At 62.8% G+C, this 113,900-nt stretch carries 107 protein-coding genes, 1 tRNA gene and 2 pseudogenes (1 of these 110 cut by a window edge); 40 read left to right on the forward strand and 70 right to left on the reverse strand.

What is annotated here, in order from left to right; genetic code table 11:
• On the reverse strand, positions 1–254 hold the 5' end (the start) of the coding sequence (locus ED21_RS02505; RefSeq protein ID WP_006832249.1) for an electron transfer flavoprotein-ubiquinone oxidoreductase. Its footprint begins 1,393 nt before the window's first position; 254 of the gene's 1,647 nt are visible here — the first part of the coding sequence; the start codon lies at positions 252–254; its stop codon lies beyond the left edge, outside the window.
• A gap of 82 nt (positions 255–336) precedes the next feature.
• Between ED21_RS02505 and ED21_RS02510 the strand changes: the two genes are divergently transcribed.
• The 5 genes from ED21_RS02510 (at position 337) to ED21_RS02530 (ending at position 5,591) form a co-directional block, all read left to right on the forward strand.
• Positions 337–1,122, forward strand: a complete 786-nt coding sequence (locus tag ED21_RS02510; protein ID WP_006832250.1) for a hypothetical protein — start codon at positions 337–339, stop codon at positions 1,120–1,122.
• Complete coding sequence (locus ED21_RS02515) at positions 1,110–2,834, forward strand: lytic transglycosylase domain-containing protein (protein WP_006832251.1); 1,725 nt, start codon at positions 1,110–1,112, stop codon at positions 2,832–2,834. Before ED21_RS02510 ends, ED21_RS02515 begins: the two co-directional genes overlap by 13 nt.
• A 12-nt stretch (positions 2,835–2,846) precedes the next feature.
• A complete protein-coding gene (gene moaB / locus ED21_RS02520; protein WP_006832252.1) occupies positions 2,847–3,374 on the forward strand; it encodes a molybdenum cofactor biosynthesis protein B in 528 nt (175 codons plus the stop codon).
• A gap of 144 nt (positions 3,375–3,518) precedes the next feature.
• Positions 3,519–4,466 carry a sodium:calcium antiporter gene (locus tag ED21_RS02525; RefSeq protein WP_006832253.1) on the forward strand — a complete coding sequence of 316 codons (948 nt, stop codon included), beginning with the start codon at positions 3,519–3,521 and terminating at the stop codon, positions 4,464–4,466.
• Positions 4,467–4,505: 39 nt separating this feature from the next.
• Positions 4,506–5,591 (forward strand): PA0069 family radical SAM protein, encoded by a 1,086-nt coding sequence (locus tag ED21_RS02530; RefSeq protein WP_006832254.1) that lies wholly within the window; start codon positions 4,506–4,508, stop codon positions 5,589–5,591.
• On the opposite strand, the gene ED21_RS02535 is transcribed toward ED21_RS02530, so the two are convergent.
• The 11 genes from ED21_RS02535 to ED21_RS02585 all read right to left on the reverse strand — a co-directional run bounded on the left by ED21_RS02535 (position 5,588) and on the right by ED21_RS02585 (position 16,101).
• Positions 5,588–6,019, reverse strand: coding sequence for a DUF1330 domain-containing protein (locus ED21_RS02535; protein WP_006832255.1), 432 nt, complete (start codon positions 6,017–6,019; stop codon positions 5,588–5,590). The two genes, ED21_RS02530 and ED21_RS02535, sit on opposite strands and share 4 nt — an antisense overlap.
• Positions 6,020–6,029: 10 nt before the next feature.
• Complete coding sequence (locus ED21_RS02540) at positions 6,030–6,575, reverse strand: pseudouridine synthase (protein WP_006832256.1); 546 nt, start codon at positions 6,573–6,575, stop codon at positions 6,030–6,032.
• A complete protein-coding gene (locus ED21_RS02545) occupies positions 6,572–7,177 on the reverse strand; it encodes a hypothetical protein (protein WP_006832257.1) in 606 nt (201 codons plus the stop codon). Before ED21_RS02545 ends, ED21_RS02540 begins: the two co-directional genes overlap by 4 nt.
• Positions 7,178–7,206: 29 nt before the next feature.
• Positions 7,207–8,805 (reverse strand): long-chain fatty acid--CoA ligase, encoded by a 1,599-nt coding sequence (locus tag ED21_RS02550; protein ID WP_006832258.1) that lies wholly within the window; start codon positions 8,803–8,805, stop codon positions 7,207–7,209.
• 47 nt (positions 8,806–8,852) lie between these two features.
• Positions 8,853–12,326 (reverse strand): DNA polymerase III subunit alpha, encoded by a 3,474-nt coding sequence (gene dnaE, locus ED21_RS02555; RefSeq protein WP_006832259.1) that lies wholly within the window; start codon positions 12,324–12,326, stop codon positions 8,853–8,855.
• Between the two features lie 74 nt (positions 12,327–12,400).
• Entirely contained in the window at positions 12,401–12,730 is a 330-nt protein-coding gene (locus ED21_RS02560; protein WP_006832260.1) for a hypothetical protein, read from the reverse strand.
• Between the two features lie 31 nt (positions 12,731–12,761).
• On the reverse strand, positions 12,762–13,241 hold the full coding sequence (locus ED21_RS02565; RefSeq protein ID WP_006832261.1) for a glutathione peroxidase: 480 nt from the start codon (positions 13,239–13,241) through the stop codon (positions 12,762–12,764).
• Between the two features lie 7 nt (positions 13,242–13,248).
• On the reverse strand, positions 13,249–13,773 hold the full coding sequence (locus ED21_RS02570) for a hypothetical protein (RefSeq protein ID WP_006832262.1): 525 nt from the start codon (positions 13,771–13,773) through the stop codon (positions 13,249–13,251).
• A 78-nt stretch (positions 13,774–13,851) separates the two neighbouring features.
• The gene (locus ED21_RS02575) at positions 13,852–14,130 is read right to left on the reverse strand and encodes a hypothetical protein (RefSeq protein WP_034921247.1); all 279 of its coding nucleotides are present in this window, start codon (positions 14,128–14,130) and stop codon (positions 13,852–13,854) included.
• A 50-nt stretch (positions 14,131–14,180) separates the two neighbouring features.
• Positions 14,181–14,867 carry an ABC transporter ATP-binding protein gene (locus ED21_RS02580; RefSeq protein WP_034921010.1) on the reverse strand — a complete coding sequence of 229 codons (687 nt, stop codon included), beginning with the start codon at positions 14,865–14,867 and terminating at the stop codon, positions 14,181–14,183.
• The gene (locus ED21_RS02585) at positions 14,860–16,101 is read right to left on the reverse strand and encodes a lipoprotein-releasing ABC transporter permease subunit (protein ID WP_006832265.1); all 1,242 of its coding nucleotides are present in this window, start codon (positions 16,099–16,101) and stop codon (positions 14,860–14,862) included. The genes ED21_RS02580 and ED21_RS02585 overlap by 8 nt, the downstream gene beginning before the upstream one ends.
• A gap of 170 nt (positions 16,102–16,271) precedes the next feature.
• Between ED21_RS02585 and purF the strand changes: the two genes are divergently transcribed.
• The 3 genes from purF to ED21_RS02600 all read left to right on the forward strand — a co-directional run bounded on the left by purF (position 16,272) and on the right by ED21_RS02600 (position 18,939).
• A complete protein-coding gene (gene purF / locus ED21_RS02590; protein ID WP_006832266.1) occupies positions 16,272–17,762 on the forward strand; it encodes an amidophosphoribosyltransferase in 1,491 nt (496 codons plus the stop codon).
• A gap of 1 nt (position 17,763) precedes the next feature.
• Positions 17,764–18,471: an SDR family NAD(P)-dependent oxidoreductase gene (locus tag ED21_RS02595; RefSeq protein ID WP_006832267.1), complete on the forward strand. Its 708-nt coding sequence runs from the start codon at positions 17,764–17,766 to the stop codon at positions 18,469–18,471.
• A gap of 120 nt (positions 18,472–18,591) precedes the next feature.
• Positions 18,592–18,939 carry a PilZ domain-containing protein gene (locus ED21_RS02600; RefSeq protein ID WP_006832268.1) on the forward strand — a complete coding sequence of 116 codons (348 nt, stop codon included), beginning with the start codon at positions 18,592–18,594 and terminating at the stop codon, positions 18,937–18,939.
• Between the two features lie 131 nt (positions 18,940–19,070).
• Here ED21_RS02600 and ED21_RS02605 read toward each other — a convergent pair whose 3' ends face one another.
• From ED21_RS02605 to ED21_RS02615, 3 genes are read right to left on the reverse strand one after another with little or no spacing between them, the layout of a single operon-like run.
• Positions 19,071–20,264, reverse strand: a complete 1,194-nt coding sequence (locus ED21_RS02605) for a serine hydrolase (RefSeq protein WP_006832269.1) — start codon at positions 20,262–20,264, stop codon at positions 19,071–19,073.
• Positions 20,264–21,511, reverse strand: coding sequence for a cyclopropane-fatty-acyl-phospholipid synthase family protein (locus ED21_RS02610; RefSeq protein ID WP_006832270.1), 1,248 nt, complete (start codon positions 21,509–21,511; stop codon positions 20,264–20,266). Before ED21_RS02610 ends, ED21_RS02605 begins: the two co-directional genes overlap by 1 nt.
• A gap of 41 nt (positions 21,512–21,552) precedes the next feature.
• Positions 21,553–22,947, reverse strand: a complete 1,395-nt coding sequence (locus tag ED21_RS02615) for a deoxyribodipyrimidine photo-lyase (protein WP_006832271.1) — start codon at positions 22,945–22,947, stop codon at positions 21,553–21,555.
• Positions 22,948–22,988: 41 nt separating this feature from the next.
• Here ED21_RS02615 and ED21_RS02620 point away from each other — a divergent pair, with 41 nt between their 5' ends.
• Entirely contained in the window at positions 22,989–23,756 is a 768-nt protein-coding gene (locus ED21_RS02620; protein WP_006832272.1) for a phosphatase PAP2 family protein, read from the forward strand.
• Positions 23,757–23,792: 36 nt separating this feature from the next.
• On the opposite strand, the gene ED21_RS02625 is transcribed toward ED21_RS02620, so the two are convergent.
• The 3 genes from ED21_RS02625 to ED21_RS02635 form a co-directional block, all read right to left on the reverse strand.
• A complete protein-coding gene (locus ED21_RS02625; RefSeq protein WP_006832273.1) occupies positions 23,793–24,833 on the reverse strand; it encodes a metal-dependent hydrolase in 1,041 nt (346 codons plus the stop codon).
• Between the two features lie 153 nt (positions 24,834–24,986).
• On the reverse strand, positions 24,987–26,021 hold the full coding sequence (locus tag ED21_RS02630) for a 2-oxoacid:ferredoxin oxidoreductase subunit beta (RefSeq protein WP_006832274.1): 1,035 nt from the start codon (positions 26,019–26,021) through the stop codon (positions 24,987–24,989).
• Entirely contained in the window at positions 26,018–28,039 is a 2,022-nt protein-coding gene (locus ED21_RS02635; protein WP_006832275.1) for a 2-oxoacid:acceptor oxidoreductase subunit alpha, read from the reverse strand. Before ED21_RS02635 ends, ED21_RS02630 begins: the two co-directional genes overlap by 4 nt.
• Positions 28,040–28,210: 171 nt before the next feature.
• On the opposite strand from ED21_RS02635, the gene ED21_RS02640 reads away from it, so the two are divergent.
• Both ED21_RS02640 and ED21_RS02645 read left to right on the forward strand, forming a co-directional pair.
• Complete coding sequence (locus ED21_RS02640; RefSeq protein ID WP_006832276.1) at positions 28,211–29,161, forward strand: alpha/beta hydrolase; 951 nt, start codon at positions 28,211–28,213, stop codon at positions 29,159–29,161.
• A 32-nt stretch (positions 29,162–29,193) separates the two neighbouring features.
• Complete coding sequence (locus ED21_RS02645; protein ID WP_050784706.1) at positions 29,194–29,631, forward strand: RNA pyrophosphohydrolase; 438 nt, start codon at positions 29,194–29,196, stop codon at positions 29,629–29,631.
• A 3-nt stretch (positions 29,632–29,634) separates the two neighbouring features.
• Here ED21_RS02645 and ED21_RS02650 read toward each other — a convergent pair whose 3' ends face one another.
• From ED21_RS02650 to ED21_RS02670, 5 genes are all read right to left on the reverse strand, one after another.
• Positions 29,635–30,135 (reverse strand): hypothetical protein, encoded by a 501-nt coding sequence (locus ED21_RS02650; RefSeq protein ID WP_006832278.1) that lies wholly within the window; start codon positions 30,133–30,135, stop codon positions 29,635–29,637.
• Between the two features lie 58 nt (positions 30,136–30,193).
• Entirely contained in the window at positions 30,194–31,375 is a 1,182-nt protein-coding gene (locus tag ED21_RS02655; RefSeq protein WP_006832279.1) for an RsmB/NOP family class I SAM-dependent RNA methyltransferase, read from the reverse strand.
• A gap of 15 nt (positions 31,376–31,390) precedes the next feature.
• Complete coding sequence (gene guaB, locus ED21_RS02660; RefSeq protein WP_006832280.1) at positions 31,391–32,854, reverse strand: IMP dehydrogenase; 1,464 nt, start codon at positions 32,852–32,854, stop codon at positions 31,391–31,393.
• Positions 32,855–32,998: 144 nt separating this feature from the next.
• Positions 32,999–33,274 (reverse strand): hypothetical protein, encoded by a 276-nt coding sequence (locus ED21_RS02665; protein WP_006832281.1) that lies wholly within the window; start codon positions 33,272–33,274, stop codon positions 32,999–33,001.
• Between the two features lie 84 nt (positions 33,275–33,358).
• A complete protein-coding gene (locus ED21_RS02670; RefSeq protein WP_006832282.1) occupies positions 33,359–34,114 on the reverse strand; it encodes a 3-hydroxybutyrate dehydrogenase in 756 nt (251 codons plus the stop codon).
• Positions 34,115–34,203: 89 nt separating this feature from the next.
• On the opposite strand from ED21_RS02670, the gene ED21_RS02675 reads away from it, so the two are divergent.
• Entirely contained in the window at positions 34,204–35,055 is an 852-nt protein-coding gene (locus ED21_RS02675; protein WP_006832283.1) for a neutral zinc metallopeptidase, read from the forward strand.
• A 99-nt stretch (positions 35,056–35,154) separates the two neighbouring features.
• Here the strand turns inward: ED21_RS02675 and ED21_RS02680 are convergent, their stop codons facing one another.
• A complete protein-coding gene (locus ED21_RS02680) occupies positions 35,155–36,792 on the reverse strand; it encodes a M56 family metallopeptidase (RefSeq protein ID WP_006832285.1) in 1,638 nt (545 codons plus the stop codon).
• Complete coding sequence (locus tag ED21_RS02685; protein ID WP_006832286.1) at positions 36,789–37,178, reverse strand: BlaI/MecI/CopY family transcriptional regulator; 390 nt, start codon at positions 37,176–37,178, stop codon at positions 36,789–36,791. The genes ED21_RS02680 and ED21_RS02685 overlap by 4 nt, the downstream gene beginning before the upstream one ends.
• Before the next feature lie 156 nt (positions 37,179–37,334).
• On the opposite strand from ED21_RS02685, the gene ED21_RS02690 reads away from it, so the two are divergent.
• On the forward strand, positions 37,335–37,895 hold the full coding sequence (locus ED21_RS02690) for an ATP-dependent Clp protease proteolytic subunit (RefSeq protein ID WP_006832287.1): 561 nt from the start codon (positions 37,335–37,337) through the stop codon (positions 37,893–37,895).
• A gap of 25 nt (positions 37,896–37,920) precedes the next feature.
• On the forward strand, positions 37,921–38,559 hold the full coding sequence (locus ED21_RS02695; protein ID WP_006832288.1) for a peptidylprolyl isomerase: 639 nt from the start codon (positions 37,921–37,923) through the stop codon (positions 38,557–38,559).
• Here the strand turns inward: ED21_RS02695 and ED21_RS02700 are convergent.
• Genes ED21_RS02700 through sdhC form a run of 4 tightly spaced genes read right to left on the reverse strand, consistent with a single transcriptional unit; the run spans position 38,556 to position 42,150 of the window.
• A complete protein-coding gene (locus ED21_RS02700) occupies positions 38,556–39,422 on the reverse strand; it encodes a glycoside hydrolase (RefSeq protein ID WP_233995690.1) in 867 nt (288 codons plus the stop codon). The genes ED21_RS02695 and ED21_RS02700 overlap by 4 nt on opposite strands.
• On the reverse strand, positions 39,422–41,374 hold the full coding sequence (gene sdhA / locus ED21_RS02705; protein WP_083800354.1) for a succinate dehydrogenase flavoprotein subunit: 1,953 nt from the start codon (positions 41,372–41,374) through the stop codon (positions 39,422–39,424). The genes ED21_RS02700 and sdhA overlap by 1 nt, the downstream gene beginning before the upstream one ends.
• Positions 41,374–41,760 (reverse strand): succinate dehydrogenase, hydrophobic membrane anchor protein, encoded by a 387-nt coding sequence (gene sdhD, locus ED21_RS02710; RefSeq protein ID WP_006832291.1) that lies wholly within the window; start codon positions 41,758–41,760, stop codon positions 41,374–41,376. The genes sdhA and sdhD overlap by 1 nt, the downstream gene beginning before the upstream one ends.
• Positions 41,761–41,769: 9 nt before the next feature.
• Positions 41,770–42,150: a succinate dehydrogenase, cytochrome b556 subunit gene (gene sdhC / locus ED21_RS02715; RefSeq protein ID WP_006832292.1), complete on the reverse strand. Its 381-nt coding sequence runs from the start codon at positions 42,148–42,150 to the stop codon at positions 41,770–41,772.
• A gap of 112 nt (positions 42,151–42,262) precedes the next feature.
• Between sdhC and ED21_RS02720 the strand changes: the two genes are divergently transcribed.
• Genes ED21_RS02720 through ED21_RS02735 form a run of 4 tightly spaced genes read left to right on the forward strand, consistent with a single transcriptional unit; the run spans position 42,263 to position 45,477 of the window.
• Positions 42,263–42,973 carry an SDR family NAD(P)-dependent oxidoreductase gene (locus tag ED21_RS02720; protein ID WP_006832293.1) on the forward strand — a complete coding sequence of 237 codons (711 nt, stop codon included), beginning with the start codon at positions 42,263–42,265 and terminating at the stop codon, positions 42,971–42,973.
• Complete coding sequence (gene bla, locus ED21_RS02725) at positions 42,963–43,901, forward strand: subclass B3 metallo-beta-lactamase (RefSeq protein WP_006832294.1); 939 nt, start codon at positions 42,963–42,965, stop codon at positions 43,899–43,901. Before ED21_RS02720 ends, bla begins: the two co-directional genes overlap by 11 nt.
• Positions 43,898–44,800, forward strand: coding sequence for a 50S ribosomal protein L11 methyltransferase (locus ED21_RS02730; protein ID WP_006832295.1), 903 nt, complete (start codon positions 43,898–43,900; stop codon positions 44,798–44,800). Before bla ends, ED21_RS02730 begins: the two co-directional genes overlap by 4 nt.
• Positions 44,797–45,477 (forward strand): DUF2459 domain-containing protein, encoded by a 681-nt coding sequence (locus ED21_RS02735; protein WP_034921018.1) that lies wholly within the window; start codon positions 44,797–44,799, stop codon positions 45,475–45,477. The genes ED21_RS02730 and ED21_RS02735 overlap by 4 nt, the downstream gene beginning before the upstream one ends.
• On the opposite strand, the gene ED21_RS02740 is transcribed toward ED21_RS02735, so the two are convergent.
• From ED21_RS02740 to ligA, 3 genes are read right to left on the reverse strand one after another with little or no spacing between them, the layout of a single operon-like run.
• The gene (locus ED21_RS02740) at positions 45,474–46,586 is read right to left on the reverse strand and encodes a serine hydrolase (protein WP_006832297.1); all 1,113 of its coding nucleotides are present in this window, start codon (positions 46,584–46,586) and stop codon (positions 45,474–45,476) included. The two genes, ED21_RS02735 and ED21_RS02740, sit on opposite strands and share 4 nt — an antisense overlap.
• 44 nt (positions 46,587–46,630) lie before the next feature.
• Entirely contained in the window at positions 46,631–46,831 is a 201-nt protein-coding gene (locus ED21_RS02745) for a hypothetical protein (protein ID WP_006832298.1), read from the reverse strand.
• A gap of 3 nt (positions 46,832–46,834) precedes the next feature.
• A complete protein-coding gene (gene ligA, locus ED21_RS02750) occupies positions 46,835–48,907 on the reverse strand; it encodes an NAD-dependent DNA ligase LigA (protein ID WP_006832299.1) in 2,073 nt (690 codons plus the stop codon).
• Between the two features lie 91 nt (positions 48,908–48,998).
• Here ligA and ED21_RS02755 point away from each other — a divergent pair, with 91 nt between their 5' ends.
• The gene (locus ED21_RS02755) at positions 48,999–49,493 is read left to right on the forward strand and encodes a DUF2165 family protein (RefSeq protein WP_034921020.1); all 495 of its coding nucleotides are present in this window, start codon (positions 48,999–49,001) and stop codon (positions 49,491–49,493) included.
• Here ED21_RS02755 and recN read toward each other — a convergent pair.
• The 7 genes from recN to proB all read right to left on the reverse strand — a co-directional run bounded on the left by recN (position 49,490) and on the right by proB (position 56,706).
• Complete coding sequence (recN, locus tag ED21_RS02760) at positions 49,490–51,154, reverse strand: DNA repair protein RecN (protein WP_006832301.1); 1,665 nt, start codon at positions 51,152–51,154, stop codon at positions 49,490–49,492. The genes ED21_RS02755 and recN overlap by 4 nt on opposite strands.
• 78 nt (positions 51,155–51,232) lie before the next feature.
• Positions 51,233–51,868, reverse strand: coding sequence for a carbonic anhydrase (locus ED21_RS02765; protein ID WP_198005795.1), 636 nt, complete (start codon positions 51,866–51,868; stop codon positions 51,233–51,235).
• 95 nt (positions 51,869–51,963) lie between these two features.
• On the reverse strand, positions 51,964–53,001 hold the full coding sequence (locus ED21_RS02770; protein ID WP_006832303.1) for a TerC family protein: 1,038 nt from the start codon (positions 52,999–53,001) through the stop codon (positions 51,964–51,966).
• Positions 53,001–54,191: a Na+/H+ antiporter NhaA gene (gene nhaA / locus ED21_RS02775; RefSeq protein ID WP_006832304.1), complete on the reverse strand. Its 1,191-nt coding sequence runs from the start codon at positions 54,189–54,191 to the stop codon at positions 53,001–53,003. Before nhaA ends, ED21_RS02770 begins: the two co-directional genes overlap by 1 nt.
• A gap of 88 nt (positions 54,192–54,279) precedes the next feature.
• Complete coding sequence (locus ED21_RS15305; RefSeq protein WP_006832305.1) at positions 54,280–54,453, reverse strand: hypothetical protein; 174 nt, start codon at positions 54,451–54,453, stop codon at positions 54,280–54,282.
• 234 nt (positions 54,454–54,687) lie between these two features.
• Positions 54,688–55,488: an outer membrane protein assembly factor BamD gene (locus tag ED21_RS02780; protein ID WP_006832306.1), complete on the reverse strand. Its 801-nt coding sequence runs from the start codon at positions 55,486–55,488 to the stop codon at positions 54,688–54,690.
• Between the two features lie 69 nt (positions 55,489–55,557).
• The gene (gene proB, locus ED21_RS02785; RefSeq protein WP_006832307.1) at positions 55,558–56,706 is read right to left on the reverse strand and encodes a glutamate 5-kinase; all 1,149 of its coding nucleotides are present in this window, start codon (positions 56,704–56,706) and stop codon (positions 55,558–55,560) included.
• A gap of 228 nt (positions 56,707–56,934) precedes the next feature.
• Between proB and proC the strand changes: the two genes are divergently transcribed.
• The 4 genes from proC to ED21_RS14985 all read left to right on the forward strand — a co-directional run bounded on the left by proC (position 56,935) and on the right by ED21_RS14985 (position 62,962).
• Positions 56,935–57,702, forward strand: coding sequence for a pyrroline-5-carboxylate reductase (proC, locus tag ED21_RS02790; protein ID WP_255347511.1), 768 nt, complete (start codon positions 56,935–56,937; stop codon positions 57,700–57,702).
• A gap of 43 nt (positions 57,703–57,745) precedes the next feature.
• Complete coding sequence (locus ED21_RS02795) at positions 57,746–59,011, forward strand: glutamate-5-semialdehyde dehydrogenase (RefSeq protein WP_006832309.1); 1,266 nt, start codon at positions 57,746–57,748, stop codon at positions 59,009–59,011.
• A 182-nt stretch (positions 59,012–59,193) separates the two neighbouring features.
• Entirely contained in the window at positions 59,194–60,054 is an 861-nt protein-coding gene (locus tag ED21_RS02800; protein WP_006832310.1) for a hypothetical protein, read from the forward strand.
• A 52-nt stretch (positions 60,055–60,106) separates the two neighbouring features.
• Positions 60,107–62,962 (forward strand): N-6 DNA methylase, encoded by a 2,856-nt coding sequence (locus ED21_RS14985; RefSeq protein WP_083800355.1) that lies wholly within the window; start codon positions 60,107–60,109, stop codon positions 62,960–62,962.
• A 238-nt stretch (positions 62,963–63,200) separates the two neighbouring features.
• Here the strand turns inward: ED21_RS14985 and lepA are convergent, their stop codons facing one another.
• The 3 genes from lepA to ED21_RS02820 form a co-directional block, all read right to left on the reverse strand.
• Positions 63,201–65,018: a translation elongation factor 4 gene (gene lepA / locus ED21_RS02810; protein WP_006832312.1), complete on the reverse strand. Its 1,818-nt coding sequence runs from the start codon at positions 65,016–65,018 to the stop codon at positions 63,201–63,203.
• A 55-nt stretch (positions 65,019–65,073) separates the two neighbouring features.
• Positions 65,074–67,290: an EAL domain-containing protein gene (locus ED21_RS02815; RefSeq protein WP_006832313.1), complete on the reverse strand. Its 2,217-nt coding sequence runs from the start codon at positions 67,288–67,290 to the stop codon at positions 65,074–65,076.
• Between the two features lie 114 nt (positions 67,291–67,404).
• Positions 67,405–69,537, reverse strand: a complete 2,133-nt coding sequence (locus ED21_RS02820; protein WP_006832314.1) for an EAL domain-containing protein — start codon at positions 69,535–69,537, stop codon at positions 67,405–67,407.
• Between the two features lie 248 nt (positions 69,538–69,785).
• On the opposite strand from ED21_RS02820, the gene ED21_RS02825 reads away from it, so the two are divergent.
• The 5 genes from ED21_RS02825 (at position 69,786) to ED21_RS02845 (ending at position 76,576) form a co-directional block, all read left to right on the forward strand.
• A complete protein-coding gene (locus ED21_RS02825) occupies positions 69,786–71,093 on the forward strand; it encodes an FAD-dependent oxidoreductase (RefSeq protein ID WP_006832315.1) in 1,308 nt (435 codons plus the stop codon).
• A gap of 68 nt (positions 71,094–71,161) precedes the next feature.
• Entirely contained in the window at positions 71,162–72,850 is a 1,689-nt protein-coding gene (locus ED21_RS02830) for an alpha/beta hydrolase (protein ID WP_006832316.1), read from the forward strand.
• Between the two features lie 18 nt (positions 72,851–72,868).
• Positions 72,869–73,741, forward strand: coding sequence for an alpha/beta fold hydrolase (locus ED21_RS02835; protein WP_006832317.1), 873 nt, complete (start codon positions 72,869–72,871; stop codon positions 73,739–73,741).
• A 76-nt stretch (positions 73,742–73,817) separates the two neighbouring features.
• Positions 73,818–75,569 carry an amidohydrolase family protein gene (locus ED21_RS02840; RefSeq protein WP_006832318.1) on the forward strand — a complete coding sequence of 584 codons (1,752 nt, stop codon included), beginning with the start codon at positions 73,818–73,820 and terminating at the stop codon, positions 75,567–75,569.
• Positions 75,566–76,576 (forward strand): NAD(P)-dependent alcohol dehydrogenase, encoded by a 1,011-nt coding sequence (locus ED21_RS02845; protein WP_006832319.1) that lies wholly within the window; start codon positions 75,566–75,568, stop codon positions 76,574–76,576. Before ED21_RS02840 ends, ED21_RS02845 begins: the two co-directional genes overlap by 4 nt.
• On the opposite strand, the gene ED21_RS02850 is transcribed toward ED21_RS02845, so the two are convergent.
• From ED21_RS02850 to ED21_RS02870, 5 genes are all read right to left on the reverse strand, one after another.
• A complete protein-coding gene (locus ED21_RS02850) occupies positions 76,573–77,652 on the reverse strand; it encodes a DUF2855 family protein (protein ID WP_006832320.1) in 1,080 nt (359 codons plus the stop codon). The two genes, ED21_RS02845 and ED21_RS02850, sit on opposite strands and share 4 nt — an antisense overlap.
• Before the next feature lie 60 nt (positions 77,653–77,712).
• Entirely contained in the window at positions 77,713–78,837 is a 1,125-nt protein-coding gene (gene dnaN / locus ED21_RS02855; RefSeq protein WP_006832321.1) for a DNA polymerase III subunit beta, read from the reverse strand.
• Positions 78,838–78,981: 144 nt separating this feature from the next.
• A complete protein-coding gene (gene fabG / locus ED21_RS02860) occupies positions 78,982–79,734 on the reverse strand; it encodes a 3-oxoacyl-[acyl-carrier-protein] reductase (protein WP_006832322.1) in 753 nt (250 codons plus the stop codon).
• Positions 79,734–80,672 (reverse strand): ACP S-malonyltransferase, encoded by a 939-nt coding sequence (gene fabD / locus ED21_RS02865; protein WP_006832323.1) that lies wholly within the window; start codon positions 80,670–80,672, stop codon positions 79,734–79,736. The genes fabG and fabD overlap by 1 nt, the downstream gene beginning before the upstream one ends.
• Before the next feature lie 24 nt (positions 80,673–80,696).
• Positions 80,697–81,548, reverse strand: coding sequence for an LD-carboxypeptidase (locus ED21_RS02870; protein WP_006832324.1), 852 nt, complete (start codon positions 81,546–81,548; stop codon positions 80,697–80,699).
• Between the two features lie 42 nt (positions 81,549–81,590).
• Here ED21_RS02870 and ED21_RS02875 point away from each other — a divergent pair, with 42 nt between their 5' ends.
• Positions 81,591–83,018 (forward strand): Mur ligase family protein, encoded by a 1,428-nt coding sequence (locus tag ED21_RS02875; RefSeq protein ID WP_006832326.1) that lies wholly within the window; start codon positions 81,591–81,593, stop codon positions 83,016–83,018.
• On the opposite strand, the pseudogene ED21_RS15735 reads toward ED21_RS02875, so the two are convergent.
• Together ED21_RS15735 and ED21_RS02885 are read right to left on the reverse strand one after the other, a co-directional pair.
• A pseudogene (locus ED21_RS15735) lies at positions 83,015–84,697 on the reverse strand (diguanylate cyclase). The gene ED21_RS02875 and the pseudogene ED21_RS15735 sit on opposite strands and share 4 nt — an antisense overlap.
• Before the next feature lie 143 nt (positions 84,698–84,840).
• On the reverse strand, positions 84,841–85,797 hold the full coding sequence (locus ED21_RS02885) for a DUF808 domain-containing protein (RefSeq protein WP_006832328.1): 957 nt from the start codon (positions 85,795–85,797) through the stop codon (positions 84,841–84,843).
• 218 nt (positions 85,798–86,015) lie between these two features.
• Here ED21_RS02885 and rpsF point away from each other — a divergent pair, with 218 nt between their 5' ends.
• The 4 genes and pseudogenes from rpsF to ED21_RS02905 all read left to right on the forward strand — a co-directional run.
• The gene (rpsF, locus tag ED21_RS02890; protein WP_006832329.1) at positions 86,016–86,381 is read left to right on the forward strand and encodes a 30S ribosomal protein S6; all 366 of its coding nucleotides are present in this window, start codon (positions 86,016–86,018) and stop codon (positions 86,379–86,381) included.
• On the forward strand, positions 86,381–86,605 hold the full coding sequence (gene rpsR, locus ED21_RS02895) for a 30S ribosomal protein S18 (RefSeq protein ID WP_006832330.1): 225 nt from the start codon (positions 86,381–86,383) through the stop codon (positions 86,603–86,605). The genes rpsF and rpsR overlap by 1 nt, the downstream gene beginning before the upstream one ends.
• A gap of 12 nt (positions 86,606–86,617) precedes the next feature.
• A complete protein-coding gene (gene rplI / locus ED21_RS02900; protein WP_006832331.1) occupies positions 86,618–87,256 on the forward strand; it encodes a 50S ribosomal protein L9 in 639 nt (212 codons plus the stop codon).
• A 109-nt stretch (positions 87,257–87,365) separates the two neighbouring features.
• Positions 87,366–88,820, forward strand: a pseudogene (locus tag ED21_RS02905) (AMP nucleosidase); the annotation flags it as partial.
• A gap of 8 nt (positions 88,821–88,828) precedes the next feature.
• On the opposite strand, the gene ED21_RS02910 reads toward ED21_RS02905, so the two are convergent.
• From ED21_RS02910 to ED21_RS02980, 15 genes are all read right to left on the reverse strand, one after another.
• Positions 88,829–89,560, reverse strand: coding sequence for an SIMPL domain-containing protein (locus ED21_RS02910; protein ID WP_006832333.1), 732 nt, complete (start codon positions 89,558–89,560; stop codon positions 88,829–88,831).
• Entirely contained in the window at positions 89,557–90,462 is a 906-nt protein-coding gene (rimK, locus tag ED21_RS02915; RefSeq protein WP_006832334.1) for a 30S ribosomal protein S6--L-glutamate ligase, read from the reverse strand. Before rimK ends, ED21_RS02910 begins: the two co-directional genes overlap by 4 nt.
• Positions 90,459–90,920, reverse strand: coding sequence for a RimK/LysX family protein (locus ED21_RS02920; protein ID WP_006832335.1), 462 nt, complete (start codon positions 90,918–90,920; stop codon positions 90,459–90,461). The genes rimK and ED21_RS02920 overlap by 4 nt, the downstream gene beginning before the upstream one ends.
• Positions 90,917–91,927 carry a YncE family protein gene (locus tag ED21_RS02925; protein WP_233995691.1) on the reverse strand — a complete coding sequence of 337 codons (1,011 nt, stop codon included), beginning with the start codon at positions 91,925–91,927 and terminating at the stop codon, positions 90,917–90,919. The genes ED21_RS02920 and ED21_RS02925 overlap by 4 nt, the downstream gene beginning before the upstream one ends.
• A complete protein-coding gene (locus tag ED21_RS02930) occupies positions 91,921–93,774 on the reverse strand; it encodes a M2 family metallopeptidase (protein ID WP_006832337.1) in 1,854 nt (617 codons plus the stop codon). The genes ED21_RS02925 and ED21_RS02930 overlap by 7 nt, the downstream gene beginning before the upstream one ends.
• Positions 93,775–93,839: 65 nt before the next feature.
• On the reverse strand, positions 93,840–94,379 hold the full coding sequence (locus ED21_RS02935; RefSeq protein WP_156787232.1) for a hypothetical protein: 540 nt from the start codon (positions 94,377–94,379) through the stop codon (positions 93,840–93,842).
• A complete protein-coding gene (locus ED21_RS02940) occupies positions 94,358–95,113 on the reverse strand; it encodes an alpha/beta fold hydrolase (RefSeq protein WP_006832339.1) in 756 nt (251 codons plus the stop codon). The genes ED21_RS02935 and ED21_RS02940 overlap by 22 nt, the downstream gene beginning before the upstream one ends.
• The gene (locus tag ED21_RS02945; protein ID WP_006832340.1) at positions 95,110–95,757 is read right to left on the reverse strand and encodes a 2-hydroxychromene-2-carboxylate isomerase; all 648 of its coding nucleotides are present in this window, start codon (positions 95,755–95,757) and stop codon (positions 95,110–95,112) included. Before ED21_RS02945 ends, ED21_RS02940 begins: the two co-directional genes overlap by 4 nt.
• A 25-nt stretch (positions 95,758–95,782) precedes the next feature.
• A complete protein-coding gene (locus ED21_RS02950; protein WP_006832341.1) occupies positions 95,783–96,376 on the reverse strand; it encodes a hypothetical protein in 594 nt (197 codons plus the stop codon).
• A complete protein-coding gene (locus tag ED21_RS02955) occupies positions 96,373–97,398 on the reverse strand; it encodes an aspartate-semialdehyde dehydrogenase (RefSeq protein WP_006832342.1) in 1,026 nt (341 codons plus the stop codon). The genes ED21_RS02950 and ED21_RS02955 overlap by 4 nt, the downstream gene beginning before the upstream one ends.
• 84 nt (positions 97,399–97,482) lie before the next feature.
• Entirely contained in the window at positions 97,483–99,732 is a 2,250-nt protein-coding gene (locus tag ED21_RS02960; RefSeq protein WP_034921272.1) for a S9 family peptidase, read from the reverse strand.
• Between the two features lie 413 nt (positions 99,733–100,145).
• Positions 100,146–100,514: a 50S ribosomal protein L19 gene (gene rplS, locus ED21_RS02965; protein ID WP_006832344.1), complete on the reverse strand. Its 369-nt coding sequence runs from the start codon at positions 100,512–100,514 to the stop codon at positions 100,146–100,148.
• A 13-nt stretch (positions 100,515–100,527) separates the two neighbouring features.
• Complete coding sequence (gene trmD / locus ED21_RS02970; RefSeq protein ID WP_006832345.1) at positions 100,528–101,355, reverse strand: tRNA (guanosine(37)-N1)-methyltransferase TrmD; 828 nt, start codon at positions 101,353–101,355, stop codon at positions 100,528–100,530.
• Positions 101,352–101,675, reverse strand: a complete 324-nt coding sequence (locus tag ED21_RS15580) for a hypothetical protein (protein ID WP_006832346.1) — start codon at positions 101,673–101,675, stop codon at positions 101,352–101,354. The genes trmD and ED21_RS15580 overlap by 4 nt, the downstream gene beginning before the upstream one ends.
• Entirely contained in the window at positions 101,672–102,622 is a 951-nt protein-coding gene (locus tag ED21_RS02980; RefSeq protein ID WP_006832347.1) for a carbon-nitrogen hydrolase family protein, read from the reverse strand. Before ED21_RS02980 ends, ED21_RS15580 begins: the two co-directional genes overlap by 4 nt.
• Positions 102,623–102,678: 56 nt before the next feature.
• Here ED21_RS02980 and ED21_RS02985 point away from each other — a divergent pair, with 56 nt between their 5' ends.
• Positions 102,679–103,599: an NAD(P)/FAD-dependent oxidoreductase gene (locus tag ED21_RS02985; RefSeq protein ID WP_006832348.1), complete on the forward strand. Its 921-nt coding sequence runs from the start codon at positions 102,679–102,681 to the stop codon at positions 103,597–103,599.
• On the opposite strand, the gene ED21_RS15310 is transcribed toward ED21_RS02985, so the two are convergent.
• From ED21_RS15310 to ED21_RS03015, 6 genes are all read right to left on the reverse strand, one after another.
• Positions 103,596–104,330, reverse strand: a complete 735-nt coding sequence (locus tag ED21_RS15310; RefSeq protein WP_156787236.1) for a DUF5818 domain-containing protein — start codon at positions 104,328–104,330, stop codon at positions 103,596–103,598. The two genes, ED21_RS02985 and ED21_RS15310, sit on opposite strands and share 4 nt — an antisense overlap.
• A 33-nt stretch (positions 104,331–104,363) precedes the next feature.
• The gene (rimM, locus tag ED21_RS02995) at positions 104,364–104,849 is read right to left on the reverse strand and encodes a ribosome maturation factor RimM (protein ID WP_006832351.1); all 486 of its coding nucleotides are present in this window, start codon (positions 104,847–104,849) and stop codon (positions 104,364–104,366) included.
• 8 nt (positions 104,850–104,857) lie between these two features.
• Positions 104,858–105,328 (reverse strand): 30S ribosomal protein S16, encoded by a 471-nt coding sequence (gene rpsP / locus ED21_RS03000; RefSeq protein ID WP_006832352.1) that lies wholly within the window; start codon positions 105,326–105,328, stop codon positions 104,858–104,860.
• A gap of 39 nt (positions 105,329–105,367) precedes the next feature.
• Positions 105,368–106,867, reverse strand: coding sequence for a signal recognition particle protein (gene ffh / locus ED21_RS03005; RefSeq protein WP_006832353.1), 1,500 nt, complete (start codon positions 106,865–106,867; stop codon positions 105,368–105,370).
• Positions 106,868–107,044: 177 nt separating this feature from the next.
• Positions 107,045–107,120 (reverse strand) — tRNA-Ala (locus tag ED21_RS03010).
• A 101-nt stretch (positions 107,121–107,221) separates the two neighbouring features.
• A complete protein-coding gene (locus ED21_RS03015) occupies positions 107,222–107,563 on the reverse strand; it encodes an FYDLN acid domain-containing protein (protein ID WP_006832354.1) in 342 nt (113 codons plus the stop codon).
• A 165-nt stretch (positions 107,564–107,728) separates the two neighbouring features.
• Here ED21_RS03015 and aroA point away from each other — a divergent pair, with 165 nt between their 5' ends.
• The 6 genes from aroA (at position 107,729) to ED21_RS03045 (ending at position 113,846) form a co-directional block, all read left to right on the forward strand.
• The gene (gene aroA, locus ED21_RS03020) at positions 107,729–109,039 is read left to right on the forward strand and encodes a 3-phosphoshikimate 1-carboxyvinyltransferase (protein WP_034921279.1); all 1,311 of its coding nucleotides are present in this window, start codon (positions 107,729–107,731) and stop codon (positions 109,037–109,039) included.
• The gene (locus tag ED21_RS03025) at positions 109,040–109,315 is read left to right on the forward strand and encodes a hypothetical protein (RefSeq protein WP_006832356.1); all 276 of its coding nucleotides are present in this window, start codon (positions 109,040–109,042) and stop codon (positions 109,313–109,315) included.
• Positions 109,312–109,935 carry a d(CMP) kinase gene (locus ED21_RS03030; protein WP_006832357.1) on the forward strand — a complete coding sequence of 208 codons (624 nt, stop codon included), beginning with the start codon at positions 109,312–109,314 and terminating at the stop codon, positions 109,933–109,935. The genes ED21_RS03025 and ED21_RS03030 overlap by 4 nt, the downstream gene beginning before the upstream one ends.
• 374 nt (positions 109,936–110,309) lie before the next feature.
• The gene (gene rpsA / locus ED21_RS03035) at positions 110,310–112,013 is read left to right on the forward strand and encodes a 30S ribosomal protein S1 (protein ID WP_034921027.1); all 1,704 of its coding nucleotides are present in this window, start codon (positions 110,310–110,312) and stop codon (positions 112,011–112,013) included.
• Between the two features lie 98 nt (positions 112,014–112,111).
• Positions 112,112–112,867 carry a hydroxyacylglutathione hydrolase gene (gene gloB / locus ED21_RS03040; RefSeq protein ID WP_006832359.1) on the forward strand — a complete coding sequence of 252 codons (756 nt, stop codon included), beginning with the start codon at positions 112,112–112,114 and terminating at the stop codon, positions 112,865–112,867.
• A gap of 4 nt (positions 112,868–112,871) precedes the next feature.
• Entirely contained in the window at positions 112,872–113,846 is a 975-nt protein-coding gene (locus ED21_RS03045) for an NADPH:quinone oxidoreductase family protein (RefSeq protein ID WP_006832360.1), read from the forward strand.
• Positions 113,847–113,900 lie beyond the last annotated feature (54 nt).

A 113,900-nucleotide genomic window follows, 5' to 3' on the forward strand; every position in this document is an offset into this window, starting at 1 on the left:
CAGTGGTGGTTCTCGGTCACTGGCGTTTCGACGAGCGGGCAATCCATGTTCCGCCAGTCGGGGAACAGCTCGTTCATCGCCTTGGGATCGACCACGGCTCCCGAGAGGATGTGCGCGCCGATTTCGCTGCCCTTTTCCAGCACGACGACCTCGAGGTCTTCGTTGATCTGTTTCAGTCGGATGGCCGCCGAAAGGCCGGCCGGGCCGCCGCCGATGATGACGACGTCGCAGGGCATCGATTCGCGTTCGCTCATATCTCTCTCTTTTCGTCGCTTAGGCGTTGGGATTGCCTTGATTGCTGGGCGGTTTGAGGTCAAGACCCAGGGCGGACGGAAAATGATCGCAGACACACCGAAAACCCGCGAATTATCGCCTGCTGACGCGCTGGAAGCCGCGCTCGACTGGTGGCGCGAGGCCGGCGTCGAGGACGATTATCGCGACGAGGCGACGAGCTGGCTCGCAGAGCCCGAGCAGGAGCAGGCCGTAGCGTCGCCCAAGCCGAAGAAACCGCCCGAAGAACCCAAGCAGACTCCGCTCCAGCGCGCCTTCGAGGCGAAGGCTCCGGCAAACAGGATCGGGGGCGCGACAGAGGCCTATCCCGACAGTCTCGAAAAATTTCGCGAGTGGTGGCTGGTCGAGCCTTCGCTGGCCAGCGTGGGCACGGAAAGCCGCCTGCCGCCGCGCGGAGTGGGTGGGGCGAAGCTCATGGTCCTCATCCCCGAACCGATGGAAGGCGATGGCGAGGCGCTCCTCTCCGGCGCGCCGGGCAAGTTTGTCGACGCGGTCCTGTCGGCCATGGGGATCGCCCCGCACGAAGCCTATCTGGCGAGCGCCCTCCCTGCCGGTGTCACCCTGCCAGACTGGACCGAACTGTCGGCACGCGGGCTCGGGGACGTCACGCGGCATCATGTCGTTTTGGCGCAGCCTCACCGCGTGCTTGCGTTCGGGCGTTCGCTCGCCCCGCTCTTCGACATCGCGCCGGAAATGGCGCGCGAACCGGGCGTGGTTAAGGTCGGCGACAAGACGCTGCCCCTGCTGCTCGCCCCCGAGCTTGCCGAACTCGCCCGGTCGGCCCCGCGCCGTCGCAATTTCTGGAACCGCTGGCTGGAATGGACCGCATGACCCTACGCCAACTCTTGCTCGCCACTGCAATCGGCCTTGCCGCTGCCCCGGCAAGCCTTGCCGCGCAATCGGACAGCCTCGCCTACTTCACCCGCTCGCACGATGCCGCCCTGCCGCAACTGCTCTCGAGCGAGGACCGCTTCTTCTACTCCTCGCTGTTCGAAGCTATCGAAGCGCAGAATTGGGACCGTGTCGAAGTGATGCTTACCCAGCGCACCGAAGGTCCGTTGCACGGCACAGCGCTCGCCACCTATTTCCTCGATCCCGCCAGCCCCCGGATCGATCTTTCGCGGATCGAGGACTGGCTCCGGCGCTACCCCGATAATCCGCAGGTTGAAGCAATTGTGCGCCTCGGACAGACGCGTGGTTTGTCCTGGAGCCCGAGCCTCCCGCGCGAACGCGCCCTGTCGCGCCAGCCAGGCATCACGCGCCGCACCCTGCCTTCTACGGTCAACGACGGGACGATGCCGGACAGCGTCCGCAGTGCAATCCTCGAGCGCATCCGCAACGACGATCCCGACGGCGCACGTCTGCTGCTCGACGGAGTCGACGCCTCGCTATCGGCACAGGCGCGCGCCGAATGGCGCCAGCGCGTGGCGTGGAGCTATTACATCGAGAACCGCGATGCCGAAGCTTATGGCATGGCACAGCTCGTCTCGCAGGGTTCAGATGCATGGGTCGCGGAAGGGGACTGGGTGGCAGGACTTGCCGCATGGCGCCTTGGCGACTGCACACGGGCCGGACAATATTTCAACGCCGCCTCCGCGCAAGCCGGCAACCCGGAATTAAAGGCGGCAGCGCATTACTGGGCCGCTCGCAGCCTGGTGCGCTGCCGCGAACCGCAGCTTGCCGATGCCCACCTGCGCAGCGCGGCCCGATACGATGAGACCCTTTACGGCATGCTGGCGAGCGAACAGCTGGGGAAGGACTTGCCAGGCGATCACACCGCACCAGACCTGACGCAGGAGGACTGGCGCCACCTTTCCGGCGAACCCGCCGTGCGGGAAGCGATTATGCTGGCCGAAGTTGGCCGCCGCGACGTGGCCGACGAAGTCTTGCGCTGGCAGGTGCGCTACGGCGATCCGCAAGACTTCGGCGCCCTCACTCGTCTAGCCCGCGCGCTGGGGCTTGCAGGCGCGCAGACCTACATGGCCTACAATTCTCCGCGCGGCACCGCCTCGCCGCCGAACCTACGCTGGCCTGTTGCCTACCACACACCCCTTGGCGGATGGCGTATCGACCCTGCACTGGCGTTTGCTCACGCGCTGCAAGAGTCCAATTTCCGCGAACGCGTGGTCAGCCCCGCCAACGCCATCGGCCTGATGCAAATTCGTCCGATTGCCGCGCGCGAATACGCCTCTTCGATCAATATGAGCGCAGGCGCGGACCTGAAAGACCCGAAGACCAACCTCGCCTTCGGCCAGCGGACGCTCGAAGCTCTCGCGCAGGCGGGTTATACGCGCGGCGCACTGCCCAAGGTCATGGCGGCCTACAACGCCGGTCCGACGCCGGTGGCGCGCTGGAACAGCGAGATCAACGATCAGGGTGATCCGCTCCTCTGGATGGAATCGATCCCCTACTGGGAAACGCGCGCTTACGTTGCCATCGTGATGCGCAATTACTGGATGTATCTGCGCCAGGCCGACGCCGCGGCTCCGAGCCGAACCGAACTGGCCGAGAACGACTGGCCGCAGTTCCCCCACACACGATAAGGTCACGCCGCAATGGGTATCAACGAGAACCGCACCTTCAAACCAGTCAACATCGCGCTGCTGACTATCTCCGACACCCGCAAGGCCGCCGACGACACGTCGGGCGACATTCTGGCGGACCGGATCAAGGTTGCCGGCCACCACCTCGCCGCACGCGAGATCAGCCGGGACGATCAGAACGAGATCGCAGCGCATCTCCATCGCTGGATCGATGACGAAATGGTCGACGCCATTCTCACCACTGGCGGAACGGGCCTGACCGGCCGCGACCAGACCCCAGAGGTCCTCGACAGGGTCAAGGACAAGGACATCCCCGGATTCGGCGAACTCTTCCGCTGGCTAAGTTACGAAACGATCGGTGTCACCACGATCCAGAGCCGCGCCTGCGCCGTCATTGCGCGGGGAACATACATCTTCGCCTTGCCCGGGTCGAACGGCGCGGTGAAGGACGGTTGGGACAAGATACTGGCAGCCCAGCTCGACAGTCGTCACCGTCCCTGCAATTTCGTCGATCTCATGCCGCGCCTTCGGGAACGGTAGGAACCGGAGCCCTCCTCGCCCGTCGTATCCGGCAAGAGCATACAGGGGAGCAAGTACCTGCCGGATCTCACGTTTTTCTCGACGACGACAGTTTGTCTCGTTTTCACCGCTTGCGCGCTGATAATCGCCCTCTTGGGCACGAGAATGGCCAGCTATGCCGATACCATCGCAGACCGTACGCGCTTCGGTGAAGCGCTGATAGGCTCGGTCCTGCTCGGTGCCGGAACGAGCATCGCCGGCATCGTGACCTCGACCAGCACCGCAGCCTCAGGCGCTGCCGACCTGGCCGTTTCGAACGCTCTCGGCGGCATTGCGGCGCAAACCATGTTCCTTGCCCTGGCCGATATTGCCTATCGCAAGGTCAATCTCGAACACGCCGCAGCAAGCCCTGTGAACCTGGGGCAATCGACGGTCCTCATCATCCTGCTTGCCTTGCCGATCATGGCGTGGGCGGCGCCTCCCTACGCGATTTTTGGGATCAATCCCCTGACACCGGTTTTAGTGGGTGCTTATCTCGTCGGTCTCCATAACGCCCACAGGATACACCGGAAGCCTATGTGGCTCCCTCGTCAAACGGACGACACGCGTGATGAAGGCGACGAGGAGTGCGACGACCAGCGCCCTCTGTGGGTGATCGGAAGCCTGTTCGGTGCGTTCGTCGTCATCGTGGGCTTCACCGGTTGGTTGGTAGGGGAAACAGGCATCGAACTGTCCCGCCGTTTCGGCATTTCCCAAGGTGTCGTCGGAGCCCTCGGAACAGCCATCGTTACCTCTCTCCCGGAACTTGTCACCACAATTGCGGCCGTCCGTCGCGGAGCCCTGCAACTTGCCATCGGAGGGATTATCGGGGGCAACATGTTCGATGCGCTTTTCATCGCTTCGAGCGATGTCGCTTATCGAGAAGGCTCGATCTACAACGCGATCTCCGAAAGAACGGTGTTCTGGATGGCGCTGGCTCTGGTGATGACGGCCGTTCTGCTCTTGGGCCTGCTGCGCCGTGAGCGTCAGGGTCCGGCCGGGATCGGTTGGGAAAGCGTCCTTCTCATCCTCCTTTGGGGCGGCGGAGCGGGCTTGCAGATCATGCTGGGATAGGCCCTCGACGGCGTTCTTTGTTCCATATATGTTCCCGTCATGAAGAAAAGCAGTGAGTCGCCCGTCAGCGGACGGGGTGCGCAGTCGCGCCTTGTCCCGACCCGTTTTGGACTCGCCACGCGCGAGGCCGATGGCGAGTGGCGCGACCATATGGAGGCGCTGGACGGTCCGCCGGTGAAACTGCGCACCCATGTGACCGAGGAGAACCCGAAGACGATCCTCAGCTTCAACCAGTCGCCCGACATCTTCTTCGACCGCTCGATCAACGCCTATCGCGGGTGCGAGCACGGCTGCGTCTATTGCTTTGCGCGCCCTACCCACGCCTATCACGACCTGTCGCCCGGCCTCGACTTCGAGACCCAGCTATTCGCCAAGCCGAATGCCGCCGAACTGCTGCGCGCGACGTTTGCGAAGCCGAAGTATCGCCCCAAGCCGATAGCGATGGGGACAAATACCGATCCCTACCAGCCGATCGAGCGCGACTATCGGATCACGCGGCAGGTCCTCGAAGTATGCCTGGATGCGCGCCATCCAGTAACCATCACGACCAAATCGGACCGGGTGCTGGACGATCTCGACCTGCTCGCCGAAATGGCCGAACGTAGGCTGGTCGCGGTGGCGATTTCGGTGACCAGCCTCGATCCGAAGCTGTCAGGCAAGCTCGAACCGCGAGCAGCCTCGCCTGCCAAGCGACTCGCGGCATTGGAGAAACTGGTCAAGGCGGGTGTTCCGAGCCATTGCTCGGTCGCCCCGGTCATCCCGGCGATCACCGACGAGTTCATGGAGGAAATCGTCCAGCGCGCAGCGGCCATCGGAGTCGACAGCGTGGGCTGGATCCCGCTGCGCCTGCCGCACGAAGTCGCCCCGCTGTTCCGCGAATGGCTCTCGGTCCACTACCCGGAGCGCGGCGACAAGGTGATGAGCATCGTCCAGTCGATCCGGAACGGGAAGGATAACGACCCCAACTTCTTCTCGCGCCTCAATCCGACGGGCGTGTGGGCCGACCTCTTCCGCGCACGGTTTCGCGTCGCCTGCAAGCGAGCGGAATTGGGCAAGGCGAAATTCGAGCTGGATTGCACACAGTTCAGGCCACCAGCCGTGGGCGGGCAATTACGGTTGCTCTAGAAGCCCTCCCCCGCATCGCCGGGAGAAAAACGCACCAGTCGGCTGTCCGCCAGCGCTGCCGTGCGATTGGCCACCGCCCTTTGATAGTCGGGGTCCTTGATCATCTCGAAGAAAGCGCCGGCGTTCGGATACTGCGCGACGAAGCCGTCGTGCCATTGCATTGCCTCGGGGCCCGTCACCACCGTCTGGAACGCGCCACGCCAGACGATGCTGCCGCCTACGCGGCGGAAGATCGGGCCGCTGGTTTTGCCGTATTCCTCATAGGCGCGGCGGCCGCTCCATCCCTTTGCCGAGTTCTCGTGACCAGCGGAATAAGCAGCCTGCTCGCGGTACTGCAGGAGGTTGAGCATATGGATCGGCTCGTCGCGCGGAAGGTCCTTGAACGCCTGAAAATTCGCGGGGCTCGGGTCTATGTAGGTCTCGGTCACGGCATTCTCCTCATACCTCGATTTTACGATAGGTGCCCGGCGCGATGCCGTCGACACTCCACTCGCCAATACGCCAGCGGATGAGGCGAAGTGTCGGCAGGCCCACGGCGGCAGTCATGCGGCGGACCTGGCGGTTTCGCCCCTCGGTAATCTCCAGCGCGATCCAGCTGTCGGGCACGCTCTTGCGATAGCGGACGGGTGGGTCCCGCTCCCAGACGGGCGGCGGATCAATACGCTTGGCGCGCGCGGGTCTTGTCATGCCGTCCTTGAGTTCAACGCCGCGCGACAGCTTCTCCAGAGCATCGTCGCCCGGCTCTCCTTCGACCTGCACGAGATAGGCCTTCGCTATCTTGTAGCGCGGTTCGGCGATGCGCGACTGAAGCTTCCCGTCATCGGTCAGGAGGAGCAGTCCCTCGCTGTCCTTGTCCAAGCGCCCCGCAGGATAAACATCCGGCACGTCCACCAGATGCGCGAGCGTGTCCTCCACGCCCTCCTTGCCCCCGGTGAATTGCGACAGCACACCGAAGGGCTTGTTGAGCAGTATCAGGCGGCTCACAGCCCCTCGATCGAACGGTATCGGTAGTCGAAGGTGCGCATACCATCTTCTACCACCACCCGGTAGGCGAGCGGCATACCGTCAACCGTGCGCCAATCGCTGAACCGGGCGACAACCGGGGACTGGCCCTTTCGGTAGGCGAGGATAGCGAAGGGGATGCCCGTTCGAGGGTCTGCCTGCAGGGCTCGGTAATGCACACCAAAAAACCGCGATCCCTCTTTCCCGATTTTTTCACGGCAGGGCTCGTCCTCCGTTCCGCAGGAGCGGATCATCGACACACCCTCGTTCAACTCGGCAAACTCGGATACCTGCGCGTGAAACAGCTGCGATTCGATATGGAAGACATAGCTTTCCGGGAGCTCGGTGCGCTCGCCACCCTCAAGCGAATATGCCGCTTCGCCATCGGTGGAGTAATGCACGATCCGATCGGGATATTCGGCCTTGTAGAAGGCGCCGTGCGGGCCGTAGCCAGTGGTGACGCTGTACTGCGTGCCATCCGATACGGTGACGTCGGCGATCGTAAGCAAAACCGGCCTGTCGGGAAGCGCCGCGATCCCCTTGTCGGACACGGCGCAGCCCCCAAGCGCGATGCTTGCCGACATGATCGCTGCTGCAAAACTTCGTCTTTTCATCACGCCTCAAGCTTGTAGTCGGCGAACCGGTCGCGCAGGTCTTTCTTACTGATCTTGCCGGTCGCCGTGTGCGGGATATCGTCCACGAACTCGACCGCATCGGGCAGCCACCATTTGGCGACCTTGTCGGACAGGAAGCCCACGATGCTCTCGGCATCACAATCCTGCCCTTCCTTTTTCACCACGAACAGCACCGGGCGCTCGTCCCACTTGGGATGGAACATGCCGATGCAGGCCGCTTCGGCCACGGCCGGGTGGCCCACGGCGGCATTTTCCAATTCGACTGAAGAAATCCACTCGCCACCCGACTTGATCACATCCTTGGTGCGGTCGGTGAGTTGCAGCGTGCCGTCGGGATGGAGCATGCCGACATCGCCGGTGTTGAACCAGCCATCCTCGGTCACCGCGTCTTCCTCGGCCTTGAAATAGCGTTTGACGACCCAGGGACCGCGGATCTGCAGCGCGCCGCTGGCCTTGCCATCGCGCGGCAGGACCTTGGTCGGATCGTCGAGATCGACGGTGCGCAGTTCGACGCCGAAGATCGGACGCCCCTGCATCATCGTCTTGGCGACCTTCTCCTCGAAGGAAAGCTGGTCCCAGTCGTGGGTGGGACCGCCGACCGTGCCGATGGGACTTGTCTCGGTCATGCCCCATGCGTGCTGGACGCGCGTGCCGTTTTTGATCAGGCGCTCGATCATGAACTTGGGCGCAGCCGAGCCACCGATGGTGGCTGCCCTGAGCTTGGGCAGTTCGAGGTTGTTGGCGTCGCAATATTGGAAATGCGCCAGCCAGACGGTCGGCACGCCGGCGCTGTCGGTCACGCCTTCGCGCTTCATCAGCATGTCGAGCACGGCCGGATCGTTGACCTGGCTGAAGACGAACTTCATCCCCGCCATCGCGCCGGCATAGGGCAGGCCCCAGCTGGCGGCATGGAACATGGGTACGACCGGCAGATAGACCGAGGACGTCATGCAGTTGAGCGCGCTCGGCTGCAGGCCCGCCATGGCGTGCAGGATCGTGCTGCGGTGTTCGTATTGCACGCCCTTGGGATTGCCCGTGGTGCCGCTGGTGTAGCAGATCATGCATGGGTCGCGCTCGTCGCCCTCAACCCATTCGAACTCGCCATCCTCGGCGCCGATCCAATCCTCGAACGCGGTCGTGCGCTCGCCGCTGTCAAAGCAGATGTAATGCTCCACGTTCGGCCAGCGGTCTTTCATCTTGTCGATGATCGGCTGGAACATGGCGTCGTAGATCACAACGCGGTCATCGGCGTGGTTGATGATGTATTCGAGCTGGTCCTCAAACAGGCGCGGGTTCACCGTGTGGAGGACGCCGCCCATGCCCGCGACGCCGAACCAGCTGACGAGATGCCGCGCGTGGTTCATCGCGATACTGGCGACCTTGTCTCCCGGCTTCAGCCCAAGCCTCTGCAGCGCCTGTGCCATCTTGAGCGCGTCGCGGCGAATGCCGGCCCAGTCGGTGCGGGTTTCCGTCCCGTCCGCCCAATAGGTGAGGATTTCGCGAGTCCCCGCCTCACGTGCCGCGTGATCGATCACATGCGTCACGCGCATGGTCCATTCCTGCATCGCTCCGAGCATTTCAGCCTCTCTCCTTGCCTCGTGCGCCCCTCTCCGGCGCGTGTCGGTCAGGCGACGAGGCGAAGGTGCGAGCCGCCGCGCCGCTTGTCGAGCTGCACCTTGGCAAGGCCGGGCACGCTTGCCAAGCGTTCTGCAAGCTCCCCGTCCAGTGCGAAGTCGCGCCCCAGACGCATCGCCGGTTCAAGCTCGCCGCCGATCCGTAGCGTCACTAGCACTTCGTCCTGCCCCTTGCCCGCTTCGGACAATTCCGCGCTAAGCGTTTCGATTGCACCGATATCGAGTATATCGAGCGTCAGGATCATCGGCGTGGCGCCCTTGACCTCCGCCAGCGGTGTGCCGCCGCGCACGGTGACGCGGGGCGGCTCGTCGGGGCTTGGCGAGTCGAGTTCAACCTGGAGGAGGACGCAGGTCTGCTCCTCGGCCCATTTGAGGAAGCGCTCGACCATCCCTTCTTCGAAGCAGGCCGCGCTAAACTGGCCGGTCGCGTCGGAGAAATCGGCGCGGATGAAAGGTTTGCCGCGGCGCGTGGTGCCCTTGTTCACTTTCTCCACCATGGCCGCCATTACCGCGTTGGAGCGGCCGCCGGCGGGCGCCCCGCCCGACATCAGCGAAGCATAGGTCCGCGCGCCATTGGCCGAGGCAATGTCCTTCCACGCGGCGACCGGGTGGTTGGAGAAATAGAAGCCGAAATTCTCGCGCTCCCGCGCCATGCGTTCGGCGCGCGGCCAGTCCTCGACCTCGCGCAGGCGCAGCGTTTCGCCGGGTGCATCGTCCCCGCCGAACATGCTCGCCTGACCGCTGGTCCGCTCGCGATCCGCCGCATCGGCGACCGCAAGCAGCATGTCGGCGTTTTCGAAGACCTTGCTGCGGTTGGGCTCGAGACTGTCGAGCGCGCCCGCGCAGGCCAGCGCTTCCAGCTGGCGCGAATTCATCGACCCCTTGGGAATGCGCTCGAACAAGTCCTGCAGGCTGTCGAACTGCCCGGAAACCTCGCGCTCGGCGACGATATTCTCCATCGCCTTCTCGCCGACATTGCGAATGCCTGCGAGTGCATATCGCACGGCATAGCCGGTGTCGGTCTGCTCGACGGTAAACTCGGCTTCGGACTTGTTGAGGCACGGTGGCTCGACCGCGATGCCTTGCCGCCGCGCGTCGTCGACAAAGATCGTCAGCTTCTCCGACTGGTGCATGTCGAAGCACATCGAGGCAGCGAAAAATTCCTCGGGGTAATGCGCCTTCATCCACGCTGTCTGATAGGCAAGCAGTGCGTAAGCGGCGGCGTGCGATTTATTGAAACCGTAACCTGCGAACTTGTCGATCAGGTCGAAGAGTTCATTAGCCTTGGCTTTCTCGATTCCCGAGACATCCTTGCACCCTGCCACGAAGCGTTCGCGCTGGATGTCCATTTCCGCCTGGACCTTCTTGCCCATCGCACGGCGCAGCAGGTCGGCATCGCCGAGCGAGTATCCGGCGAGGATCTGCGCGGCCTGCATGACCTGTTCCTGGTAGACGAAGATGCCGTAGGTCTCAGCAAGGATGCCCTCGAGCTTTTCGTGCGGATACTCGATCGGAACCTCGCCCGCCTTACGCTTGCCGAACAGCGGAATGTTGTCCATCGGACCCGGACGGTACAGCGAGACGAGTGCGATGATGTCGCCGAAGTTGGTCGGCTTCACCGCGGTCAGCGTGCGCCGCATGCCTTCCGATTCCAGCTGGAAGACGCCGACGGTGTTACCGGCCTTCATCAGCTCGTAGACCGCCGGATCGTCCAACTCGAGCTGCGACAAGTCGATAGTGATGTCGCGCTTCTTGAGCAGGTCGGTCGCCTTCTTCAGCACCGACAGCGTCTTCAGGCCGAGGAAGTCGAATTTGACGAGGCCGCTGCTCTCGACATTCTTCATGTCGTACTGCGTCACCGGCATATCCGAGCGCGGATCGCGATAGAGCGGGACCAGCTGCGCCAGCGGGCGGTCGCCGATCACCACACCGGCCGCGTGGGTCGAGCTGTTGCGCGGAAAACCTTCCAACTTCATCGCGAGGTCGATCAGGCGTTTGACCTCGTTGTCGTTATCGTATTCCGCCTTGAAATCGGCTGCCCCGTTGAGTGCGCGCGGCAATGTCCAGGGATCGGTCGGATGGTTCGGCACCATCTTGCAAATCCGGTCGACATGGCCGTAGCTCATCTGGAGGATGCGCCCCGTATCGCGCAGCACGGCGCGCGCCTTGAGCTTACCGAAGGTGATGATCTGTGCCACGTGATCGTGGCCATACTTGGCCTGCACGTAACGGATCACCTCGCCGCGGCGGGTTTCGCAGAAGTCGATATCGAAGTCCGGCATGGACACGCGTTCCGGGTTTAGGAAGCGTTCGAACAGCAGGCCCAGTTGAATCGGATCGAGGTCGGTAATCGTCAGCGCCCAGGCCACAAGGCTGCCTGCACCCGAACCACGGCCGGGACCGACGGGAATATCGTGGTCCTTGGCCCATTTGATGAAGTCGGCAACGATAAGGAAGTAGCCGGGAAAGCCCATCTGGTTGATGATGCCGACCTCGTAATCGAGGCGGTCGAAATAGACCTTGCGCGCTTCCTCGGTCATCTCGCCATAGGGCTCGAGCCGCTTTTCCAAGCCTTTGCGAGCGTCCGCTTCCAGCATCCGCGCCTCGCCTTCGAGATCACCTGCGAGGCTTGGCAGGATGGGATCGCGATAGGGCGGCGCATAGGCGCAGCGCTGCGCAACCACGAGCGTGTTCGTAGTGGCTTCGGGCAGGTCGTCGAACGCCTCTTCCATCATGTGGGCGGTTTTCACATACGCCTCGGGATTCGACTTGGCGCGCTCTTCATTGTCGATATGCGTCGAATTCGCGATGCACAGCATGGCGTCATGCGCCTTGTACATGTGGGGCTCGGCGAAGTTGGCTGGATTAGTCGCAACGAGCGGGAGGTCTCGCTCGTAGGCGAGATCGATCAGCGCTGCTTCGGCAGCTTCTTCCACCGGATTGCCGCGCCTTGCGAGTTCCACATAAAGCCGCCCGGGAAAAAGCGCTTCGAGCTTGTCGAGCATGGCCGTGGCATGGCTGGTCTGCCCCTCGGCAAGGAGGCGCGTCACACCACCCTCGCTTGCGCCGGTAAGCGCGATCAGCCCATCGGTGCGACCTTCGAGGTCTTCCATCCGGATATGCGGCTCGAATTCGAGCGGGCGCTCAAGATGGGCCTTCGAAACGAGGTGGCAGAGGTTGTCATATCCCGCCTCGTCCTGCGCATAGAGCGGCAGGTAGTCGACCGTACGCCCTTCCTCGTCACGCGCGACACCAAGCAGCGTACCGGTAATCGGCTGGATGCCTTCGGCCTTGCAGGCATTGGCGAACATGACCGCGCCATAGAGCCCGTTGCGATCGGCCATCGCGATTGCGGGAAAGCCGCGTTCCTTCGCCAACTTGGCCATCGCCTTGGGATCGATTGCCCCTTCGAGCATCGAATAGGCCGAGAGCACGCGTAGCGGAACGAAGGGCTTGTATGGCATGCCTTCAAGGTAGGATTTCCCGCGCCAAACTCAAAGCGCCTGGAGAGGGTTATTCTCCACCGCTTGTGGAGAAATCAGTCCTCTGGCGGAGCGGCGATCTTCCTGCGAGTGTCCCGGATCGTGGACCACGCCCCGTAGACGACCAGCGCGGCGAGGAAGATCCACACCCATACAGGGATATTCCGTCCCGCAATCGCGAGATAGATATAGGCCGAGACGAAGAAGAACCCGGCGGCAAGCGTCGGCACCACGGTCGAGCGCCCTGCCCTTGCTCGCTTCACCAACCAGGCGATCGAGGCGAGGAAGAAGGGGATCGCGCCCACGTAAATCCCGCCGAAAATATAGGGGTTCACGCCGTATTCGGCGCCGAGCGAGAGAAACCACTGGTTGATATCGGAAAGCATGATCCGCCTTTCGAATGCCGCCGCAATCCGGTTACAGCAGCTTCTCGATGTCTTTGGCGATGCTTGCCGGAGCGTCGGCCGGGCCATAGCGCTTCACGACATTGCCCTCGCGGTCGATCAGGAACTTGGTGAAGTTCCACTTGATCGCTTTCGATCCCATCAGGCCGGGCGCTTCCTTCTTCATCCAGTCGAACAAAGGGCTGGCCTCGTCGCCGTTGACGTCGACCTTTTTCATCAGCGGAAAGGTGAGGCCGAAATTGACCTTGCAGAATTGCTCGATCTCCTCCGCATCGCCCGGCTCCTGCGCGCCAAACTGGTTGCAGGGGAAGGCAAGCACTTCGAAGCCCTTGTCGCCATAATCCTGATAGAGCTTTTCCAGCCCGTCGTACTGCGGCGTGAAACCGCATTTGCTGGCGGTGTTGACCACCAGCAGCACCTTGCCGAGCTTCTCCTGGAGATCGAGATCTTCGCCCTTGTTGGTAGCGATGGTGAAATCGGCAATCGTGGTCATCGGCGGATCAGTCCTTGCGGCGATAGATCAGGTCGAAATAGTCGGTCCAGCTCAGGCCGTGGTCGCTGCTGGCCTCTCCGTGTTGGCGCACGCTGCCGTCATCCTGCAAGCTATATGTCATTCGCACGAGCAAAGACGTTCCATCGGCAGCCTTGCCCCAGGGGCCGGTGAGAATCATCCTGCCCTCGACCGGTCCTCCGTCGAAGAACACGCGACCTGGAGTACCGCCGACCCAGAGCTGGTGCCAGCCTTCGGTATCGGGATCGTAGGCGGACAGGCTCGTGCCGCCACGGCCCTGAAGCGGCATCCAGGTTTCCCGGATCGCGCAGCCTGCGCTCACCTTCTCGATATGGCTGTCGGCCACTTTTGCGGGCTCGCCATCGGCACGGTTGGGGTAGACATCCCACTCGCCCACCCAGAAATCGAAAGCCTCGAAAGGCTCTCCTTCGCATTTCGGGGGAGCCGGCGGCGGCGCTGTTGCCACTTCCGGAGTGGTAGCCTGCGCCGTGAGCAACATCAGGAATTCGAGCATGTTTTGTCCTCCCTCGGTTGGGTCCTAGCGAGGCTAAGCAATAACGCCAGAATCCATCAATCGAATGGGCAAATCCGCCTACGAACGGGGAAAATCTTCACGCTGCGCGAGACTAGCGATCTCCTCCGCATGATATTCCCGGTCGCCCGCCTTCTCAATGTAATACTGGCTTCGCTCGCTTTCCGGCATCAGCATGATGTGTGAGATGAGCTCGGCGAAAGTGCCCGACCTCAGGCCCTTCGCACCATCGAGAACGCCGTCCCCGTCACCTACCCGGTGTAGGGAGGCCCGGTCGTCCCATTGGATGCCCATTCGGTGACAGCCCTCGCCCTTGTAGGTGCTGGGATGGTCGGTCATGCAAAATTCCTCCTTTTGCCTAGCCAACGGCTGAGACACGTTCCGGGTCCTTATTCGAGCACCCCTTCGTGCAAACGGACCACGCGGTCCATGCGTGCCGCGAGGCGTTCATTATGCGTGGCAATTATCGCAGCGCTGCCCTCACCCCGAACCAGTGCAAGGAATTGTTCGAGCACGCGGTCCGAGGTTGCCTCGTCCAGATTGCCGGTCGGCTCATCCGCCAGCACGAGGTCGGGCCGGTTCGCCAGTCCGCGCGCCACGGCGACACGCTGCTGCTCGCCGCCAGAAAGCTGGCTCGGGCGGTGATCGAGGCGATGCTCGAGACCGAGAGCGGTAAGGAGTTCTTCCGCGCGCGCTTCGGCGTCCTTGCGCGGCGCTCCTGCCACGAGTTGCGGCAGCACCACGTTCTCCCGCGCGTCGAAATCGGGCAGGAGATGGTGGAACTGGTATACGAAGCCAAGGTGATCGCGACGCAGCGCGGTGCGCGCGTTGGCGTTGCTTTTTTCTGCGGAATGCCCGGCGATGAGTATCTCGCCGCCAAACCCGCCTTCGAGCAGACCCACCGCCTGCAGAAGCGTCGATTTGCCAGAACCGGAAGGCCCGAGCAGGGCGACGATTTCGCCCGGCATGACATCGAGGTTCACCCCCCGCAGCACGTCGATACGCACGCCGCCCTGCTCGAAGCTTCGGGTAAGGCTTCGCAATTCGACCACGGGGCGCACATGGGCGTTACTCATAGCGCAGGACCTGTACCGGATCGGTGCTCGCTGCCTTGAGCGCCGGATAGAGCGTCGCAAGGAAACTCATCACCAGCGCGAGGCCGACGATCATGGCGATCTCCACCGGATCGGGTTTGGAAGGAATGGTGCTGAGGAAGCGCACTTGCGGATCCCACAGATCGGCGCCGGTCAGCCAGCTTATGCCCGCGACGATCTGTTCGCGGAAGCCGAGAACCAGCGCGCCAAGGATAAGACCGGCAATCGTACCAAGCGCCCCGACGGTGAAGCCGGTGGTGACGAAAATCTTCGTCAGGCTGCGGCGGGTCGCCCCCATGGTGCGCATGATTGCGATATCGCGCGTTTTGGCACGGACCAGCATGACGAGGCTCGAAAGAATGTTGAAAGCGGCCACCAAGACCATGAAACTCAACGCAAAGGCCATGGCTGCGCGCTCGACCTGAAGCGCCTCGAACAGGGTCGCGTTGATCGTTTTCCAGTCGCGTACCACCGCGCGTCCGGCAAGGCTCTCCTGCACAGGTGCGAGGATCTCGCCAACCTCGTCCGGATCGGTCACCTGCACTTCGATCATGCCAATCCTGTCGCCGCTTAGCAGAAGCGTCTGCGCGTCCTGCATCGGCATGACGACAAAGGCCCCGTCGTAATCGTACACGCCGACCTCGAAGATCGCGGCGACCTCGTAGCCCACCTGGCGCGGGACCGTGCCGAAGGGCGTGGAGCGGCCCTGCGGGTTGATAATCGTGATCGTGTCGCCGACCCGCGCGCCGATGTTTTCCGCAAGGCGCACACCGATGGCGACCTTGCTCGCGCCGGGCTGAAGCGCGTCCATATTTCCGCTGACCACCTTTTCGCCCAGCTCACGAATATCGGCTTGGGTATTGCCGCGCAGCAGGATCGCCTCGACACGGCCGTTGAAGGTGGTCAGCAGCGGCTGTTCGATCAGGGGAGATGCCTCGACCACGCCGGGAGTCTGCCTTACCTCTTCCAGCACGTTCTCCCAATCGTCGAGACGGCCGCCATAGGCCTGCACGATGGCATGACCGTTTAGGCCGACGATCTTGTCCAGCAGTTCGGCGCGGAAGCCGTTCATCACGCTCATCACGATTACCAGCATGGCGACCGAGAGCATGACGACCGTGATCGAGATGCCGGCGACGAGCGCAATGAACGCCTCGCTCCTGCCGGGAAGCAGGTAGCGCTTGGCGATGGTTCGTTCGAAAGGAGAAAGCAGCAAGGCGACCCTTGGCGATAATTTGGCGTTGGAGTGGGCGTTTAGGCACAGTTTCGTGGCGGCGCAATGAACGGGCGCAAAATCTCCCCCGCTGCCTGTCTCACAAACCTTGTAATCGCGCCGTAACATCGCCATTGGGGCCGCATTCGGTTGGCAGCGCGGACGAGCCCCACATGAATACGCCTCTCGGGAACTGCACTCACCCCTTCCTCGACGAGGATGGCGACAAGCTGCGCGAAGAGTGCGGCGTCTTTGGCGCGATCAACGCCGCCGATGCCACGGCGGTTACAGCGCTCGGCCTCCACGCCTTGCAGCATCGCGGCCAGGAGGCGGCCGGGATCGTCGCCTGGGATGGCGCGGAGTTCCGCGTTCGCCGCGGCCTTGGCCATGTGGCGGAAAATTTCTCCTCCTCCGAAGCAATCGCCGAATTGCCCGGCCATATGGCGGCGGGACACGTGCGCTATTCGACCACCGGCGGTGCGGGCCTGCGCAACGTGCAGCCGCTCTATGCCGACCTTGCAAGCGGCGGTTTCGCCGTGGCGCATAACGGCAATATCTCCAACGCCGGCACACTGCGTGAGGAGTTGGTCCAGCGCGGCGCGATCTTCCAGTCGACCTCCGATACCGAGGTGATTATCCACCTTGTTGCGACGAGCCGTTATCCCACCATTGTCGACCGGCTGATCGACGCGCTGCGCCTGCTCGAAGGCGCCTATGCGCTGATCGTCATGACGCCCGAAGGCATGATCGCTTGCCGCGATCCGCTCGGCATCCGGCCGCTGGTCATGGGCCGCATCGGCGATGCCACGGTCTTCGCCAGCGAGAGCGTGGCCTTCGACGTGGTCGGCGCGGAAATGGTCCGCGAGGTGGAACCGGGCGAGTTGATCAAGGTCGATTACGACGGCAATATCGATTCGCTACATCCCTTCGGATCGCACAAGCCGCGCCCCTGCATCTTTGAGCACGTCTATTTCAGCCGCCCCGACAGCTTCTTTGCCGGTCGCAGCGTGTACGAGGCCCGTAAGGCAATCGGCGCGGAACTCGCCAAGGAAAGCCCGGTGGAGGCAGACCTCGTGGTGCCCGTGCCCGACAGCGGCGTTCCCGCGGCCATCGGCTACGCACAGGAAGCGGGTATACCTTTCGAGCTCGGCATTATTCGCTCGCACTATGTCGGGCGCACCTTCATCCAGCCTTCGGACGGGGCGCGGCACTCAGGCGTAAAGCGCAAGCACAACGCAAACCGCAATCTCGTCGCGGGCAAGCGCATCGTTCTGATCGACGATTCCATCGTGCGCGGAACGACCTCGCTGCAGATCGTCGAGATGATGCGCGACGCCGGCGCAAAGGAAGTCCACTTCCGCGTCGCCAGCCCGCCGACGGCGCACAGTTGCTTCTACGGCGTCGACACGCCCGAACGCAGCAAGCTGCTCGCCGCACGCATGGATGTCGAGCCCATGCGCGAGTTCATCAAGGCCGACTCGCTCGCCTTCGTGTCGATCGACGGCCTCTACTGCGCTGTGGGCGAAAAGCCGCGCGTGAAGGAATGCCCGCAATTCTGCGACGCCTGTTTCACCGGGGACTACCCGACCTCGCTCACCGATCTAAATCGCCGTGAGGACAAGCAGCACGAACTCGCGCTCCACGCTGGAAAAAACGCCGCCTGACATGACCAAGCCGCTGCACGACAAGCTCGCCCTCGTAACCGGTGCTAGCAAGGGCATCGGCGCTGCCACCGCCCTCGCCTTGGCCGAAGCCGGTACGCATGTGGTGCTGACAAGCCGCGACGTCCGCGCGCTCGAAGCGGTCGAGGACCGGATCCACGATGCGGGCGGCGCCTCCACCATTGCTCCGGTCGACCTTGGCGAGAGCGACGGGATCGCCCGCCTCGCCTCGGCCATCGCGAGCCGCTGGGACAAGCTCGACATCCTCGTGATTTCGGCCGCCTACCTCCCTGCCCTTACACCCGTGACTCAGATCGACGGGAAGCAGTTCAGCCAGGCGGTCACGACCAACCTGCTCGCCACGCAGGCGCTGCTGGCGAATTTCGATCCTCTGCTGAAGCGCGCCGAGGCCGGGCGCGTGATTGGCCTTACCAGCAGCGTAGGTAAGGACCCGAGGGCGTATTGGTCGGCCTATGGTGCGACCAAGGCGGCGTTCGACAATCTGCTCGATAGCTATGCGCAGGAAGTCGAGAAGATCGGCAATGTCCGCGTTGCGGTGCTTGATCCGGGCGCGACTCGCACCGCGATGCGGGCAAAAGCCTATCCCGGGGAAGACCCGAAGACGGTAAAAGGGCCCGAAGTGGTCGGGAATCGGATCGTCGAGCTGCTCCTTAACGATTACCCCACTCGCCACCGAGAGCGGGTCGAATAAGCCGTTAACCCTGCCCCGTGACCTTTCCTTAAGCCCGACGCGAGAGATTCCGATAAATGTCGCGCGCGTCTCCGGTGCGTGGCGAAACGGTACTGGACTCAGGGCAAAAGGTCGGCGGACATGAACTACCAGACGCAAGATCGCTACACGATGGTCGCGCAAGAAGATCGCTGCGCGCCTCGCACCAAACTCACCATTCCCGGACAGCTGCGCGCCAGCGGTGGCCGCGCCTTCCAGACGGTCGTTCACGACCTCTCAATCTCGGGCTTCTCGGCTGCGGCGATCAACCGCATGCACGAAGGCCAGATGTGCTGGCTGACGCTGCCGGGCCTCGAATCGCTCCAGGCACAGGTCGTCTGGTGGGAAAACTGCATGGTCGGCTGCGCTTTCAACGAGCTCCTTTCGCCGATTGTGCACGACAACATCCTCGCGCGTTACAGCGGTCAGGGCGCCTACCGCCCTTACTGATCGAGACGCGCAAGGCGACGACACCGACAGCTTTGGTGGCGGCCTGATGGGCCTGGCCTGAACCTTGTCCGGATGGCTCGTCGTCGGTGGCGGTGAGCCTCGCGGCTTCCGCCACCACTCGTATCGAGAGGCTACTTCGCGTTGAGCGCAAGCTGACGCACCAGCTCCTGAAACTTGGTGCGATTGGCCGCGCTCGTCGCGGTCGGCCAGTTGCTGACCACCGCGACCACGATGTCCTTTTCGGGCACAATGGTAATGGCCTGACCGAAAATTCCCTGCGCTCCGTAGGTGTTACCGGGATAGGACCACCACTGGTACCCATAGCCATATCCGGGAGCGCGCGGCCCGAAATCGACCTGAGGCGCGCCCGCATCCGCGAACCAGCCTTCGGGAACGACACCCTCGCCGCCCTGCAGCACAAACTGCCCGAAGCGCGCATAGTCCGGCAGGCTGAGAGACAGGCAGCACCCGCCGATATTCCCGCCCGTCAGGTCCTGCATCCAGAACAGGCCGTTCTCGAAGCCTGAGGGCTCGACGATCTTCTCGGCCGCATAGACTGCAAGCGATTTGCCGGTGGCTTCCTCGACGATCAGGCCGAGCAGATTGGTCTCGAGCGTCTTGTAGACCCACTTCTCTCCCGCCGAAGCCTCGCGCGTTAGCGTGCGGGCATAGGTCACCGCCTGCGATTCCCCCGCCACGGGCGTGACGGCGAGCATCTTGGCGACATCGCTGTCGGGATCGGTGTAATCCTCGTTCCACGCCACGCCGGAGGTCATGGTCGCGATCTGGCCGACTGTGACACCGTCGTAGGCCGTCCCTGTCAGCGCGGGGATGATGGCGGTCACGGGCGTATCGAGGCTCTGGATATGGCCGTCCGCAATGGCCGCGCCCAGCAAGGTCGAGGTAAAGCTCTTGGCGACGGAAAAGCTGGTCCAGCGCTGGTCCGGCGCGAAGCCAAGGCCGTATTCCTCGAAGACCACCTTGCCGTCTTTCAGGACCATGATGCCAGCCGCCGCCGTGTCGGCCATGAACTGCCGCGCCTTGGCCGCGCTCGCCTCATCGAGGGGCGTTCCAGCTGGAAGATTGCGTCTCTGGTTTGCGGGCGCGACTTCGAGACCCGGAAAGAGACTCTCCATGTCGCGAAAAGCGGCCGAGCGGCGTTCGTCGCTCCAGAACAGGATCGAGTCCGACGGATCGAGGCTCGCCATGGTCTCCGGTGTCGATTGCGTGACGGCCGGAGCGGTGAGCGCTTCAGAAGTCTCTTCGTAATTGCTCGCGCAGGCGCTCAAGACCAGTGCCAGTGTCGAAACGAGAACGGTCCGCATTATTTTTCTCCCTCTTTCACCAGCGTCACCTGGTGGACATCGATGCCTCCGCCGCGGAAGCCTCCTTCGCAATACATCAGGTAGTAGCGCCACAGATCGCAGAATTGCGGGTCGAAGCCTGCCGGCAGGCGGCCCTCGTCCACGGCGCGGTCAAAGTTCAAGCGCCATTCGCGCAGTGTCTCGGCGTAACAGGGGCCGAAATCCGTCTGGTGGATCCAGGCAAGACCCCGCTCCAGGGCGAGCTTACGGAACTCGCTGGTACGGATCAGCAGGCCGCCAGGAAAGACATAGGCTTGGATGAAGTCGGCGCTCTTCGCGTATTCCTCGAACAATTCGTCGCGGATGGAAATGTACTGGATCGCTGCGCGCCCGCCGGGTTTCAGGTTTCGCGCAACGCTATCCATGAAGGTTGGCCAGTATTCCCGGCCCAGCGCCTCGACCATTTCGACACTGACGATGGCATCGTACTGACCCGAAGTGTCGCGATAGTCCTGTTTGCGGAAATCGATGGCGCTCGCGTGGTGCGACCGTGCCCAGGCCAGCTGCTCGTCCGACAGGCTGATGGCGGTCACATGGCTCCCGCGCGCCTGCAGGTAATTGGCCAGTGCGCCCCAGCCGCACCCGATCTCCAGCACCTTTTCCGCATCACCCATGCGCTCGTACAGTGCCGCCCATTTGCGCTTTTGCGCCGCCTCGAGCGGGTCACCGGCCACGGCGAGCGCGGAGGAATAGCTCATCGTTGGATCGAGCCAGGCGGCGTAGAAATCGTTGCCGAGGTCGTAATGCGCGGCGATGTTGCGCTGCGCGCCGCTGTGGGTGTTGCGGTTGAAGAGATGCGCAAGCTTCAGCGCACGGCGGAACGGGCCCTTGGCGCGCGCGGTGTTTCCCATGCGCTCGGCGTGCTGCATGAACATGGCGAAGAGCGGGACGGGGTCGGGGCTCCACCACTCTCCCGCTTCCCAGCCCTGATAGAGGCCGACCGAACCGTTGGTCGCAATGCGGACGAGCGCGCGGTAGCTTCGCAGTTCGAATACACATTCGAAGCCGGGCGCGCGGCCACCCAAAATGCGCGGTGTGCCGTTGGGCAGAGTCCCGTGGATGGTGCCCGTGACCAGTGCCTCGTCGATCCGCGAGAGCATCTTTTCGACGCCCGGTGCAAGCAAGCGCGCCAGCAGGCCAGGCCTGCGCGCAAAGGGCTTGGCGCCCTCGACAAGGCTGCGTCCGCGCGGGCTGGTCTGCATATCCATCCGCGCGCCTATGCCGCGCCGCAAAGCAGGCGGCAAGTCCGCTACGTCTTGCTTGCCCGATAGGCTTCCAGCGCCCGCTCGCGCGCCTCCTTATGGCCGATCACCTTGACCGGATAGTCGCCGCGCCGGTCGTCGGACGGGTCGTGGATGCAGTCGTCGTCCAGTTCGGCCAGTTCCGGCACATATTCGCGGATATAGGCCGCCGCGTCGAACTTCTCGCTCTGGCTGAGCGGCGCCATGATCCGGCTGAACATGTTGCTGTCGACGCCTGTGCCCGAGATCCATTGCCAGTTGACGCCGTTATTCCCGTAGTCTGCATCGACGAGACAGTCCCAATACCATTGCTCGCCATGCCGCCAGTCGATCAGCAGGTGCTTCACGAGGAAGCTGGCACAGATCATTCGCACGCGATTGTGGATCCAGCCTGTCTGCCACAGTTGGCGCATTCCGGCATCGACGATGGGGTAGCCGGTCATCCCGCGCTGCCAGCATTCGAGGTCCTCCTCGATCAGATGCCCGGCATTGGGGTTCCGCCACAGGGTGCGCTCGTCATAGTCCCGATAGCTCTCTCGCGGATAATTGGGAAACTGGTCGATCACGTTCTGCGCATAATCGCGCCAGATGATTTCCTTGGCGAAGGTCTTCCACCCGTCGCTCCGCTTGTCCTTGAGCGCGTGCCACACCTGCGCGGGACTGATCTCGCCCCAGTGAAGGTGTGGCGAAAGGCGCGAGGTGATGTCGTTCGAGGGCAGGTTGCGGCCCTCGTCGTAATCTGCGACCTCGTCCGCCCACCATTCGAGCCTCTCATGCGCAGCATCCTCCCCGAAGTCCCAGAAGTCGCGGATGCCTCCTGCCCAGTCGGGCTTGCTCGGGAGCAGCTCCCAATCTTCCAGCGCATCGCTTTCAGGCCAGTTGTCGGGAGAGGAGATCGTCTCCGGCTCGCCCAGCACATCACGCGGAGGCATGACCTCCAGCATCGATTTCGAGAAGGGTGTGTAGATCTTGTACGGATCGCCCGATCCGGTCGTCACCGAGCCGGGTGGCAGCAAGTAATTGCCGTCGTAAAGACACAGCTTTCGGTCCTCCTCGAGAGCGTCGCGCAACTCGTCCTCCGCCTCCTTCCACCAGGGTTCGTAATGGCGGATGGCGTGGATACAGCCGGCGCCCACCTCGTCGGCAATTCCGGCGAGCACCTGCGGCGCATCGCCTTTGCGCAGGACGATCTGTGACCGGCGGTTGCCGAAGCTCTTGCAGAGGCTCTCCAGCGAATAGTGCAGCCACACCTTCGACGCGCCGCCATAGGCGTGGTCGCCTGCCCGCTCATCGTCGAGAACGTAGACCGGGATGACGGGTCCGGCCTGGGCTGCGGCATGGAGGGCGGGCTGGTCGGCCACGCGCAGGTCGCGCCGCAGCCAGACGATCTGGGGGGAACTCATGCCAGCGGAACGGAAATGCGCGGCCAAATGTTCCTCCGCTCATGGAAAGCACGAAAACCGTTGCCGCACAGCATGACGAAGCCCCCATACCCGCCGAGACCGTCGTGGTCCCCGAACGCGGCTTCACGATCAACCGCAAGAAGGCACTCGTGGCCGCGGCCATCCTGTGGACCGGCTTTGCGATCACGGTTTGGCTGGTGCTGACCGGACGCACCGGCGGTTTCGACGAATGGGGCCTGATGTCCTACCGTACTGGCGAAGAACTTGGACCCAGCGGACCCGCGCTCGTTTTCGAGAGCGTCCGTGATGTCACCGCGCTGGGCGGCGTGTTCCTGCGCAATTTGTTCGCCGTCGCAGCGGTGGTAGCGCTGCTGTTCCTCAAGATGCGGCGCGAGGCCTTCCTTTACGCGGCGACGGTCATCACCGGCTGGCTCGCCAACACCGGCGTCAAGCTGCTGGTCGGACGCGAGCGCCCGCAAATCGTGCCGCATTTGACCGAGGCCGGCGGCGAAAGCTTTCCCAGCGGCCACAGCTTCTCGGCTGCGGTGGTCTATATCGCCATGGCCATCGCTTTTGCCGCGCTGAGCAAGAATCACACGGTGCGCTACACCGTGATCGGCTTCGCCATGGTACTTTCCGCCATGGTCGCCTGGAGCCGCGTCATGCTCGGCGTGCACTTCCCGAGCGATGTGACCGCGGGCTGGCTGGGCGGCGCCGGTTGGGCGTTCCTGGCGGCAGCATTGCTCTATGCGCCCGCAAAGGCGGCGGCGGACAGCGAGGCAGGGAAGAAGCTCGATCCTGCCCATTAATCCGTCATTGCGAGCGCAGCGAAGCAAAACAGAGTGTTACCGACCGCCATCACTGGATTGCCGCATCGCCTGCGACTCATCGCGATGACGATTCTCTGGAGGCACGCACTGCACATCCGGTAGCTCGACGGTAAACCGGTCTCGAGCACGTGGATCGTAAAAACGAGCGTCCCTGAGAAGGACTCCCCCATCAGGACTACATTCGACAAAGGGTGTTCGCGTCCAGATCAGGAAAGCGGCAACCTGCTTATCAGCTGCTGCAGCTTGACGTGCGGACGAACCCGAAGACGAGCCGTTCTCGACAAAAACAACAACATTGGTCGAACTCACATCATGAAGAAGCCCTTCATCAAAGGTCCAGAACCCCCATAGAGGTCGCGCAAATTCAACCTCTGCATGTGGCGCATGCCAGATGATTTCGCGTTGCCAGAACTTGATTGGTAACGGGGACGCAATCGCGCTCACTTCCGACTGAGGAATCCGGGCAAACGCGTGGCATTCTGCCACTTTCGTAATCGCCCCATTCACTCCAATATACGCCAGCGCCACCGCTATCGCCACGCGCGCAGGCCGCTTCCAATCCTCGCCCCGCTTTTCGCGCCGGAGCGAGAACCATGTCGCGAAGCCCATCAGCGCCCATAGCCAGATGTCGATGATGAACAGCGTGTCGCCGTAGAACCACTCGCTCGAGAACGGCTCGAGCAGCCGGATGCCGTAGACGTTGAGCCAGTCGAGCGCCGGGTGGGTCAGGCAGCCGATGAAGCTCAAGAGGAACAGCCACTTGAAGCTGACCGGCAACCGGTCCTCCGGCCGCTTACCGCGCTTAGCTTGCCAGCGGTCGAAGCCGTAGAGCAGCCCAGCGAGGATCATTGGCAGCAGCACCATCGCCGGCGGCCCGTGCGTGATTCCGCGGCGAAACCCCAGATGCTCAGCGCCCTCCAGCCAGAAGAAGCACGCCGCGTCGACATCGGGCAGGTTCGCCCCGATGATGAGCGCAGGCATTGCAAGGCCCGTCTTCTTCTTCAAACCCGCCTGCCCCAGCAATGCGCCGACGAGGCTGTGTGTCAGATTGTCCAAGAACGCGCTCCTACAGGGTGGAACACATGGAACACGGTCCCGGCGGAAAAGATCTGCCCCCTCGCGAACGCGCGCAAAACGGGGCTTCTCGGGGAAATCGGCTATCCATTTGCCCCGCCTAGCAACCCCTTGCCCGTGTAGGAAAGGACAAGCCTAGACCGGGTCCTGCGCCGTGCCGCTGACAGTCCAGGTCTGGCCCTTGCCGAGCAACTTGGCGAGGTTCGCTTCCTTGCCTTCGCTCACCTTCGCGCGCTCGGCGATCACCGCGTCCTCGAAAGTCGGGCGCGGATCATCGTAGAGGACGCCGAGCGCCATCGGGAACGCGCCGAAGGGCATTTCAACCAGCATGTGCGCGATCGAACGGTTGGTGACATCGTGGACGACTACGCCGGCGGCTTCCCAATCGCCATCGACCACGTCGACGACTTCGAGGCTTAGCGTCTGACGGTTGAGTGCGATGCCCTTGGTGTCCTTGGCAAACAGCATGGGCTTGCCGTCTTCGAGCCAGAGCTGCTGGCCCTCCGCCCCCTTTGGAGCGGCGAAATCATCGAAGACATCCTTGTTGTAGACGATGCAGTTCTGGAAGATCTCGATAAAGGCTGCGCCCTTGTGGGCGTGCGCGGCCTTGAGTACGTCGGGCAGGTTCTTCGAGACGTCGAACCCGCGGCCCACGAAGCGCGCCCCCGCACCCAGCGCGAAGGCGGCCGGGCGTGCGGGATGGTCGTAGCTGCCGATCGGCGTTGAAGGCGACTTGGTGCCTTCGCGGCTGGTCGGCGAAGCCTGGCCCTTGGTGAGGCCGTAAATCTCGTTGTTGAACAGCATGATCTGCATGTTCACGTTCCGGCGAAGGACGTGCATCAGGTGATTGCCGCCGATGGAGAGGCCGTCGCCGTCGCCCGTCACCAGCCAGATGTCGAGCTCAGGATTGGCAAGCTTCGCGCCGGTGGCGAAAGCGGGCGCGCGGCCGTGGATGGTATGGAAGCCGTAGGTCTCCATGTAATAGGGAAACCGGCTCGAACAGCCGATGCCGGAGATGAACACGGTCTTGGCTGGATCACAGCCCAGTTGCGGGAGCGTGCGCTGTACGGCCTTGAGGATCGCATAATCCCCGCACCCCGGGCACCAGCGAACCTCCTGGTCGGTTTCCCAGTCCTTGAGCGTGGTTTCGATCTTGGTGGGTGCGTTCATTGGTTGACTCCCTCGGAATCGGTGTCCCGGCCAGACGGCACTGCGCTGTCGCCATGAAAGGGTGCGTCGGGGTAGGTGCCATCGTCATGCCCGGCTTCAAGATTGGGAAGCTGCTCTTCGTTGACTGCTACCTCCCCGCCCTCGTTATCTTCAATGCCGTCGAAGTATTTGCCGATCTCTTCTTCCAGTTCGGCAATCTGGAACGGCTGGCCGCTGGTTTTGGTGAGCGGCTGCGCGTCGACAAGGAACTGGTCGCGCAGAACGGTCTTGAACTGGCCGGTGTTCATTTCGGGCACGAGGATGTGTTCGTAACCGCGCAATAATTCGCCCATGTTCTTCGGCATCGGCCAGATGTGCCGCACGTGGATGTGGCTGACGTCCAGCCCCTTGCGGCGGCAATTGTCGACCGCGCGGTGGATCGGGCCGAAAGTCGAGCCCCAACCGACGACCGCCAGCCTGCCCGAAGGCTCGCCGAGGCAGACCTCCTGATCCGGCACGACAACGCCTTCCACCTTGTCCTTGCGCGCATCGGTCATGCGCTGATGGTTGTCGGGCGAGTAATCGATATTGCCGGTCAGTTCGTGCTTCTCGATACCGCCGATGCGGTGCATCAGGCCGGGCGTGCCGGGCTTCACCCAGGGACGCGCGCCCTTTTCGTCGCGCTTGTAGGGCAGGAAGTTCTCGCCATCGTTCGGCTGGTCGAGGAATGTGGCCGGGAACGGCTCGAACGTGTCCGGATCGGGGACTTTCCACGGCTCTGCGGCATTTGCGATATACCCATCGGTCAACAGCATTACCGGGGTCATGTATTCAACCGCGATGCGGCAGGCCTCGATCGCCACTTCGAACGCATCCGAGGGGCTGCGCGCGGCGATCACCGGCATGGGTGCATCGCCGTTGCGACCGTAGACAGCCTGGTAGAGGTCGCTCTGCTCGGTCTTGGTCGGCAAGCCGGTGGAGGGGCCGCCGCGCTGGGAATTCACGATGACCAGCGGCAGTTCGGTCATTATGCCGAGACCGATGGCTTCGGTCTTCAGCGCGATGCCCGGACCGGAGGAGCTGGTCACGCCCAGTTGACCTGCCCAGCTCGCCCCAATGGCGGCGCAGACGGCGGCGATCTCGTCTTCCGCCTGGAAGGTCGTGACGCCGAATTCCTTTAGCCGCGCAAGGTGATGGAGGATCGCAGAGGCGGGAGTGATCGGATAGCCGCCGAAGAACATGGGCAATTCGGCCAGCTGCGCACCGGCGACGAGGCCGAGGCTGACGGCTTCCGCGCCGGTGACGGTGCGATAAAGCCCCGGCTCGGATGGAACTGGATCGACATGGACCTGCTTGAGCGGTCCGGCGAGTTCTGCCGTCTCGCCGTAGGCATGGCCTGCATCCAGCGCCGCAATGTTCGCATCGGCGATATCGGGCTTGGACTTGAACTTGGCCTTCAACCAGTCGTGGATAGGATTGCGCGGACGGTCGAACATCCACAGCGCAAGACCCAGCGTCCACATGTTCTTGGAGCGCAGCGCGTCCTTGTTGCCGAGGCCGTAGGGCTTGACCGCCTCGATCGTCTTTTCGCTGATGTCGAAGGCGAGCACGTCGAACTTGGCGAGGCTGCCATCCTCGAGCGGATTGGCTTCATAATGTGCCTTGTCGAGGTTGCGCTTGGTGAAGGCGCCCGTGTCGGCAATGATCAGGCCGCCCGGCTTCAGCGCGGCAAGGTTCACCTTGAGCGCAGCCGGGTTCATTGCCACCAGCACATCGGGGGCGTCGCCGGCGGTGTTGATCTCACGGCTGCCGAAATTGATCTGGAAGGCAGAAACGCCGAACAGCGTGCCTTGTGGAGCGCGAATTTCTGCCGGGAAATCCGGGAAGGTCGCAAGGTCGTTTCCGGCCAGCGCGGTGGAAAGTGTGAACTGCCCGCCGGTGAGCTGCATCCCGTCGCCCGAGTCGCCGGCGAACCGCACAACGATGGCTTCGGGGCTTTCGTGGAGACCGTGGGGGCCTTCGGTGGCGGCTGTTGCCATCCAGAAATTCCTTGTCGCGCGCCCTCTTTCCGGCGCTGTTCATCGGAAGCGCCACCTAGGAGCCGCTCCCGCCTCTCGCAATGAAGTTTCTCTGCTAGCGCCAAAAAGCGCGGTGGAAAAGCGCGAGCCTTGCGCTAAGTCCCTTTTCGCAACGCAAAGGGAGAGAGACCGATGGCGACAGACGAACACTTCGTGCGCGAGGATGTGCGCGCTTTTCTCGATATGCTGGAGGCGATGGGCGGCAAGGGCGTGGAGGAAGTCGGCGCCGAGGAAGGCCGCACGCAGATGAAGACGCTGGGCTCGCTCGCCGAAGCGCCGCCGCGCGACCTTGCGGTCATCCGAGACATCGTCTGCCCCGGCCCCGATGGCGATATCCCGCTGCGCTTCTACGACGCCAAGGAAAGCCGCGAGGCGGGACCCTGCGTGGTGTTCATCCACGGCGGCGGCTTCGTAATCGGCGACCGCGATGTGTACAACGCGCTGTGCACCGAGATCGCCTACCGGCTCGACCTGCCGGTGGTCTCGGTCGAATACCGTCTTGCGCCCGAATACCCCTTCCCTGCCGCGCCCGACGATTGCGAAGCGGCGGCGCGCTGGGTCGCCTCCTCGCCCGATGTGCTGGGGCGGAACATCACCGGCCTTGTCATCACGGGCGACAGCGCGGGCGGGAACCTCACCATCGTGACCACCAACCAGCTGGTGAATGACCCCGCCGAGGTGCCGGTCATCGTGCAGGCGCCGATCTATCCGGTGGCGAGCGATGTCTCCAAACACCGCTCGCGCGAAGATTTCGGCGAGGGATATTTGCTGACCGGCGCGGCAATGAACTGGTTCACCGAGCAATACGCCGCCGACCCCAAGGATCCGCGCAATTTGCCGATGGTCGGCGATTGCTCGAACACGCCGCCCACGGTGGTCTGCACCGCCGGGCTCGATCCCTTGCGCGATTCCGGGCGCGAATATGCGGCGCATCTGATCGAGCAGGGCACCGAGGTGGTCTATCTCGAATTCCCCGGTATCATCCACGGCTTTACAACGCTGCGCAAAGCGATACCGAGCGGGCAGAAGGACCTCGACGCGTTTCTCGATGCGGTCGAACTGATGGTGGAGCGTTACAGGTGAGCGAACTGGGATACCGGCCCTGCGTCGGCGTGATGCTGGTCAACGAGCATGGCCGCGTCTTCGTCGGCCGCCGGATCGACAACAAGGAAGGCGACTGGTGGCAGATGCCGCAAGGCGGGGTCGACGAGGGCGAGGATTTGAAGGACGCGGCCCTACGCGAACTCGCTGAGGAAACCGGCGCGCGCGAAGAGCATGTCCAACTGATCCGGCAGACCGCCGAGTCGATACGCTACGACCTTCCCGAAGAGCTGATCGGCAAGCTGTGGGGCGGCAAGTATCGCGGCCAGGAACAGGTGTGGTTCCTTGCCCGCTTCTCCGGGTCGGATGCGGACATCGACCTCGAAGCGCACGATCCGCCCGAGTTCTGCGACTGGAAATGGGTCGAGGCCGAGACGCTTCCCGACCTCATCATTCCCTTCAAGAAGCGCGTCTATCGCGCTGTTCTGGAAGAGTTTCGCGAGCTGGTCTGACGGTCAGTTCGCTTGCGGCTGCGGCGTTACCACGGCCTCTGCCGTCATGACCGGCTGGCGCGGACCCGCGGCAATGGCAGCGGCAAGCTGGCGCGTTTCCGGGCAACTGTCGCCACACAGCGACTGGACCTTTGCAAGGTTCAGCCGAGCCTTCTCCAGCGCGCCCTTCTCGGCCATGGCCGCCCCTTCGCCGGCAATGGCCGCGAGATAGTTCGGGTCGCGGTCGAGCGCCTCGCGGTAATAGCCGATGGCCTTGCCCTGCAAATCGTCCGCACGCGCGGCTTCGGCAAGATAGACGAAGATCGGAGTAAAGCCCGGATCGACGGCAAGAGCCGCCTCATAGGCGTCGATCGCCGCCTGCGTGTCGCCAGCGGCAAGCGCGGACTTGCCTTCTGCGATGAGAACGCCCGCACGCGGATCGGGATCGCGGGTCTGCCCGAGGCTGACGCTGGCGGTCATGGCAAGGGCCAGCGACAGGGCGGCGGCGGCAGGGGCAAAACGCATAATCGTCTCCGTTAGCGATGATCTCGCGGAAGGCTGGTCGTTAGCCATACCAAGAAAGCTAACACGATCTATCTGCACGGGCGATGAAAAATCCGTCCGTACCGTCGTGATACGGTGTCAGGCGGATGCCGTTCCCGCGCGGGCGACCGGCGGGCAGCGAAATCTCTTGCGAGGAGAAGGTGTTAACCCTCTTCAGAAACGCTTCGAACTGTCCTGCCCCTTCTTCGTCGAGCAGCGAGCATGTGACATAGATGATACGACCGCCCGGTTTTACGAGGCGGGTCGCGAGATCCAGAAGCTCCGATTGCAGCGCTGTGAGCCGCGCCAGTTCCGCCTCGTCGAGCCGCCAGCGCGCCTCGGGATTGCGGCGCCATGTGCCCGTGCCGGAGCATGGGGCGTCGATCATGACGGCATCCGCCTGGCCTTCGAGATCGGCCAGCGCTTCGAATTCGCGCTTGGGGTTGAGGAGACGGGTTTCGATGATGGTGGCCCCGGCCCGCTCCGCGCGCGGCGCAAGGCGCGACAGGCGGCCGCGATCGGCATCCGAAGCGATCAGCCGGCCGAGATTGTCCATTGCTGCTGCCAGCGCGAGCGTCTTGCCCCCGCCGCCGGCGCACAGATCGATCACCGTCTCGCCCGGATTGGCATCGGCCGCAAGGCAGGCGAACTGCGAGCCGGTATCCTGAACCTCGAACGTGCCTTCGCGCCATTCGGCCCACTGCTCGACCTGAGTGCCGGGTTCGAGCCGGAGCCCATGCGGCGCGGCAGTGTTAGCGGTCTCCACCGGCAGAGAAAGCGTGGCGCGGTCAGCCTTCAACGTGTTTACGCGCAGCTCCAGCGGCGCGCGACCGAGAAGCGCCTCGGCTTCTTCCCCATCGATGCCCGACTGGGCAAGCCGCTGGGCGAGCCAAGCGGGTGCCACGCCGCCTTCCGCCGATTCCTCCCCGGCATCAATAGGTGCAGGGCCGTAATTCGAGCCGTCGAACAGCGGCACAAGACTCGCGTCGCTCTCGGAGAGGCGCAGCATGGCCGCGCGACCGCTTTCCGGTACTGGACCGCAGGCGCGGATGGCGGAATAGACCAGTTCGCGGATGGCGCGGCGATCCTTCGATCCGGCAAAGCGGTTGTTCCGGAACCACTCGGCGAGGATACGGTCTGCGGGCGCGCCTTTGCTGCGCGCGGCCTCGATGATCGCGTCGAGCAGTTCGATGGATGTCTGGACGCGGGCGGCAGGTGTCATCGCTCCCCTCCCCGATCAGCGCGTCGGATAGTTCGGCGCTTCCCGCGTGATCGACACATCATGGACGTGGCTCTCGGTCAGGCCTGCGTTGGTGATCCGCACGAAATTCGCGTTCTTGCGCAGGTCCTCGATGGTGGCGCTGCCGGTGTAGCCCATGGCTGCCTTGATCCCGCCGACGAGTTGGTGGACCACCGCGCTGGCTGGACCCTTGTAAGGGACCTGCCCCTCGATGCCTTCAGGCACGAGCTTTTGCTGGCTGACGTCGGCCTGGAAATAGCGGTCGGCGGAGCCGCGGGCCATCGCGCCAACGCTGCCCATGCCGCGATAGCTCTTGTAGCTGCGGCCTTGGTAGATGAAGGTTTCACCCGGCGCTTCCTCGGTGCCGGCCAGCATCGAACCCACCATGATGGAGGAAGCACCGCCTGCCAGAGCCTTGGCCGCATCGCCGCTGGTGCGAAGGCCGCCGTCGCCAATGATCGGTACGCCCATCTTGTCCGCTTCCTCGGCGCTGTCCATGATCGCGGTGAGCTGCGGTACGCCGACACCGGCGACCACGCGGGTGGTGCAGATGGAGCCCGGACCGATACCGACCTTCACCGCGTCCGCGCCCGCACCACACAGCGCCTTGGTCGCTTCACCCGTGGCGACGTTGCCCGCGATGACCTGCACCGCGTTAGAAAGCTTCTTAACGCGCTCCACCGAGCGGGAGACTTCCTTGTTGTGGCCATGCGCCGTATCGATCACGACCACGTCCACGCCCGCATCGATCAGCGCCTCGGTGCGCTCGAACCCCTTATCGCCGACCGTGGTGGCCGCAGCCACGCGCAGGCGGCCCTGCTCGTCCTTGGTGGCGTGCGGATAGGCGACCGCCTTCTCGATATCCTTGACCGTGATGAGGCCGACGCAGCGCCCGCCATCGTCGACCACCAGGAGCTTCTCGATCCGCCGCTGGTGAAGCAGCTTGCGCGCCTCTTCCTGGCTGGTGCCGAGCGGGACGGTGGCGAGGTTTTCGGTTGTCATCAATTCGCTGACCGGCTGGCGCGGATTCTCCGCAAAGCGCACGTCGCGATTGGTGAGGATGCCGACCAGCTTTCCGCTGCGATCGGTAACGGGGATGCCGCTGATGCGGTTGGCGGTCATGATCTGCTGCGCATCGCCCAAGGTCGCATCGGGATGGATCGTGATCGGGTTGACCACCATGCCGCTCTCGTAGCGCTTCACCGCGCGCACGGCGGCGGCCTGTTCGTCGATTTCGAAATTGCGGTGCAGCACGCCGATGCCGCCCAGCTGCGCCATGGCGATGGCCATGTCGGCCTCGGTCACCGTGTCCATCGCGCTGGAGAGGACAGGGATGTTGAGCTGGATTTCCTTCGTCAGGCGCGTGGCGGTGTTGGCCATCGAAGGCAGGATGTCGCTCTCGGAAGGACGCAGGAGAACGTCGTCGAAGGTAAGGCCGAGGGGGATGTCGAGATGTGCCACTATGAGAATCGCCTGCCGAGGGTGAAATGTGGCGGCCCATGTAACGACGGTTCACTACGGGCGCTAGTGGCCTGCGCTAAGGATAGGGGCCCCGCTTGGCGGAGCCCCTTAAAGAAGGACCGGGTAAGTCGGCTCTCTTGCGTATTATTCCATCTCGTCTGCGCGCTCGTTCAGCGCTTCGGCGCGCTCATCGCCGATATCGTCGATTTCTTCTGCACGCGCGTTCAATGCGTCTTCCCGAGCATCGGTATTCGCCTCATCAGCCATCTCTTCGAGCTGTCCAGCGCGGTCGTCGCCGACATTCTCGACGGCATCAGCGCGTTCCTCGAGCATATCGCCTCGCTCTTCGGTTGCGCTGTCCTGACCGCATGCGGCGAGAGCGAGAGGTGCTGCGGCTGCGCAGATAAATAGCTTTTTCATAAGTTTCCCTTTCGTTTTCAAGAAACCAATGGGCGCGCAAGACCGATGTTCCGAAAAAGGCGAAACGATGGCGGGGAGCAAGTTTTATTCGGCCGTCCACCCGCCATCGACGCTCCAGTTGGCGCCGTTCACGTTTTGCGCTTCGTCGCGGCATAGGAATACCGCCAGTGCGCCGATTTCCTCGGGCTGGACGAATTTCTTGGTTGCCTGCTTCACCAACAGCACATCGTTGATGACCTCCTCGCGGCTCATCCCGCGGGCCTTCATCGTGTCGGGGATCTGGTTTTCCACCAGCGGCGTCCAGACGTAGCCGGGGCTGATGCAATTGGCGGTCACGCCGTGCTCGGCCAGTTCCAGCGCGATGGTCTTGGTGAACCCGTCGAGCCCGTGCTTGGCCGAATTATAGGCGCTCTTGAAGGGCGAGGCGACCTTGGAGTGCGCGCTGGCGGTGTTGATGATGCGACCCCAGCCCTTCTCCTTCATCCCCGGCACGGCGAGCCGCGTGGTGTGGAACGCGGCGGTGAGGTTGAGCGCGATGATCGTGTCCCACTTGGCGACCGGAAAATCCTCGACCGGCGCGACATGCTGCATGCCGGCGTTGTTGACGAGGATGTCGATCCCTCCCGCTTGCCCCATCATCTGCTCGATCTGGGCAACATCGGTGAGGTCCGCGCCCGAATGCGTCGCGCCCAGTTCCTCGCACAATTGCGCGATCTCCGCCTCGTCGCCGAAGCCGTTAAGGACCACCTCGGCACCTTCTTTTGCCAGTGCGCGAGCGATGGCGAGGCCAATGCCGCTTGTCGATCCAGTAACGAGGGCGCGCTTTCCAGCGAGAAACATTTGGCTCTCCGAGCGTTAGGGGAACAATCATATACGGCCATCGCGCACGGGGAGCGTGCTGTAAAGCGGCCAATCCAAAGGGGAATAGGATGCGTCTCAATCCGTTCAACACCGGCAACATTCAGGTCAAGGGCAGCAGCGGCGGGGGTGTCGGCAAGGCGGGCGGTTTGGGCTGTGGCACCATCATCATTGCCGCACTCGGCTATTTCGTCTTCGGCCTCGACCCGTTCCAGACCGCGGCCACGGTGGAGAGCGTGCAGCAGGGCACGCAGACCTCTGGTGGAACCGAGATGAGCGAGCAGGAGGCTTGCACCGCGAACGAATATTCGCGCGAGGCCTGCGATGGCCTGCAGTCCCTCAACCAGACCTGGGCGCGCGTTTTCCAGGAACAAGGCCTCGGCGACCGGTTCCAGCAGCCGACCCTCCACCTTTACAACGGTGGCGTACGCACCGCCTGCGGCAACGGCAGCGCGAACATGGGGCCGTTCTACTGCCCAAGCGACCAGACGATCTATATCGACACCAGCTTCTACGACCAGCTCGCTCGCATGGCCGGCGGTGGCGGCGATTTCGCACGCTATTACGTCCTGGCGCATGAGTACGGCCACCACATCCAGACGATCACCGGCATTTCGGGCCAGATCCGCAGCCAGCAGCAACGCGTTAGCCGCGGGCAGGCGAACCAGCTCAATGTCCGCATGGAGTTGCAGGCCGACTGCTACGCCGGGGTCTGGGCGGGCAGGAACCGCAATCTGATCGAGCCGGGCGATATCGAGGAAGGCATGCGCGCCGCCTCGGCCATTGGCGACGACAGGCTGACCGGCGGCCGCGTCTCCTCGGAGAATTTTACCCACGGCACCAGCGCCCAGCGCAGCGAGGCGCTTCGCACGGGCCTGCGCGGTGACGACAGCGCTTGCGACGCCTACACGATCGTCCGCTAGCCTCTCAGTTGGTTCTCAGGAGAAATTAGTCCCCGTGAACGAAAACGGCCGGCGCCCTTGCGGGAGCCAGCCGTTCATGATGCATCCCGCAGAAATGCATCAACGTTTGGACTGCAACTCCGCAATTTCGCGATCGAGTTCGCGCAGCGCCTCGGCGCGTTCCGTTGCTGAGAGCGATTGCTCGGCTGCAACGGCGCTTTGGGCCTGCTTCATGGCGCGCAGGGCGAGCTTCTCGCCGGCCGTCTCGCAGACGAACAAGGTGGTCTTGCCCGTGGCATCCGTTTCGGAGACCACCGGCGTGTATTCGTCCTTGCAGGCGACGACGACTTCCGGAGCCATGGCTGAAGCGCGGGCGCTTTCGGTCTCGGCCTGCGCTACCGCGAGGCGGACTTCGCGGCGCATCTTGCCATTCTCGGCGAACTGGTGGCGAAGCTCGCGCATTTCCTTGCGCAGCTTTCCACCCTCGGCAAATTCTCGGCGTACCTTTGCCATTTCGCGGCGCAGTTCGGCCCGCTCGGTCTCGCTCAGCTCGTCCCACTCCTTGCCGTTGTGGTTGACGCGGTGGAGCTTGAGGCTCTTGCTGTCCGCAGCCAGTTCGCGCTCGGCTTCGTCGAATTCGCGGTCGATCTCGACCTGGGCCTCGGCCAGCTCTTCCTGTTCCTGCCGGATATCCGCTTCGGTCCATTCGTCGACGGCGGGCTCGGCCTCGGCAGCCTGCGCGGAGGCAACCAGGACAGACGGCGCACCTTCGGCGTAACAGATCGATGCGGTGAGCGGCACGGCCAGGAAGGCGGCTGCGATTGCAGCGCGCCCGGTAAAGCGGCGCCGCGGCGAAATATCGGACATGGACAAACTCCTCAAACGGTGAATGATCGATTTGTCCCCCAGAACTGGACAAGCCATCGGCGCGGCGAGCGCGGGGCGCGGCAGCGGCGCCGGAAGGCGTGCGAAATCGGCAATGACTCGCGCATAGGTCACGCGTTCCTCACGCGTGCGGGAGGCGACGACACGGGCGTCGCAAAAGGCTTCCTGGTCGCGGCGCAGGGCATGCCAGCCCAGCCAGCCGACCGGATTGAACCAGTGAATCGCGAAGAGCGGCTGCACCGCCATGTTGACCAGCAGGTCCCCGCCGCGGTGATGGGCAAGCTCGTGCGCAATCGCGAGATCGCGCTGCGCGCGTGCACGGCTGGCCATGAAGCCATCGGGCAAGGCGATAACGCGGTCGATGACTCCGAAAGCCATCGGTCCGAAGATCGCCGGAGTTTCGATCAGGCGGATCGAGCCGACCTCGCCAACCGGGCGTGCGTCCTCGAGCAATTCGCGGCGCAGGCGGAAATAGAGCCAGAAACGGCGTACCAGCATGACCGTCGCCCCGCCCAGCCAAAGGAGCAGGAACGGCGTCAACAGGTCGACCGGCGCCTCGCTCCGCGCGAGGATGGTCGGAGCGGCAGCGCCGGACTCGGCAATCGGAAGGACGCGCGCGTCGGTTTCGATCGCGAAGCCGTACTCCTCGGTTTCCTGCACGGTCTGCGCCAGGGGGCGCATCCAGGACGGCAGGGTAAAAGGCGGGATTACGAGCCGTGCCAGCGGCAGGAACCACAGGGCATAGGCCGCCCCAGCCCCGAAATGGCGCGCCACGGGACGGCGCAGGATCATGACCAGCGCGAGCAGCGCGCCGGTCCATAATAGGGTGTCGAAGAGGAACCAGTCCCACCATTCGCGCAGGAGGTCGATCATTTGCGCATCTCCCTGAGCAATGCCTCGATCTCCGCGAGGTCATCGTCACTCAGCGCCTCGTTCTCCGCCAGATGCGCGAACAGCGGCGCTGCCCGCCCGCCGAACAGCCGGTCTACCAGACGGCGGCTTTCCCCGCCGACATAATCCGAACGTTCGATGAGCGGATGATAGAGGAACTTGCGTCCCTCCGGCTCGGTGCCGACCGCGCCCTTGGAGACGAGGCGGCTGAGGAGCGTCTTCACGGTCGGGATCGACCAGTCGTTGGCGGCGCAGACCCGGTCGCAGACATCGGCGGCGGACAGGGGACTTGCATCCCACAGCGCTTCCATCACAGCGTGCTCTGCTTCGCTGATCCGGTCACCGACTGCCTGCTTGCGCTTGGCCATTTCGTATCACTCCCCTTCGTGGCGTTCGTATTCGATTACACCTGTAGCCGTTACGACTACGAATGTAAACATGAAGCATCCATGAACATAAATTCAGGAACAACATAGCGTTCCGATCACTGCAAGCACGCATCGGCAGAACACAGGAGGCATTCGATGGACGACGAAGACCGCCAATCCGTACTTACCGCGCCGCAGTTGCGTCTGGTCGGTAGTGTCGACGAAGCGATGTACGCCGAATTTCGCAATCAACTGAGCGCCGGCCCAACGGACGGACCCCTTGTAATTGCGCTGACTACGCTTGGTGGTAATCCCGAAATCGCGCGGGCTATGGCCGATGACGTCAGGCTGCTGCGCGAAGCGGGACGTACGATCTATTTTCTCGGCAAGGCAGCTGTATACTCAGCGGGCGCAACCTTCATGGCGGGCTTTCCAATAGCCTGCCGGTTCCTGACGCGCGACTCGACGCTGCTGATCCACGAGCGGCAGATAAACAAAACGATATCGCTTTCCGGCCCGCTGCGCAGCTGTACAAACCAACTAAAGGCGGCGCTGAACGAAATCGAGCAGTCGATTGCGATCGAAGAAGCGGGCTTTCGCGCGCTGGCGGAAGGATCGAAGGTAGATTTCGAGAAGATTCGCGAGAAGGCACCCGATAACTGGTATCTTGGCTGCGAGAAGGCGAAGGAGCTCGGCCTGATCGCGGATGTCATCTGACGCGCGAATGGGTTAGGCTGGAGCCATGATGAAAGCGATCCTTCCTGCCCTCGCCCTCCTCGCCGCGCCGCTGGCCGCGCAAGAGGCCCCGCCGCGTGCCGAATCTCCAGTCACCACGCTCGTCGTGATCGAAACGACTATGGGCGACATCACCGTAGCGCTCGAAACCGAGCGCGCGCCGGTCACCGCCGCCAACTTCCTGCGCTATGCCGACGAGGATCGCTTCGACGGCACGGTCTTCTACCGAGCAATGCACCTCGACTGGGGCGAGCCGCCCAACGGCCTGTTGCAGGGCGGTACGCAGAACGATCCCGAGCGCATCCTTGACGGTATCGCGCATGAGCCGACCAGCGAAACCGGCCTCAGCCACACCGACGGGGCGCTTTCGATGGCGCGGCTCGATCCGGGCACGGCAACAGGCGATTTCTCGATCATGATCAAGGACCAGACCGGCCTCGACGCGCAGCCGGACTCGGCCGATCCCAACGAGCAGCTTGGCTATGCGGTCTTCGGCTACGTCGTGGACGGCATGGACGTCGTGCACGCCATTCACGCCTCTCCGCGCGATCCCGAAGCCGGCGAAGGCTGGATGAAGGGCCAGATGCTGGCGGAGCCTGTGAAGATCGTCGACGTGCGTCGGGTCGAGGACGGAAGCGCCGACTAGCACTCTTCGGCGGTATTCTCCGGCGGCGGCCCCGGCGGAACGCGCGCGGCGCTCATCCAGAAGGGATCGGACTTGAGGCGGTGCTTGTCGCCGTATGCCTTGGCGAGCGCAGCGTAGAGGCGCGGGTCATAGGCTTCGAGGTCCGGGTGGTTAAGTATCTGACGCCCGTCGACCACCACGAGCCGATTGGAGTTAAACCAGATCTGCGTGCCCTCTGCCCAGTATTCCTGGATGGTGGTGGTGGCATACTCATTGAGCCAGAGATCGTTTGCCAGCGCGTTCGCGTAGGCCGCCTCCACCTCCGCATAGAGCACCGGGTCGACGGCTTCGATCGCGAAAAGGATATTGTGCGCCATCTCGTGGACGAAGATCGTCTCGCCCCAATAGCGCGTGGAATAGAGGCCGAGGACGTCCTCTTCCGAGCCGACCGTGCGCGGCCCGCCGATCCCGCGCGCGCGCTCGTCCCAATATTGCCGGTCGGACTTCGCCCCTATCCGCGCGTCGTAATGCTTGATCTCGCAGCGGGTCAGCCGCGGATCGTCGCGTACAGGCTTCGTCCAGTGCGCCTTGTCGGGCAGGTCGAGAAGCGCCTCTTCTTCCGCGATAATGGCAACACGATAGTCGTTGGCGACCAGCCACTCGGCGAATTCGAGACGATGCGCCAAGAGTCCCGAGGCCATGTCGCGTGCGGCCAGCAGCGCCGCGTCCGGTACGCGATCTGACGAGAGAATGGGGATTCCGCGAGCGGAAACGTATTTCGTGTAAAAAGGGTCGGCGCCGATATCGGGAGGCGGCGCTCCGGGCCCGGTCACACAGCCGGTGAGTAAAACGGCGGCGAGAATTGCTCCTCGCCGCCTTTTCATCAGTAAACGCGCTTCTTCGGTTCGATGTATTTCACATCGTCCGTGAGCGTATATTCGTGGACTGGACGGTAGTCGATCTTCACGCCGCCGCCCTGGCCGCCCCAGCCATCGAACCACGCGATGGTGTGCTTCATCCAGTTTGCGTCATCACGCTCGGGGAAATCCTCATGCGCGTGGGCGCCGCGGCTTTCCTTGCGGTTTTCGGCCGAGGCCATGGTGACGTTGGCCTGCGCCATGAGGTTGTCGAGTTCCAGCGTCTCGATGAGGTCGCTGTTCCAGATCAGCGAGCGGTCGAAGACCTTGATGTCTTCCATCCGCTTGTTGACGGTCTTGAGCACCTCGACACCTTCGGCCAGCAGCTTGCTGTCGCGGAACACGGCGGCGTGCTTCTGCATGCCCTTCTGCATTTCCGCGCGAACTTCCGCCGTGGGCGAGGCGCCGTCGGCATGGCGGAAGTGGTCGAGACGACCCAATGCCATGTCCGCGCTGCCCTTGGGCAGTTCGGCGTGGCTCGCGCCTGGCTTGACAATTTCCTTGAGGCGATGGCCCGTTGCACGGCCGAAGACCACGAGGTCGATCAGCGAGTTCGAGCCGAGGCGGTTCGCGCCGTGGACCGACACGCAGGCCGCTTCGCCGACCGCGAACAGGCCGGGGACGATCTTTTCCGGGTCCTTCGGGTCGCCCGCCATGACTTCGCCGTGGAAGTTACAGGGGATGCCGCCCATGTTGTAATGCACGGTCGGGGTGACCGGCAGCGGCTGCTTGGTGAGGTCGACACCGGCGAAGATCTTGCCGCTCTCGGTGATGCCCGGCAGGCGCTCGCCCAGTACCTTGGGATCGATGTGGTCGAGGTGCAGGAAGATGTGGTCGCCATCTGGGCCAACGCCGCGGCCCTCGCGCATTTCGAGCGCCATCGAACGCGACACGACATCGCGCGATGCGAGGTCCTTGGCGCTCGGAGCGTAGCGTTCCATGAACCGCTCGCCTTCGGAATTGGTGAGGTACCCGCCCTCGCCGCGCGCGCCTTCGGTGATGAGCACGCCCGCGCCATAAATGCCGGTCGGGTGGAACTGGACGAACTCCATGTCCTGCAGCGGGAGGCCTGCTCGCAGAACCATGCCGCCACCGTCGCCGGTGCAGGTGTGGGCGCTGGTCGCGGTAAAGTAGCAGCGGCCATAACCGCCCGTCGCCAGCACGACAGCCTGGCTGCGGAAGCGATGGATCGTCCCGTCGTCGAGGCACATGGCGATGACGCCGCGGCAGACCTTGCCGTCGGGGCCGTCTTCCATGATCAGGTCGAGCGCGAAATACTCGATGAAGAAGTCCGCGTCGTACTTCAGGCTCTGCTGGTAGAGCGCGTGCAGCATGGCGTGGCCGGTACGGTCGGCGGCGGCGCAGGTGCGCTGCACCGGCGGGCCTTCGCCCATGTTCTGCATGTGGCCGCCGAAGGGGCGCTGGTAGATGGTGCCGTCGTCGTTGCGGCTGAAGGGCACGCCGGCGTGCTCGAGCTCGTAAACCGCCTGCGGGGCTTCGCGGACCATGTATTCGATCGCGTCCTGGTCGCCGAGCCAGTCGGAGCCCTTCACCGTATCGTACATATGCCACGACCAGTGATCGGGCGTGTTGTTGCCGAGGCTGGCGGCGATACCGCCCTGCGCGGCCACGGTGTGAGAACGGGTCGGGAAAACCTTGGTGATGCAGGCCGTCTTCAGGCCCGCTTCGGCGCTGCCCATGGTCGCACGCAGGCCGGAACCGCCCGCGCCCACCACGATAACGTCGTAAGTGTGATCAATGATCGGATAAGCTCCGCTACCCGCCCGCGATGTACCGGGCGAGGAACCAGGGGTTGCGGGTCCGGTATTCGGGGCCTGGTTGGCGCTTCCAACATTGCCGGTATTGGTATTGTCTCTCCCACCGTGAACCGGGGCTTCGTCCTTGGAGCCGGATGCCATCAGGAAATTCCTCCAAATGCGATACGCGCAATAGAAACAAGGCCGAAAACCGCGCCCCCGATGGCGGCGAGGTTCAACAGCGCAATGCACGCGAACTTGTTGCCCGGAGTATGGACATAGTCTTCAATCAAGACCTGAAGACCGATCCGTGCGTGCCAGAAGGTATTGATGCAGATCAGCGCCAAAGCCGTTGCTGGCAGCGTCTGCGAAGCCCAACCGCTCATGGTCGTATAGTCGTATGACGGCAACAGGGCGATGCTGACTGCCAGAAACAGTACCAGCACAAGGTTACCAATTGCGGTGAACCGCTGTTGCAACCAGTGATGCGGGCCTTCATGCGCCGAGCCTAACCCGCGCACCCGTCCGATAGGGGTTCCGTCACTCATGGATTGAACTCACTTGAAAATAATGACCGCCCAGAAGGCGATGGTGAGAAGGATGCCGAGTACAGGCGAAATCACCGACCAGGTCTTGTTCGTGTCGAGTTCGTAGCCGGCGCCAATATCCAGCACGAAATGACGAATACCGCTCATCATATGGTTGAAGAACGCCCAGCTCAGGCCAATCAGGACGACCATGCCGATTGGAGATCCCATGATCCCGGCAAAAGTCGCATAGCTATCCGCTCCGCCTGCCATGGCTGCCAGCCACCAGAGAAATACCCCCAGACCAACCAGTGCCAGCCCGTCGCCGGTGACGCGGTGAAGGATCGAGACCAGCATGTGCGGGCCCCATTTCCAGATCTGCAAATGCGGTGAAAGCGGGCGGTTTGCCATGAATACGCGTGTCCGTTGCGGTGAATTTCGTCGCGCCTCCTTAGCGAAGCTGTCGCCTCGTGCAAGGCGCGCGGCCTCGACATTTGTCGCAAAGTTTCGAATAGCGTGATGCATGACATGCATTCTCCTTACCGGCTCGTCGCGCGGAATTGGCGCTGCGGCCAAGGCAGCGCTCGAAGCACGCGGGGCCACGGTCGTCGGGCAGGCGACCTCCAGCGACCGCACCGACACGGTCCCGGCCGACTTTTGCGAACCCTACGCACCGCAGGAGCTGTGGGAGGCGGCGCTTGCCCGCGCGGGCGGTACGATTGACGTGCTGGTGAACAACGCCGGACTGTTCGATCCCAATCCGATCGAGCGGTCCGACATCGAATGGCTCGACGCGTGGGAGGACACCATGCGGATCAACCTGACCGCAGCCGCGCAGCTCAGCCGGTTCGCGGTGAAACACTGGCAGGAACGCGGATGCGAGGGGCGCATCGTCCATGTCGCCAGCCGCGCCGGCCATCGCGGCGATTCGCCCGCGCACTGGCACTATGCCGCGAGCAAGGGCGGCATGCTGGCGATGCACAAGAGCATCGCGCGCGCCTATGCGGCCGAGAAGATCTACAGTTTCGCCGTTACGCCGGGCTTTACCGACACAGCGATGGCGGGCGACTATCTCGACAGCCGCGGCGGACCGGGCCTGCTTGCCGACATCCCGCTGGGCCGCGTCGCAGAGCCGGAGGAAATCGCCAGTCTGGTCGAATTCTGTGCACTCGACGCGCCGCCAAGCATGACGGGAGCGACACTTGATGCGAATGGGGCGAGCTATGTCCGCTAGAACGCTCCTCCTCGCCTCGCTTTCGCTGGCCGCGACAGCCTGCGCCAACGCGACCGCGCAACCTGCTTCCGATCCCGTCGTCGCGCCCCCTGCATCCGAGGCGGCGCCGACCCCGCGAGAGCGTGTCGCCGCTTTTCTCGAGACGTGCGAAGAATGGGACGAGTGGGACAAGCCTGCCCCGCCCTTCCATATCCTCGGCAACACTTGGTATGTCGGCACCTGCGGCATTTCCGCCATCCTGGTGACGAGTCCACAGGGCCATGTCCTCATCGACAGCGGAACCGAGAGGGGCGCGGAGATCGTGCTCGCGAATATCGAGGCCGCGGGCTTCGCTCCGAGAGATGTGCGCTATCTCCTGCCCAGCCACGAGCATTTTGATCACGTCGGCGGTTTCGCGAAAATCCGGGAAGCGACCGGCGCGGATGTCGTTGCATCGAGCATCGCGGCCGAGGTCCTCCGTAGCGGCGTGGTGAACGAAGGCGACCCGCAGGCCGCCGTCCTCGATCCTATGGCTCCCGTCGAGGTTGCACGCGTAGTCAACGATGGAGAGGTTGTGATGCTCGGCGACCTCGAATTCACCGCTCACGCCACGCCCGGTCACACACCGGGCGCGCTCAGCTGGTCCTGGACCGCCTGCAGCAATCCGGGCGAGCCGCCGATTTGCCGCCGCATCGCCTATGTCGACAGCCTTTCTCCCGTGTCGGCGGACGGATACCGGTTCAGCGACCATCCGGCCTATGTCGGCGCGTTCCGCACGAGCATCGACCGCGTGCGCGCCCTGCCCTGCGACGAACTCTTCACGCCGCATCCTTCGGCCAGCGGGATGATCGGGAACATGCGCACGGGGAAGATCGCGTCCTGCACCGATTACGCGGCTGCCCTGACCCGCAAGCTCGACGAGCGCCTCGCCAAGGAGGCCGCACAGTGAGCGCGTGGAAACTGTCCGCCGAAGCGCCCAAGAAGGTCGTGCAGGCCGCCCTGCTTGCGCATGACGAGGCATGGGATTTTCCCGAGGAACTGGTCGTCTCGGGGCGCGAGATTGCGGAGGACAAGCCCGACGACTGGATCCTCGAAGTCTGGCTCGATCATAAGCCGACCGCCTCAGACAAGAAGTCTGTGGCGTCGCTGTTTGCCGATCGTGCGCCCGATCTCTCGGTGGAGAAACTGCCGGAACAGGACTGGGTGACGCTGAGCCAGCAAGGTGTCGAACCGATCCGCGCGGGCCGCTTCCATGTCCGCACGCCCGAATATCCCGAGGACGCAAGCCTCGTCAATTTCGTCATTCCCGCCAGCCAGGCATTCGGGACCGGCCAGCACGAAACGACTGCCGCCTGCCTCGCCATGCTCGATCTGATGAAGCGCGAGGGGCTGGTAGTGAAGAACCATGCGGATATCGGCACCGGAACGGGGCTGCTTTCCTTTGCCGCCCTGCATCTCTGGCCGCAGGCCAAGGCGCTCGCTTCGGATATCGACCATGTCTGCGCCGGCGTGGTCGAGGATAACTGCGCCGCCAACGCACTGGCGAAGGGGTCAGGCCCCGGCGAACTCACCATAGTCATCGCGCCGGGCACGGATGATCCGCTGATCCAGGCCCGTGCGCCTTACGACTTGCTGATCGCCAATATCCTTGCCGGACCGCTGGTGGAGCTTGCCCCCGACTTTGCCGCCGTAGTGACGCCGGGCGGGAGCCTGCTCCTGGCCGGCTTGCTTCAGACGCATGAGGCCGAGGTGCGTGCTGCTTACCGTAGGCAGGGCTTCCGCCTTGCCCGCCGTGTCACCAATGGCGACTGGTCCATTCTCTGGTTGCGCAAGAGCCGCGTGCGGTGACACGAAAACGAGCGTTACGCATCGCGGCTTGGGTGCTCGGCGCGCCCATCGTCGCCACGCTTCTGTTCCTGCTGTCCGCATGGATAGGCAGTTCCATCCCGCGCAATTCCGAATGGGAGGAACCGGCAAGCGGTGTCGAGATCATGGTCGGCGACAACGGCATCCACACCGAAATCGTCATGCCGCTGGTCAGCAATGTGAAGGACTGGCGCGAGACGTTCCCGGCGAGTGACCTCCCCAACCCCTACCGTCCCTACACCCATGTCGCGGTGAGTTGGGGCGAGCGCGAGGTGTTCCTCAACACACCGACATGGGCGGATCTCAGCATCCCCACCGCCGTCAACGCAGCCACAGGCGGCGACGGTCTGATCCACGCGGCGCATTATGTCCGCCCTGCCCCCAGCACGACCAACCGCCCCTTGCGCCTGACCGAGGAGCAGTACACGCGGATGGTCGAAGCGATCGAAGCGCAGGTGCCTGACCCCGGAGGCCGCGAAGTCTATCCGGGCTATGCGAGTTACGACGTGTTTTACGATGCACCCGGCACCTATCACCTCGGCAACACCTGCAACCAGTGGACGGGCGACACGCTGGCCCTTGCCGGTGTGAAGATGGGCCGCTGGACACCGCTGCCCGGCGGCGTGATGAAGTGGATACCCGATCCCGAGGCGAACTAGGCCTCGGCGGTGCTCCCGCGTGCTTCGTGATAGCGGACCACCCGCTGGGTCACTTCCTGCATCATCGCCATCCGCGCGGCATAGGAAGCGCGCGTCTGGCCGATCAGCACCGCCAGCGCATAGCGCGTGCCATCGGGCGCCGTGAGGATGCCGACATCGTTGTATCCCGACTGCACGCCGTCGAAGAACTGGCCGGTCCCGGTTTTGTGACCGAATTCCCAACCGGCAGGCACACCGCCCTTAAGGCGTCGCGGGCCGGACTTGGTGCGCGACATTGTTTCCAGCAGGAGCTGCGTCGAGTTCTCCGACAATAAGTCTCCGCGAGCGAGCCGGGCCAGTGCCCGTGCGAGACCCTCTGCAGTCGCGCCGTCCATCGGGTTGTCGAGATAGGCCTCGAAGGCGGCGCGGCGATCCGCCTCCGGCACTTCGTCGCGCGCGTCGTAGAAGGCATTGCCTTGCGAGTAGGACTGGCGCCATTCGAGCCCGGCTATGCGGCTCTGCTTGGTCCGTTCGTCGGCTCCGAATTGCACGCCTTCGATGGCGTTGCGGCGCAGGAAGCCCTCGACCGCCTGTACTCCGCCGACATAACGCAACAGCCGGTCGTTGGCGGTGTTGTCGCTCTGCGTGATCGCGCGATCCATCAGGTCGCCGTAGTCGGTCGAGAAAGACCCGCGCGCCTTCACGATATTGCGAATGGGCTGGTAGAAAACCGTCAGGTCCTCACGCCCGATGGTGACCCTTTCGGACAAATCCAGCGCGCCCTCGTCCACCCTGTCGAGCGCGGTCATCGTCACCCACAGCTTGCTGACACTCTGCTGCGGCATTGGCGCCGAGCCGTTGTAGGACATCGTCGCCAGGCTGTCCGCCTCGGTCACCGCGATGCCCACCACACCGTCGAAGCCTTCGCCGATATCCTGCAGTTCGGCCTGCAGGGCCGTCTGTGCGTCGGTCAGTTCGGGATCGGGCGGAGCGTCCATTTCCTCTTGCGAGATGGTGATGCGCTTTTCGAATTCGTCCGCGCTTTCGCCGGGCGTGCTGACCGCGGTGGCAACGACAAGGAAGGCGCCGACGCCGGCGACGGTCAGGAACAGGACTGGGGAACGACTCACATCACCCTAACGAGGGGTAAGCCGATGGTTTCCGAACAATTTCCTCAGGATCGATCCTTGCGTCCCATGGAAGTGTCCGGCGCACCCTCATCCCTCGCGTTTTCCTTCGCGTCATCCTCCCGAAAAGCGGCGGTGAAGGCGACCGCGAAGCACAGACCGATAGCGAGGCCGACCGCGATATTGTCCAGCGTGACGGCGAACATGACGCCGAAAACCGCTCCGAGGGCGAGGCCGCGCGTGTCCATGGTTCAGCCTGCCTCCGCCACGATTTTCGCCCAGCCCGCCTCATCGATCACCTTGATCCCGAGGTCCGCCGCCTTCTTCAGCTTGCTGCCCGCACCGGGCCCCGCAACGAGCAGGTCCGTCTTGGCGCTGACCGATCCGCTGGCCTTCGCGCCGAGCCGTTCGGCCTGCGCTTTGGCCTCGTCGCGGCTCATGGTCTCCAGTTTGCCGGTGAAGACCACGGTCTTGCCACTGACCGGACTTTCCTTCGTTTCCACGATGTAGGGCGGCGGCGTGACTTCGGAGATAATGTCGTCCCACACGGCCTTGTTGTGGTCTTCGTGGAAGAAGTCGCCCAGCGCTTCCACAACCGCTCCGCCGATCCCGTCGATCGAGGTGAGCGAGGCGGCGGCTTCCTCGTCCCCGGCATGGGCGGCCTCGGCCGCTTCGCGCAGCGCGGGTAGCTCGTGGAAATGCTTCATCAAATCGCGCGCCGTCACGGCGCCGACATGGCGGATACCGAGCCCGAACAGCAACCGCGCGGCATCGGGGGCCCGGCGCGCCTCGATGCTGTCCACAAGCTTATCCACAGACCGCTCCTGCCAACCCTCGAGCGCCAGAATGGCGTCGCGACGCTGGTGCAGGTGGAAGATATCGGCGGGGCTTTCGAGCCATCCCAGCGCGAAGAACTGATCGATGGTTTTCTCGCCCAGCCCGTCGATATCCAGCGCACCGCGGCTAACGAAATGCTTCAATCTTTCCGTGCGTTGCGCGGGACATATGAGGCCGCCTGTGCAGCGCACATCGACCTCGCCCTCTTCCGCCACGGCTTCGCTGCCGCATTCGGGGCAGTGATCGGGAAAGGCGAAGGGTTCGCGAGAGGTCTCGCGGGTGAGGTTATCCACAAGCTGTGGAATAACGTCGCCGGCGCGTTGTACCACCACCCGGTCGCCCGGCCGCACGCCAAGCCGCGCGATCTCGTCGCGGTTGTGGAGCGTGACATTGGTGACCGTCACGCCGCCGACCAGCACCGGCGCAAGTCGGCCAACCGGGGTCAGCTTGCCCGTGCGCCCGACCTGGATGTCGATCGCCTCAAGCGTGGTCTCTGCCTGTTCGGCCGGGAACTTGTGCGCCAGCGCCCAACGCGGCGCCTTGGCAACGAAGCCGAGGCGCTGCTGGTAGTCGAGCCGGTCGACCTTATAGACGACGCCGTCGATTTCATAAGGAAGGTCAGGACGTTCCTTCGCGATCTTCGCGTAATGCGCGAGCATAGCTTCGACGTCATGCACGCGCGTAAACAGCGGCGAGACCGGCACGCCCCAGTTCTCGATCTGGCGCACTACCTCTTCCTGCGTAGCCCCCGGCACAGCGGACGCCGCGCCCCAGCCATGCGCCCAGAATCTGAGCGGCCGCTTTGCCGTCACGCTGGCATCCTTCTGACGCAGTGATCCGGCCGCCGCGTTGCGCGGATTGGCGAAGAGCTTGCCCCCCGCATCCTCCTGCGCCGCATTGAGCGCGCTGAAGTCGGCCTTGGCCATATAAACCTCGCCGCGGATTTCGAAGACCTCCGGCACGTCACCGGAAAGCTGCTGCGGAATGTCGGCGATGTGCGCGATATTGGGCGTGACATCCTCACCCACTTGTCCATCCCCGCGCGTGGCGGCGCGCACCAGCCTGCCCTTCTCATAGCGGAGCGAGCAAGAGAGGCCGTCGATCTTGTCCTCGGCCGTGATCGCCACTTCCTCGCTTTCGTCCAGCGAGAGGAACCGCCGCACGCGGGCCACCCATTCCGCAACCTCCTCGCCCGAAAAGGCGTTGTCGAGGCTCATCATGCGGACTTCGTGCGTGACCTTGGACAGCGGCGAGGCAGCAATCTCGTGGCCAACCACCTTGGAGGGCGAATCCTCGCGCACCAGATGCGGGAATTGCTCCTCCAGCTCCGCATTGCGCCGCACCAGCGCATCGAACTCCTGATCGGTGATCTCGGGCGCGTCCTCGGCGTGATAGAGCTTGTTATGCTTCGCAATCGCCCGCGCGAGACGCATCAGTTCGTTAGCGGCTTCGGCTTCGGTCATGTCCACAGGCTTGCTCGCCGGCATTTGGTCGATTCCCTTCCTCTTCGCTATGCATGAGCCAAGCGGACGGGAAAAGTGCCGCGCACGGGTCGCGGTTCAACTCTTGGGGGAAACCATGACCGATCGCATCCTGAAAGCTGCAATAACCGCGAGCGTTGCCCTGATGGCGCTGCTGTATGTCGCTCACAACATCGCCAATCTCCAGCAGGCCTACGACTTCTTCGTTTATACCACGAGCCATGCCGACCAAGAGGCCTATCCGGTAACCCTGCTTCCGGTCCCGCCTGCGTTTCTTATCGTCATTGCCATGGCGCTGGTGTTCTCGCTGGAACTGCTGGCCGGGCTTGGCGGATTGTATGGTGCGTGGAGGATGTTCTCGCTTCGCCGCGCAAGTCCCAGCGCCTTCGAAGCCGGTAAGCGCTGGGCGAAGATCGCCATGGGAGCTGCGGTCGTCAACTGGTGGGGACTGTTCCAGGGGGTGGCGGTCGCCGGATATCAATTGTGGCAGATGCCGCTCGGCCAAGGTCCGTTCGACGGGTCATGGGTATACGGCGGAATGGCAATGATGACGCTGATCTATCTCAGCATCTACGAGCGCGGGGCGGACTAAACCCCCTCCAGCAACCTGTCCGCCTGCGCCCGCGCTTCGGGCGTGACTTCCGCGCCGCTCAGCATGCGCGCGATTTCTTCCTGGCGTCCGGCCTCGTCCAGCAACGCCACACTAGTGCGCGTCACCGTGCCATCGCTGCTCTTGGCGATTATGTAATGCGTACGGCCCCGCGCGGCGACTTGCGGGCTGTGGGTGACGGCGAGCAGCTGCCCGTCTGCCGCCAGCCGCGCGAGGCGTTCGCCGATGGCGCTCGCCACCGCGCCGCCCACGCCGCGGTCGATCTCGTCGAAGATGACCGTCGCCGCCCCGCCCTGTTCCGCAAGCGCGACTTTCAGCGCGAGGATGAAACGCGACAATTCACCGCCGCTGGCGATCTTATTGAGCGGAGCGAAGTCCGCGCCCGGATTGGTCGCGATGAGGAATTCCACGCTGTCCATGCCTTGCGGGCCCCAGCGTTCTTCGGGCAGATCCGCCACCGCCGTGTGGAACCGCGCAGCGTCGAGCTTGAGCGGCGCCAGTTCGCGCGCCACCGCTTCGTCGAGCCGCATGGCTGAAGCGACGCGGGTTGCGTGAAGCGCCTCGGCCTCGGCGCGGTAACGATTGCCCGCTTCCTCGGCCGCCGCTTCGAGCGCGTCGAGTTCCGCCTCGCCGCCCTCGATCGAATCGAGCTGGCCACGCATGGCGCGCATGACTTCGGGCAGTTCGTCGACCTCGCAGCGGTGCTTGCGAGCCAGCGCGCGCAGTTCGAACAGGCGGGTCTCGGCGGCTTCCAGCGCGGCCGGATCATGCTCCAGCGCACCGGCAGCGGCTTCCAGCTTTTCCTCCGCCTCGCCCGCCTCGATCACGGCGCGATCGAGCGCGGCCAGAGCTTCGGCCAGCAGCGGATGTTCGGGCGCAATCCGGTCCAGCTTGCGCGCCGCGACCCGCAGCGAGGCTAGCGGAGAATCCGAACCTTCCCACAGATGCCGCAGTTCCTCGAGATCGCCAGACAGACGCTCCCCCTTCTGCATGTCGGCGCGCGTTTCGGCGAGGCGCGCTTCCTCGCCGGCCTGCGGTTCGAGCGCGGTCAGTTCCGCGAGATGCGCCAGCAACAGGTCCTGGTCGAGTTTGGCTTGCTCCAGCGCGTCGCGCGCTTCGGCCAGCCGGTCCTCGGTGGCGCGCCACTTCGTCCACGCCTGCTCCACCTTGGCGGTTCCGGCCCCGGCGAAGCGGTCCAGCAAAGCGCGATGGCCACGCGGGTTCACGAGGCCGCGATCATCGTGCTGGCCGTGGAGTTCGACCAGCGCACCGGCAATCTCGCGCAACAGCGCCACGCCGACGGGCTGATCGTTGATAAAGGCCTTGCTGCCCCCGTCCGCCTTCAGCTGGCGGCGGATGATGAGCGGTTCGCCCTCCTCGATCTCGATATCGGCATCGTCAAGCGCGGTGGCGATGGCGTCGGGCAGAGCGGCGAATTCGAAACTGGCGGAAACGCTGGCCTTGGGCTCGCCCGCACGGACAAGACCGCTGTCGGCGCGATTGCCCAGCACGAGGCCCAGCGAATCGAGCAGGATCGACTTACCCGCCCCCGTCTCGCCTGTCAGCACGCCCAGCCCGCGCCCGAAATCGAGATCGAGCGCTTCGATCAGCACGATGTTGCGGATGGCGAGGCGGGTCAGCATTTCAAACGGGATTAGCGTGCCCCCGCGGCTGCGTCACGGGGGAACGCGCATTTGCGAACAGGAAAGCAACCCTTGTGCTCAGCCGGCCCGCTCGGGTAAGTCAAAGAAATCGACCTCGCCGGTTTCGAGGCTGTAGTAGGCCCCTACAACCCACAAGTCGCCTTTTTGTTGTGGCTCGAGCATGATGGGATCGGTCTGCTCGCGAAGCTGCTTCACGACGCGACGGACGTTGGCACGCACGGAGTTGTCGAGCAAGTCGCCGTTCTCGCTCCTTGCCTGCAGCACCGCCGGAATAATCGGTTCGATCATAGGTCCGATGGAGCCCGGGAAAGTGGCGTTATCGGTCACGACCTCGGTAGCAGCTTTCACTGCGCCGCAGCTTTCATGGCCCATCACGACGACCAGAGGCGTCTTGAGCACTGCAACAGCATATTCGATCGATCCAAGCGCGACAGTATCGACGGTGTTTCCGGCGTTGCGGATGATGAAAAGTTCCCCCAATCCGCGCCCGAACAACAGTTCGGGGGGGACCCTGCTATCCGAGCACGTGACATAGGCCGCGAAAGGGGATTGCCCCAATGCGAGGTCCAGTCGCCGCTGTGCACTGGTCAGCACGCTGGTCTGTTCGCCGCGCAAGAAGGCGTCATTCCCCTGCCGCAGAAGATCGAGAGCTTGTGAAGGGTTGAGTTCCGATGCCGGGGGCGCGGGCATCATTCCCCCGCCCGGCCGCTCCTGCGCAGCGTTTGCACTCCCGGCCAGACCCGCCAGGCCCATTGCCGTCGCACCACCGATTAGTTGTCTTCTCGTAGTCAATTTAACTCTCCTTTCGGTTCAAGATCTCCATGGTTTGGATTTGGATCCGCCGGCCATTCAGGCTCGGGTTCGAAGCGCGTCTTCCAGAGCGAATAGAGGATGCCAGCCAAGATCAGGCCAAACGTCACGCCGAGGCTTATCCAGGCGGGCATCTTGCCCCCGCCGAGCAGGAAGTCGGTGACGAATATCTTGCTTCCGATGAACACCAGCACGGCGGCCAGCGCATACTTCAGGTATTGGAAGCGGTGCACCATCGCCGCGAGCGCGAAATAGAGCGCGCGCAGGCCGAGGATGGCGAAGATGTTCGAAGTATAGACAATGAAGGTGTCGGTGGTGATCGCGAAGATCGCCGGCACGCTGTCGAGCGCGAAGACGAGGTCGGCGAGGTTAATCACCACCAGCGCCAGGAAAAGCGGGGTCGCCGCCGTCACCAGCTTGCCGGTCTTGCTGTCGGGCACCTTCACGAAAAAACGCTGTGCGTGGAGTTTCCTGGTCACGCGCATATGCGTGCTGATCCAGCGGATGACGGGGTTCTTGCCGACGTCCATCGGCTCGTCCCCGGCGAAGAACATCTTGATGCCGGTGACGATCAGGAAAGCGGCGAAGATATAGAGGACCCAGTAGGCCTCTGCCAGCAGCGCCGCCCCGCCCGCGATCATCAAGCCGCGCAGGACAATCACCGCCATGATGCCCCACAGCAGGGCGCGATACTGGTATTTGGGCGGGATGGCGAAATAGGTGAAGATCAGGCTGATCACGAAGACATTGTCGATCGACAGCGCCTTTTCGATGAAGAAGCCGGTGTAATACTCCATCCCCGCGGTCGCGCCGCGCTCGAACCACACCCAGGCGCCGAACAGCAGCGCGACGCCGATGTAGAAGGCGGAAAGCTTTAGACTCTCGCCTATCCCGAGTTCCTTGTCCTCCTTGTGCAGGACACCAAGGTCGAAGGCGGTAAGGACGGTGACAATGGCGAGAAAGGCACCCCAGAACCACACGGGGGTGCCGAGCCAGTCGGTAAAAAGGAAATCCATCAGTCTAGGCTTTCAGCGGCCGCTTCGCGCGGAAGCGAGCGGTTGAGGAGGAGATATCCGGCGACGGCTGCGACCGTCGATCCGGCGAGCACGCCGATTTTCACCGCGTCGATCTGGGCGGGGTCGGCGAAGGCGAGATTGCCGATGAACAGGCTCATGGTGAAGCCGATGGCCGCGAGCAGGCTCATCGCGTGAAGCTGCGCCCAGCTGACGCTGGGTGGCAGCGAGGCGAGGCCCAGCTTCACGGCGATAAAGGCGAAGCCGAAGATGCCGATCTGCTTGCCGATGAGCAGGCCAAGCGCAATGCCGAGCGGGAGCGGCTCGACCAGTGCGGCAGGCGACAGACCGAACAGGGTAACGCCGGCGTTGGCGAAGCCGAAGATCGGGATGACGAGGAAGGCGACCCAGGGATGAAGCGCGTGCTCCATCGTCTCGAGCGGGCCATGGTCGCTCTTGGCGTCCAGCGGCACGGCCATCGCGGCGGCTACACCGGCGAGCGTCGCGTGGACGCCTGACTTCAGCACAAAAGCCCACATCAGGATCGCCAGCAGGACATAGGGAATGGTCGATTGAACCCGCGCCTTGCCCACGGCCAGCATGACCACGAAGACGATGCCCGCTGCGCCCAGCATGCCGGTGTCGAGTTCGCCCGAATAGAACAGGGCGATGATCGCGATGGCACCAATGTCATCGATCACGGCGATGGCCAGCAAGAGCGCCTTCAACGCCACCGGCACGCGCGGGCCGAGCAGCGAGAGGATGCCGAGAGCAAAGGCGATGTCGGTCGCAGCCGGGATCGCCCAGCCGTTTATCGTGTCCGGCGATCCGGCGTTAAGTGTAAGGAAGATGAGCGCCGGGATAGCCATGCCACCGATAGCAGCGATCAGCGGGAGGGAGGCCTTGTCCCAGCTGGACAGCTGGCCTTCCAGCACCTCGCGCTTTACCTCCAGCCCGACGAGGAAGAAGAACACCGCCATCAAGCCGTCGTTGATCCAAAGCAGCAGCGGCTTGTCGATCACGAAGCTGCCGATGCCGACCACCACGCCGGTATCGAGCAAGTCCTGGTATCCCGCCAGCAGCGGCGAATTTGCGACCGCAAGCGCCAGCATCGCGGCAAAGATGAGGACGATACCGCCGGCGGATTCCTTCTGCAGGAAGTCCTTCAGCAGCGGGGTAATGGCCTGGACCACGGTTTTCTCCGGTGTCTGTCTGGGAAATGCGGGCAGCCGCCGTCGGCGCGATGGAGAAACGCCGGCGACGGCCCCCTATGGCCTGCCGTCAGGCAGGGTTCGGGCGCGCGACGAGGCGATGCAGCGCCTGCTTGGCGCGCAGCTTCATCGTCTTGAGGCGGGAGATTTCAAAGTGGTCGGGCATGCGCTTGTGCAATTCCACGCGCAGGCGCTCATCGATCCGCTGGTGGATCTGGGTCAGTCTGAATGTGCGGGCCTTCATGTTCGGTCTCCGTGATCGAGATGAATTCGATCGGACACCCGATGGGCCGTCAGGCTGGGAAGGAGGGGGAAAAGGGCCTACCAGCACGCATCGGTTGTCCGATGCGGTCCGACATCACGTGGGCTGGAAAAGCGCACGCCAGAGGGGCCCGGTCCGCATGAGATAAATGCACCGGAAGCGATCCGGTTTCAAGACCGGACGACTAAATTTTCGAAAAATTCTGCCCGAAGACGATCAGCTAGCGGAAACACCCTCGGCATGATCGTCTATCAGCTCGTAAGCTTTTTCGTACCATTCGTTGCCGGGATAGTTCGCCCCGAGAACGGCGGCGTATTTCACCGCTTCGGGCTTGATACCCAGCGCCAGGCTGCTTTCCACGAGGCGATAGAGCGCTTCGGGAGCATGGCTGGTGGTCTGGTAGGTCTCGACGACATTCTGGAACCGGATCTGGGCAGCGATCCATTTGCCGGACCTCTGGTAATAGCGTCCGATCTCCATTTCCTTGCCCGCAAGGTGATCCTCGACCAGATCGATCTTGAGGCGCGCGTCGGCTGCGTATTGCGATTGCGGAAAACGGCGATTCACTTCACGCAGCGCGGTAAGTGCCTGCTCGGTCACCTTCTGGTCTCGCTGGACGTCGCTGATCTGCTCGTAATAGCTGAGCGCGATCAGGTAATAGGCATAGGGCGCATCCTTGTTGCCAGGGTGGATCGACAGGAAACGCTGCGCCGATGATGTCGTTTTGTTGTAATCGCCGGCGACGTAATAGCTGAAGGCGCTCATCAACTGCGCGCGGCGCGCCCACGGCGAATAGGGGTGCTGACGCTCGACCTCGTCAAAAAGTGCAGCGGCCAGCTGCGGACGACCGCGATCGAGTTCCTGCTTCGCCTGCGAATACAGCGTCTCGACGTCACGCGCGACATATGCCGTATCTTCGGGCCGGTTCGATCCCCCACCGCAGGCGGCGGTAAAGGCGGTTGCGGCGGCAAGGGCGCCGAGAGCGAAAATACGGCTGGTGCGCGATTTGGTCTTCATAAGACGGAGCCTATAGCCAGCACCCCGCTGAACGCCAAGTGAAGTTACGGCAGATTTCCCCGCGCGCGCCTAGGCCTCCGAAAATCCCTCGGGCGCGTCCCAAAGGAGATGGCGTGTTTCCAGCATGACCAGATTGTTGCTGCGCACGATTTCACCGCGGGTCTTGTAGCCAAGAAGTTGCTCGGCACCGACATCGGGATTGTGCGTGAGCACGCGCAACTCTTCCGAGGTGAAATCCGACAGACCGCGCGCGCGCTCGATGCCCTTGCTATCGTAGATGTGCAGGACGTCTCCGCGCGTGAAATCACCGTCTATCGAAACCACATCGGCGCGGCGGATCGGTCGGTCGCCCGCGGCCAAGGCGTCGGCAACCGCTTCGGAGACCACGAGACTTCCTGCCATTTGCAATCGGTTCGCGATCCAGCTGTCCCACCCCGAAAGCGGGTTGGGATGCGGCAGGATCTTGGTCGCCCGGCGACTACCCTCGAGAACGGTCGAAAGGGGTCGGTCCACCTCGCCCTGTGCGATCCAGGTTGTGACGCCGGCCTCCTGCGCCATGTTGGCTGCCTGAAGCTTCGTTTCCATACCGCCCGTGCCGAGCGTGCTCTTACCCTTCGTCGCATCCATGTAAGGGCCGACATCGGTCACCTCGGGGATAAACTGTGCACCCTCCTCATCGGGGTTGCGATCATAAAGCCCGTCGACACCGGTCAGAATGATAAAATCGGTTGCACCAACCATCTGTGCCACTTTGGCTGCGAGACGGTCGTTATCGCCCACACGGATTTCCTCGGTGGTTATCGTGTCGTTCTCATTCACAATCGGCATCACATCCGCTTCCAGCAAGCGGTGAACGGTGTTGCGGGTATTGAGGAAGCGGCGGTGATCTTCGAAGTCGCCCAGCGTCAGCAGGACCTGCGCGATCTCAAAACCGAACTCGTGCCCTACCTGCTTGTAGGCATTCAGCAGCAGCGGCATCCCGCAGGCGGCAGCCGCCTGTTTGTCGGAAATGCCTGCGCTTTCAGGTGTTTCACCAATGATGCGCAAGCCGAGCGCTACCGAGCCGGACGAACAGAGGATAACGTCGTTACCTTCGGCACGAAGGTTTGCCACGTCCTCCAGCAAGCGCTGCAGGAAACCATAACGGGGGGTCAGCAGTTCCTGATTTGCAAGAAGCGCCGAGCCAATCTTGACAACAATGTTGCGTTTCTGGGTCATATATTAAAAATGTATCTACCTTGAAATTTCTGCGATCCAATATAGATAGGTATGGTGCAGTGCACAACCGGATTTTAAGAAATATCGAATGCGAAAGTTTAGCCAAGTAATAAAATTCGAATAGCTCAAGACTTAAGCATTTCCTATTTCAATTGAGAACTAATTCAAGAATTACATAGAGCGCCTTGAGCGCGGAAACGGCATTCTAAAATCGTAAATTCTATTCTTATTGTCGGCTGCGGAAAAATGGGCTCCGCATTACTTTCCCAGTGGGTCCGTGGTCCCGAGGCTATCACCGTGGTCGATCCCATGGCCAGCGACTTGCCTGAGAAAGTCACCTTGATGCGCGATGGTTCCGAAATCGCAGGCCATAGCTTCGACTGCATCGTTGCCGCGGTAAAGCCACAGATGTTCGACGACGTGATGCCGAGCTACTCCGACAACTTGGCCGACGACGGCTATATCATCTCAATCGCTGCTGGCTATTCAGCCGCACGCCTCTCGCAACTCATGGGCGGCAAGCCCGTCGTGCGCGTCATGCCGAACCTTCCCGCCGCCGTAGGCCGCGGTGTCAGCGGCATCGTCGCCGGACCGCATGCAACCGACGCGCATATGACCCATGCAGTGGAATTCATGGAGCGCGCTGGCAAGGTCGTCACGGTCGATAGCGAGGAAAAGCTCGACCGTGTGACAGCCGTCGCAGGATCGGGCCCCGGCTATGTCTTCGAGATCGCCCGTGCCTATGCCGAAGCGGCCATGGCGCAAGGGTTCAGCGAGGAAGAGGCGCGCGAAATGGTGCTCGGGACCATCGGCGGCGCCATCGCCATGGCCAGCGAGCCGGGTGCCCCCAGCCTCGAAGAACTTCGCAATTCCGTGACGAGCAAGGGCGGCACAACCGCTGCCGGCCTCAACGCACTGAATGGCGACAATGGCCTTACCGACCGCATGCATGCTACACTGCAGGCCTGCTACGACCGGGCGGTAGAGCTGCGCTGAAACCACAGCGCCTCCCACCCGTATTCAAATTCAGAGAGACACTATGACCGACCAAGCCCTAGACCCGCAGATCCACATCACCACGCTGGGCCAGAACGCCCGCAAGGCCGCGCAAAGCCTGCTTTCCGCCAGCACCGATGCCAAGAACACGGCTCTGCGCGAAGCCGCGAAGGCCCTGCGTGACGCGACTCCCGAATTGCTCGAAGCGAACGCGGAAGACGTGAAGAGCGTCGAAGGCAAGAAGCCCGACAGCTTCATCGACCGCCTGCGTCTTACCGAGGACCGCATCGAGGGCATGGCGGGCGCGCTCGAGGAAATCGCCGAACTGCCCGACCCCGTCGGCCGCAGCCTTGCGACCTTCGACCGCCCCAACGGCCTCAAGATCGAACGCGTCGCCGTGCCCATCGGCGTGATCGGCATGATCTACGAAAGCCGCCCGAATGTTGGCGCGGACGCCAGCGCGCTGTGCCTCAAGAGCGGTAACGCCGTGATCCTTCGCGGCGGCAGCGAAAGCCGCCATTCGACCCGCGTGATCGTGGAATGCATGCGCACCGGGTTAGCCGCAGCCGGCCTGCCCGAAGACGCCGTCCAGACCGTCGGCACGACCGACCGCGCTGCCGTTGCCGCCCTGCTCAAGGCCGACGAATATGTCGACCTCGTCATCCCGCGCGGCGGCCGTGGGCTCGTCGAACTGGTGCGCGACCAGGCAAGCGTCCCCACCCTCCTCCACCTCGACGGCAATTGTCACAGCTACGTCCACGAGGCGGCCGATCTCGACAAGGCGGCCGAAGTCATCCGCAACGCCAAGCTGCGCCGCACCGGCGTCTGCGGCGCAACGGAGAGCATCGTAGTGGACCGCGCGGTGGCCGAGGACTTCGTCCCCCGCCTCACCGCGATCATGGGCGGCGATTGCGAACTGCGCGGCGACGAGGAAGCCGTCGCTATCGACAACTCGATCAAAGCTGCGACCGAGGCCGACTGGAACACCGAGTATCTCGACCCCATCGCCTCCGTGAAGGTGGTCGACGGTCTCGATCAGGCGATCGACTGGGTGAGCGAGCATTCCAGCCACCACACCGATGCGATCATGACCGAGGACGACGACGCCGCCCGCCGCTTCATGACCAGCATCAACAGCGCCATCGTCATGCGCAACGCCAGCACCCAATTTGCCGACGGCGGCGAGTTCGGCATGGGCGCGGAAATCGGCATTGCCACCGGCAAGATGCACGCCCGCGGCCCTGTCGGCCTCGAACAGCTGTGCAGCTTCAAATACCTCGTGCACGGCAACGGCCAGACCAGGCCCTGAGCTAAGCATCAAGACCGGGCCGACGTAGGCCCGGCGAAGCGGAGCTGACCCGCAGGGGCGGGTCAACGGCGACCGCCCGTCCGCAGCGGGTGCGGAAACAAAGAGCGCGTCTCCTATTCCGCTTTCCTACCGCAAGAGGGTCGGGGCATTGTCCCGGCCCTTTTCGCATGGGGAGAGCCCGCATGACCCGCCGTACCGACAACCGCGAAACCCGCCTGCCCGTCCCGGACGCTATCGAGCAAGGGGGCGAGCTGCCCGCCTTCACCCCCGTCCCGCGCCAGACCAAGCGCCACGATGGCTGGACCGAGGACCGCCAGCGCCGCTTCATCGAGGCGCTCGCCGATACCGGCAGCGTCAAGGCCGCCGCCCGCGCCGTCAACATGAGCGCGGAGGGCGCCTACTACCTGCGCCGCCAGAAGGGCGCGGAAAGCTTCCGCAAGGCCTGGGCCGCCGCGCTCGATCTCGGCGTGCAGCGGATCGAGGACGTGGCCATGGAACGCGCGCTGAACGGCGTGGATGTGCCCGTCTATTCCTACGGCCAGCTCGTCGGCACGCGCACCGCCTATAACGACCGCCTGCTGATGTTCATGCTGAGAAACCGCGCGCCCGAGCGGTTTGCCGATGGCCGCGCAAAAGGCCTGGACGCGATCGGCACGATGGAACTGGAGCGCAAGAAGAAGCAATGGCGCAAGGAATGGGAGGCGGAGCGAAACAGCGTATCGGTCGCCGACATCCGCGCCAGCATCGACCGCAAGGTGGAGGCCATGCGCCAGCAGATCCTCGAACGCGAACGCCGCGAAAGCCCACGCGTGAAGCGCCTGCGCGAGGAACTGGAGCAAGCCATGGAAGCCGACCGCGCCGCAGGCTATTGCCCCGAACGCGACCCGGACCACGAACTCTACGATCCGCACCACGGCACACGCGGGCGCTTGGGGCCGAGCTTACCCCTGCTTGTGGCGGATCGGGGTGAGAGCGAGGTGGAGGGGGACAGCGCGGAAGAGAACCCGCGCTGGCGGTCGATCAAGGATGAGGGGTGGGAGTGACCTGACAAGCTTTCCGCTTGTTTTGGCATCAAATTTCTCCATACGAGAAACTATGCCAGCACCAAAAATCATAAAAGAACTATGCGCCCGATTTGAGCTTCACAGAGAAGCGTACAAGGCGAGTACATACAATGAAACGCAAGTTCGCCGAGAATTTATCGATCCATTCTTGAAGGCGCTAGGTTGGGATATCGACAATGAACAAGGGTATGCTGAGGCGTACAAAGATGTCGTTCACGAGGATGCACTTAAAATAGGGGGTAACACGAAGGCCCCAGATTATGGGTTTCGTATAGGAGGGACTCGAAAGTTTTTTCTTGAGGCAAAAAAGCCTGCCATTAATCTGAAGGAAGATATCAGCCCCGCTTTTCAACTTCGCCGCTATGCTTGGAGTGCGAAGCTTCCACTTTCGATCCTAACTGATTTTGAAGAATTCGCGGTCTATGATTGTCGGATTAAGCCTGAGAGTGCAGATAAAGCCAGTATGGCTCGCATCAAATATTATACATTTGATGATTATGTGGAGAAGTGGGATGAAATTGCCGGGATATTTTCCCGAGATGCGGTACTCAAAGGCTCATTCGATAAATACGCTACGGATAATCGAAGGAAACGCGGCACTGCCGAAGTAGATGATGCATTTCTTGAGGAGATCGAAGGTTGGCGTGCAATCCTTGCGCGCAATATCGCGCTGCGCAATCGCAACCTTAACGTAAGAGAGCTCAATAGTGCTGTTCAAAAAACCATAGACCGAATAGTTTTTTTGAGAATAGCCGAAGATAGAGGCATAGAGAACTACGGACAACTTCAGTCTATATCTGAAAGGAAAGATATATACTCAAGTCTTGCCGAACTTTTTCGCAAAGCAGACGATCGATACAATTCGGGCCTTTTTCATTTTTTCAAGACGGATGGTTCGAGCGAGACTTTAGATAATTTTACGCTTGAACTAAGTCTCGATGACAAAGCCTTGAGGCCAATACTTCGCAGTCTTTACTATCCTAGAAGCCCCTACGAATTTTCTGTCTTACCTGCCGACATTCTTGGGCAGGTCTATGAGCGTTTTTTAGGGAAAGTGATTAGGCTGGCCGGCTCTCGAGCGGTAATTGAAGAAAAGCCAGAGGTTAAAAAAGCTGGCGGCGTATATTACACGCCTGCATACATCGTGTCTCACATCGTCGCGACTGCGCTTGGACCTCTCCTTGAGGGGAAAACACCTGCCCAAGCATCTGGTGACGATAAGCGCACAAAAGCCCAAGATCCAATTCGCGTGATTGATCCCGCCTGCGGTTCAGGCTCGTTCCTAATTGTGGCTTACCAATATCTCTTGGACTGGTACCGCAGCAAATACATTTCAGATGACCCGCTAAAGTACACAGGGGGCAAAGATCCGAAACTGGTACAGGTCGCTCAGGGTGACTGGCGATTGACGATCGCAGAACGCAGGCGAATACTCCTCACCCACATATATGGTGTCGATATTGATGCGCAAGCCGTTGAAGTCACTAAGCTATCCCTTCTTCTGAAAGTCCTAGAAGGGGAAAATGCTGACGCGATCGCGCGCCAAATGGACTTTTTCAACATAAGGGTTCTCCCGGACCTCGGGAGCAATATAAAGTGCGGAAATTCCTTAATTGAAAACGATATATACTCGCAAATTTCTTTTGAGTTGTCAGACGAGGAAGAAGAGAAAATAAACCCTTTCGACTGGCAAGGGTTTCTACGCGCAGCTACTGACAAGAATGGTTTCGACGCGATCATCGGCAACCCCCCATACGTCCTCCTTCAAGATGCCAATCGACAAAGAACTCTAGAAAGCTATTATGATAGCCACTATACCGTCGCCAGTTTTAAGCGAGATCTTTACCATCTCTTTATAGAACGCGCTTCGCAATTACTATCCAGAAGAGGTATTTTATCCTTTATCGTCCCTTCTAATTTTCTGACGAACAACTACGCTACAGCCCTAAGAAAACTGATGTTAGAAAACCAGCAGCTCGAGACGGTAACGAACTTAAAAGGACGCGTTTTCCAGAGTGCGAGTGTCGACACTTGTATCTTTGTTCTTCGAAGGGGTGGAGAAAGCAAAGATCTCAATTTCTTTGAAGCTTCGGCATCTGAATCCGGGCTCAAAAGTCCGCGCATCACGAAAATACCCTATTCAAGAATATTGGCGGATGAAGCACATCTAATTGTGCCCGCTTCGGATGCTGATGATACCGTTTTATTAAAAATGGCGAAAGTTGGTCGACCCCTTGGCCAGCAAGCATATGTGAATTTCGGGAAGCAGTTGAGGGATAGGAAAAAGTTTCCCAGTGATGTCCGCGAAATTGACGAACCCACGCCTCCGCCGGGATATGCTCTTTGCTATACCGGTAAGGATGTTGAGCCATACCTCGCGCGATGGTCTGGTTTAGCATGCAAAAAAAGTCGAACAGCCAAGCGTGGCGGGTGTTGGGATGATTCGAAACACTCCGGAAATCCAAAACTTGTCTGCAGGCAGGTAGGAAAGCACCCTGTTTTCGGATTGGACTTAAACGGCTATCAATGCCTCAACACCATTTTTATGGTTAATCCATTCGAAGAATCCGACCCTTACTATCTACTCGCGGTCCTGAATTCATCTGCGATAAGATTTTATTGGAATAAGAAATTTAGCGACGGCCGCGATACATTTCCCAAGATTAAGGGCACCTACCTCAAAGAATTGCCGGTGGTACCGTACGACGAACGTTCAACATCGCACACCAATCTTGTAAAGTGGTGCCATCAAATTGTCACAAGCTACGAAAAATTGAATAAAGCACGCATGGCAACTCAAAAAATTCGTCTTCGACAAAAAATTGATGGGTTACAAAAATCAATCGATGACTGCGTTTTAGAAATCTATGGCGTCACGATTGAGTAGTCGAAGGACATCGACACCAAATTTCGGATCTCGCATTCATTAGGGTTTCAGATATCTCATATTGCGCGTCATTACTCCGCATAATGTCCGTCCGCTTGTCGGGGGTGAGGCCTTGTTTAGAATCCTCACATAGTCCTTCTGCCAAGACTTTCGACCAACTTCGCTTTGATCGGGGCAGGCCGCCGTTGGCCTGCGGCCAGCTACGCTTCCGGGCGCTCGCGCATCCTTCGGATGAGGGCTACTCCTCCCCCATCCGCAGCGCAGCAATAAACGCCTCCTGCGGAATGCTCACATTGCCATACTCGCGCATCCTTGCCTTGCCCTTCTTCTGCTTTTCCAACAGCTTTTTCTTGCGCGTGATGTCGCCGCCGTAGCATTTGGCGGTGACGTCCTTGCGGAGCGCAGCGATGGTTTCGCGGGCGATAATCTTGCCGCCGATCGCGGCCTGGATCGGGATCTTGAACAGATGGCGCGGGATGAGGTCTTTCAGGCGCTCGCACATGCCGCGGCCGCGCTCTTCCGCCACGCTGCGGTGGACTATCAGCGATAGCGCGTCGACCGGCTCGTTATTGACCATGATGTTCATCTTCACGAGGTCGCCTTCGCGCAGGCCGATCTGCTCGTAATCGAAGCTGGCATAGCCGCGGCTGATGCTCTTCAGCCGGTCGTAGAAGTCGAACACCACCTCGTTCAGCGGCAGCTCGTAGCTCACCTGCGCGCGGCCGCCGACATAGGTCAGGTCGGTCTGGATGCCGCGGCGATCCTGGCACAGCTTGAGGATGGAGCCGAGGTATTCGTCGGGCGTGTAGATCACCGCCTTGATCCACGGTTCCTCGATCATGTCGATGCGGTTCACGTCCGGCCAGTCGGCGGGGTTGTGGATGTCGATGACCTTGGCGTCTTCCGTCTTCGTGTGAGCGAGGTGGACACGGTAGACCACGGACGGGGCCGTGGTGATGAGGTCGAGGTCGTATTCGCGGCTGAGGCGTTCCTGGATAATTTCCAGGTGCAGCAGGCCGAGGAAGCCGGCGCGGAAGCCGAAGCCCAGCGCGGCGGAGCTTTCCATCTCGTAGCTGAAGCTGGCATCGTTGAGGCGCAGCTTGCCGATGCTTTCGCGCAGTTTCTCGAAGTCCGCCGCGTCGACCGGGAAGAGGCCGCAGAAGACCACGGGCTGGACTTCCTTGTAGCCCGCCAAGGCCTTTTCCGCCCCGCCCTTCACCGTGGTGATGGTGTCGCCGACGCGGGCCTGTTCGACTTCCTTGATCTGCGCGGTGATGAAACCGATCTCGCCGGGGCCGAGCTCGGGCAGATCGGTGCGCTTGGGGGTGAAGCAGCCGACGCGGTCGATCAGGTGCTGCGTGCCGCCCTGCATGAACTTGACGTTGAGGCCCTTCTTGATGACCCCGTCCATCACGCGCACGAGGATGACGACGCCGAGGTAGGGGTCGTACCAGCTGTCGACGAGCATGGCCTTGAGCGGCGCATCGCGGTCGCCCGTGGGGGCGGGAATGCGGGCGACGAGGGCTTCGAGAGTTTCCTCGATCCCGATGCCGGATTTCGCGCTGGTGAGGACCGCGTCCGATGCGTCGAGGCCGATGATGTCCTCGATTTCCGCCTTCACCTTGTCGGGTTCGGCGGCGGGGAGGTCGATCTTGTTGATGACGGGGACGATTTCGTGGTCGTGCTCGATCGACTGGTAGACATTGGCGAGCGTCTGGGCTTCGACGCCCTGCGCCGCGTCAACGACCAGCAGCGCGCCTTCGCATGCGGCGAGGGAGCGGCTGACCTCATAGGCGAAGTCGACATGGCCGGGCGTGTCCATGAGGTTGAGCTCATAGGTCTCGCCATCCTTGGCGGTGTAGTTGAGGCGCACGGTCTGCGCCTTGATCGTGATCCCGCGCTCCTTCTCGATGTCCATGTTATCAAGGACTTGCTCGGACATCTCGCGGTCGGTCAGCCCGCCGCAGAACTGGATCAACCGGTCGGCAAGCGTGGACTTGCCATGGTCGATATGCGCGATAATCGAAAAATTGCGGATCTTGGAAAGGTCGGTCATTGCGCTGCGCCTTTAGCCGCGCTGCAACGCCCTGTCAGCAGCAAAGCGTTCGCAATCAGCCGTCCTGCGGTCCGCCACCCTGTTTCGGGGCGTTCGTGGAGAGCTTGAACTGCGCAAAACTGCCCGGGGCGGTCTGGGGTGCCTGGCTGTATTTGCCCGGCGGAAGCGCCGTGAGCGGCGCTCCGGCGGCGGCAAGCGCATAGGGGTTAACACGGTGGCGGGTGCACAGCCCCCCTGCCCCGTCGTCGACCAGTTCCTGCTCGAACTCCACGCCCTGCGTATCGTCCATCGAACGGCGCACGGTGCAGACGGCGAGCTGGCCTTGTCCGAAGTCGAGCACGAACTGGGTGCCGACGGGCACGTCTTCCAGCCCCTGGATCATGGCGCCCGAGCGCGACATGTTGCGCAAGGTTACGTCGTAATAATGGTCTTCGTGGATCAGGCCGATCTTGCGGAAAACGGTGCGGCGGCTGGCCCGCTGGCTGCCCGCATCGGTCGGCTCGAGCGTCCATTCGCCCTGCGCGATTTCCTCGAGCAGAACCTTCTGGTTGACCGCTTCGGAAAATACGAAGCCCTGCACATGGCTGACGCCGATCTTTTTCAGTTCGGCCATGAGGTCCATGGCGTGCACGCCGGTGGCGATTGTTTCCATGCCCATCGCACCCGCTAGCGCGACGACGGCGCGGACGAGTTCCATGTCGCCCAGGTCGTTGCCCATGACGGGCTCGAAGAAATTGGCGCTGATCTTCAGCGCGTTGAACGGCGCGCGGCGCAGGTAGCTGAGCGAGGAAAGGCCGGTGCCGAACTGGTCGAGTGTCAAACGCACGCCCAGTTTGAACAGCGCACCGAGCGCGGCATCCACCTTGCTCGCATCGCCGAGCAGCACCGATTCCGCCAATTCGAGATCGAGGCGCGCCGGATCGAGACCGGTCTCGTCGAGGATCCTGGCGACCATGTCGATAAAGCCGTTCGCTTCGAACTGGATCGGCGAAATGTTGATCGAAAGGCGCAGGCTTTCGGGCCACTCGCGCGCTTCTTCGCAAGCCTTGCGCAGCGCCCATTCCCCGATCGGGATGATCAGGCGGCTGCCCTCGGCGACGGGGATGAAGGTTTCCTGGCTGACCCGGCCGCGGTCCTCATCTTCCCAGCAGTACTGCGCTTCGAGAGCGACCACCTTGTTGCTGCCGAGTTCGACGCAGGGCTGGTATTCGAGCGTGAAATTGCCCGCTTCGATGGCTTCGGCAAGATCGTCTTCCATGCGCTTGCGCAGGTTTGCCTCATGCTCGAGATCGGCGGCGTAGAAGCGGAACTGGCCGCGCCCGCCGTTCTTCGAGGCGTAGAGCGCAAGATCGGCAGCGCGGGTGAGTTCGTCGCGCTCGACACCGTCGTAAGGCGCAATGGCGATACCGACCGAACAGCCGATGGTGCAGCGGCCTTCCTCGACCGAATAGGGCTGCGAGAGCATCTGGATGATCTTCTTGGCGATCTCGCCCAGCTCGCCGCGATCGTCCATGTCGGGGATCAGGATCTGGAACTCGTCGCCGCCGAGGCGACCGATCTCGCCGCGGCCCGATATGACCTGGTTCAGGCGCTCGGCCACCTGCTGCAGCAGCTGATCGCCCGCTGCGTGGCCCAGCGTATCGTTGACCTGCTTGAAGCGGTCGAGATCGAGCATCAGCAGCGCAGCGGCGCGCTTGGCGCTGCGGAAGGTCTGCAGCGTGGAATCGATCCGGTGCTCCATCCGGTGGCGGTTGGCGAGACCGGTTAGCGAATCGAACTTGGCGAGGCGGCTCGCCTCTTCCTCGCTGCGGAATTCCTCGGTGATGTCGGTGGCGGTGCCGCGGAAGCCTACGAATTCGTCGTTATTGTCGTAGAGCGGGCGCCCCGACATGCGCAGGACAAGGTCCGCTTGCGGATCGCCGGTCTCCACTGTCAGGCCGGCAAAGCTCTTGCGGGTGCCGAGCTTCAGGCCGAGCGAGCGGGCTTCGCCGTCGCCGGGTACGGGCTCGAGAATGTGCTGGAGCGGCTGGTCGAAGGCCTTGTTGGCCTTGCGTCCGAGACGCTGGAAGATGGCCGGGCTGAGATAGGAGAGCACGCCGCGGGCATCGGTCGCCCAGAAACAGGCGACGCCGGAATTTTCCAGCTGTTCGACAATGGCCAGCTTGTCCGATCCGGAGAATTCCGGTGCAGGCGGGATATACCGACCATCCTGTTCGGAAGTCTCGGTGCCCTTTCGGCCTTTGAAGAAATCGGTGAAGGGCATCGCCCCCATGTGCTTTCAACCTCGTCGAAGCCCTGTTTGGTTCATTCGGCCTAGCGAGAATTGGTTAGTATAAAGCTAACAGCGCCCTGATACGGCACGCGAAATCGGCATGACGATGGCGTGTCAGATCTCGATTTCAGCGAAGCGCGGCACGCTCAGTATCCGGCCCGACCGGTCGCCGGCGAGCATGCCGTAAGCGTCCTTTGGCAGGGCCGCGAGAGGCCGGCCAGCCGCTTCGATCTCGTAGGGCGAGACCCGGTGGCGCGTGCAGAGGCCGTCCGCCCCGTCGCTGATGAGTGGCGTTTCGAATTCCAACCCCAGGACGTGCTTGTGCGAGCGGCGGACCGTGGCAACCGCCAACTGCCCATCCCCGAGATCGACCACGAAATCGGTGCCGACCGGCACGTTGCCCAGGCCCTCGACGCGCGCGCCCGACTTGGAGATGTTGCGCAGGACGACGGTGTAGCGATGATCGTCATGGATGACGCCGATCTTGCGCAGCACCGTGCGGCGTTCGGCGCGGTACTTCTCGGGTCCGCGCGGTTCGTAGACCAGTTCGCCCTTTTCAAGCCGTTCGAGCGCATCGTCATGCGTGATCGGCCGCGAGAAAATGTAGCCCTGGATGTGGCTTGCACCGCGCTTGATGACGAGCTCAAGCTCATCCTTCGTCTCGGTGCCTTCGGCGACGGTTTCCATCTTGAGCGCGCGCGCAAGGCTGACGATCGCGCTGATGATGGCCGAATTGTTGTTGCCCTCCTCCGTCGATCCGCGAACGAAGCTCTGATCGATCTTGATCTTGTCGAACGGGGCATGGCGCAAGTAGCTCATGGACGAATAGCCCGTCCCGAAATCGTCCAGCGCCAGCCGGACGCCGATATCCTTCAGCGCGTGGAAAATCTCGAGGGTGCGCTCCTCGTCGCCCGCGAAAACGCTTTCGGTGATCTCCAGCTCGAGCCGGTCGGGTGCAAGGCCCGATGCGTGCAGCGCCCGCTGGACGATCTGGACGAAATCGGCATTGGCGAACTGGGTCGGCGATACGTTGACGGCAACCCGCAATTCCACCGGCCATTGCTGCGCCTGCTCACAGACCTTGCGCAGCGCCCATTCGCCGATCTCGGAGATCATCCCGATATCCTCGGCGCAGGAAATGAAGAGGTCCGGCGGTACGAAGCCGCGTTCGGGATGATCCCAGCGGATCAGCGCCTCGAAGCCGGAAAGCTTGTAGTCCTTCGCCTTGATTATGGGCTGGTAATGCATGGCCAGCTCGCCCTTGTGCAGGGCGTCGCGCAGGTCTTCTTCCAGCATCCGGCGGAATTTCGCGCCTTCCTTGAGATCGCTGGAATAGAACCGATACTGGCCCCTGCCCCCGCCCTTGGCAGCATAGAGCGCAAGGTCGGCGGCCTTTATCAGCTCTTCCGCGTCGAGCCCGTCATAAGGGGCAATCGCGATGCCCAGCGATACACCGATGATCGCCCGCGAACCGTTGATCGAATAGGGCTGCGCGATCATCTGGATCACGCGCGCAGCAAGGTCGCCGAGATCGCCGCGGTCGTCGACATCGGGAAGCATGATGAGGAACTCGTCTCCGCCCAGGCGCCCGATCTCTCCGAGGTGGCCGCAAATCTGGCCGAGGCGTGCGGCGACCTGCTTCAGCAGCTCGTCACCAGCCGGATGGCCGAGAGTATCGTTGACCTGCTTGAAGCGGTCGAGGTCCAGCATCATGAGAGCGCAGACGCGCTTGTCGTTGCGGAAATGCTTGAGCCTGGAATCGAGCTTCTTGTGCATCCGGTGCCGGTTTGCGAGGCCCGTCAGCGAATCGTATTGCGAGAGACGTTCGGCATCGCGCTGGGTCTCGCGCTGGGCGGTCACATCCTTGGCGCTACCGCGGTATCCGCAAAACTTGTTGTGGCGATCGAAATGCGGCTTGCCGGCGAATTCGAGATAGCGATCTTCGCCGCGGATCGCCATTTTTACACGCAGGCCCGAAATCGAGTTACGGGCGCTCAGATAATAGGCGAGCGGGCGGACTTCGCGCTCCGCATCTTCTTCGCGGTCACCCTTGTCGACATGGAACAGGTCGGTCAGCTGTGCGCCGTAGATCTCGTCCGCGCTCGTGCCAAGCAGTTCGATGGCTGACTGCGAAAGGTAGATCAGCCTTCCGTGGACATCGGTAGCCCAGAACCAGCCGAGCCCCGCCTTTTCGAAACTGTCGAGCAGTTCCACGCGGCGCGCGTGGTCGTTCAGCGCGATCGGCACGCACTGCGTTTCGTCCCCTCCGGACCTCGCGGCTTTTGCAGTTCTCGAAAAGAAACCTGCCATTCGACCCCCGGCTACTAACCCTTTGGCACGGCATGAAGAGACGCCGTACGACCTCGTATCTAGGGAGTATTCCTTAATATTTGCATAACCATTGCATTGGCGCAGGCGTGCGGGTTCGAGGCAGCGCTTGCCACCCGTGACAAGGCGCGGCAAAGTGCCCGCAAGTCGCTGGGAGACGATCGCTAATGCGCCATATCGCCATCGTGGGTTCGGGTCCGGCCGGGTATTACACGGCTGAAGCGGCGGGCAAGCAATGGGGCGAGGATGTGCGGGTCGATGTCTTCGACAGCCTGCCGGTTCCCTATGGCCTCATCCGCACCGGCGTCGCGCCCGATCACCAGTCGATCAAGAAGGTCGCCATGCGGTATGAGAAGACCGCGCTGACCGACAACGTCCGCTTCGTCGGCAATGTGAACGTGGGCACGGACGTTTCCATCGGCGAACTGCAGGACCTCTACGACGCGGTCATCCTCGCGACCGGCGCGCCGCACGATCGCACGCTCGGCCTCGATGGCGAGGATCTGGGCAATGTCTTCGGTAGCGCCGCCTTCGTGGGCTGGTACAACGGCCATCCGCAGTTTGCAGAGCTCGATCCCGACCTTTCGGGACGACACGCGGTCGTCATCGGCATGGGCAATGTCGCGCTGGACGTGGCGCGCATCCTGTCCAAGACCGACAGCGAGTTCGAAGGCTCGGACATCGTCCTCCACGCGCTCGAAGCGCTCGCGTCATCGAAGCTCGAGACGATCACCATCCTCGGACGGCGCGGCCCTCACCAGATCATGATGACACCCAAGGAACTGGGCGAGCTCATGCACCTCAAACGCGCAAGCCCCTTCGTGGCCGAGGCCGACCTCCCACCCGAAGGAGACGACGCGATCCTCGAGCCGGGCTTGCGGAAATCGGTCACGCTCCTGCGCGAATTCGCCGCCATTCCGCAGAGTATCCGTGGCGAAACACCGATCACCATCGAGTTCGACTTTTACGCCAATCCGACAGCCATCACCGGCTCTGCAAATAAAGTCACAGGCGTCGAGGTCGAGCGCACCACTATCGAGAAGGGCCGCGCCGTCGGCACGGGCGATTCCTACATCGTTCCCGCCGATCTGGTCGTGACCTGCATCGGTTACCGCTCCTCACCCATCGAAGGCGTGCCTTTTGACGAGCGCGCCGGTCACTTCGCCAATGACGAGGGGCGCATCCTTCCCGGCCTCTATTGCGTCGGCTGGGCCAAGCGTGGCCCCACCGGGACCATCGGCACCAACCGCCCCGACGGCTATGGCGTCATCGAACTCGTCGCCCAAGACATCGGCATGGGCGCTCGCAAGCGCGGCCGCGACGGTTTCGACGCGCTGGCCGAGGAGCGCGGCCTCGACATCGTCACCTTCCGCGACTGGCAGCGGATCGAGGAAGCCGAGAACGCGGCTGCCCGAGACGGATCCCCGCGCGAGAAATTCGTCGATATCGACAGCATGATTGCCGCGCTAAGGTAGCCATCCGGAACGGCAGGGTCGCACCACTCGTTCAGCTTGAAACGCCAAGAAAGAGGACAGACCCGCCCATGCCCAAGCTCGAAGACGAAGCTGTCCAGCACACCAGCGCCCTCGGCCCGCTCATCGGCCTCACGCGCGAGGATATTTTCGGCGCGGTGGCCGTCATGCTGCGCGAAACGGCTTCCGATCCGCAGCGCTTGATGAAGCATAGCCAGACGATGGGCGAGGACATGCTCAAGATCATGACCGGCAAGAGCGAGCTTGCGCCCGACAAGAAGGACCGCCGTTTCCAGGACCCGGCGTGGCAATACAACCCCTTCATGCGCGCGGGCATGCAGTATTACCTCGCAGTGCAGAAGGGTGCCTCGCGCTGGCTCGAAGACCTCGAACTGGACGAACTGGAACGCGACCGCGCGCGCTTCATCTCGAACATTATCATCGACAGTCTTGCGCCCACCAACACCTTGATCGGCAATCCGTCGGCGCAGAAAATGGCGATTACGAGCGGCGGCCTCTCCCTCGTGAAGGGCCTCAAGAACGCCTATGACGACATGGTCCACAACAAGGGTATGGTCAGCCAGGTCGACAAGAAGCCCTTCAAGCTTGGCGAGAATATCGCGACATCAAAGGGCGATGTGGTCCTGCGCACCGGAATGATGGAGCTGGTGCATTACGCGCCGACGACGGACGAGGTCTACGAGATCCCGCAGCTCACCATCCCGCCGCAAATCAATAAGATGTATATCAACGACCTCTCGCCCGAGAAGTCGGTGGTCAAATACCAAGTCGACAACGGCATCCAGACCTTCGTCATCAGCTGGAAAAACCCGACCGCCGACCAGGGCGACTGGGACATGGCCGATTATGTCAATTCCTGCCGCGAGGCGATGGAGGCCGTGTCGAAGATTACCGGCAGCAAGAAGATCAATGTCTCGGCTGGCTGTTCGGGCGGGCAGACGGCGGCCATGCTCGCCAGCAAGCTTGCATCAGACAAGGATGATATCCTCGGCAGCCTGACGCTGATGGTTTGCGTGCTCCATCCCAAGCAGAACGACATCGAGGCAGGATCGCTTGTCAGCGAAAACGGCCTTGCTCTCGCCCGTCGCCGCGCTTCCAAAAAGAGTGTCATCAAGGGTGACGACTTGTCGCGCGGCTTTGCGTGGCTGCGCCCCAACGATCTGATCTGGAACTACGTCATCAACAACTACCTGCTCGGGCAGGACCCGCCGGCCTTCGACGTGCTGTTCTGGAACGCCGATGCGACGAACCTTTCGGGAGCGCTGATGGGCGACTTCCTGACCGTGTTCGAAACGCTCGCTTTCACCAAGCAGGGCGAAGTCGAGATGGTCGATCACAAGATCGACCTCTCCAAGGTCACCAGCGACCTGTTCATCCTTGGGGGCGTTACCGATCATATCACCCCGTGGAAGGCCACCTATCGGTCCACCCGCCTCTTCGGTTCGAAGGACATTACCTACGTCCTGTCGCATTCCGGGCACATGCAGGCGATTTTGAACCCTCCCGGTAACCCCAAGGCAAGGTACTATATCCAGAAGGATGCGAAGAAGAAGCTGCCCGAAACGGCGGACAAGTGGTTGGAAGGTACCGAAGAGGTCGCCGGTTCGTGGTGGCCCTACTGGATGAACTGGCTGCAGACCCGCGCCGGCGAGAAGAAGAAGGCTCCGGCGAAAACGGGGAACAAGGAGTTCAAGCCACTGGACCCCGCCCCCGGCCTATACGTTATGGAAGCCTGCTAGGTTGAAAAAGGATTGCGTGTGACCGCTTCGAAGGACGAACCCCAAAAAGATCTCGGGACCGCCACTGTCGAGATGATCGAGGCAGGCGGTCGCACCTTGCGGGTGGCGCACTGGCGCCTGGACAAGCCTTCGGACCACGCGCCGATCCTGTTCTTCAACGGCATCGGCGCCAATATCGAAGCTGTCGCCCCGCTGGCAGAGCGCCTGACCGAGCGCGCCTTCATCATCTTCGACATGCCGGGCACGGGCGAAAGCCCCGACCCGACCGTACCCTACAACCCCTTCACCATGAGCTGGACGGCGACGCAGATCCTCGACCAGCTCGGCGTCGACGAGGTCGATGTCATGGGGGTCAGCTGGGGCGGCGCAATGGCGCAGCATTTCGCGCTTCAGCATCCGGGCCGCACGCGGCGACTGGTGCTGGTGGCGACGACCGCCGGCATGCTGATGGTGCCGGGAAATCCGGCCGCGCTATCCAAGATGGCAAACCCGCGCCGCTACGTCGATTCCAAGTTCATGAACGAGCATTTCATGATGCTCTACGGCGGCATGACCAAGCGGCCGGGCAGCAAGGAAGACCATATTGGTCGCCTCAAGCCGCCCTCCCCGCGCGGCTATCTCTACCAGCTTGTCGCCATGCTTGGCTGGACCAGCCTTCCCGGCCTACCCTTCATGAACAAGGAAGTGCTGATTATGATGGGCGACGAGGACCAGATCGTGCCGCTGGTGAACGGCAAGATCCTCAACACTATGATCCGCAATTCGCGGCTAGAAGTGTTCAAGGGCGGCGGTCACCTGTTCCTGCTTACCCATGCCGACGAAAGCGTCGCGAGCATCCGTTTTTTCCTCGACGCGCCCTCGACCGAAGCGGAGAGCCGCCGCGCCGCATAACCGGGTGGCCTGACGGCCCCTTGCCAGACCAGTTGCAATGTGGAACCTTCCCTCGCGAGAGAGAGGAGCCACACTCATGCCAGCATTCGACCTGATCATCCGCGGCGGGACCATCGTCGACGGAACCGGAGAGGCGCGCTTCACCGGCGATGTCGCAGTTAAGGACGGCCTGATCGCGCAGGTCGGCGAGGTGTCGGGCGACGCGGCGGAGGAGATTGACGCATCGGGTATGCTGGTCACCCCCGGCTTCGTCGACATTCACACGCATTACGACGGGCAGGCGACCTGGGACCAGGAAATGGCCCCCAGCAGCTGGCACGGTGTGACCACCGTCGTGATGGGCAATTGCGGCGTCGGCTTCGCGCCGGCCAAGCCCGACAAGCACGAATGGCTGATCGGCCTGATGGAGGGCGTCGAGGATATTCCCGGCACCGCGCTCGCCGAAGGCATGAGTTGGGACTGGGAGACCTTCCCCGAATATCTCGACGCACTCGAAAAATTTCCGCGCACGGTCGATGTCGGCACCCATGTTCCGCACGGCTCGGTCCGCGCCTACGTCCTCGGCGATCGCGAGCGTCCCGGCGCGGTTCCGACCGAGGATGATATCGCGCAGATGGCGACGATCGTCGAAGAAGGCGTGCGCGCCGGTGCTTTGGGCTTCTCCACCTCGCGCACCGTTCTCCACCGCGATGTCGACGGCGAGGTCGTCCCCGGCACCACGGCGACCAAGGAAGAGCTGATCGAGATCGGCCGCGCCATGGGCCGCGCGGGCCACGGCGTTTTCGAAATGGCCAGCGACATGATGCGCGAGTGGGACGAGTTCGGCTGGATGGGCGCGCTGAGCCGCGAAACCGGCCTGCCCTGCACCTATGCCGCGCTGCAATCGATCGCCAAGGAAATGCCGCTCGACGAGCAAATTTCCTCCATGCGCGCAGAGAACGACAACGGCGCGAACATCGTCGCCCAAATCGCCTTGCGCGGAAACGGCATCGTCATGGCCTGGCGCGGCACCGTCCACCCCTTCCGCCTGAAGCCGAGCTGGAAAGAGATCCAGGACTTGCCGTGGGAGGAGCAGAAGGCGAAGCTGTTCGATCCCGAGTTCAAGGCGAAGATGCTGGCCGAGCAGCACGATTTTTCCGAAGTCAATCAGGACATCATCGGCCTGATCATGGTGGTCTGCGGCGGCTGGAACATGCAGTTCGAAATGGACCCCGATTTCAATTACGAGCCGACCGCTGCCGAGAGCATCCTCGAACGCGCCAAGGCGGCGGGCAAGTCGGGCGACGAGTACGCCTACGACCTGCTTTGTAGCGACGATGGCAAGGGCTTTATCTACCTGCCGATCCTCAACTACGCCGACGGCAATCTCGATTTCCTCCATGAGTTGCAGAACGCCGACGACACGGTGAATTCACTGTCCGACGGCGGCGCGCATTGCGGCACGATCTGCGACGCGGCCTCGCCCACCTTCATGCTGCAACACTGGGTGCGCGATCGCTCGCGCGGCACCATCAGCCTGGAGAACGCGATCAAGCGGCAATGCGCTGACACCGCGCGGCTCTACGGGCTGGAGGACCGCGGGGTGCTCGCCCCCGGCTATATCGCCGATATCAACGTGATCGACATGGAGCGCCTCAAGCTCGGCAAACCATGGCTCGCCTTCGACCTTCCGGCGGGCGGCAAACGCCTGTTGCAAAAGGCGGAAGGCTATGTCGCCACGATCAAGAACGGCGTGGTGACCTTCCGCGAAGGAGAATGGACCGGCGAGACGCCCGGCGGCCTGATCCGCGGCCCGCAACGCGCCGAACTGGCGGAGGCAGCCGAATGAAGGCGATCCGCACCGGCACCACGCCCTCCACACTCGACGCGCTGGCATGGGTCGACATCGAAGATCCTGCCGCGCCCGGACCGGGAGAAATCTCGGTGGAGCTGAAGGCTAGTTCGCTCAATTACCACGACTACGCCGTGGTGAAGGGCATGATCCCGACGACCGAGGGCCGCATCCCCATGTCGGACGGCGCGGGCGTGGTCACCGGGGTCGGCGACGGCGTGACCGAATTCGCCACCGGCGACCACATTATCAGCACCTTCTTTCCCGAGTGGTTGGACGGTGAGCCGCCACAGACCGCCTTCACCCGCGTACCGGGGGACGGGATCGACGGTTACGCACGACAGGCGATTACTGCGCCAACACACTGGTTCACCCGCGCGCCCAAGGGTTTCAGCCATATCGAGGCGGCAACGCTGACCTGCGCCGGGCTGACGGCATGGCGCGCGCTGTTCGTCGATTACGCGCTCAAGCCCGGTGACACCGTACTGGTGCAGGGCACGGGCGGCGTGTCGATTTTCGCCCTCCAATTCGCCAAGGCAGCCGGAGCGACGGTGATCGCGACCAGCTCTTCCGACGAGAAGCTGGAACAGGTGAAGGCACTCGGGGCGGATCACCTGATCAACTACAAGGAGGTCGAGGCCTGGGGGGCCAAGGCGCTCGAATTCACTGGCGGACGCGGGGTTGATTGCGTCGTCGAGATCGGCGGCGCCGGGACGCTCGACCAATCGATGCTGGCGACCCGCGTCGGCGGCCATGTGGCGCTGATCGGTGTGCTGGCGGGCATAGCGGGGCCGGTGCAGACCGCCCTGCTCTTCTCCAAGAACCTCACCGTGCAGGGCCTCACCGTCGGCAGCCGCGCGATGCAGCAGGACATGATCGCGGCCATCGAGGCCAATGGCATCAAGCCGCAGGTGAGCGATATCTTCGCGCTTGAGGACCTTGCCGACGCTTTCCGCCACCAGGAAAGCGGCAGTCACTTCGGCAAGATCGGCATCGAGGTCTAGGGCTCGATCACGATCCCCTTGGCGGGATCGACGCTGCCGCCGACCATTTTGACGAAAGTGTCGCGCGCGGCCTCGAGCCCGCTGCGGCGCTCGATCGCGATGGCCCCGCCGGCATCCTCGAGAAAACCGCGCCAGCTTTCGGCAACCATAGCGCCTGCCTTTTCGGACCCGTGTTCCTTGAACAGCGCCACCGCATGGTCGGGCGCGAAGAACAAGGTCGGAGTCGGTCCGGGCAGATCACCGGCCCCGCCGATACCGCCGCCCCGCTCCTCGATATGCGTCGCGCCGACAAGGCAGGAGTATTTGAGATCGTCCCCGAGGTGGTGGTGCAATGCGCCGAGCAGCTTGGCGTTGCCCGCGAAGTCGACCGTTACGCTGGGCACTGCAGCCAGGTCTCCAACGGCGTCATAGGCGAGCACCTCGTCATAGAGCCCGCTGGCCTTCACGAACTCGACATTGCCTGGTGAGGTCAGACCGACCCGCTTCACATCCGGCGACCGCCGTTTGGCCACGCTAGCAAGGCCCATCGCGGTCTTGGACGAGGCGCTGGTCAGGATCACCTGGCTCGCCCCAAACCAGTTCTCGGCGCGCATGAAATACTCGATCAGGAAGCCCGTCCTGAACAGCGGACCGAAGAGCATGCGCTCGCCCTCGCGATCGGGATCGTGTTCCGGGTCGACGGCAAGGCGAGAATACTGGTTGTAGATCGGGCTCATCGGCAGGCGATGCTCGGCCATGTCGACGAAGCCGCCCGCGCTGACCTTGCCCGGCACGACATCGAGATGGCTCGCCATGGGCAGGTAGCCATAGACGCGCTCGCCCACGGTAAACTCGGGATGGTTGCTCTGGATTACCCGCGCGTGGCCCCACATGGGGACGATGCCCATGCCCTCGGGCGCGGGGAAGAAGTTCCAGTAGCCGAAGCCGTCGCCGACTACGGCGTAGGTCACATTGTTGGCAGTGACCGAGAAGCTTTCGATAGCAAGCCGCACCGCGCCCTCGGCCAGAGCGCCCTCGTCCAGTTCGACCACATCGGCCTTGGTCAAATCGGACTTATGGACATGAACCTGCTGCATCGCGTCTCTCCCACTTTCGGGGAGGACGCTAGCGGCAGGTCATGACAAATGCGAGGGCTGTTACACCCGCATCGGCATGAGGACGTAGAGCGCGGGGCTGTCGTCGTTCTTGCGGATCAGCGTGGGCGCGCCGGCGTCGGCGAGGTGGATTTCAACCTGGTCGCTGTCGATCTGGCTGAGGATGTCCTTAAGATAGCCGGCGTTGAAACCGATCTCGAAGCCGTCCGAGCCATATTCGGCCGCAAGCTCTTCCGAAGCCGTGCCGTTGTCGGGCGAGGTCACGGTGAGTGTCACGCGGTCCTTGTCGAGTCCCATCTTCACAGCGCGGGTCTTTTCCGTGGCGATGGTCGCCACGCGGTCGACACCGGCGAAGAAGCTTTTCGGGTCGATCTTTAGGAGCTTGTCGTTGCCCGTCGGTATGACGCGCGAGTAATCGGGGAAAGTCCCGTCGATCAGCTTGCTGGTCAGCACCACGCCGCCCTCACCGCCGAGCGTGAAACGGATCTTGCTTGCCGACAGGTCGATCTGGACGTCGCCGTCCATCTTTTCGTCGAGCAGCTTGCGCAGTTCGGCCACGGCTTTGCGCGGCACGATCACGTCGGGCATGCCTTCCGCGCCTTCGGGGCGCGCAAGCGTGAAGCGCGCGAGGCGGTGGCCGTCGGTGGCCGCGGCCTTGAGGACCGGCTGATCCTCGTCCGAAACGTGCAGGAAGATGCCGTTAAGGTAGTAACGCGTTTCTTCAGTCGAGATCGCAAAGCGCGTGCGGTCGATCATCTCGGCCAGCGTCTTGGCAGGCAGCGAGAAGCTGGTCGGCAGGTCGCCTTCGACGATCATGGGGAAATCGTCGCGCGGCAGGGTCGGCAGTTTGAAGCGGCTGCGCCCGGCCTTCACGTCCATGCGGTTTTCCGCGGTTTCAAGGCTGACCTGGCTACCTTCGGGCAGCTTTCGGGCAATGTCGAACAGGAGGTGGGCCGAGACCGTGATCGCGCCGTCGCTTTCGACGCTGGCGGCTTCGATATGTTCGACCACTTGCAGATCGAGGTCGGTCGCCATGACGCGCAGGCCATTGCCTTCCGCTTCGATCAGCACGTTCGAGAGGATCGGGATGGTGTTGCGGCGTTCGACCACGGACTGGACGTGGGAGAGACAGCGCAGCAGCGTCGCGCGTTCGATTGTGGCCTTCATGGTCCTTCTTTCGTCCCTTTTGGGCGCGGTGAAGGCCGGAATCGCTCCACCAGCGCCGGAATACGGATATTGACCTTAGCTATGCTGGCATGGCTCGCAAGCTTCGCGCGCTAACGAGCGGTTTTCCCTTGGGGATAAGTGGATTTACCCCTGCATCGCCATACCGCCGTTCACGTGGATGGTCTGCCCCGTGACATAAGCGGCTTCATCGCTGGCGAGGTAAGCCACGGCGGCGCCGATCTCGTCGCCCTCGCCCATGCGGCCCATTGGGATGCGGCTGTTGATGGCGGCCTTCTGGTCGTCGTTCAGTGCATCGGTCATCGCGGTGCGGATGAAGCCGGGGGCGACGCAGTTCACGGTGATGTTGCGGCTGGCGAGTTCCTGCGCGAGGCTTTTGCTCATGCCGGTCAGGCCCGCCTTGGCGGCGACGTAGTTCATCTGGCCGGGATTGCCGGTGTGGCCGACCACGCTGGTGATCGAGATGATCCGGCCACCCCTGGCCTTCATCATCGGGCGCGCGCTGGCGCGCATCAGGCGGAAGCTCGCTTCGAGGTTGATGCGGATTACCTCGTCCCATTCCTCGTCCTTCATCCGCATCGCGAGATTGTCGCGCGTGATGCCGGCGTTGTTGACGAGGATGTTCATGCTGCCCAGCGTGTCGACGGTGGCCGGGATCAGTTCCTCGACCTGCGTTGTGTCGGACAGGTTGCAGGTAATCTCGACATGGTCGCGGCCGGTGTCGGCGTTGAGCTGTTCGCGAAATGCCCGCAGCTTGTCCCCGTTCGAGCCGGACAGCGCGAGGCGCGCCCCTTGGCGAGCGAGCGCATAGGCGATGGACGATCCGATGCCGCCACTGGCACCGGTGACGAGGGCGGTCTTGCCTTCGAGGTTGAACATCAGCCGTTCTCCTTCGCGAAATTTTCAAGGTCTTCCATGGTGACGAGGCTGACCGTGGTCGCCTCCTTTGCGATGCGGCCGACCATCGGGCCGAGCACCTTGCCGCCCAACTCGACGAAACGCTCCACACCCGCCTCCTGCATGGCGAGCACGCTTTCGCGCCAGCGCACGCGGCCGGTAACTTGGTCGACCAATAGTGCCTGCTCTTCGGCCGGGTCGGTGACGCGGGCAGCGGTGACATTGGCAAAGAGAGGCACGGTGAAGCTGCCGGGCGCGGTATCGGCGAGCGCGATCTTCATGCGCTGGGCCGCCGGTTCCATCAGCGAGCAGTGGAACGGCGCGGAGACGGGCAGCTTGATGCCGCGCTTGATGCCGTGTTCCTTGGCCATCTCGATGGCGCGGTCGATGGCTTCGGCGTGGCCGGAAATCACGACCTGCGTGGGGTCGTTATCGTTGGCGACCTCGCACACCTGCCCTTCGGCCGCCGCTTCGGCAAGCGCGGTGGCCTTCTCGATATCGGCGCCGAGCAGCGCGGCCATTGCGCCGACGCCAATCGGCACGGCGTCCTGCATGGCGATGCCGCGCAGACGCAGCAGCTTGGCGGTCTCGGACAGGCCGAAGGCGCCGGCTGCACAAAGCGCCGAATATTCGCCGAGCGAGTGACCTGCGACACAAGTCGCCTTGTCGGCAAGCACAACGCCGAATTCCTTTTCGAGCACGCGCAGGGTGGCGATGGAATTCGCCATGATTGCGGGCTGCGCGTTGCTGGTGAGCGTGAGTTCGCTTTCCGGACCGTCCTTCATCAGCGCAGAAAGCTTCTGGTTCAGCGCGTCGTCGACTTCCTCGAACACCTCGCGAGCGTGCGCGCTGGCTTCGGCGAGCTCGACGCCCATGCCGACTTTCTGGCTCCCCTGACCGGGGAAGATGAATGCAGTCATGAATCTCTCCTTGTGCGGGGCCGCTTAGGCGCGTGCGCCGCAAGCCTCAAGGCCGAAGGGGACGATCCTGTTGTCAGAGGTGTGACCGATGGCAGCGCGCCCGAGGTATTCGATGCCGTAGCGTTCGCACCATCCGCGCACGATTTCTTCGGCGTTGGCACCGAAGGGGCGGTCGTTCTCGGGCACGGCGGTCACCTCGCCGAGCCGTATCCCGGCCACGCCCTGCATGTGCTCCACCAGATGGAACATCAGCCGGTCGATGGCATATTCGTATTCGCCCACTTCCTCGATCAGCACCTCGTGCCCATCCAGAGAAGGCATGAACTGCGTGCCGACCAGCATCGCCAGCGTATAGAGATTGAACGCCGCTACTGGCCTGCCGGACAGGGAGGGTTCAAGTCCGGCATCCTCGCCCGCCATCCAGCAGAGGACGCGGCGGATCGCTTCTTCCCCGCCCTCACGCTTTACATCCACCGGCATTGGCGCGTGGATCGGTTTTCCAATCCCCGCGCGGTAGAGCGCGCCGAGGAGGAAACCCATGTCGGAGTAGCCGAGAAAAGCCTTCTCGCGCGCGGCGGGCTGGACCCGTCCGATGAAGTTCGCGGCAATGCGGTTGGAGCCGTATCCACCCTTGGCGAACCACACGGCGTCGAAAGCGGCGTCGTTCGCGCATTCGAGCAAGGTGCCGAGCCGCACGGCGTCCGCCCCGGCGAAATGTCCGTCCTCGACGAAGCATTGCTCGTGGAAATGGAGCGCGATGTCCGGAAATTCCTCCGCCGCCAGCGCCAGAACGGCCTCGGCGTATTTGCGTTTGAGCGGTGTCGCGGGGGCGCAGATCGCCACTTTTCGGATCGGTCGGTGCACGGGTGCGACCATGCCTGCTTGTCATTGCGCTTACAACTGCATAGCGAGGCCGCAATGACCGACTTCCCCAGCCCTGATGAGCTTTTCGCGCGCCCTTTCTTCTTCGTCGGCATCGGCGGATCGGGAATGCTGCCGCTGGCGCAAATCCTCAAGGGCCGCGGCTGCGAAGTCGGCGGCTCCGACCGCAGCTTCGACCAGGGGCGCACGCCGGAGAAATTCGCCGCGCTCGAACGGCAGGGTTTCCAGCTTCACCCGCAGGACGGCAGCGGCATCGTCTCGGGCGAGCAAATCGTGGTCGCCTCCGCCGCGATCGAAGACAGCGTGCCCGAGATAGACCGCGCCAACGAACTTGGTTGCCTGCGCCTGACCCGCGCCGAGCTCAACTCGATCCTCTTCAACACCAGCGGGGCGGGGATTGCCGTCGCCGGGACCAGCGGCAAGTCGACCGTTACGGGAATGCTGGGCTGGATTCTGGAAGCTACTGGCCGTGCACCTACGATCATGAACGGCGCGGTGATGAAGAATTTCGTCTCGCCCGAACGCCCCTTTGCCAGCGCCGTGGTGGGCAGCCAGAGCATCTATGCCAGCGAAGTCGACGAAAGCGATGGCTCCATCGCCCTCTATCGCCCCGCCGTCGGCGTGCTGCTCAACGTCAGCCTCGACCACAAGAGCATGGAGGAGTTGCGCCAGCTGTTCGGCGACTATCTCTCGCGCAGCCGCATCTCGGTGATCAACGCCGATGACGAGGAAGCGCTGGCACTGCTCCCGCAGGCGAAGGACGTGATCACCTTCGGGATCGAGCAGGACAAGGCGCAGATCAGCATCGTGCCGGGCAGCATTGCCGAAGGTCCGGTTCGGCAGGCGGCAATGGTGATCGACCGCCACGACAAGTCCGAACAAGCGCTGCGGCTCAACATGCCGGGCCGGCACAATCTTTCGAACGCGCTCGCGGCCATCGCGGGCGCAGCGGCGGCCGGCGTACCCGTCGCCGCCTCGGTCGAGGCGCTCGCCGGTTTCGAAGGACTAGCCCGCCGCTTCGATATCGTGGGGACGAGCCACGCGGCCATTACCGTGATCGACGATTTCGGCCATAACCCCGAGAAATGCGCGGCCACGCTCCGCACCCTGCGCGCCCATAGCGGCCGGGTGCTCGTCTTCTTCCAGCCGCACGGTTACGGCCCCTTGCGCCAGATGGGCGACGAGCTCGCGCAGGTCTTCGTCGATGAGCTGGCCGAGGACGACCGCGTGCTGATGTGCGACCCGGTCTATTTCGGCGGCACGGTCGATCGTAGCGAAGGGAGCGAACGGATCGTCCGATTGGTGGAGCAGGCGGGAGGGCGCGCCGAATATATCCCTACACGCAAGGCCATCGAGGATCGCCTCGTCAACCTCGCGAGTCCCGGGGACCGGATCGTGGTGATGGGCGCGCGAGACGACACGCTATCCGAATTCGCGCGCAAGGTCTTCGCCCGCCTGTCCTAGCGTATTTCGGCGGCCCCAGCCGGTTCGACGATTTCGACTTCACCATCCTTAGTCACGATGACGCTTCGGTTTCGCCCGGCGTGCTTTGCCGCATAAAGCGCGCGGTCCGCGTCAGCGAAGACTGCGTCTCGCGATCGGCCTTGCCCGAGGGAACCGCCAACGCTGATCGTTGCGTGCGGGATACCAAGGGGGTTCTCCCCGTTCCTGCGGTCGACGGCGAGGCGAAGGCGTTCGGCAGCCTTGCGGACGTCGAGCTCGTCCTCGCAGGCGAAAATGAGCGCGAATTCCTCTGCGCCCAGACGCTAGATGGTGGAGCCTTCGACATTTTCGAAGCTGTTCCGCATGAGGCTCGCCATGTGCCGCAGCACCGTGTCCCCCACAATATGCCCCTCGCTGTCGTTGATCGCCTTGAAATGATCGACGTCCGCGACCAGCAGCGCCTGTCCGTTCTCGAGGCGCTTCACTGAGTCGAAGGCGCGCCGGTTGCCAAGGCCGGTCAACGGATCGCTGAGCGCCATGCGGCCAAGCTTGACCGCGTTCACCCGCGCTCGGTCCCGCTCCACCCGCAGCACCATGAAGCGGTCCCCGACGGCTGCCGAACTGCCCAGCACCAGCAGGAGCATGGCGGCGTAGAGGAAATCGTCGACATGATAAGAGGGCCGATACCACCCGAGCGAAATCGCCAGAGTAATGACACCGCCGATGATCATCCCGGAGAACGAGATCAGGAGGTACAGGGCCGCCCGGCTTTCGTTGAACAGGGCCACGGCGATCAGTCCCAGCACCCCGAGCGCCAGCGGCAGCACCGAGGCGAGGAAGGCGCTGTGCGAAACCAGGCGAAGCGGTTCTAGATCGATGATTGTCACGATCTTCAAAGCCGTCAGCGCTATTGTCAGGCGTTGCAGCCACTTGGGCACCGCGCCCTCTTCCAGCAGCGAAAGGATGAAGCCGACCGCCGCAGCTATCGCCAGCGCCAGCGTGAGCGTGTTGAGCTGGAAACGCACGCCGAGCGGCGTGTTCGGGAACAGCTGGAAGATCAGCCCTGAATTGGAAACGACGAAACCCAGGAGGCCGAAGGTCATGGCCGCATGCCATATCATGAAGCGGAAGCGCAGGGTGCGGAAGAACAGGAAATCGAAGATGATCGGCGCGATGAGCATTCCACAGATAAGGGCGTAGGTCAGCGAACGGAAGAAATGCTCCTTGCGAGCCTCCTCGCGCGTGACGAGGCGGGTGTCCCTGATCGTGGCGATCGTGCGCGGCCGCTCGAAGACGACGTCCACGACTTCGAGCGGGCTCTCCGATCTTGGAACCGGCACGCTGAACCGGGTCCGGGCGAACCACGCGCGGACCGCCATCTGCGGATCGACATCGACGAGCCTTTGCTGCCCGTCGGCATAAATGAAGCGGACCAGCATGGACTGGTAGTTGGAAGGATCGGTTTGCCAGTAGAGGGAAGTCGAAGCAGTTGCGAACCCGCCGGGGACCTCTGCATGGGTGCGGACGAACCGATCGTTTCGTGCGAACCTACCTTCGGCGCAATCGAGTTCGCTCGCCCCCAGAGCGAGCGCCTCGGCCGAGCTGTCTGCTCCTCCGACGCAGGCCAGCGCGTCGAGGGCCAGGTCGCGGGCCTCCAGCGGCTGGGCGAGAAAGGCCCAGCCAACAGCGATTGCATACATTAAGCTTGCCAGTATGCGGCGGCTCACGGCTCCCCCTAAAACTCCCGCGTCCCCCAACGCAGAACAGGGGCCTTATCGCTCGAAATATTCGGTTTGAACAGGGTGTTGCCGCTCCGCGTCCCGAGAGGGGACGCAAGCCAGCTTCAATGCGCGCCCTTTCCGCGAAACAGCACCTTGTGGATGAGCATCGCGATGACGAACCCCAGTGCGAGACCGATGAGCGCCGATATGCCCGCATAGGTTACCCAGCCCGCCAGGCCGGACAAGGCACCGGTCGCATTCTGGACCGCGTATTCCGCGCCGTGAGCGATATCGTAGAAAAGGTCGAAGCCCAGTTCGTGCGTACCATGGACGACAATACCGCCCCCGACCCACAGCATGGCGATAGTCCCCACGAAGGATAGGGTCTTGAGCAACCAAGGCATGCCCTTCAGCAGTGCGCGCCCGATAGCCTGCGCTGTGGCCGAAGACTTTTTCGTCAGATGCAGTCCGACGTCGTCCATCTTCACGATTAGCGCGACAGAGCCATAGACCACTACGGTCACGGCGATGGCGACCAGGGCAAGGGCCAGCCCGCGTTGCCAGAAGGTCTCGACAATTGTCTCGCTCGACAACTCGTTGAGCACGATCGCCATGATCTCAGCCGAAAGGATAAGATCGGTGCGGATGGCGCCCGCGACGCGCTGCTTCTCGAACGCCACGGGATCCTGGATCACGTCCTCGACCGTCTTGCCGTGCTTTTCGCCGCCCAGCTTTTCCATCACCTTTTCCGCGCCCTCATAGGAGAGGAAAGCCCCGCCCAGCATCAGGATCAGGATGATTGCGCTGGGCAGGAATTCGCTGAGAAGCAGGGCGCCCGGCAGAAGAAAGATAAGCTTGTTCTTGAAACTGCCCTTAGTGATCGCCCAGATGATCGGAAGCTCGCGGGCCGGGGAAAGCCCGGTCACATAGCTCGGCGTTACGGCGGCATCGTCGATTATCACGCCCGCTGTCTTGGAACCGGCCCGTCCTGCTGCCGCGGCGACATCGTCTACAGAGGCGGCGGCGGTGCGGGCAATAATGGAAACGTCATCGAGCAGTGCTACGAGGCCGGTCGGCATTTTGGTCTTTCCCCTTGGATTACCGATGCAATGCGCCCCTGCCCCGCACATTCCGTCGCGGCAAGGGCCAAGATCGCTTGCATTATGCGCAAATCCCGCTATGTGCGCGCATCCCTTGCATCCGGACCTGCCGGAACGGGGATACCCAAGAAAGCCGGAGGGGCCCCGCAATCCCGCGGACAAGCCAGCGATCGGCCAGACAGTGAAAGGACAAGAGCATGGCTCTTTACGAGCATGTCTTCTTGGCGCGACAGGACCTGAGCCAGGCTCAGGTCGACCAGCTCGCCGCCACGGCGACCGAAATCGTCGAAGCTAACGACGGGAAGGTCACCAAGACCGAGACCTGGGGTCTCAAGAACCTCGCCTACAAGATCGACCGTAACCGCAAGGCTCACTTCGTGATGCTCAACATCGAAGGCCCCGGTGCCGTCGTTGCCGAGCTCGAGCGCCAGACGCGCATCAACGAAGACGTCATCCGCTACATGACCATCCGTGTCGACGAACACGAAGAAGGCCCCAGCGTGATGATGCGCAAGAACGAGCGCGATTCGAAGAAGCGCAAGGACCGCGAGGAGCGTAACTGATGGCACGTCCGTTTTTCCGCCGCCGCAAGACCTGCCCGTTCTCCGCGAAGAACGCGCCGGCTATCGATTACAAGGACGTTCGTCTGCTCCAGGGCTTCATGTCCGAGCGTGGCAAGATCGTCCCCAGCCGCATCACCGCCGTCAGCGCGAAGAAGCAGCGTGAACTGGCCAAGGCCATCAAGCGCGCGCGCCACATCGGCCTGCTGCCCTACATCGTGAAGTAAGGAGAAGACCTCATGGATATCATTCTCCTCCAGCGCATCGAAAAGCTCGGCACGATCGGTGACGTCGTCACCGTCAAGGACGGCTACGCTCGCAACTTCCTGCTCCCGCAGAAGAAGGCCCTGCGCGCCAACGAAGCCAACAAGAAGGTTTTCGAAGCCAACCGCGACCGTCTCGAGAAGGAAAACGCCGAACGTCGTACCGAAGCCGAAAAGTCCGGCGAAAAGGTCGACGGCGTCGAGATCATCCTGATCCGTGCCGCGTCGAACACGGGCCAGCTTTACGGTTCGGTCAACGTGCGCGACATCGTCAACGGCCTCGCCGACAAGGGTCACGAGATCGACAAGAAGCAGATCATCATGGGCAACCCGATCAAGACGATCGGCATGCATGACGTGCGCGTCGACCTCCACCCGGAAGTCTCGGTCACGATCAAGGCCAATGTCGCCCGCTCGGACGACGAAGCCGAACTGCAGACGCAAGGCGTCGATGTTCTGGCCCAGATGTTCGAAGAAGAGCAGCGCGAGATCGAGGAAATGGCTGCGGCCAACACCACCGATCCCACGCTCGAGCCGGGTGAGATCCCCGCCGACATGCTCGAGGACGGCGCCGACGCCGAAGCTTCGGACAGCGAAGAGAACGCCGAAGGCTGATCCTACGCGAGAAGCAAACAATCAGGGCGCGGCGGCTTCGGCTTCCGCGCCCTTTTTGTAACAAGCGGATTCCTGTGGCAGACGGGGTCACGAAAACGAAAAGAGCCAGGAGAAAAAGGCCCATATGGATTCGATCGAACAGATTCTCGACAAGCTTCAGTCCGTCTACGACGCCGCCGTCACACGGCTGCGGGACGATGTCATCGCCTTCGGCCGCGAGCGTGAGACGCCGCCCGCCGAACGCCGGAAGGATGGCAGCTACGCCTATCCCGAACTGCGCGTCCTCTTCCGTGGGGGCGAGATGCCCGAAGGCGCCAGCCGTGCTTTCGGCCGCCTCAACACTCCGGGCCTCTATGCAACGACCGTGACCAAGCCGAGCCTGTTCCGCGAATATCTGCGCGAGCAGATCGAGCTGATCGAAAGCAATTACGAGGTCGAGGTCGTAGTCGGCTCCTCGCGTCAGGAAATCCCCTTCCCCTATGTCCTCGACGGGCAGGCTGGCGCGGAGCTGGCCGGCATCGATCCCAACGAGATCGCGCGCCATTTCCCCTCCACCGACCTTGCGGACATCGGTGACGAACTGGCGGATGGCATCGAGCTCGACAATCCGAACGACCCCATCCCGCTGTCGCTGTTCGATGGCCTGCGCACCGATTTCAGCCTTGCGCGCCTCGCCCACTACACAGGCACCGATGTCCAGCACTTCCAGCGCTTTATCCTCTTCACCAACTACCACCGCTATGTCGACGAATTCGTCGACTGGGCCGGGGCGCAGCTGGGCAAGAACGGCTACACTGCGCTGGCCGGTGCCGGTGGGCTCCTGCTGACCGAGCAGACCGATAACGCGCGCGCGCAGCTGTCCGACACAGCGTGGCGCCGGCACCAGATGCCCGCCTATCACCTCGTCGGCGAAGGGCGTGGCGGGATAACGCTGGTCAACATTGGCGTGGGTCCGTCCAACGCCAAGACCATCTGCGACCACCTCGCGGTGCTCCGTCCCGAAGCCTGGCTGATGATCGGCCACTGCGGCGGCCTTCGTCCCAGCCAGAAGATCGGCGACTACGTGCTCGCGCATGCTTACCTGCGCGACGATCACGTGCTCGACCCGGTCCTCCCGCCCGAAATACCCCTCCCCGCCATTGCCGAGGTCCAACAGGCTCTCGCTGGCGCGGCCGAAGCGGTCTCGGGCGAACACGGCAGCGATTTGAAGAAGCGCATGCGCACCGGCACCGTCGTCACCACCGATGATCGCAACTGGGAACTGCGCTACACCCAATCGGCCAAGCGCCTGTCCTTGAGCCGCGCGGTCGGCATCGACATGGAAAGCGCCACCATCGCCGCGCAAGGCTACCGCTTCCGCGTCCCTTACGGCACGCTGCTATGCGTCTCGGACAAGCCACTGCACGGCGAGATCAAGCTGCCGGGCCAGGCGAACAAGTTCTACGAGGAAGCCATCGCGGCCCACTTGCAGATCGGCGTGACGGCCTGCGACTTGCTGCGGCAGGAAGGCCCGAAGCTGCACAGTCGGAAGTTGCGGGCGTTCAACGAGCCGCCGTTTAGGTAGAAGGCGCCTTACTCAGGGACCAATGCGTACTCGATGCTATAAGTAGCATCGACTTCGATCTCACCGGGTTCGATGGGGACCTTCGGCCGTCTGATGCGACTGCCCGTTACGACGATAAAGCCGCCTCCCCCGTTGAAATCCACGCGACTATCGGAAACTAGCAAAGTCCTGAAGATCCTCATGCCAAGGGCTTTTGCAGTCGCCTCAGCCTGATCCCTACCCTCAGCTAGCGCTTTAGCTTCGGCTTCCCGAGTAGCCTTCCTTTTCGTCTCGTCAGTGAGGTCAAAGCTCGGCCCGTCAAGTGTGTTACCGCCCGCTTCGAAAAGACGAGTGATCATCTCTCCGGCCTCGTCGAGCTTGCGAGTGTAGACGGAAAAAGTGTTTGCCGCCCTCCATCCAATGACTTCATCGACTTCTTCGCTCTCCGAGTAGACTGGTTCGACCTCCAGATCTCTAGTTTGCACGTCGCTGGCAGGGATGCCGACAGCGCGAATTTCCTCGATTAGAGCCAGAGACTTTTCATTATTATCGAACAAAGCTTTTTCGGCCGTCTCTGCTGTCGTCGCCACACCTATGGATACGAGCAAAACCTCGGGTTTGTAGCGAACCAGACCTTCGCCCTTCACGCGGATTATTGTTTCATTTGGCAGTATTTCTGGTTGCGCGCGAGAGGTCTGCGCATGGAGCGGCTGGAAAGCGCCCAACAATAAAAGGCAAAACAGTAACAGCCCTTTCATCATCCCTTCCCCTTCGTCTTCGTTTTCCCGACCTTCGCGTTGGCGGCCATGTAGTCGATGATCATCCCGGCGATGTCCTTGCCGGTGGCGTTTTCAATGCCTTCGAGGCCGGGCGAGCTGTTCACCTCCATGATCACCGGGCCGTGGTTGGACCGCAGCATGTCGACGCCGCACACGTTCAGGCCCATGCGCTTGGCGGCGCTGACTGCGGTCGAGCGTTCGGCGGGCGTGATCTTGATGAGCTCGGCGCTGCCGCCGCGGTGGAGGTTGCTGCGGAAATCGTCTGCTGCGCCGGTGCGCTTCATCGTCGCGACGACCTTGCCGCCGACCACCAGAGCGCGGATGTCGGTCCCGCCCGCTTCCTTGATGAACTCCTGCACGAGAATGTTGACGTTGGCCCCGCGAAAAGCTTCGATCACCGACTTGGCCGACGACATCGTTTCGGCCAGCACCACGCCGATGCCCTGCGTGCCTTCGAGCAGCTTGATGACCACCGGCGGACCGTTCACCGCCTTGATGATTTCCTCGGCCTGCTTGGGATCATTGGCATAGGCGGTCAGCGGCAGACCCAGCCCGTGCTTGGCAAGGATCTGCATGCTGCGCAGCTTGTCGCGGCTACGCCCGATGGCGACGCTCTCGTTCAGAGGCCAGCAGCCGCGCATCTCGAACTGGCGCAGGATCGAGAGGCCATAGTTGGTGATCGAGGCGCCGATACGCGGGATGACCGCGTCATAGCCGATACAGGGCTTGCCCTCGTAATAGACCTCGGGCCGGTGGCTGGCGATGTGGACCGTACAGCGCGTAGTGTTGAGGATATCGAACTCGTGCCCGCGCTGTTCTGCCGCTTCTCTCAATCGCTTGTGGGAATAGAGGTTCGGGTTGCGGGCAAGCATCGCAATTTTCATGGCTTGTGGCCTTTCTGGACCTTCTTTTCCGGCGTCTGCAGCCACGAATATCCCGAGTCCACTACAAATCGCCGACGCAGCGATGAGCGTCCGATGAGCATCGGGAATTTCATGTCGCTGCGGTCGGCAAGGCTGATCTCGGCGCGGAATTCCGTGTCGCCGATCCGCAGCGGCGTCTTGATGACGTAGCGGTACTGGGTCCCGCCGTTCGAGCTGGTGATACCGCGCACATCGACATGCACCGCCTCGCACACTTGGCGGACGTGCTGCTGTTCGAAATCGACGGCAAAACGGACCATTCGCTGTCCGTCCCGCTCGAATTCCTCAAGCACCGTGCCGTGCAGCGACGAGGTGCGTGCGCCTGTGTCGATCTTGGCGGGCATGGCGTGGAGGCCGATCTCGGGCAGGTGCACGAGCTCCCGCCAGCCGACGACGGGCAGTTCCTTGCGTCTGGTCATTCGATAATCGCTATTCCGTCGCCACCGCCCTCGCCCGGCAGGCGTCGCAGCACGTCGCCGCTGGTGAAATCGACTTCAGCGATCGTGTTGGCCATGGTTTCGGCGACATAGATGCGCTCGCCATCGGGTGACCAGAGGATGGTCACCTGCGTTTTGGCTTCGGCTTCCTCGCGGCTCGACACCGCGATGGTGCGGGTCTTCGCGCCGGTCGCGAGGTCGATTACCGAGAGCGCGCCATCGGCGAGGTCCGACGTGACCGCGTAGTCTCCCTGCGGGCGGATCGCGATGCGCAACGGGAAATCGCCGACCGGCACGTCCTTGATCCTCTCGAGGCTTTGCGGATCGAGCGCATAGGCCATGTCGGAGCCCCGCGCCGAGACCCACAGGGTTTCGCCGTCGGGCGAGAGCGCTATGCCTTCGGGTTCTTCCCCGACCGCCGCAGACTGGGGCGAGCGGCGGGTGACGAGATCCACCCGCGTCACGGTCCGCGAGCCAAGGTCGGTCGTCCAGGCATGCATGGCATCGGGCGAGACCGCGATCATGTGGCTGCCGCGCTTGCCGGTCGCATATTCGTAGGTCCGCGTCTCGCCCAGCGGATCGCGGATCACAAAGACGGACTGGCGGCCTTCCGCGGTGGAATAGAGATCGCCGTTGGCGTGCCAGACAATCCCGTGAGGCCGGGCGTTTTCGCCAAGCTCGATGCTTTTCACGCGCGCCAGCGTATCGGTCCGGAAGATGTCGACGCTGGTCCCGCCGTAGCAGGCCAGCGCGACGAACTTCCCGTCGGGCGAGGTCGCCAGCTCATGCGGATTGGCGCAACTGTCCACCCGCACCACTTCCTCGCCGCTTGCAAGATCGACCTTGGCGAGCGTGTTGCCGAACTTGCCCGCGACGAAGAGCGCACCGCTTACTTGCGGATCGCTCGCCGCCACCGGCGCCTGTTCGGAAATGGGCGCGCAGGCGGCGGCAAGCAAGGCCGGAACGAGGGCGAAGCGGGTTCTTACCACCCTTGCGGCTTGCCTTCGTTCTGCTCGTCGAGCCACGCCTTGAGCGGCGCGAAATACTCGACCATCGCCTTGCCGCTCATCTGGCGTTCGCCGGTGAAGGCTTCCAGCGCATCGGGCCAGGGCTTACTGGCGCCCATTTCGAGCATGGCGTCGAGGTTCTTGCCGACTTCCTCGTTGCCGTAGAACGAACAGCGGTGCAGCGGACCTTCCCAGCCGGCCTGGTCGCAGGCAGCCTTGTAGAACTGGAACTGCAGGATCCGCGCGAGGAAGTAGCGCGTGTAAGGGACATTGCCCGGGATGTGGTACTTCGCGCCGGCATCGAACTGGCTTTCGTCACGCGCGACCGGCGGGGTGATGCCCTGGTATTCGAGGCGCAGATCGTTCCACCCGGCGTTTAGGCTGTCCGCGGGGATATCGCCGTTGAACAGGCCCCAGCGATAACGGTCGACCATCAGGCCGAAGGGGAGGAAGGCGATCTTGTCCATCGCCTGGCGCAGCAGCAGGCCGATGTCCTTGTCGGCGCTGGGCACGTCGGCGGGATCGAGCATGTCGATCTGGACGAGGTACTCCGGCGTGATCGACAGCGCGATCATGTCGCCGATGGCTTCGTGGAACCCGTCGTTCGCGCCGTTGAGATGGAGATAGTCCTGCTCGTTATAGGCGCGCTGGTAGTAATTGTGGCCCAGCTCGTGGTGGATCACGATGAAATCGTCCGCGTTGCGCTTGATGCACATCTTGATGCGCAGGTCGTCGACATTGTCTACGTCCCAGGCGCTGGCGTGGCAGACCACTTCGCGATCGGCGGGCTTGGTGAACTGGCTACGCTCCCAGAAGGTTTCGGGCAGCGGTTCGAAGCCGAGCGAGGAGAAGAAGTCTTCGCCCACGCGGACCATCCGGACCTCGTCATAGCCTTTCTCTTCGATAAGGTCGGTCAGATCGTATCCGAGATCGCCCGTCCCTTCGGGGGCGACCAGCGGATAGATATTGCCCCATTCCTGCGCCCACATATTGCCGAGCAGGTCGGCGCGGATCGGGCCGGTGGCGGGCTGGATCGCGTCGCCGTATTTCTCGTTGAGCTTGCTGCGGACATAGGTGTGCAGCGCCATGTAGAGCGGCTTCACTTCTTGCCACATCCGCTCGGTCTCGGCGGCGAACTGGTCCGGGTCCATGTCGTAGTTGGAACGCCACATCGCGCCCAGATCATCGAAGCCGAGTTCCTGCGCGCCTTCGTTGGCGATGGCTATCATGCGCTGGTAATCGGCGCGCATCGGGGCACCGACATTGTTGTGCCAGCTTTCCCACATCTCGGCCTTCTGGGCCGGGGTGAGGTCGAGAGCGCCCATCGCGGCCTCGATGTCGGACCCGTTGATTTCCTCACCGTCGAGCGTGCCACGACCTTGACCGTACGCAGCCCCCAGCTCGGTCGATATGCGCGCAAGTTCGGCGGCTGCTCCATCCCTGACCGGCGCGGGCATGACAATCCCGTTGCGAAGCATGTCGAGCTTGCGCGCAACTTCCGGATCGAGGCCCTCCACGCGCGCATATTCGGCCGCCTTGTTGGCGTAGGCAACCGACTTCTCGGTCGATTCAGCGCCGTATTTCGCCGCCAGCATATTGCTGTCGTGCACGATGTAGGTCGAATTCACCCACAGCACGCGGCCGTATTCCACCGAGAAATCGAACAGGTCCTTTTCGACCATCGCCACCCAGTCCGCCGCGCCCTGGGGCGTCATCGGATAGGGATCGGCGACCGCTGCGGTGGCTGCCGGGGCAGGTTCTGCATTGGCGGTGCTGCAGGCGGCGAGCGAAATGGCGAGCGCGGACAGCGCGACGGGTGCGAATTTCATAGGTGACCTTTCCCGAAAGGGTTGTTTTTCCATCGAGACACGATTGCACCTCCACCGAGAGGGAATCAAGCGTTGCCGCGCGTCATCCTCCGCACGACGATGCCCGAAAGCACGGCAAGGCTTGCAATGATCCACGCAGCGATCTTGATCGGTTGCAGGAATGCGGCAAGCGCGGCGAGCGTATCGTTTCCGGCAAATTGCACGAGCTGGATGAACTGGGCGATGGTTTCCCCGTAATCGGTCACCAGGAAGACCAGTCCCGAAACAAGGGCGACCCATCCCAAACGCCGCAGCCATGCAGGTGGCTGGGCGCGAAAGAACAAGCCCGCAAGGATGCAGCCCAAGCCATAGACGCCGATGAAAACAAAGTCCCCGATCATTCCCCATCGGGCATGGCCGAGCAGGCCGGCATCCTTCCAGGCCTGCTGGATGCGCCAGACTTCCACAGCTGTACCCGCCGCCTGGTGATCGAGGATTCCGCCCGGAACGTCCTTGATTGCGAGCGGTGCGTGCGGAATTCGCAGGAGCGCGAAGACAATCAGTCCTGCGAGCCACACGACCCACCAGTAGCGCACAAGGAGGTTCACGCCGTACGTGCGAGCCAATCGGCCATCGTCTGGCCGAGGTCGGGCTTGGTGACGCTGCCCATATGTGTGCCGGGCACTTCGGCGTAGGTGGCGTCCGAAAGGAGCGCGGCCAGCTCCTCTGCCGAGCCGTTGTCACGGTCCTCGTTGCCACAGACGACCAGCGTCGGCACGGTGACATCGGACAGCATAGCAAGGTCGAGATCGGGCATGGTGTCGAGCAGCAACCGCGCCGCAACCCGGTTCACGCCCTGCGATTTCAGGAACTGCATCGAGAAATAGGCCGGATCGCCGCGCGGGATCGCGTCGAACTCGTCGATCACGCGTTTGAAAAAAGCGCTGCGCTTGGCCCATTCGCCAAGCCCTGCCGTCCCCATGCCGCCGACGATCAGCCGCGCCGGTTCGAGCACCCCATGCGCCACCGCGTGAAGCGAAGTGCGCGCGCCAAGCGAGAAACCGCCGAGGTCGTAATCCTCCAGCGCGAGATGCTCGACCAGCGCCGCGACATCGCGCACCAGCACGTTCTGCGGATAAGCCGCAGGGTCCTCGGGCGCAGCACTTTCGCCATGGACACGGAAATCGAGCATCAGGACCTCGAAGCCGCGCTCCGCCAGAAGCTGCGCGTGCCCCCACTTGATCCAGTTCATCTCCGCACTGGAGAAGAGGCCGTGCAAGAGCACCAGCGGCCTGCCCTCGCCCGACCTATGCAGCGCCAGCTTCGTGCCATCGAAGCTCTCGAAGATCTCCATTTTCATCGCTTCGTCAGCCCCTGCTGTTCCATGCGCCATTGCACCATTTCGATGCGGTCCTGCCCGAAGAAGGGTTCGCCGTCGAAGACCAGAGTCGGAACGCCCCAATGGCCGTTGGCTTCAAGAGCGTCCTGATTGGCGGCGATCTCGGCATCAAGTCGCTCGGCGTCGCCCTCGACCTCGGCGATGATCTCCTCGACGCCTAGGCCCGCGGCTTCCAGAGCGTGGTCGAGGTGACCGCCCTCGTGCCAGCCCTCCTGCCCGCCCCAGATCATCCTTCCCGCTTCTACGGCGAAGACGAGCCCTGCCCCACGCCGGGCGGCGGCCTGACCCATGCGGGTAACGCGGCGGATGTAGGGCTGGTCCTCGGCGATCTCGCGCGTCGCCATGTCTTGGATGATCGGATCGGGCCGAGGCGCGCCGAAGGGGATGCCGTGGAACTGTGCCACGCGGATCATGTCGCGCATGGTGTAGCCCAGCCAATTCGGATGATTACGCTCAAAGAAATCGGGCTGGCGGATGGCCAGCGGATACACCGGTTTCAGCGCGATCTTGAGATCATAATCCTCGGTCATCGCGCGATAACGCCCGACGGAGAGATAGCTGTAGGGCGAACGGAAGCTGAAATAGAGATCTGCGGTCAGGGTCATGCCGCTTCTATACAGGCAAGCCTGCTCAGCGGAAGACGCAGCCTATTCCGGCCTGCAGCGCGGCGATGCCATCACCATCGGCAAAGCCGGTTACCGTGCCGTAATCCATCGTCTCGTACTGGAATTCGCCGTCGATCGTCGTCTCAAGCTCGCGCACCGGGCGCTCGGACTTGAGGTCGGAAAGCAAGGTCACGCCGGGTCGTACGCCGTCGCTGGTGGCGACGCCGTCCTTCGCCCCGGCTCCGCCGATCGGACTTTCCTGCAGATACCAACCGGCAAACCGGCCATCCATGAAGCCGAGTTGCAGCGGGCCGAACCGGCTGAATTCCATCGGACCCGCGCCGCAATCCTGGTTGGTCGAACGTTCGGGCGCATTGCCGAAAGCCTGTTGGAACGCCGCATCGACTTCCTCGCGCTGCGCGCCGAACTGGATACCCTGGCCCTGATAAGGCGACGCGCCATTCGCATTTACGACTGCAGCCAAGTCGTCGTAGCGCGTGATCAAAGGGCTGTCCGGTCTGTCGCCGGATTGCTCCTCACCGCTCTGCGATTTCGCGTCGCGATCGCCCCCGCACGATACGAGGGCAATCGAACCGGCAAGAACCAGAAGGTGCCTCATCCTTTTTTCAGACATTCGCGGCCGAGCAATTCGGCGATCTGCACCGCGTTGAGCGCCGCGCCCTTGCGAAGGTTGTCCGACACGCACCACAGAGCGATGCCGTTGTCGACCGTCGGATCGTCGCGCACGCGGCTGATGTAGGTGGCGCTGTCACCGGCGCTTTCGACCGGGGTCACGTATCCCTCGTCCTCGCGCTTGTCGATCAGCATGATGCCGGGCGCCTCGCGCAGGATTTCCTGTGCTTGTTCCGCCGACAGTTCGTTCTCGAACTCGATATTCACGCTTTCCGAATGGCCGACGAAGACCGGCACGCGCACGCAGGTTGCATTCAGCTTGATCTTGGGATCGAGGATCTTCTTGGTCTCGACCACCATCTTCCACTCTTCCTTGGTCGAGCCATCGTCCATGAAGACATCGATGTGCGGGATGACGTTGAAAGCGATCTGCTTGGTGAACTTTTCCGGCACCACGGGATCGCCGACGAAGATCGCGCGGCTCTGCTGGAACAGCTCGTCCATGCCCGCCTTGCCCGCGCCGGAAACCGATTGGTAGGTCGAGACGACAACACGCTTGATCGTCGCGGCATCGTGCAGCGGCTTCAAGGCCACCACCAGCTGCGCGGTCGAGCAGTTGGGATTAGCGATGATGTTGCGTTTCTTGTATTCGTGGATTGCCTCGGGGTTCACCTCCGGCACGATCAGCGGCACGTCGGGGTCCATGCGGTAGAGCGAGCTGTTGTCGATCACCACGCAGCCGGCCGCCGCCGCCTTGGGCGCGTATTCCTTAGCCGGGCCGCTTCCGGCCGCAAACAGCGCAATATCCCAGCCGGACCAGTCGAAATGCTCGATGTTCTTGCATTTGAGCATCTTGCCCGTGTCGCCGAATTCGACTTCGCTGCCGTGGCTGCGGCTGGATGCCACGGCTGCCACCTCGTCACAGGGAAACTCGCGCTCGGCGAGGACCTGCATTATTTCGCGCCCGACATTCCCGGTCGCGCCGACTACGGCAACACGATAACCCAATGCACTTCTCCAATATGAATTGCCGCCGAGATAGCGATTGGTTTCGCGCCCGCAAGCGCACATTCGATTGCGGGCGCGAAAGGTTCATTCCGGGGGCGTCACGCCATGATGCTCGAGGAAGCGGAACACCGTGTTGTAGCGGTGCGGGCTGATCTGCTCGCCGGAGACGCGGTGCGTGTAGCCGGGATACAGCATCATCTGAAACGGCACATTGGCCTCCTGCATCGCCGAGATCACCTCGGTCGCGTTTTCGAATACGACGTTGTCGTCCGCCATGCCGTGGATCAGCAGGAGCGGATCGGTGATTTTCGTGGCGTTCGGGATGGCGGACGCGGCCTCATAGGCCTCGGCATCGTCCTGCGGCGTGCCCATGTAGCGTTCAGTGTAATGAGTATCGTAGAGTTCCCACCGCGTGACCGGCGCGCCCGAGATGCCGGCGGCGTACAAGCCGGGATCGGCCTGCAACTGCTTGAGAGTCATGTAACCGCCGTAGGACCAGCCATCGATGGCAATCTTGTCCGGATCGACGAAATCGAGCGTCTTCAGGTACTCCGCACCCGCCTTCTGATCGCGCACCTCGACCCCGCCCATGGCGCGGTAGATCGGCTGCTCAAAGGCGACGCCGCGGTTGGCGCTGCCACGATTGTCGAGCGCGAACCAGATATAGCCCTTGTCGACAATTGCCTGCCTGAGAGCGCCATTCCAGCCCTTGTTGACGATCTGCGGGCCCGGACCGCTGTAGTGGTAGTAGTAGACCGGATATTTCTTCCCCGGCGCCATCTCGGGCGTGACCATTTCCCAATACAGCGGCGTGCCGTCTTCTGCGGGGATGGTGCCGTACTTGGTCGGGCGGTGGCTGGCGAGGAAGGGCGCGTAGGGGTGGTCTGCGTCCAGCGCGTTTTCCTCGATCCAGGCGAGCCGCTGGCCGGTGGCATCAGCGATATAACTTTGCGGCGGACGGTCGTCGTTGGAGCGGCTGATGAGCAGCGTCTGCCCCTTGCCGTCCATGCTCGCCGAGTGGGTGTAGCCAAGCTCGGTCAGGCGGGTGATTGCACCGGGATTAGCAAGGTCGACGGAATAGACGTGCTGCTCGAGCACACCATCCTTCGTGCCTTGGAAGAACACGCGCCCGGCCCGCTGGTCGACGCCGACCAGCTTGGTGACGACCCACTCGCCGCTGGTCAGCTGGGTCCAACCGGTCTTACCCGCTTCGTCGAGCAGGTAGAGGTGGCCATAGCCGTCACGCTCCGACCACCAGACGAGATTGCCATTATCCAGCCACTTGTAGTCGCTGCCGAGGTTGATCCAGTAGTCCTCGACTGCCGCGTTTTCGGTGAACAGCACCTGGCTCTCACCCGTAGCGGAGTCGACACGCAGGATGTCCATCACCGTCTGCTCGCGGTTCTGGCGGGTCACGTAGAGATCGTTACCCGACCAGTCGACGCGGGCGAGGTAGATGTCGGGGTTGTCGCCGAGGTCAACCTTCACGCGGTTCTGGCCGTTAAGATCCATCACATAGAGTTCGACCACGGCGTTGTCGCTGCCCGCCACCGGATAGCGCTGGTCGAAGACCTTGGTCCCCGTCGCCCCGATTGCGGCGCGTGTCACGATGCCGACCCCGCTTTCATCGAAGCGCTCGACCGCGATGCGGCTCTCGTCCGGGCTCCACCAGTACCCGTCGATACGCGCCATTTCCTCCTGCGCGACGAATTCGGCCTCGCCCCAGCGAATGTCGGCGCCTTCCTTGGGCGTGATCGGCGCGGCCTCGCCCATCACCTCGCCGACCCACAGCTGGCGGTCGCGCACGAAGCTGATGTAGTTGCCATGCGGGCTCAGCGCGGGATTAAGCTCGCTTTCCTCGGTATCGGTGACCTGCACCACCTGCCCGTCGAGGCTGGCGAGGTAGAGGTCTCCATCCAGAGGGACGAGGATGGCCTTGCCGTTCGAGGTCCATTCGTAGCTGATTATCCCTAAAAGATTACCCACGCGCGCACGCTCACGCTGCATCTTCTCGTCCTCGGACAATTCGCGGCCCGAGCCCACCTTCTCGCTATCGACCAGCATCAACCACTCGCCCGTCTCGCGGTCGAAGGCCCAAAGGTCGTAGCGGGCCAGATCATCCTCGCGGTTGCGCAACACGGTGAGATAACGGCCATCGGGCGAGAGCTTGGCCTGCCGCGGGCTCGGCCCGTCGAGGCTGGGCGAGGCAAAGACCCGCTCGAAGGTGAGGTCCATGGCGGCTTTCTCCTGCGCTGGGGAATGGTGGTCGGCATAGGCCGGGGCGCTGAGGCACGTGCCCAGTACGAGGGCGGCGGCGAGGTTGAGCGACTTCATGTTCTCTCCCGGAATCAATCGCCAGGCGTCCTCGCAAGGGCGGAAGGCGAAAGCAAGCGCCACCACCGCAACACGGGTTTTTATGCTTAAATTCGAGTTAAGCGCGTCTCCTTAAATTCTCTTAAGGTGCGGCTGTCAGAAACTGTCCTTGTCACCGGGCGGCCACTTCCGGCTCACAGGCTTCCCGGCGGCATCAAGACCGGGCCGATTTCGGCTCATCATGATCCCCACGTGACAAGGGCGGCCTCTTCTGGGAGGTCGCCCTTATTTCTTGTGCGCATTGGGGCGGCCTCTTCAGGGAGGTCGCCCTTATTTCTTGTGCGACGTGGAAAAGGCGATCGCGCAAACGAAAAGGGCGGCCCCGCAGGACCGCCCTTCCCTTGTCTCTTGCGAGAAGCTTTACGCCCCAGAAATCAGGACTTCGGCGCGTTGTCGCGGCGTTCCGCGATACGCGCGCGCTTGCCGGTGCGGCCGCGCAGGTAGTAAAGCTTCGCGCGACGCACGATACCGCGGCGGACCACGGTGATGCTGTCGACGATCGGCGAATACACCGGGAACACACGTTCCACGCCTTCACCGAACGAAAGCTTGCGGACGGTGAAGTTGCTGCCCATGCCGCGGTTCGAGCGGGCAATGACAACGCCTTCGAAATTCTGGACACGCTCGCGGGTGCCTTCGACAACCTTCACGCCGACGCGGACGGTGTCGCCTGCGCGAAATTCGGGAATGTCCTTGCCGAGGTTTTCGATAGCTTCGGCTTCGAGCTGCTGGATCAGGTTCATTGGCCTGGTCTTCCTACTTCTTTTGCCGCGCATCAGAGGCAGACTGGTCCCGATCGCCACTGTAGCGATCCCAAAGGTCCGGCCTGCGTAACCGTGTGTCTTCCTCGCTCCTTGCCTTGCGCCAAGCAGCGATCTTCGCATGATCCCCCGATCGCAGCACTTCAGGGATCGTGCGCCCTTCCCATTCCTGGGGTCGGGTGTATTGCGGATATTCGATGAGCCCGTTCTCGTAGGACTCTTCGACTCCGCTATCGGGCGCGCCCATTACTCCGGGAAGCAGCCGAATGCAAGCGTCGAGTATGGCGATAGCCGCGGTCTCCCCGCCCGACAGGACGATATCGGCAAGACTGACCTGCTCGATCTCGGGGTAATGGTCGAAAATCCGCTCGTCGAAGCCCTCGAACCGCCCGCACAGAATGGCGACGCCGGGGCCGGCCGCGATTTCTCGAATACGCGCCTGCGTGATGGGCTTCCCGCGCGGTGTCATGGCGAGGATGGGGAGCGGCGCAACACCTGCATCCGTTCGTGCTGAGCCTGTCGAAGTATGAACGGTTTCGCGCGCCGCCTGCACTTCGACAGGCTCAGTGCGAACGGAGTTTTGGTGGCTCGTAATCACATGATCGAGCGCCCGCCCCAGCACATCGGCCTTGAGCACCATGCCCGCTCCGCCGCCTGCCGGCGTGTCATCGACCGTACGATGCTTGTCCTGCGCGAAATCGCGGATCTGGACGGTCTCGCACGACCAGCCCCCCCGCTCGAGCGCCTTGCCCGCAAGCGACACGCCCAGCGGCCCAGGGAACATCTCGGGATAGAGGGTCAGGATAGTGGCGGCGAAGGTCATGCCTCACCGATCCGCTTTTTGATGGAGCGCCAGATTAGGAACAAGGGGATCGTAATTAGCAGATAACCTACTGGCAGTATCAATCCGTAAAAAGTCAATGCAACGAAGTCAGCTCTGCCAGCGTTGAAATCGAGTGATCCCGTTCGAGGGAAAAGCATTATAGAAATAGCGAGTCCTAACGAAAGTAGCGGAACAACCGCGATCCAGAACCACCAGTTCTTAAGTCTTCCGTCCGCGCTCAACGACCTGACGACGAAGGAGCAGCTTCCTGCGAAAACAATCGCAATCGTAATGTCTAACACTGCGGTAAAATCGGTCATACCCAATCGACCCCGCTCTTCGCTCGTGTATCAACCTTCAACTCAAACACATCGGGTCGGGAATAGTGGCCGTCCGTGTCAAGGCTCGTTAGCCCCTGCCCGATCTCGTTGAGGTCGAGATCTGCATACAGCGTTTCCTCTCCCTCGCCCGCCTGAGCCATGATCCACGCATCGGGCGCGATGATCATCGAACCGCCGCGATTGAGCGCATCGCCCTCGATTGCTTCGATGAGCTCCTTCGCTGCCGCACCGGCACCGGCACGCTCCAGTCCGTCGAACAGATCGTCCTTTGCCTGCACCAGCCCCGCCGCGAGCACAAAGCAGCGACCCTCCATCGCATAATGCCGCGAGGCGAGCGCGTATTCTTCGCGCACGGTGGGCCAGCAGGCGACGTGTACGCTTTCGCCAAGGTTGTGCATTGCCGCCCGCGCCAAGGGCATCCAGTGCTCCCAGCAGATCAGCGAGCCGACCTTGCCCCACTCCGCCTGGTGCACGCCCAGCGTCGAGCCGTCGCCGCGCATCCAGACAAGGCGCTCGCCATGGGTGGGCACTAGCTTGCGGTGGTCGAGCACGGGCAGGCCGGGCCGGAAGGTCATCTGGTTGTTGTAGAGGCTCGACCGCACCCGCTCATGAGCGCCGATGCTGATGACCGCGCCGCTCTCGTCGGCGAGCTCCTGCAAGGGCAGCAGCCGCTCGTCATTGGCCACCACGGCCTGTTCGAGCAGGATTCGGTGCAGCGCCTTGGTGCCGGGATGGTCCCACAAAGCCGCGCCGGGCGCCTCGTCGAGCCACAGCGGATAGCCGCCAAGAAACGTCTCGCCGAACGCGACCAGCTGCGCCCCGCCCTCCACCGCCTCACGCGCCAGGCGTACGGCCTTTTCGATCCCGTCGCCAATGGCGAGCGGAATGGGCGCGGCTTGGACGATGGCGACGTTCAGCGTGGTCATGCATGGGCGGTTAGCGCGGGCGGCACCGTTTTGCCATCCCGCGCGTTAACCCCGGCATGAGCGAACCAATCGACGACTGCATCATCATCGGCGCCGGGCCTGCGGGCTTGACGGCGGCGATCTATCTGGCGCGCTACCACCTCGACATCCGCCTGTTCGATTGCGGCACCAGCCGTGCGAGCTGGATCCCGACCAGCCGCAACCACGCCGGCTTTCCCGATGGCATCAATGGCGAGGAATTGCTCGACCGGATGCGCGATCAGGCGGCGAAATACGGCGCCATGCGCGAGCCCAAGCGAGTTACCGATCTCACCAAGCCGGACGAATGCTTCACCGTCACCTGCGACGACGAGAGCTATCGCGCGCGCACTGTCCTGCTCGCGACCGGCGTGGTCAACAACCGCCCCGAAGGCATCGACGAGCAGTTGCATGACGAGGCCCTCTCGCGCGGGCTCATCCGCTATTGCCCGGTCTGCGACGGGTACGAGGTGACCGACAAAAAGGTCGCGGTGATCGGCACCGGCGACCACGGTACAGCCGAAGCGCAGTTCCTCCGCACCTATACCAGCGATATCACGCTGGTTTCCCCCGGCGGCGATCACGATCTGTCGGACACATGCAGCAAGGCATTGGATGAAGCGGGCATCAAGCGCGTCGCGGGCCCTTGCGGGGATTTCGCGGTGGAGAATGGCGCGATCGTGTTCGACACAGCCGAAGGGCGCATGCGGTTCGATTCGATGTATCCCGCGCTCGGCTCGGTCGTGCGGTCGGGCTTGGCGCAGTCCTGCGGCGCCAAGGTAAGCGACCAAGACTGCGTGCTGGTGGACGATCATCTCGAAACGAGCGTGTCCGGCCTCTTCGCCGCGGGTGACGTGGTGCTCGGGCTGGATCAGATCAGCCACGCCATGGGGCAGGCCGGCGTCGCCTCGACCGCAATCCGCAATTACCTGGCCGAAATAATGCCCTTAAGGCGTTAGCCCGAACATTTGATGAAGACGACGCCGTCGCCGGTTATCGTGGCCGACCCGATCTTGACCGGATCATAGGCTGCATCCGTTGCAGGACGCAGGATTGCGACCCCATCCGGACCGCGGCTTTCCATCGGCAGATCCGGCATCGGCTCGTCGAGGTCGAGGCGCGGATAATCGCCCAGGATCACGAGCGCATTGTCATCATGATCGGCGATATCAGCCTCCATCACGAGACCGCCCGACGTGCGACGGATGAAGAAATCGGGATTATCGCAATCGGCGGATACGCCTTTAGCTACCCACACGCCGGTAAGGTAGCTTGCGCTCAGTTTCTGTCCTCCTGCCCGGGAGGGATCGCGGTCACGTGCGGGTGGGGCGATGGAATCGATACGATTTGGCTCGATCGTGCCGCGGCCTTGCTGACACATGCTCATTTCCGCTCGATCTCCGGTGATCCGGACATAATCGCCCGGGCCGAATGCCTCTTCCCCAAGCGCAAGCGCCCAAGTGTCACCATCGGGAGTGCGAAGGATCGGGCATTCTACTCCGGCCTCGATACGGCCTTCGACGGTAATTTCACCCGTCGCGAGGTCGGGCCGATCAAGGCGGCCTTCCGCCCCGGCGTCCGTCTCGGCCGGCAGGTCGGAACCGCCTGGGTCGCGCTGGCCTTCGGATGAACCGCAAGCGGCGAGCCCTATAAACAACGGAAGTGCGAGTGATCTGAGAAGGTAGGTCATGGCAGGCCAACGGGGTTCATTCGCCGCATGTTCCTATTCGGCGAAGTCTGCGTTTACCATAAGCTTCTCGCTATCCCACCCCGGCACGGCCTGTCTCGTTAGCGGAACCATGAATTTCTTGCCGTCGGGCTTCTCTATTTCGACGATCTCGGTCGCGCCGAAATTCTCGACCGCGCAGACGCGGCCGACCGCCTCGCCCGTGTCGGTGACGACAGGGAGGCCCAACAAATCGGAATAGTAGAATTCGCCCTCTTCCAGCGCGGGAAGCGCCTCGCGCGGGACGGTGAGGACGGTGCCACGCAGTTTCTCGGCGGCGGTGCGGTCCGCGACTTCGGCGAAGCGCGCAATGGCGCCGCCCTTGTTGTCGCTGCGGAGCTTGGATAGGGTCAGCGCCCCCTCGTTGAAGCTCTTGTGCGGTTTGAGGCCTTCCAGCCCTTCCCCGAACAACTTCAGACGGACTTCGCCCGCCACGCCATGCGCACCGGTGACGGCTGCCAGCGTGACGGGTGTGTCCTGCATGGGCGCGATTACTCGCCCTTGTCTTCGGTAGCTTCTTCGGCAGCAGCCTCTTCAGCCGGTGCTTCTTCAGCAGCTTCTTCGGCCGGAGCTTCGGCTTCAGCCTTGGCTTCTTCTTCAGCAGCTTTCGCAGCTTCAGCGGCTTCGGCTTCCTTGGCAGCCTTTTCTTCGGCGCGTTCCTTGGCGGCTTCGCCCGGCTCACCCTTCTTGGGGTTGTTCTTCGGCGCACGCTCAAGGATGCCGGCGGCGTCGAGGAAGCGGTGGACGCGGTCCGACGGCTGGGCGCCGACCGAGAGCCAGTGACGCGCACGGTCTTCGTCGAGCTTCACGCGCTCGCCCGAATCCTTCGGCATCATCGGGTTGTAGGTGCCGATCTGCTCGAGATACTTGCCGTCGCGCGAGCTGCGCGAGTCCGACACGACGATGCGGTAGTACGGACGCTTCTTCGCGCCACCGCGCGACAGACGAATTGCAACTGCCATTTTACTTCACCTTTCGAATGTAAATATCGGTAATTTCGGTTATTTCTTGTTCAACATGTCACGCAGATCGGCGGGCAGCGTGTCGGGATCGACCGAGGGGCCCTTGCCGCCTCCACCGAGTCCCGGAAGCCCTGCGCCCGGTCCGCCCGAAGAGCCGCCAAGTCCAGGCATGGCGGCACCCATGCCACCCTTTCCGAACAGCGCGCCGAGACCCTTGAGCCCGCCCATCTTCTTGATCTGCTTCATGGCTTTGGCCATTTCCTGGTGCATCTTGAGCACCTTGTTCACGTCCTGGACCTGCGTGCCCGAGCCGGCCGCCACTCGCTTCTTGCGCTTGGCGTTGAGCAGTTTGGGCAACTTGCGCTCCTTCGGTGTCATCGAGCCGATGATCGCGTCCATATGGACGAGGACCTTGTCATCCATACCCGACTGCTGCATCGCCTGCTTGGCCTTCTTCATGCCCGGCATCATGCCGGCCAGCGCGCCGAGGCCGCCCATGTTCTGCATCTGGCGAAGCTGCATGCGCAGATCGTCGAGGTCGAATTCGCCCTTCGCCATCTTCTTGGCGAGCGCTTCGGCCTCTTCTTCCTTGATCGCCGTCGCGGCCTTCTCGACCAGCGACACGACATCGCCCATGCCTAGGATGCGGCCGGCAACACGGCTCGGATCGAAGGCTTCGATCGCGTCGAGCTTTTCGCCCGTACCGGCAAACTTGACCGGCTTGCCCGTGACGTAGCGCATCGACAGCGCCGCACCGCCCCGCGCATCGCCGTCCATGCGGGTCAGCACCACACCGGTCAGCGGCACTTCGCCGGTGAAGCTCTGCGCGACGTTTACCGCATCCTGACCGGTAAGGCTGTCGACCACGAGGAGAACCTCGGTCGGTGCCGACACATTCGAGATGGCCTTCATTTCGGCCATAAGCGCTTCGTCGACGTGGAGACGGCCCGCCGTATCGAGCAGCAGCACGTCGGCAGCGGCCAGCTTGGCAGCTTCCATTGCGCGCCGCGCGATATCGACCGGCTGCTGGCCCGGCATGATCGGCAGCGTCGCGACATCGACCTGCTCGCCGAGAATCTTGAGCTGTTCCTGCGCTGCCGGACGGTTGACGTCGAGCGAGGCCATCATCGACTTCTTGCCGTGCTTTTCGCGCAGCAGCTTGCCGAGCTTGGCGGTCGTGGTCGTCTTACCCGAACCCTGCAGGCCGACCATCATGATAACGACCGGCGGCTTGGCGTTGAGGTTCAGATCGCGCGGTTCGGCATCTTCGCCGTCGCCGCCGAGCATTTCGACGAGCTCGTCATTGACGATCTTGACGACCTGCTGGCCGGGCGTGACCGATTTGAGGACTTCCGAACCGATCGCCTTTTCGGTGACCGCATCGATGAAGCGTCGCACGACGGGCAGCGCGACATCGGCTTCGAGCAGCGCAATGCGCACTTCGCGCATGGCTTCGCGCACGTCGCCTTCGGACAGCGAGCCGCGGCCCTTTAGCTTGTCAAAGACATTCCCGAGCCGGTCGGACAGATTGTCGAACATACCTGTTCTACTCCTTCCGAACCGCCTTAGGTCCGAATAAACGCGAAAAACGCCGGCGGACGAGAACTCGTCGGCCAGCGTGGGGTCAGACCCCTATGAAACCCAAACGTGTGCCCGGGTGTGGTGGAAGCAAGCCGCAGCCGTCGCCACGACCTGCTACCATCAAATCCGGGAAAATGGTGGAGCCTAGCGGGATCGAACCGCTGACCTCTACAATGCCATTGTAGCGCTCTCCCAGCTGAGCTAAGGCCCCGAGCCATTTTTCGCTGACGCATCCTGGGAGGTGCGTCACCCTTGCGGGAGGCGCCCAATATAAGGGGTCCTCCCGCAATGCAACAGCTATTTTAGGCTAGATCAGCTTTCATCCGCGTTGTCGTCGTCGCCCTTGGACTTCGTCTCGACGCCGAGGTCGTCGTCGCCGCCAAGATCGACCTCGTTGTCGGGCGAATCGTCGTCTTCGTCGATGTCGATGTCCAGATCGTCATCGTCGTCGCCGGACAGGTCGGAATCGGCCTCGCCCTTCTTGTCCTTCTTCTCTACCTCGGCGAGGATCGGCTGCTTGGACTTGAGCACGGGCTCGGGCGTCCACTCTTCACCGCATTCGATGCAGGTGACGGGATCTTCCTTGTTAAGATCGTAAAAGCGGGTGCCGCAGTTCGGGCAGGTCCGCTTGGTGCCCCATTCAGGTTTGACCATGTGTAATCCTTGGATACTGGCCCCGCCGCGAGGACGAGACGAAAAATTCTTGGCTAAAGGTGGGCTCCATCGCCCTAAAGTAAAGGGGGAGGAACCTGCAGCGCGCGCGCCTTGCCAGAACCCGTGTGCGCTGTCAAAGCGCCGCGTTCATATGGATACGCTTTCGTGACCTCGCACCGCTTCTCGTATCAGGGCCCGCTGACCGGACGCATCCGCGTGCCGGGCGACAAGTCGATCAGCCACCGCGCGCTGATGTTCGGTGCGCTGGCTGTGGGGCGCAGCCGTATCACGGGCCTGCTCGAGGGCGAGGATGTGCTTGCCACCGCCGCCGCCTTGCGCGCCATGGGTGCGGTGATCGAAAAGGACGGCGAGGACTGGGTGGTCGACGGCGTGGGAGTCGGCACGCTGCTTCAGCCAGAACAAGCGCTCGACATGGGCAATTCGGGCACGTCGACGCGGCTCCTCATGGGCCTCGTCGCCAGCCACGGCATTACCGCCGCCTTCACCGGCGATGCGAGCCTGTCCAGGCGCCCGATGGGCCGCGTGATCGATCCGCTTTCCACCATGGGCGCCAGCTTCACCCCCTCCCCCGGCGGCACGCTGCCGCTGGTGTTGGAAGGGATGCAGCCGGCCGTGCCGATCCGCTACCGCCTGCCCGTCGCGAGCGCGCAGGTAAAAAGCGCGGTGCTGCTTGCCGGTCTCAACACGCCCGGCACCACCACTGTGATCGAGCCCGTTCCCACCCGCGACCACACCGAGCGAATGCTGCGCGGCTTCGGTGTCGAGGTGCAGGTCGAGGAGGCGGACGGCGAACGCGTCATCTCGCTTACTGGTACATGTGACCTCACGCCCTGCGATATCACCGTTCCGGGCGATCCTTCTTCTGCCGCGTTTTTCGCGGTCGCTGCGAGCGTGGTGCCGGGAAGCGATCTCGTGATCGAGAATGTCGGCCTCAACCCAACCCGCAACGGGATTTACCGCGTGCTCGAACAGATGGGCGCGCGCATCGGCTATCTTGACCAGCGCGAAGTAGGCGGCGAGCCGGTGGCGGACCTGCGCGTGCGCTACGCGCAGCTCAAGGGCATCGAGGTCGATCCCGACATCGCCTCCAGCATGATCGACGAGTTTCCCGTACTTTTTGTCGCCGCCGCGCTTGCCGAGGGCACGACCGTCACCAGCGGTCTCGAAGAATTGCGCGTCAAGGAAAGCGATCGCCTGTCGGCCATGGCCGCCGCCTTGCAACTTGCGGGCGGCACGGTAGAGGAGCGCGACGACGGGCTGGTCATTCATGGCAGCGGCGGCAAGCCGCTTGCCGGTGGCGGCCCCATTACAACCCATCTCGACCACCGCATCGCCATGAGCATGGCGGTTGCGGGCCTGGCCAGCGAAAACGGCGTCAGCGTGGACAGCGCCGAGCCTATCGCGACCAGCTTCCCCAATTTCATCGCCTTGCTCGACAAGGCTGGAGCCCCATAAATGCCCGGAATTTCCTCCTTCGCCGCCGACCTCATCGGCTTTGCCGGCAGCTTCTGCATCGTCGCCGCCTTTGCCTATTCGAACATGGCGAAGCAGCTTAACCTGCTCTTGTTCAACATGGTCAACTTCATCGGGGCAGCGCTGCTGACGGTGTCGCTGACCGTCAATTTCAACCTGCCAACCATGGTGCTGGAAATCGTCTGGATGGGTATCGCTCTGTTCGGCATCGCCAAGGCGCTGCGCAAACCGAAGGCGGCCGAGGTCGAAACCGTATGATCATCGCCGTCGACGGACCGACCGCATCGGGCAAGGGCACGATTGCCAAGGCGCTGGCGGCGCATTTCGGTCTTCCGCATCTCGATACGGGCCTGCTCTATCGCGCAGTGGGCCGGCAGGTGTTCCTCGACGGCGGCAATCCGGACGACGGCGGCGACGCGCTGGTCGCTACCAGCTTTCCTGACAGTCTGCTGTACGATCCCCACCTACGGAACGAGGAAACAGGCGGCTTGGCGAGCCGCGTCTCCATCCACCCCGCCGTACGCCAGGCCTTGTTTGAGCGTCAGCGCAGCTTCGCAACGCAGGCCGGCGGTGCCGTGCTCGACGGGCGCGACATCGGCACGGTTATCGCGCCCGAGGCGCAAGCCAAGCTCTTCATCACCGCCAGCGTCGAGGCGCGCGCCCGGCGGCGTTTCCTCGAAATGCAGGACCGCGGTGTCGAAGTGACGCTGGAAGCCATCCAGGACGACCTCCGCGCCCGTGACGAGCGGGATCGCACCCGCGATGTCGCCCCGCTCGTTCCCGCTGGCGACGCCATGGTGATCGACACCAGCGCGCTCGGAAAGGACGAGGCGATTGCCGCCGCGATCGAGGCGGTCCGGCAGGCCATTCAGGAATAGCCGCTTTCCTACAGGCGGCGCGCTGTGGCAGCCATGCGGTCATGAACCTCGCCACCCTCACCGACCCGCAGAATTCCGGCAAGTGCAGGCGCTCTGGCGGGCTCGACAGACTTTCTCCCAGGACCGTGTTCCATCCGTTCCATCCTGTAGGGTGCGAGGCCGTATTTTCCTTGCTTTCCCGCCCATTTCGGCCTAGGCGCGCGCCCGTTCACCAAATCCCCCGGATTCGATGGACCTTCGCGGCGGCATCCGGCCTCGCGGAGAACACGGCCCTCTTGCCCCGTACGGCCCGCGCAATGGTGTGCAGGCAGACGGAGAAAGACCCCGGTAAAACCGGTGGCCGGTAGCAAACGTAAGTTAGGACTACACAACTCATGGCAACTTCAGCCAATCCGAGCCGCGACGATTTCGCGGCAATGCTCGACGAGCAGCTTGGCGGCGCCGATGATGGCGGCTTCGAAGGCCGCGTCGTCAAGGGCACCGTCACCTCCATCGAAAACGGCATGGCCCACATCGATGTCGGCCTGAAGAGCGAAGGCCGCGTCGACCTCAAGGAATTCATGCGCGGCGAAGACGAGCACGGCCTCGAAGTCGGCTCGGAAGTCGAAGTCTTCGTCGACCGCATCGAGAACGCCGACGGCGAAGCCATGCTGTCGCGCGACCGTGCACGCCGCGAAGCCGCATGGGACAAGCTTGAAAGCGAATTCGGCGAAGGCAAGCGCGTCGAAGGCCGCATCTTCGGCCGCGTCAAGGGCGGCTTCACCGTCGACCTCGACGGCGCCGTGGCCTTCCTGCCCGGCAGCCAAGTCGACATCCGTCCCGTGCGCGACGTCACCCCGCTCATGGACATGGCCCAGCCCTTCCAGATCCTCAAGATGGACCGCCGCCGCGGTAACATCGTCGTCTCGCGTCGCGCGGTCCTCGAAGAGACCCGTGCAGAACAGCGCAGCGAACTGATCGACAAGCTGGCCGAAGGTCAGGTGATCGACGGCGTGGTCAAGAACATCACCGACTACGGCGCCTTCGTCGACCTCGGCGGTATCGACGGCCTGCTCCACGTCACCGACATGAGCTACAAGCGCGTCAACCACCCCAGCGAAATGATCGAGATCGGCCAGACCGTGACCGTCCAGATCATCCGCATCAACGAAGACACCCAGCGCATCAGCCTCGGCATGAAGCAGCTGGAATCGGATCCGTGGGATGGCGTTGCAGCCAAGTACCCGGTCGGCATGAAGCTGACGGGCACCGTCACCAACATCACCGAATACGGCGCATTCGTCGAAATCGAGCCGGGCATCGAAGGCCTGGTCCACGTTTCGGAAATGAGCTGGACCAAGAAGAACGTCCACCCGGGCAAGATCGTCTCGACCAGCCAAGAAGTCGAAGTCATGGTCCTCGAAGTGGACAGCGAGAAGCGCCGCATTTCGCTCGGCCTCAAGCAGGCCCAGCGCAATCCGTGGGAAGAATTCGCCGAAGCGCACCCCGTTGGCGCCAAGGTTACCGGCGAAGTCAAGAACGCCACCGAATTCGGCCTGTTCATCGGCCTTCCGGGCGATGTCGACGGCATGGTTCACATGTCCGACATTGCATGGGGCATCTCGGGTGAAGACGCCCTCGCCCTGCACCGCAAGGGTGAAGAAGTCGAAGCCATCGTTCTCGATGTCGACATCGACAAGGAACGCATCAGCCTCGGCATGAAGCAGCTCGAAAAGGGTGCTCCGACCGAAGCTGGCGCGCAGAGCGACGTTCGCAAGAACCAGGTCGTCACCGTCACCGTTCTCGAAGTCCGCGATGGCGGTCTCGAAGTCCAGGTCGGCGAAGATGGCGCAACCGGCTTCATCAAGCGTTCGGACCTCGGCCGCGATCGCGACGAACAGCGTTCGGATCGTTTCCAGCCGGGTGCCAAGGTTGACGCCATGGTCACCGGTTTCGACCGCTCGAAGAAGCCGACCTTCTCGATCAAGGCGCGTCAGATCGCCGAAGAGAAGGAAGCGGTTGCACAGTTCGGTTCGTCGGATTCGGGTGCCTCGCTCGGCGACATCCTCGGCGAAGCGCTGAAGAAGAAGGAAGACTAAGCTCTTCCCGCCTTCTTGAAGAAATTTGGAAAGGCCCGTCGCTCACACGGGGCGGGGGGGCCTTTCCTACATGGGGCAAGCGGGATAGGCTGTCCTACATGCTAGAGATTCACCAGTTCCCCTGCCTGTCCGACAATTACGGCTTTCTCCTCCACGATCCCGACAGCGGCGAAACCGCGGCGATCGACACGCCCGATAGCGCGGAATATCTGCGCCAGGCCGAGGCCAAGAGGTGGACGATCACGCAGATCTGGAACACGCACTGGCATCCCGACCATGCAGGCGGGAACAAGGCCATCGTCGAAGCGACCGGTGCAAAGGTGGTCGCGCCGCACGAGGTCGAGAAACTGAGCCCGATCGACGAGGTGGTCGGCAATGGCGACACGGTCTCTCTGGGGGAATGGAAGGCGCGCGTGATCGATGTCTCCGGCCACACCAACGGCCACATCGCCTACCACATTGCCGAAGCCGACACGGCCTTCGTCGGCGACAGCGTTTTTGCGCTCGGCTGCGGACGCATGTTCGAGGGCAAGCCCGAGCAATTCTGGCACAGCCTCGAACGCATCCGCCAACTGCCCGACAACACGCTGCTCTATTGCGCGCATGAATACACGCAAGCGAACGCGAAGTTCGCGCTGCATGCCGACCCGGACAACGCCGAACTGCGCCTTTACGCCGGGAGGATCGAGGAAAAGCGCGCCAAGGACGAACCGACCGTGCCTACCCTCCTCTCGCGCGAGCTGGTCACCAACCCCTTCCTGCGCGCCGACGATGCTGATATCCGTGACCGCTGGGGCGGGACCACTCCGGCCGAGACCTTTGCCGCGCTGCGTGCCGCCAAGGACAATTTTTGAACGCATGAAGGCTCTCGTCGTCGAAGAACTGAGCCGCGACCTTTCGGGCTTGGGCTTGCGCGATGTCGATGCGCCGCGGCGCAGGACCGGCGAGTTGCTCGTCGCCGTGCGCGCTGCCTCGCTCAACTATCCCGACCTCCTGATGACGCGGGGCGACTACCAGTTCAAACCGGAGCTGCCTTTCGTCTCCGGACTGGAAATGGCAGGCGAAGTGATCGAGGCCGATCCCGGGTCCGGGTTCGAAGTCGGCGACAAGGTCATGGGCGGTGCCAAAACGGGTGCGTTCGCCCAGCAGATCGCACTTTCAACCACCGCCTTGCGCGCCATTCCCGAAGGCCTCGATTTCGCCCAGGCGGCGGCGATGGGCGCGGCCTATCACACCGCCTATGTCAGCTTGGTCGAACTTGGCGGGTTACAGCCCGGCCAGACGGTGCTCGTCCATGGCGCGAGCGGCGGCGTGGGTCTTGCGGCCTGCGATCTCGCCAAGGCGCTTGGGGCAAAGGTCATCGCAGCAACGCATTCGGAAGCGAAGCTCGAAGCGATCCGCCGCACGGGGACGACGCACGCGGCGATCCTCAACCATGGCCGTTTTCGCGAGGAAGTCTCCACCCTCACCGATGGCGCGCTATGCGATCTGGTGTTCGACCCCGTCGGCGGCGACGTGTTCGACGAGAGTACCCGCTGTGTAACCTTCGGCGGCAAGCTGCTGGTCGTCGGTTTCGTCGCCGGTCGCATCCCGGAAATCGCGGTGAACATTCCCCTCATCAAAGGCTTCAGCGTGGTCGGTGTCCGCGCCGGCGAATACGCGCGCCGCTTCCCTGAACGCGGGCAGCGGATTGCCGAGGCCATCGATAAACTGGCGAGCGAGAAACGCATCGCCCCGCACATCGACCGCATCCTCCCGCTCGATCAATGGCGCAAGGGCTTCAAGGCCATGGATCGCGGGGAGATCGTCGGCAAGGTCGTGCTCGCACCCTGAAACGCAAAAGGGCGACCCCCTGGGGCCGCCCTTTCGTAATCAGCGTAGCGCGGG

The organism is Erythrobacter sp. SD-21 (assembly GCF_000181515.1).
Lineage (GTDB): Bacteria > Pseudomonadota > Alphaproteobacteria > Sphingomonadales > Sphingomonadaceae > Qipengyuania.

Coding starts and splice junctions, on each gene's coding strand:
- ED21_RS02510 (WP_006832250.1), top strand. CDS start 337: ATGATCGCAGACACACCGAAAACCCGCGAATTATCGCCTGCTGACGCG.
- ED21_RS02515 (WP_006832251.1), top strand. CDS start 1,110: ATGGACCGCATGACCCTACGCCAACTCTTGCTCGCCACTGCAATCGGC.
- moaB (WP_006832252.1), top strand. CDS start 2,847: ATGGGTATCAACGAGAACCGCACCTTCAAACCAGTCAACATCGCGCTG.
- ED21_RS02525 (WP_006832253.1), top strand. CDS start 3,519: ATGGCCAGCTATGCCGATACCATCGCAGACCGTACGCGCTTCGGTGAA.
- ED21_RS02530 (WP_006832254.1), top strand. CDS start 4,506: ATGAAGAAAAGCAGTGAGTCGCCCGTCAGCGGACGGGGTGCGCAGTCG.
- ED21_RS02545 (WP_006832257.1), bottom strand. CDS start 7,177: ATGTCGGCAAGCATCGCGCTTGGGGGCTGCGCCGTGTCCGACAAGGGG.
- ED21_RS02550 (WP_006832258.1), bottom strand. CDS start 8,805: ATGCTCGGAGCGATGCAGGAATGGACCATGCGCGTGACGCATGTGATC.
- dnaE (WP_006832259.1), bottom strand. CDS start 12,326: ATGCCATACAAGCCCTTCGTTCCGCTACGCGTGCTCTCGGCCTATTCG.
- ED21_RS02560 (WP_006832260.1), bottom strand. CDS start 12,730: ATGCTTTCCGATATCAACCAGTGGTTTCTCTCGCTCGGCGCCGAATAC.
- ED21_RS02565 (WP_006832261.1), bottom strand. CDS start 13,241: ATGACCACGATTGCCGATTTCACCATCGCTACCAACAAGGGCGAAGAT.
- ED21_RS02570 (WP_006832262.1), bottom strand. CDS start 13,773: ATGCTCGAATTCCTGATGTTGCTCACGGCGCAGGCTACCACTCCGGAA.
- ED21_RS02575 (WP_034921247.1), bottom strand. CDS start 14,130: ATGACCGACCATCCCAGCACCTACAAGGGCGAGGGCTGTCACCGAATG.
- ED21_RS02580 (WP_034921010.1), bottom strand. CDS start 14,867: ATGAGTAACGCCCATGTGCGCCCCGTGGTCGAATTGCGAAGCCTTACC.
- purF (WP_006832266.1), top strand. CDS start 16,272: ATGAATACGCCTCTCGGGAACTGCACTCACCCCTTCCTCGACGAGGAT.
- ED21_RS02595 (WP_006832267.1), top strand. CDS start 17,764: ATGACCAAGCCGCTGCACGACAAGCTCGCCCTCGTAACCGGTGCTAGC.
- ED21_RS02600 (WP_006832268.1), top strand. CDS start 18,592: ATGAACTACCAGACGCAAGATCGCTACACGATGGTCGCGCAAGAAGAT.
- ED21_RS02605 (WP_006832269.1), bottom strand. CDS start 20,264: ATGCGGACCGTTCTCGTTTCGACACTGGCACTGGTCTTGAGCGCCTGC.
- ED21_RS02610 (WP_006832270.1), bottom strand. CDS start 21,511: ATGGATATGCAGACCAGCCCGCGCGGACGCAGCCTTGTCGAGGGCGCC.
- ED21_RS02615 (WP_006832271.1), bottom strand. CDS start 22,947: ATGAGTTCCCCCCAGATCGTCTGGCTGCGGCGCGACCTGCGCGTGGCC.
- ED21_RS02620 (WP_006832272.1), top strand. CDS start 22,989: ATGGAAAGCACGAAAACCGTTGCCGCACAGCATGACGAAGCCCCCATA.
- ED21_RS02630 (WP_006832274.1), bottom strand. CDS start 26,021: ATGAACGCACCCACCAAGATCGAAACCACGCTCAAGGACTGGGAAACC.
- ED21_RS02635 (WP_006832275.1), bottom strand. CDS start 28,039: ATGGCAACAGCCGCCACCGAAGGCCCCCACGGTCTCCACGAAAGCCCC.
- ED21_RS02640 (WP_006832276.1), top strand. CDS start 28,211: ATGGCGACAGACGAACACTTCGTGCGCGAGGATGTGCGCGCTTTTCTC.
- ED21_RS02645 (WP_050784706.1), top strand. CDS start 29,194: ATGCTGGTCAACGAGCATGGCCGCGTCTTCGTCGGCCGCCGGATCGAC.
- ED21_RS02650 (WP_006832278.1), bottom strand. CDS start 30,135: ATGCGTTTTGCCCCTGCCGCCGCCGCCCTGTCGCTGGCCCTTGCCATG.
- ED21_RS02655 (WP_006832279.1), bottom strand. CDS start 31,375: ATGACACCTGCCGCCCGCGTCCAGACATCCATCGAACTGCTCGACGCG.
- ED21_RS02665 (WP_006832281.1), bottom strand. CDS start 33,274: ATGAAAAAGCTATTTATCTGCGCAGCCGCAGCACCTCTCGCTCTCGCC.
- ED21_RS02670 (WP_006832282.1), bottom strand. CDS start 34,114: ATGTTTCTCGCTGGAAAGCGCGCCCTCGTTACTGGATCGACAAGCGGC.
- ED21_RS02675 (WP_006832283.1), top strand. CDS start 34,204: ATGCGTCTCAATCCGTTCAACACCGGCAACATTCAGGTCAAGGGCAGC.
- ED21_RS02680 (WP_006832285.1), bottom strand. CDS start 36,792: ATGATCGACCTCCTGCGCGAATGGTGGGACTGGTTCCTCTTCGACACC.
- ED21_RS02685 (WP_006832286.1), bottom strand. CDS start 37,178: ATGGCCAAGCGCAAGCAGGCAGTCGGTGACCGGATCAGCGAAGCAGAG.
- ED21_RS02690 (WP_006832287.1), top strand. CDS start 37,335: ATGGACGACGAAGACCGCCAATCCGTACTTACCGCGCCGCAGTTGCGT.
- ED21_RS02695 (WP_006832288.1), top strand. CDS start 37,921: ATGATGAAAGCGATCCTTCCTGCCCTCGCCCTCCTCGCCGCGCCGCTG.
- ED21_RS02700 (WP_233995690.1), bottom strand. CDS start 39,422: ATGAAAAGGCGGCGAGGAGCAATTCTCGCCGCCGTTTTACTCACCGGC.
- sdhA (WP_083800354.1), bottom strand. CDS start 41,374: ATGGCATCCGGCTCCAAGGACGAAGCCCCGGTTCACGGTGGGAGAGAC.
- sdhD (WP_006832291.1), bottom strand. CDS start 41,760: ATGAGTGACGGAACCCCTATCGGACGGGTGCGCGGGTTAGGCTCGGCG.
- sdhC (WP_006832292.1), bottom strand. CDS start 42,150: ATGGCAAACCGCCCGCTTTCACCGCATTTGCAGATCTGGAAATGGGGC.
- ED21_RS02720 (WP_006832293.1), top strand. CDS start 42,263: ATGACATGCATTCTCCTTACCGGCTCGTCGCGCGGAATTGGCGCTGCG.
- bla (WP_006832294.1), top strand. CDS start 42,963: ATGTCCGCTAGAACGCTCCTCCTCGCCTCGCTTTCGCTGGCCGCGACA.
- ED21_RS02745 (WP_006832298.1), bottom strand. CDS start 46,831: ATGGACACGCGCGGCCTCGCCCTCGGAGCGGTTTTCGGCGTCATGTTC.
- ligA (WP_006832299.1), bottom strand. CDS start 48,907: ATGCCGGCGAGCAAGCCTGTGGACATGACCGAAGCCGAAGCCGCTAAC.
- ED21_RS02755 (WP_034921020.1), top strand. CDS start 48,999: ATGACCGATCGCATCCTGAAAGCTGCAATAACCGCGAGCGTTGCCCTG.
- recN (WP_006832301.1), bottom strand. CDS start 51,154: ATGCTGACCCGCCTCGCCATCCGCAACATCGTGCTGATCGAAGCGCTC.
- ED21_RS02765 (WP_198005795.1), bottom strand. CDS start 51,868: ATGATGCCCGCGCCCCCGGCATCGGAACTCAACCCTTCACAAGCTCTC.
- ED21_RS02770 (WP_006832303.1), bottom strand. CDS start 53,001: ATGGATTTCCTTTTTACCGACTGGCTCGGCACCCCCGTGTGGTTCTGG.
- ED21_RS15305 (WP_006832305.1), bottom strand. CDS start 54,453: ATGAAGGCCCGCACATTCAGACTGACCCAGATCCACCAGCGGATCGAT.
- ED21_RS02780 (WP_006832306.1), bottom strand. CDS start 55,488: ATGAAGACCAAATCGCGCACCAGCCGTATTTTCGCTCTCGGCGCCCTT.
- proB (WP_006832307.1), bottom strand. CDS start 56,706: ATGACCCAGAAACGCAACATTGTTGTCAAGATTGGCTCGGCGCTTCTT.
- ED21_RS02795 (WP_006832309.1), top strand. CDS start 57,746: ATGACCGACCAAGCCCTAGACCCGCAGATCCACATCACCACGCTGGGC.
- ED21_RS02800 (WP_006832310.1), top strand. CDS start 59,194: ATGACCCGCCGTACCGACAACCGCGAAACCCGCCTGCCCGTCCCGGAC.
- ED21_RS14985 (WP_083800355.1), top strand. CDS start 60,107: ATGCCAGCACCAAAAATCATAAAAGAACTATGCGCCCGATTTGAGCTT.
- lepA (WP_006832312.1), bottom strand. CDS start 65,018: ATGACCGACCTTTCCAAGATCCGCAATTTTTCGATTATCGCGCATATC.
- ED21_RS02815 (WP_006832313.1), bottom strand. CDS start 67,290: ATGGGGGCGATGCCCTTCACCGATTTCTTCAAAGGCCGAAAGGGCACC.
- ED21_RS02825 (WP_006832315.1), top strand. CDS start 69,786: ATGCGCCATATCGCCATCGTGGGTTCGGGTCCGGCCGGGTATTACACG.
- ED21_RS02830 (WP_006832316.1), top strand. CDS start 71,162: ATGCCCAAGCTCGAAGACGAAGCTGTCCAGCACACCAGCGCCCTCGGC.
- ED21_RS02840 (WP_006832318.1), top strand. CDS start 73,818: ATGCCAGCATTCGACCTGATCATCCGCGGCGGGACCATCGTCGACGGA.
- ED21_RS02845 (WP_006832319.1), top strand. CDS start 75,566: ATGAAGGCGATCCGCACCGGCACCACGCCCTCCACACTCGACGCGCTG.
- ED21_RS02850 (WP_006832320.1), bottom strand. CDS start 77,652: ATGCAGCAGGTTCATGTCCATAAGTCCGATTTGACCAAGGCCGATGTG.
- dnaN (WP_006832321.1), bottom strand. CDS start 78,837: ATGAAGGCCACAATCGAACGCGCGACGCTGCTGCGCTGTCTCTCCCAC.
- fabG (WP_006832322.1), bottom strand. CDS start 79,734: ATGTTCAACCTCGAAGGCAAGACCGCCCTCGTCACCGGTGCCAGTGGC.
- fabD (WP_006832323.1), bottom strand. CDS start 80,672: ATGACTGCATTCATCTTCCCCGGTCAGGGGAGCCAGAAAGTCGGCATG.
- ED21_RS02870 (WP_006832324.1), bottom strand. CDS start 81,548: ATGGTCGCACCCGTGCACCGACCGATCCGAAAAGTGGCGATCTGCGCC.
- ED21_RS02875 (WP_006832326.1), top strand. CDS start 81,591: ATGACCGACTTCCCCAGCCCTGATGAGCTTTTCGCGCGCCCTTTCTTC.
- ED21_RS02885 (WP_006832328.1), bottom strand. CDS start 85,797: ATGCCGACCGGCCTCGTAGCACTGCTCGATGACGTTTCCATTATTGCC.
- rpsF (WP_006832329.1), top strand. CDS start 86,016: ATGGCTCTTTACGAGCATGTCTTCTTGGCGCGACAGGACCTGAGCCAG.
- rpsR (WP_006832330.1), top strand. CDS start 86,381: ATGGCACGTCCGTTTTTCCGCCGCCGCAAGACCTGCCCGTTCTCCGCG.
- rplI (WP_006832331.1), top strand. CDS start 86,618: ATGGATATCATTCTCCTCCAGCGCATCGAAAAGCTCGGCACGATCGGT.
- ED21_RS02910 (WP_006832333.1), bottom strand. CDS start 89,560: ATGATGAAAGGGCTGTTACTGTTTTGCCTTTTATTGTTGGGCGCTTTC.
- rimK (WP_006832334.1), bottom strand. CDS start 90,462: ATGAAAATTGCGATGCTTGCCCGCAACCCGAACCTCTATTCCCACAAG.
- ED21_RS02920 (WP_006832335.1), bottom strand. CDS start 90,920: ATGACCAGACGCAAGGAACTGCCCGTCGTCGGCTGGCGGGAGCTCGTG.
- ED21_RS02930 (WP_006832337.1), bottom strand. CDS start 93,774: ATGAAATTCGCACCCGTCGCGCTGTCCGCGCTCGCCATTTCGCTCGCC.
- ED21_RS02940 (WP_006832339.1), bottom strand. CDS start 95,113: ATGAAAATGGAGATCTTCGAGAGCTTCGATGGCACGAAGCTGGCGCTG.
- ED21_RS02945 (WP_006832340.1), bottom strand. CDS start 95,757: ATGACCCTGACCGCAGATCTCTATTTCAGCTTCCGTTCGCCCTACAGC.
- ED21_RS02950 (WP_006832341.1), bottom strand. CDS start 96,376: ATGAGGCACCTTCTGGTTCTTGCCGGTTCGATTGCCCTCGTATCGTGC.
- ED21_RS02960 (WP_034921272.1), bottom strand. CDS start 99,732: ATGAAGTCGCTCAACCTCGCCGCCGCCCTCGTACTGGGCACGTGCCTC.
- rplS (WP_006832344.1), bottom strand. CDS start 100,514: ATGAACCTGATCCAGCAGCTCGAAGCCGAAGCTATCGAAAACCTCGGC.
- trmD (WP_006832345.1), bottom strand. CDS start 101,355: ATGACCTTCGCCGCCACTATCCTGACCCTCTATCCCGAGATGTTCCCT.
- ED21_RS15580 (WP_006832346.1), bottom strand. CDS start 101,675: ATGACCGATTTTACCGCAGTGTTAGACATTACGATTGCGATTGTTTTC.
- ED21_RS02980 (WP_006832347.1), bottom strand. CDS start 102,622: ATGACCACGCTGAACGTCGCCATCGTCCAAGCCGCGCCCATTCCGCTC.
- ED21_RS02985 (WP_006832348.1), top strand. CDS start 102,679: ATGAGCGAACCAATCGACGACTGCATCATCATCGGCGCCGGGCCTGCG.
- ED21_RS15310 (WP_156787236.1), bottom strand. CDS start 104,330: ATGACCTACCTTCTCAGATCACTCGCACTTCCGTTGTTTATAGGGCTC.
- rimM (WP_006832351.1), bottom strand. CDS start 104,849: ATGCAGGACACACCCGTCACGCTGGCAGCCGTCACCGGTGCGCATGGC.
- rpsP (WP_006832352.1), bottom strand. CDS start 105,328: ATGGCAGTTGCAATTCGTCTGTCGCGCGGTGGCGCGAAGAAGCGTCCG.
- ffh (WP_006832353.1), bottom strand. CDS start 106,867: ATGTTCGACAATCTGTCCGACCGGCTCGGGAATGTCTTTGACAAGCTA.
- ED21_RS03015 (WP_006832354.1), bottom strand. CDS start 107,563: ATGGTCAAACCTGAATGGGGCACCAAGCGGACCTGCCCGAACTGCGGC.
- ED21_RS03025 (WP_006832356.1), top strand. CDS start 109,040: ATGCCCGGAATTTCCTCCTTCGCCGCCGACCTCATCGGCTTTGCCGGC.
- ED21_RS03030 (WP_006832357.1), top strand. CDS start 109,312: ATGATCATCGCCGTCGACGGACCGACCGCATCGGGCAAGGGCACGATT.
- rpsA (WP_034921027.1), top strand. CDS start 110,310: ATGGCAACTTCAGCCAATCCGAGCCGCGACGATTTCGCGGCAATGCTC.
- gloB (WP_006832359.1), top strand. CDS start 112,112: ATGCTAGAGATTCACCAGTTCCCCTGCCTGTCCGACAATTACGGCTTT.
- ED21_RS03045 (WP_006832360.1), top strand. CDS start 112,872: ATGAAGGCTCTCGTCGTCGAAGAACTGAGCCGCGACCTTTCGGGCTTG.